This is a genomic window from Myroides fluvii (assembly GCF_009792295.1).
Classification (GTDB): domain Bacteria; phylum Bacteroidota; class Bacteroidia; order Flavobacteriales; family Flavobacteriaceae; genus Flavobacterium; species Flavobacterium fluvii_A.
In genome coordinates this window covers 3,449,092-3,564,434 of record NZ_CP039934.1, presented here as the reverse complement: position 1 = coordinate 3,564,434, position 115,343 = coordinate 3,449,092, and the positions used below count along the sequence as shown (strand labels likewise).

Sequence of the window (115,343 nt, the reverse complement as noted above, 5' to 3'; positions counted from 1 at the left end):
CTAAATAGGGTTGCTTTCATGTTGAAAATTTTGAATTATTTCGGCAAATAACTTGTAGTTTTAGCATGGAGACAAGCTTCTTTGACCAATGGTTTATACTTGTTGATTACTAGTGTAAACGGACAGAGCAGAAGTCTATTCGTTTTCAAAAATGCTCATCTTTTCGTCATAGATGGAACTTGTTATACCTAAGAAATGGAGCACACTGTGAAAGACGTGATGTTGAGATAACAAAGTATTGGGTTTTAGTTTTGTATTATCGTCCGATACCCATACAATAAATGGAATTTCATATTGTTCTTTTGGAGCAATGCGCATCGGTAATCCATGCATATACAAGTTTTTCTCCCCTAGGGACTCGCCGTGATCGGAAACGAATAACAAGGTGCTTTTGAAGTCCGTTAAGGTCTTGAGGTCTTCGATGACGCGATGCAAGAGATAATCCGTATATACAATGGTATTGTCATAGGCGTTGATGAGTGACTCTTGTGTACAATTGGATAGATCTACACTGGTGCAAACAGGAGTGAATACTTCAAAAGCAGGAGGGTATTTGGTGTTATACGTTGGGCCGTGACTCGTACTGGTATGCAGCACAACCAAGATTTTGTTTTTAGTACTCGCTAAAATATCCTCTTTGAGGTTAGTTAAGAGGATTTCGTCATACCCACAAGTACCGCTGTCACATAGCTTTCTTAAGTCCTCCTTACTTTGGTAATGAGCGATGTGAACAGGAGGTTCTCCCCAATTCGTTGTCTTCCAAATGACTTCTACCTGGTTTCGATAGAGGTAATTGGGTAATATTTCATATAAATCTGAACTGTCTTTGTGTTCCAAAATACTCTTTACACCCGCTGTAGTATAGGTAGCAGAAGAGTTCGCTTTGAAGGGATAGACGTTTTTTGTTTGAGCGAGCAGTGGGTTGGTGTTTTTCTCATACCCATATAAAGAAAAGTTCTGTCTTCTTGCGGATTCCCCAATGACTAATACCACGATGGATTTTTCCTCATTTGTACTTGTGGCATCAGGTAAGCGTATTTCTTTTTTGTTTTTTTGCGCTTGATGAATATAAAAAAGTGCCGTATTGACGGTATAGGACCAAGGCATGGCTAGTCCTCCTAATTGTTTGGAGTGCTTGTCAATCCAAAGCAGCTGGTTGGCATTGAGGGCAAATAGACCCAACAGGAGTCCCAAGGCCAAACCCAGTCGAATAAAAAAGGTTTTTCGCGTTTCGCGTTCAATGGAAATTCGCCAGAGCAGCATACAAGGTAAAGCGCCCAACAACAAGAAGTAGACCACCAATTTCAAGGAAAAAAAGCTACTGGATTCTTCTGTATTGGTATTGAGAATATTACCCATCATACTCTCATCGATAATAACGCCATAGGTATGAATAAAATAAACAGCAATGGCATTGATGGTAAAGAAGAGAGACAGGAGCACTTTACCCCCTCGACGAGAGAGGGAGAACAAGAGGTAAAAAGTAAAAAAGTTAGCCGTGATCATCGTCAATAGCAAACTAAAAGAAAAAGGCAGCTGACGCAGTGTACCCGTTTCCAAATGTTTAAATACAAAATTGAAAAAAGGAAGGTGATACAAAATGGTGTTTAATAAACTCATCCAAAGGGCAACAAGACTAGTTTTATGATTTCTTTTGAACATAGGCTTTAGCAATTTTGTAAGAGGAGTAGCATAAACTGAGTAAAGCACAATAGTAAATAAACAGGTTTTCTTGAAAGATGCGCACAAGTAACACCACACTACAAGATAGGAATAAAACGAGAAATGCAGGGTAGTATTTTCTGTTGTGAATCCAAGGCCATAAGTTGTATTTTTGGGTAATACAGATGCCCAATAACCCTGAAATATAACCTAATACACAACCGACAAGTACATCTAAAGGGTAATGAGCCCCAACAGCCACACGTGTAAAGGCAAAGAGCAAGCCTAAACTAACCATTGCAATAAAATAAGAAATCTTATAACTTCTCTTTTTTGGAGCAAAGGCAAACATTAAAATAGTTAAAATGGTAAATAGGGTAATCGAATGCCCAGAGGGAAAGCTCGTGGATCCGGATAGTTTTTCACCAATAATATTGAAGGTGGTATAGTCAAAAGCCCTTGCTGGTCTAGGAATGGCAAACGCTTCTTTGAACAAAACCGCAAATGCCATTGAGATTAAAGATCCCGTAAGAATGGATTCCCATATCTTCGGAGCATACATAATGAGAAGGGTGAGAAAAGAGAGGAAAATTAAAGCATCGCCGAATTGCGTTAAATTGAATATAAGTTGGGGATGCTGATCAACGTAATGGTTGATAAAGTAAAACCACTTTTTTTGGATGTGTACATACCCAAATATGGACAGTGCATCAAAGAGATACAAGAAAAAGTAAATCTTGAGTAGCAAGGCGAAGGGAAGCAAAAATGTAAAGGACCGGGGTTGGATCGCATCAGTTGCAATATACTTATTCATGTTTTGGAATAAAGGAGTTAATAATTCTAGTTTTCTTATGTGTTAAGAAAGGGGGGTACAATAGTAGTCTGCACTAGTTCTTTCGTCAAAGAATAAGGATGAAACCAAGATGTACAAGGATAAAAGCATTGCGACGTAGCTCATTCCATTGCAGCGACACACTACAAGATTTAGACCATTTTTTAGTTCGAAAAAGGAGATAAAAAGGAACTTGGTTTACTATACGAATATTAACAGCTCAGAAGAAAATAAATCAAATAAAAAAGGAACCTTTTTAGGGATTTCTTACACGAATATTAACTAAATATTATGAATGATGAGATGCTCTCATAGGGTGCATTTAACCTGAATAAATAGCGTATTACTTGTTGTTTTACAACCGTAATGGAGGATGCCTTTTTTACTGCTATATCTTGGGATTAGTGCCCGCTGATTCTTGATATAAAAGAGTTTGGGGGGTAAAAGACAACGGATGTTATATCTCATAAGAATAAAATATTTTTAAATACGCAATCTTTTATTTACTACATTAGTTGTATACACCTAACAAAGTAAAGAAATGAGAAACGTTTTATTGTACTGTTTTGTGCTGCTGTGCAGCTTGCATGTTTTGGCAGGGCCGAGAAAAATTAAAGGAGTTGTATTGGCTAAGGGAGATGGGCTTCCATTACCAGGGGCTGCTGTTTTAGAAAAAGGAACAGAAAATGGTGTTGGTTCAAATGTCAATGGCGTATTTGAATTGAAACTACAGAATAAAAAAAGTGATTCTATTGTGTTTGCTTATATAGGGTTCCACACCCAAGAAATTAAGTTGGAAAAAGAAAAGGACTTTTATACCATTACTTTAGAAGAAGATTTAGGTGACGTTGAAGAAGTAATTATTATTCACAATTTAGATTCACCTATCAGGAAGAGAAGAGCAGGTTGTACCAACTAAAATTTCAGAGTAATTGGAGTACCGGATGTGAGTCGTACATCCGAAGCGCCTGTGGAGGTCAAAAAATAAAGTGAAGGTAGCGGGGCATTTCTCCCTATGCAACACCTAGCTCAAAACACCACTTAAATTAGGTTGGTGTTTTTTTATTTTCAATATTAATCTTTGATTTTCAGTTAATTAAGGGTTGTTGTGTTTGTTTTTTGACTGAAATAAAGCAAGGATTATTCAAATAATGCACTTATCTTTGAAGTATCACTAAATAGAAATAGAGGTAGGACTTAAGAAGTTATACAAGGTGTGGTTTCTACCTCTATTTTAAAGGTAAAAAAGATATCTTTTAAAAATCGATTGGACGGTGCATATACTTTTGTACAGGGTATGCTTGACTAAGTACAGAACTCCCCTTAGTTGTAGAATAAAACTTCTTCCTACTGCAAGTTAAAAGCGATATAGTCGTTTTTGTTTTTCTTGATTGAAAAGACGCTGTTTTTTTGATAAGAACAGCTGGATACAGGACGCCCCAGCGATACGTTAAAGCGAAGGTGCAAGCTGGTGTTTGATACTGTATGGATCAGGCTAATTATTTGAGGAGGTCAACTTTCACTTTAAAAAGTAGGGAAATCATGAATTAAAAAGTGTAACCATGGCAAATTTAGAATGGTTCCCTGTCAGTCCGGTCTTGGATGAACAAGGAGGGTTTTATGCTCTAAAAATAGCGGATGAAACGCAAGAGAGTTTAAAACCAGTAGAGTTGTCTAGTGGAGACCAATTGTTTTCACAGTCTGAAGTATTACAACGATCGATTAGTGTAAACCTAGCAGCAGAATTAGGTATTTTAACCAGTACTGCATCGGTGGTATTTAATTCGTATTGTTTTTGTTATGAAGTGATGTTATTTACAGATAAAATTACATCCACTCCTATCGCAGGTAAGATTTATGGAACGCGTTGGGGGGCGGGGTTGAGAATCATACTCAATGTCAGTGATTTTAAAGGGGATACTCAATTTAAATTTGGCGCCATTGCAGCTTCGGCAGAATTGGGTTTAGCCAAAGTAGAGTATCGCATTAACACCATTGGGTTTAATGACTCAGGCATGCTGAGCATGTTGCCAGATCCAGGTGAGTTTGATTTTGTTACTTACAGTAAAATTATTGCTACCTCCGCTTTTGTAAAGCAGTATATGGCAGATAATCTAAGTAAACTGACCCCACAACCTTTTCAAGTTTATTTATCCCGTGACTATAGCAATTATGATATAGATAAAGCGCGTTCGATCCTATATGCCGCCAATGCCGTGAAAGCTCGATTAAGTTTGCTCGATGCCATCCTAAAGGGCAAGGGCGTATACGATGAAAATTTGATTCGCAATTTTTATGCGCAAATGGGAATCACAGATGAAAGAGCTATACCAAGTAAAGATTTAAAAAAGAGAGCCAATCAATTTTTATCTTTTTGATAGGGGTGTACTCCATAGACTCTGATTTTATATCTATCTAATGAAGGTACGAGTAAGAGATTGTCCTAACGTGATGCGTTTGTACATTTTCCAGCTCTCTTGCTTGTACCTTTTATTTTAGTAGCTAAATACGCGATCGTATTCCCCTAAGAATACCTGAAAATTATCCGTATGCTTCGAGTACAATGCAGAAAAAGTTTCCATATCGAGATGCAAATCCGCTTGGAAGTTGACCTCAATATAGAAAAAATCAGAAGCATTTGTAAGGGGGCGTTGCTACACAAACAAAGGCAGTATACCCGACTAATAACAGTATTTCTTTTTACTAGAGCAAATAATGGTACTGTTCTGGAAATTGATGCCCTTTACCAAACCAAGATAATCGGGTAAATGAGCTTTTGAGAAAAGAAAAATGAGCTTTACAGTAAAAGAAAACCCTTTCCTTTTTGTACATTTATAGGAAGTAAAAAAGAAAATGTACCATGGCATCTACTACCTTTAAAACCCTTAATTATTCAGGGATTTTTCTTTCTTGTTATTCTGACTATAGTGAGAAATGCATTCACGCAACTCCTGAACATGTTTTGGTTTACGTGTATTCAGGAGAACAAATTATCGAAGATAGAAATAAGCGAACGAAAGTAAAAGCAGGTCAATGTGTATTTATTCGACGCAATCATCAGTTGACCATGTATAAAAATAGTGTTGGAAATGAACACTATAAAGGTATATCATTGACTTTTAACCGCAATGTATTACGAGAGTTTTACAGTAAATTAGATAAGACTCACTTGCCTCAACATGTATCGATTTCAGATAAAAGTGTTTTTACCATTGAGCAACGAGCCGATATTACCAGTCTATTTGAATCACTTACGCCTTATTTTGATCAAAATATTCAACCGAGTAAGGAAGTAATCGACCTTAAATTGTTGGAGGGAATTTATGCACTATTAAATAATGCAACGGTATTTTATCCGTTGCTTTTTGATTTTACAGAACCTTGGAAAATTGATATTCTCGATTTTCTCAATGAGCATTACAAAGATGATTTGACGATTGAACAAATCGCGACGTATACAGGACGAAGTTTAGCGACGTTTAAGCGAGATTTTAAAAAGATTAGTACGCTTACGCCTCAAAAATGGATGATTAAGAAGCGATTAGAGGCCGCTTATATCAAATTAAAAGAGGAACGAGCGAAGGTACAAGATGTGTATTGGGAAGTTGGATTTAAAAATCCCTCTCATTTTTCTACAGCATTCAAAAAGGAATACGGAATATCACCTTCTGAAATTGGCGTAAATTGAGCCGTAGAGCAAAGGGTTTTGAGCTGTACAGTAAAGAAAATAAACCCGATAGCTACTAATTTTGCAATACATCAAACGATTGATTTAAATAAAAAAATAATGAAAATGGAAACAACTCAGGTAAAAGCTTTTGGAACAGAAGCACCAGAAGCAGATTTAAAACAGATGAATATCAGCCGCCGTGCGGTAACAGCGAAAGACGTAGCCATTGATATTTTATATTGTGGCGTATGTCATTCCGATTTACATACAGCGCGTAATGAATGGGGAGGTACGCAATATCCCAATGTACCCGGACACGAAATTGTCGGACGCGTAACTCAAGTGGGATCGGCAGTAACCAAGTTCAAAGTAGGTGATTTAGTTGGTGTAGGTTGTATGGTCGATAGTTGTCGTACTTGTGATAGTTGTAAAGAAGGCGTAGAACAATATTGTGAAAATGGCAATATCGGGACTTATAACAGTCCAGATGTGCATTTAAACCAACAAACCTTTGGCGGGTATTCAGAAGCTGTTGTTGTAGACGAAGATTTCGTTTTGCGCGTTCCGACGAATTTAGATTTAGCAGCAACCGCTCCTTTACTTTGTGCAGGAATTACTACTTTTTCACCTTTGAGACATGCGAATGTAGGTCCTGGACAAAAAGTGGGGATTGTAGGAATTGGAGGATTAGGGCATATGGCAGTTAAAATTGCCAAAGCCATGGGAGCAAAAGTGGTTGTCATTACAACTTCACAATCGAAAGTGGAAGACGCTAAACGCTTAGGTGCAGATGAGGTTATTTTATCGACAGACAAAGAACAAATGAAAGCCAACGCACATACGTTGCACTTTATCTTGGATTGCGTGTCTGCCCAACACGATATCAATGCGTACATCAACCTACTGAAGAGAGATGGTAAACTAACATTGGTAGGGGCACCAGAACATCCACTGCCTGTTGCGGCATTTAGCTTGATTATGAATCGAATTAGCTTCTCCGGTTCTTTAATTGGCGGTATTGCACAAACACAAGAGATGCTAGATTTCTGTGGAAAACACAAGATCACCTCTGATATTGAAATGATTCAAATGCAAGAGATTAACCAAGCTTATGATCGCCTATTGAAAGGGGATGTCAAGTATCGATTTGTTATCGATATGGCTTCATTAAAAAAGTAAGAGAAAGACTTCCGAAAGGAGGTCTTTTTTTATGGAAGTAGGGGCATTTACCTACATCCTTTCATAAGAGAGAAAATGAACAACTGAATTAGAAGCTTTACGTTACTTAATAGCATTCGTTACTCCACACTATATATCTAAAAGGGCTTATGTCTTTGTCTTAAAAAAAGCACATGAGTTACCCTTCATTTGTTTCCGAAATGAGATGATTTATTTTTTTTAACAATAAGAGGGGTGTCAAACAAAAGCGGATAGGTGGTCGAGAGCGTACAATGCTAGTAACAGATCCCGTAATTAGACCTGCTGCCTCAATTGATTTACCTGTTATAAAAGATTTTAGTAGTACTATTCGTTCTTCCTTTTTACAAGAGATCAACTATAGATACAATATTAGAGGTTGGCTAACCCAAGTAAATAGTACGGGTAATTTAGAAGCGGGTGATTTTGGCAAGAAAGCTCTGTTTGCGATGAAGCTAAACTACAATACCTTGGATAGTGAAGGGATAGGTGAAGTCAAGAAGCTGTATAATGGAAACATCGTTGAACAAAGCTGGAAAACAGCACAAGACAATGTATTGCGTCGCTATAGTTATGGATATGATAAGTTAAGTCGTCTAAAAGCTGGAATTTATCAAGAACCAGAGGGAACTACGCCCCTTATAGGTTTGTATGATGAGCGCATGAACTACGATGTCAATGGAAATATTACCTCCTTAAACCGCAAAGGACGCAGTGTAAATACCGCTATTGCCTTGGATTTAGATCAGCTGACTTATAGTTATGATGGAAATATCCTACAAAAAGTAGAGGATGCCTCTAACAATACCGATGGATTCAAACAGGGGAGTACAGCTGCTAAACACTATGATTACGATAGTTTTGGTAACCTAAAAGTAGACCGCAACAAGGGAATTACTTCGATGAAGTACAACCATTTGAATTTACCAACCGAAGTTGTTTTTGCAGCCGGAAAAATTACTTATCTTTATACAGCCACAGGAGAAAAAGTGCAGAAGAAAGTCACCCAAGGCAGTAGCGTCGTGGTAACGGACTATGTAGATGGTTTCCAATACGTAGATGGAGTATTGAGTTTCTTCCCGACCGCAGAAGGATATTTCAATGCAGAAACACAAAACTATGTGTATCAATACCGCGATCACCTTGGTAATGTTCGCCTAAGTTATTCTGATTCGAATAAAAACGACAAGATAGACATTGGTGAGATCATTGAAGAAACGAATTACTATCCCTTTGGATTAGCGCATCAAGGGTATAATGAGAAGAATAATACCATAGGTGCGAATTATAAGTATCAGTATAATGGAAAAGAAAATCAAGAGGAGCTGGGATTGAACTTGTATGATTACGGAGCAAGGAACTATGATGCTGCGATTGGTCGATGGATGAATGTGGATCCGTTGGCGGAACAGTTCCCAGGATGGAATCCGTACCATTATGTACACAATAACCCGATTAATTTGGTGGATCCTACGGGGATGAGTGCGGAAGGAACAGGAGAAAAAGATAGTTGGTTTTCGAGAGCGTGGAGTTCATTTAAATCTTTTTTTTCTAGTGCGCCTAAAGCAAAGGTTAGTGTAGGTTCTCCAGAATTTCAAGGATATTTAGAAGATGAAGGAACTCCAAATCAGACAGGACAATCAAATAGTTTAACTCAAGCTATTTCAGATATAGGAGGAGGTACTCAAGTTATGAATACACATAGTCAAGCTATGGATGCTTCTACAAGGTCGGATGGTTCTAAGGATTGGACAGCATATGCAGCACATTCATTGTGGTTAGATAAGATTAATAATTTTGGAGGTGATATGGGGTCTGCAGGAACTCCTAGTCAGAGTAGAACCCCGAAGTCAATTCATTGGGAAGGTAAAACGTTTTCTCAGTATAAGGCGACATATTGGGCAACACGAACAAAGCCGATATATCAACCAATAAGGATGTCTAATGGTAATGTATTTAAGGTTTATGAAGAACTCCATCATCGTTTTATTCCTCAGAGAGCTACTTGGGCTCCTAATTGGTTGAAAAATAATAGATTGAATTTACAGCCGCTTAATTCAATACAGCATTCAATACATGATTCATATAGGTTTAGATTCTTACCTAAAGAGATAAAACAAGAAATTAAAAATGGAAATACTTTTGGATACTAATGTTTAATATATTTAAAAAAAAGAGAAAAAATAATATGCAAAGTTGGGAATTTGAATTATTAAAGGCTGTAGTCAAAAAACTACCTTTAAAATATTCGTTTTTGAATAATCAAATTACTCCAAAATTCATATTAGATATTGTACCAAATGAACTTTTGGGACATGGATGGAAGCGTATGATTGTCGATTTAGAGCTTTCTAAATTGTATATAAAGAAAGAGATTAATTATCAACTTATAGGTATAAAAATTTGTAATTTACTTGATCAAAGTTATAATGTAATGGCGCTTGATTTATATGATGGTATTTTGATAGGTTACAGAATAGAAGGAGATTTTAAAGAAGTTTTGTTTGATTTAGAAAACATAAATGTTGAATATTTAAGAGAAGTACCTTATGTTAATATAGATAAAGATCATTTAAAAAAAATAATGGGTAATGTTGATAACGATGTTCTACGTCAATTAGATATCGATATTACGTTTAAGATAAATGTTGATGAGGGGGAATTTTATGTAATTAAAGATTTAGGAGATGGAAATTACCTTTCAATGGATCAAAATGGAGCTGTTTATGGAATGATACATGATCCTTATGAAATTGAAAAACTTTTTGAAGATAAAGAAAGTTTTTATAAAGCATTGAAATCAGGAGATTTTAATATGATAAAATATTATAATATAAAAATGTTGTAGTTTTTGATATACAAAAAAAAACAATCGCGCGGATTTGACTTCGTTCGATTCGGCTAAAACCTCGGGTACAATCCGTGCGCATCAATTAAAAAAGAAGAAAAACCCGCTAGTCGAAAGATTAGCGGGTTTTGTTTATAAAATAGCTTGTAATTTTTGTGGTTTTACTCTTTTTATTAAGTACCATAAAAGTAACAAATGTATCACATATGGCGCATAGTTAAATTTTAGTTAAAAAAATTAGAGAGTAGCTATATTTTTATTGAAGAAGTCTTTAAACTTCTTGTTGGTAAGCATTTTATCAATAATTTTAAAGATGGTTTGCTTATCCTCTTCTTCTAATTGTTGGATCAGTTGAATTTGTTCCGCAGTGGTTTTATCTTCAATTACTACTTCTTTAGGCAGGATATTTTCATCGTAATTTAAAATTTCATCAGTAGATAAATTAAAGAGCTTGGAAAGCTTTTGCAGTTCTGCGACAGTTACATCACGCGATCCTTTTTCAATTTTACTATATGTAGATTTATCTACGCCAATATGCAAGGCCACTTCTTTTTGTAAAAGCCCTTGTTTTTCTCTGATTACTTTAATATTGTCTGCTAAATCCATAGTGTAAAAATAGAGTTTAAAGTGTAAAAATAGAAAATAAACAAACTAATTACAATATATGGAAAATATATAAACTTTTAAGTTGCTTATTTGTAAACTTATTTTTAGGTTTGTAGTGGTGAAATTAGCAACAAATATTTTAAACTACTGTAAGTTATGGAAATAAGCGAGATCAAACAACAGCTGACCATGGCAGCTGTGTTGCATTACTACGGGTTGAAGCCCGACAAGCACAGTCGGTTGTGCTGTCCTTTTCACGAGGATAAAAGCCCGAGCATGCAGGTGTACTACAAAACGCAAACAGCTTATTGCTTTAGTTCTAACTGCAAAACCCATGGGAAGAGTATGGATGTGATTGATTTTGTGATGCACCAGGAGAACAGCAGCAAATCCGAAGCTATTGCTAAAGCCAAAGAAATACTAGGAGTTCAAACAGAAGAACAAAGTAGGGTATTACCTAGTACAAACTTTTTGGGCGGTATGTACCAATATTTTAAAAATGCGGTTCACAACTCCAAATCAGCCAAAGATTACTTACAACAACGGGGCTTAGATTACAAGAAAATCGAAGTGGGTTACAATGCGGGGCAGTTCCACCATGGGACAAGGCGTGATGAGCAGCTGATTGCGCAGTGTGTGGAAAGAGGATTACTGCTAGACAAAGGGCAGGTGAGTCGAACAGGAGAGAAAGCGTATGGAATTTTTGGCAAGTGGTGTATCGTCTTTGCCCTGAAAAACAAGGAAAATGCTATTGTGAGTTTGTATTTTAGAAGTAGCATCAGCGATGCAAACAATAAGCATTACTACCAAAGTAGAAACCTATGAAGACAATATGAGTCGGAGTTTTTTGATTGCAGTAGATGAGAGCAATGCGCAAACCCAGCGGATCATCGACTATCAGAATCGCAGAAATGCAGGCGAGATCAACGCCGACCAAAGTCAGAAAGCAATTGGGTTTATCCAGCAAATTGTACGTAATCTAAAGGTTTACGAAGTGATTAATCCGTATGCAACCAAGTTACAATTACCCGAAAAAGTGCATAAGATTAGACGGTTAAACGAGATGTACCAAGCGGTTATTAAACAAGTTACTTTTTTAAATCAGTATAATAGAAAGTTAACCAAAGACAATCAGTTACTCACTGAGATTGAAGATATAGAGCAAGCTACCGAAATCTTGTTTGAAAGTATCGTCTTAAAAGTCGATGAACTCGATGGAAGTTTGAGACAGTTTTTTGAACGGTTGAAGAAGCACGTTAAGAATGAAAACCAAGATTTTTTACAGCGTGAAATCCGCCAAGAGTTCGGGCTGTCCAAGACCCAAGTGCAGCGGTACATTAACAGTCTTTTAGAACTAGAATACCTCAAGCAAACAGGAGGTTATGCCAACAAAGGGATCAAGTATAAAATCTGTTATTGGGACAATCATCAGAAGTTGCGAATGGAGATTAAGGATTATCTTTTGAATCAAATTGAAAATTTAAAGCAAGTATGATGATCAAACGACAATATGAACCACTGTTGGGTCACTAATGGTTCGCTAGTGGGTCACTAGAAGTCAATAAAAAGTTTTTAACGTGTTGTAAATCAGTAGTGCTTAGTCTAGCGACCCAAAAAACGAAAAGGAAGAGTAAGCAAAACGGTCATACCCCTAGTTCCTATGATAGCAACTACCCTCAAACAATATTACGATTACTTGGTGATCAAGGGATATCAAGAAGAAACCTCGAGAAACCGCTATTGGAATGTCTGTCATTTTATCGGTTTTATCCAAAAGGATTTTATGGAGGTAACCCAAAGCGATGTAAAAGCGTATTACACTTATTTACAAGAGCGTCCCAATAAGATCAAAGGTCGTGGTAAACTCAAGAGCAGTAGTATCTTGCACCACATTCGCTCGATCGAACTGTTTTATCTTTTTTTATTTGAGTTTAAAAAGATCAGCAGTCCCCTTCAACTGGAACTGCCCAGCATCAAAGAGGAAACCGATTTTGTACGCGAGATCTTAACGCAAAGGGAAATCAAACAACTTTATAAAGAAGCAACGATTAAAGAAAGCGTCATCCTGCACTTGGGATATGGCTGTGGGCTTCGCGTATCGGAACTGGTGGCGGTGAACAAAGAAGATCTGTATCTGAAGGAAAACTTACTTTTAGTTCCCAAGGGTAAAAACAACAAAAGGCGCATCATCCCCTTTACCCAGCAAATGCAAGTTGATTTTGTCGCTTATCTAGCTGAAGAACCCGCTGCTGTACAGGCTTTGGTTGTCAATACTAAAGGCAGGCGCATGCAAGCATGGACGTATAATCAACTGCTTAAACGCTTGCTTAAAGCCATTGCTATTCCTGTCGAAAGGCTAGAGAAGATCAGTATCCACAGCCTTCGTCACTCCATCGCTACCCATCTTTTAGCCAGTGGGATGGAGCTGGAGCAAGTGCGGGAGTTTTTAGGACATGAACAATTAGAAACTACCGAAATCTACACCCATATTCACTCAAGCCAACTCAAAACCCTCCAAGATGAACAATGATGACATTAGCTCAATACCTTGAAACCCACTATAAAACCAAGGGGATCCACCACTTGATTAAACGCTATACCGACTATCAAAACGGACAAGCAGCAACCGCTGAATTAGCATCAATCCTGCAGTACATCGCTTATCTTCGCAAGGGCGGCGTCCATCCCAAAACCCTTCGCAATCACCTTTTTGCCATCAAGATCTACTACCGTTACCTGCAATATATCGGTCAGCGTGAAGATCACCCTTGCGTTAAACTCACCCTTAAAGATCCGGTCAACCGTGCTATTGCTACAGAAAAGCTGTATACCAAATCCGAATTAGACGCTTTACAGGCTAACTACCAATGCAAGGACAAACGCCTGGAAACCCGCAATAAAGTCATCCTTAGCTTGCTGATTAACCAAGCCTTACAAGTACAGGAAATCAGCGCGTTAAGTCTTGAGAACATCGACTTAGACAAGGCAGAGATCTATATTGCTAAAACCAGTAAAACCCACGGAAGAACCCTGCCTTTACAAGCTACTCAAATCGCGTTACTGCTTCGCTATTTATCTGAACGAATGCAATTTAAGCCCAAAACATCACACTTTATTATCTCCAAATACGGCAAAACCTTGCAAGGGCAGGGGATCAGTCGATTACTCAATGAAGGCAGGAGTAAAGCCGATCGGATCCAACCGATCAAAATCCGTCAAAGTGCAATAGCCTTGCTGCTAAAATCAGGCGGGAACTTGCGTTTGGTTCAAGCCTTTTCCGGACACAAACACAGCAGCAGTACACAAGCCTACAAACAAAGCGAACTAGAACAATTACAAGCATCAGTCAACAAATACCATCCCTTGCAGTAAAGTATTCTTAGAATAAAAATTTATCCAAGAAAGAAGAGCAGGAAAAGCGGAGTTCGTCGTCCTAGCTCGGCAAGCGTCGGCCAACCCTTCAAGGCCCTTTTTTTTCAATTGAAAAATAAAAATAGGAGCAAAAAAAGAGCCTTGAAGCCCTACGGGTGCTCCGCTTCGCTACGCAGGTTGTCCTTCCTCTTGCAGCTCGCTTCGTCCTTCTCACGCCCGGCTATTTTGTCCGTTTATGCCTCTTTGTTTTTTTTGCGCTGCGCTCCATAAAACAAAGCAGCAACACGTCCACCGCCGGGCATAATTTGGCTCGCCTGCGGGTCGCTGTGGGCTACGGCGCTTAGTTGTAGTTGCCTCCGCTTCGCTTTGGCTAACACTAAGGAATGCCTTGTATCCTGCGCCCAGCCCTGTCACGATTTATCAAAAGATCAAAAATCCCGCCAGGGCTGTTCTTGTATATATGCAAGCCCTCGCAGTCCACTGCGCTGCCTGCTTTAGGTCTTCCACCCTTGCTCCACTCGCAGGGGGCTCGCAGGCTGTCGTTCGTTGCCTCTCTCCAGCCGGCTTTGGCCATCAAGGGCTCCGCTATCGCTACTCCCTTTTGTCCAGCCATTAGCTCAAGGCTGTTTTTCCTTCGGATCATCTAAGAAAATTTGTCTAAAAAGCTAACGCCCTTCGGTTGTTGACTCATTTTTTACATCGGTTTGTTCGCTGCGCTGCCAAACCGCTATAAAAAAGTGAGTTATTTTTTTTTCAATTGAAATAAACCTTATTTTTATATGGACAGTTGGTTTTGTAAATCCAAGGTTGAGTTCGCGCGAGCAAAAGAAGGAGTAGATGTGGTTGAGTGTGGACCCGTTGGCGGAGAAGATGCCAAGTTGGAACCCTTATGCGTATACGTTTAATAATCCGATTATGTTTACGGATCCTACGGGGATGATAGGAGAAGGGATAATTGTAGGTAATTCAATTAAAGAAAACTTCGTAAATAATCAAGCATTAAATACTTTTGCATCAACGGAAGAGGGAAAAGCCTTTTTAAGTGATTATGCAAAAAAAGGAGATGTTGTTGGAGAACATACTTTTAATAAGGATGGGAAATATCATAGCAAAGGGATAGATATAGTTTTTGAATCGAAAGATTTAGGTAGAGATGTTGGAGGGAATACTTCTAGTTCTATACAAGAAAGTAGAGCTGAAATTCTATTTACTATTAATAGTAATCCAATTGTTGATTCATCTGATGGTAATTCTTATGATACTAGAAATCTTAGTAATAAAAATGATATGGTAAAAGCTATTATAGGCAGAACTGTAACTATTTTTCATGAAACTTTTTTGCATGGTGATCATAGTACTAAAGATTATTTGGATGATTATAGTTTTAATAAAAGTAACATTGATCCACATATATTAAATCATTATAAAAATGCTCTTAAACATGCAGGTCATGCACAAGCTCAATTTGGTTCAGATGCTTCAAGTTTATTGTTTAATACAAAAGGATTTAAAGGTATTGAATCAGCGAATTCTAAGTGGAGTTCAGGTAAGCAATATAGTGGCAATCAATTGAAAAAAATGATGTGGAATTTCGCAGGAAGTTATAAATAATTTTAACTATGAGACTTTTTTTTTTAGGATGTGTATTTTTTCTTTTTTTTCATGTAAACAAGATAATGTTGTAGTAACTGAATATAATTACTTTACAGCGGATATTTGGAATAAAAATACAATAAAAGACAAGCATGTAGTATACAAGGCTTTGTTAGAAGGGGATTCATTATCAATATATAAAAGAGATAATGGAATTCGTGAAAAATTTAAATTTGCTTTAGATGCAAAAGGAATTTATGTAGTGGAAAATAAGAGGCGAAAATTATTGTATTCGTTTGAAAAAAATGTAAAAATACTAAGAGATAGTAGTGTAACTAAGAGTTTCCATAATGAAGTAGAATTGATAGAAAAAAAGAAATATATAATTAATGAAGTAGAGTATCAAATCTATCATTTTTTGGAAAGTGATTATGATGTAACATTAGATAGTTATTACTTAGAAGGAGAGGGGTTTATTTGTTTTTATGAATTTAAAGGAAGTAAATTTTTATATCTTGATTCTCCAAAAGCATTAGAAGTGTATAAAATATTTTCTGAGGACTATTCTTTTAATGCTGTATTACAAGCAGAGATGATGAGAAAAAATGTTTTAAAAAGTAAAGAAAATTGATTTCACCCGATCGCGCGGAGTGTGCTGTGAATGGACAAAAGTTAGAAACGTTGTTCAATGCTTTATATGAGATGATAGTAGGTCTATCGCAATGGTTGTACAAGCGAGGGTTGCACACCACCTCTCGGTGCTTTGAAAGTAATAGAAAGGTATTGAACGGCAAGAGGAAAAGGCTATCAAGAATAGTCAGGTGCGAATAAGAGAGATGAACGCAAGTGAACCTTTGAAGAAGTTGTGAGATATCGGAACATTTTGTCAAAATCCTGTTTTTCCGCGAACGGGTGATAACTATAGCTGACACTTGTTTACAGGCTATAGGGCAAACGCAATAGAGAAGGCATGACTCTTATTCAGGCTCATATAAGGAACTCAGGAAGTCCTTGTGAAATGTCAAGAGAACCGCCAAGTAGGCAATACCTACAAGGCTTACATTATCAAAGTTCCCAAGGATGGCGGATGTTGTTGTTGTAGTGAAGAAGCTTTTGTAATGAGAGTAGAGCGAAGGGCAACAGTCATACAGTTGTTGATATTTTAACAACTTAAACAAAATTTAAGGATGATTAATTTATTTACAACAGAATCAAAACCAATTCCAATAACCAAAAAGATGGTAAAGGAAGCGTACCGAAAAGTAAACTCAAACCAAGGCAGTGTAGGAGTTGATGAAGAAAACTTGAGAGAATTTCAAGAAGATTTATTAAGTAACCTTTACAAAATTTGGAATAGAATGAGCTCAGGGAGTTACTTTGCTCAACCGGTCAAAGAGGAACTTTGCTTGACAAAAACGGACGAGGAATTCCATAAGGAGGAGTAATAAGTGCGTTGTTAGCTAATCTGTTTTTGCATTATGCTTTTGATGCATGGTTCGAGAAAAACTATCCCCATCTAAGATTTGAGAGATACGCCGATGATATCATTGTACATTGTCACAGTGAATCTCAAAGTATAGAAGTCCTCCATGCTATAAGAAACAGGTTAAAAGAATGTAGATTGTAGCTAAATGAACAAAAGACACAAATCGTATATTGTCAGGCTTATAATCGAGCAAGGCAAAAGGATTATCCTAAGAAATTTGATTTTCTAGGGTTTACGTTCAAACCAAGGTCGAAAGCCACTAAAGGAGGTAGAATGTTTTTGGGTTTCGATTGTGAAATTAGTCAAAAGTCACAAACAAGGATTATACAAAATTGGTCAGCCTTAAAGTTTCATAGACGTAGTAGTATAACTATACAAGATATAGCTACCAAACTACGTCCTCAAACAATAGGGATAGCGCGTTATTATGGGTATTTTAAAGTTTGGACGTTACAACGATTATTTAGGAATTTAGAAAACCGATTGGCAAAATGGGTAAGGAAAAAGTTTAAATCAATGAAAGGAAGTTATAGTAAAGCACATCGTTGGTTAAAAGCTATCAGAATCTGCTATCCAACACTGTTTTATCATTGGCAACTTTTTAAAATGATATGATTTGTATGACAAGAGCCGTATGAAACGAGAGTTTCACGTACGGTTCTGTGAGAGGCTTGAGTTGAAATACTTTTGCCTACTTGACCTTAACTTCGTTCTCTTCAGCAAAAACCTCGGGTGCAGTCCGTGGGTATAAATAAAAAACAAAAACCCGCTTTTGATTAGCGGGTTTTTCTTTAAAAATAGCTTGAGCGTTATTTAGCAAACGCTTGTTTAGTTTTGAAATTTTGGATGTAGGTATCAATATGTACTATAGTATAGTGTGAGTGACGGATGCGACCTATCTTAATCGGTTAATTTTTCTAATCCTCCTAACCAAGTTACTCTACAGTATTGTGTGAGCGCGAGATGCGACCCTTCGTTACCTCAGGGTGATTACTGTTAGTGAGTGACGGATGGATATACTGGGAGTTAGTCGCATCCGTACTGTAGATGTATGGAGGAATTGTACAACTACACAACAATCAAAAAGAGTATCAGTTTTTCGAAATTTCTTGAATAGCCAATGGTTCTTTAAATCGGAAGAGTTGCTAAAGAGCAGAGAAACAAAAACACAAAAAATACAACTTAGGATTGAGTAAGAATTCTGGAAAAGAAAAAATCAATACTTTTTCTATACTGTATTGTTATTTTTGCTTTCTTTGTATCGTAAATTCTCGATATATAGAAATGACAGACTTATTTAAGGCGCTATCCAATGAGCATAGAATTCAAATACTGAAATGGCTCAAAACACCGCATGATTTTTTTGAGTTGGAAGACATTGAACCAGAGGTTCATGAATTTGGCGTTTGCATGAGCGTAATTCAAAAAAAGGTAGGTTTGTCTCAATCTACTACATCTGCCTATCTCACTTCGATGGTGGCTATTGGATTGCTCGTGTCTGTTCGCAATGGTCAATGGACCTATTATAAACGCAATGAAGAGAAGATAGCCGAGTTGGCTCGTTATATTCAAAACACCTTATAAATCCCTCAACGGCACAGTCCGTTACTTTTCATGATCCAATATATCTATAATTCCCGATATCTAAATATTTAAAAATATGAAAAATGAATTTCATAACCACTCGATTTTTAATCGAGTATTCCAACCAGGAAAATTGTCCTTGGGTATTTTCTTACCCTTGCAGGTCTATAATCAATCGATGACGGTATTTCATCAACACCTCAAGTACATCAAACAAATTGACAGCAGTGGTTTTGATGCTTTATGGGTGCGGGACATTCCGGTGTATGATCCTAACTTTAGAGATGTAGGACAAGTTTATGACCCTCTGACGTATTTAGCCTATATTGCTGGGCAAACACATCAGGTTGCTTTGGGAACTGCGAGTATCGTACTGCCGTTACAGCATCCCATCGCTTTAGCGAAAACAACGGCATCCATCGATCAATTATCAGGAGGGCGCTTGCTCTTAGGAGTAGGATCAGGGGATCGCTATGCTGAATTTCCTGCATTTGGAAAGTCGTTTGAGCAAAGAGCAACGTTATTTCGCGAGGTTTTTCAAGATATTCAAACCCTGCATCGCATCGATACACCGAAAATGAGTTCTGCGTTAACCAAAATGCAGGATTTGGATGTTGTACCCAAACCGCTACATCGCGGTATACCCATGTTAGTGACGGGTGCCAGCCAACAATCGCTAGATTGGATTGCAGCACATGCCGATGGATGGATTACCTATCCTGGACCTACAACAACAAATGAGGATACACTAGTGTTGCAACAAAAAATACAAGCGTTTCGAAATTTGGTGCCTGAGGGGGTATTTAAGCCCCAGATGACAAATGAATGGATCGAATTAGACGAAGATCCTTATTTTCCAAGAACGCCTTTGCGCGGTGGTTTTATCCTAAAAACAGGACGCTATGGCTTGATTGAATTGTTACAAAAATGGGAGGAAATAGGAGTAAATCACGCCGCTTTAGGGATTCAATTTAGCAAGAGAGATATAGGGGAAACACTAGATGAATTAGCCAAAGAGGTATTGCCTTATTTTAAAAATAAAACAACACTCATACAGGGGTGATTGGGCTAACTTTTTGGAAATCTAAGCTTTATGTTGTATATTAGTGCGTAATGGATTAATTGTAGCAAGGAAATAATTTGGATGCTACTGGTACATGGGGGTGTTGAAGTGCGTTAATTTTAGACAACGATTTCCGTAGCATAACCCTAAACCTTCATTGAGGTTTGATGTTCCTTAATCCAACTGCCGCAAGAGAAAATCTCCATTCACATCACCTTGCACAAAGTAAACGCATTAACCTTATCATTTAACAGAAAAAACATGAAGAAAACAAAAGTAGTAGGCCCTATACTAGAGGATCAGACTGTAGATTTACTCGTTGTAGGATCTGGAACAGGTTTAACGGCAGCTCTTGCTGCACACGAGTTTGGTTTATCAACTCTTGTGGTTGAAAAAACACCTTATGTAGGTGGTTCTACGGCACTTTCAGGAGGAGCATTTTGGATTCCTGGGAATCAAGTACTCCAAGAGGATGGATCCAAAGATCAACTAGAAGAGGGAGAAAAATACTTAAACGCCTTAGTTAAAAAAGAATACCCAAGGGCGCGATGGCAAGCCTTCTTGCAAGAAGGGAACGCTACCATTGCAATGTTATATCGCCAAACAGCACTGAAGTTCTTTTGGGCAAAAGGATATTCCGATTATCACCCTGAAACCCCAGGAGGATCAGCTAGGGGGAGAACCTGTGAATCCAAACCTTTTAATTTAAACCGCTTGGGAGTCGAAAAAAAACGTTTCCGATATGGAAAAATGGAAGCGCCTTTACCCATGCCCGTTACGGGATATGATTACAAATGGATGAATCTAATGTTGAAAAAGCCCTTAAAAGCTTTTCCAATTATATTGAAGCGATTGTTTCAAGGTGTTGGAGGACTTTTGATTGGAAAAAAACTAGTAGCAGGCGGGCAGGCTATTGCTGCGGGGATGTTTGATGGAGTCATCCGCGCTGGTATTCCCGTGTATACTCAGGCAAGTTTGATTGCTCTTCTCTATGATGGAACACGCATAACAGGGGCTGTAGTGAGGCAAAAGGACAAGGATGTAACGATTCATACTAAAAGAGGTGTAGTTTTAGCTGCTGGAGGTTTTGATCACAATATGCCGATGCGCCAACACTATCAATCTCCTCATTTGGTTGCTAATTTGAGTTTTGGAGCAGAAGGGAATACAGGAGATGCTATTACAATGGCGGAACAGTTAGGGGGAGTGCTTGACAATATGAAAGAATCTTGGTGGTTTCCTGCTGTAGCACCACTGAAGAAAGGAGGGGATCCTCAAGTATTGTTGGCAGAGCGTTCTCTCCCCGGGAGTTTTATGATTAATGCAAAGGGAAAACGATTCATTAATGAAGCAACGGATTATATGACGTTTGGACAGACTTTACTCAAGCTAGAACGGGAACAACAAGCCGTAGGTGACATGTGGCTTATTTTTGATCAAAAATATAGAAATCAATATCTTTTAGCGGGTGCTGTATTTCCAATGATGAATATACCAAGAGAATGGTATGAAGCTAAAATTGCGTTTAAAGCTCGTAACGCACAAGATCTAGCCAAACAAATGGGGATATCTGAAAAAATATTTATTGAAACCTACCAGCGTTTTAATACTCTGGCACAAAAGGGAAGGGATGAGGACTTTCATAAAGGTGAAAGTGCTTATGACCAATACTATGGTGATCCAACAGTGAAGCCTAACCCGTGCTTACGTCCCTTGAAGGGAAATTTATATGCGGTAAAAGTGGTGCTTTCTGATTTGGGAACTTGTGGTGGACTCATGACGGATGAAAATGGTGTAGTACTGCGCGAAAATCAACAAAAGATGGAAGGACTTTACGCCATTGGAAATACGGCAGCTAACGTTTTTGGACAAGTGTATCCAGGGGCAGGAGCAACCATCGGGCAAGGAATGGTATTTGGCTATATTGCCGCTAAACACGCCGCAAGCATACAACAAAATACAACACAAACAATTGGAATAGAGGATCTAAAGTAAGAAGGGGATCTCGAAAAAATGAACCTACAAAAAGCCAATCCGGATAAGGGATTGGCTTTTTTCTATTTGATTATCGCCTAGCTGTGAATAACCTATTTTCCTTTTTCTAAAATTAACTTCTCCGTAGGCATATTGTCTTCCACACCAACGAAATAGCTTTTGAAACCAAATTTCTCCAGTAATTTTTTGGATGCAATATTCTCAGGGTAAATCAATCCGATAATCGAAGTGGTGGGATGTGTTTGCTCAGCAAGAGCTAGTAAGGCAGTACAAATTTGCGTACCATAGCCTTTGCCCCAGTGTTTCTCTTCGAGGATATAGCCAATTTCTAAGAGGGAGCTGTCGCGTTTGTTCCACTCCATTTTGCCATCACCTAAATACGTGCCTGTAGCGTCGTATATTTTGAACGTACCGAGTGCTGGATTTTGCGCATTTATCTCCAGGATTGAATTGAATTTTTTGCGTGCTTCTTCTTCTGTTAGCCCTTGGCCAGATACATAACGCATGACACTGTCTTGCTGAACTAAAGAATAAAAAACAGCAAAATCATCAGCTGTATATTGAACGAGTTGAATAGACTCCATCGTTTGAATTTTAAAGTTTAAACAAAGATAAGACGTTGTTGACAATGTTTGGCTTGTAGTTGAGGATTGTTTTATACCTTTAACAGCATTAAAATAGGTGGTAGTATGATACAGTCTAAGGTCCTTATCGTTGATGATGAAGAGAAATTGCGCAAGCTTTTATCTCGTATTATTGAGTTAGAAGGTTTTGAAGTACATCAAGCTGAAAATCTAAAGGTGGCAACCAAGAAGTTAGCCCAGTTTCCCATTGATGTTGTTTTGTGTGATGTGAAATTACCCGATGGGAATGGAGTGGCCTTTGTGGAGCAGATTAAGCTAGCGCATCCTACTGTGGAGGTGATTTTACTTACCGCTTATGGCAATATTCCCGATGGGGTACAAGCGATTAAAAATGGCGCTTTTGACTATATTACTAAAGGAGATGACAACAACAAAATATTGCCTTTGTTGTATCGCGCCTTAGAGCGTGTCCAAATTAATCGCAGTTTGGTACAGCATCAGCTCGATATAACAACACAAGTTGATGGTTTTGATCAAGTCATTGGACAATCCTCGCCTTTATTGGCGGCTATTCACTTGGCGAAACGCGTAGCACCCACACAGGCAACAGTCTTGTTGACAGGCGAAACAGGAACGGGTAAAGAAGTATTTGCTCAGGCCATTCACCGTGCTAGTACGAGAGGAAAACAAAATTTTGTAGCGATTAATTGTTCTGCTTTTAGCAAGGATCTGTTAGAGAGTGAATTGTTTGGACATAAAGCAGGATCTTTCACCAATGCAATCAAAGATCAAAAGGGATTATTTGAAGAGGCCCATCAAGGCACTTTATTTTTGGATGAGATTGGGGAAATGCCCATGGAATTGCAGGCGAAATTACTTCGCGTATTGGAAGTAGGAGAATTCCTGAAGATCGGAGAAACCAAACCAACCAAGGTTGATGTGCGCATCATAGCAGCTACAAATCGAGATTTTGATACCACCATCAAAGCAGGTCTCTTTAGAGAAGATTTATATTATCGCCTTTCGGTATTTGAGATTCCCTTGCCCGCTTTAAAGGAGCGAATGGAGGATATTCCTTTATTAGCAGAGCGATTTAGAGTGCAATTTGCCACAGAACAAGGAAGCAAAGTCCAATCCATTAGCAAAGAGGCAATGGAAGCACTACAGCATTATGCTTGGCCAGGTAATATTAGAGAATTGCGCAATGCTATGGAACGCGCCACCATTTTGTGTATGCATACTGTTATACAACTGAGCGATTTGCCGTACGAAGTGCAGCAGCAATATCGTCCCGAACGAGAAGGCGAAACGGCTTTCGATTTAGCATCTGTAGAAAAACGACATATTCAGCGCGTCTTGCACTATACTAAAGGAAATAAAACCAAAACAGCAGAATTATTGGGGGTTGCACTAACAACCTTATACCGCAAAATGGCAGAATACAATATCAATTAACACAAGTGGGTTCAAATCATAGTTTTTGGTATATCCTTTGCTTTTGAACTTAATCAAACGAGCGAAATCGCCCAATGTGTACGCAGGGAAGATTAAAATATAATTGGCTTAAAAAGGCCAATTGTTCGAAATTGGCCTTTTTAAGCCAATTTGCATAAATTGGCCTTTTTAGGCCATTTTTTTTGTATATTTGTGTAGATAGATATAGATACAAGATTATGATAGCAGTTATAACAGGAGATATAGTCAATTCAAGAAGCGTTAGTCCAGAGGCGTGGCAACCTCAGTTGAAGTCCTTTTTAGAAGACAAAATAAAGGATACCTCTAAATGGGAAATCTACAGAGGAGATAGTTTTCAGATCGAAACAGCAGTCGATACGGTGTTGGAACTTGCCTTAAGTATTAAGGCATTGGTAAAACACAGCAGTAATATTGATGTGAGAATGAGTATCGGTATCGGTGAACAAGCATATACTTCAGCCAAAGTAACACAGTCTTATGGGGCGGCTTTTATTTTATCGGGAGAAGCTTTTGAAGAGTTAAGAGATAAAACGCTACACATGAAAACAAATGACAAGGATTTTGATGATTATTTTTATCCCATCTTGCGATTGGTTAGCTTTATTGCAGATCAATGGAAACCTGCAACGGCTGAAGCAATGTTTTATGTATTGAGCAATAAGAATATGTTGCAAAAAGAAATTGCGGTGTTGATGAATAAAGATAGTACCACTGTAAATAAAGCGTTGAAAAGAGCTGCTTATGATGAAATAAATGATGTATTAAAATTATATGCTAATAAAGTAAAACAATGTTTCTCTTCCTCTCAAAAATAGTATTCGCTCACTTACTCGGTGATTTTGTCTTTCAAACAGATAAGATGGCAAAGGATATCCATGAAAAAGGGATAAAGTCTGTCGCATTTGTGAAACACATAGGCATTCACTTGTTGCTCTTGTTTGCGGTTACAGCATTGGAACGCAAGTTTATCTGCGGCATACTCCTACTAACAGCCTCTCATGGCGTCATAGATGCATGCACGAAAGGATACTTAGCTAAAAAGATAAATCCAATTTGGACTTTAGTATGGGACCAAATACTGCATGCTGTATGTATCGCAGGATTTGTATATGCCTATTATCCCTATACCATTGATTGGCCTCTTTTGTTAGGCAAAAACGCCTTGGTTTTGTATAGCGCATGGATTCTCTTGATTTTCGTTTCTCCCATTGTCATAAAAAAAATAATAGAACAGTTTGCATTTACAATACCCAATAACGGGTTAAATAATGCGGGTAAATACATCGGAATATTAGAGCGTTTGTTTATCTTCTTCTTTGTTGTACTTCAGCGTTGGGAAGGTATAGGATTTTTATTAGCCGCTAAATCTATTTTTAGATTTGGTGATTTAAAGGCAAATAAGGATTTAAAATTAACGGAGTATATCTTGATAGGAACGTTGCTTAGCTTTGGATTAGGCATTGGTATTGCCTTATTGTATAATTTTGTTGTTTCGCTTTAAATAGTAACGTTATATTGTATACGATGCGGATGACCTTTAGGGGACATCCGCTTTTTTTTACTCCTTTTTTGTGTTGTAGTGTATCGTATTGATAGGCTTGCCCTAGTAAAACCCTATCAAAACGATAGGGTTTCTTTTTGGCATAATTCATTTTTTATGTTTAATTCATTGATTTATAGGTGATTGTTTGGTTTTGTGTGAAATTGGTATACCATTCGCTTATACTTGAACAAAACAAATCAACATGAAAACACAATCAATCTCCCCAAGTAGGCGAAACAACCAGAGGTCTCCCCAATCAATTTTAGCGCTAGGCGCATTAATGTATCAAGTAAATTTAAATTCTTAACCCATGATCATATTAGCGTGTATCGTTTTAGGTGTGGGATGCTTTGTACTGTTTTATAAAGCCATTCAATTTTTTGAAAATCTATAATATTTGACTCTTATGATTGTATTACTAATTATAGCCCTGGCTGTATTTGCTTATTTGTGTTATGTCTTACTCAAACCAGAACAGTTTTAAAAAAGACGCCAAGGAAGTTGGTATAACACTTTTAGTCTTTACGATGATTTACGGCATCATCTATCTTATCCATCAGATTTTATTATTAATTAAGTAAAAATGAACACAGAAATATTCGGAATTATCGTCACTTTTTTAGTGGCTATTGGAATTTCTATTCCTCTAGGAAAATATATTGCCAAGGTTTATGCAGGTCAACCTACCTGCCTAGATGGTATCATGGCTCCAATAGAAAATCTGTTTTACAAAAGCAGTAAAATTAGGCCAGAAGAAGGGATGAACTGGAAGCAACATTTAGTTGCCTTGTTAACCATTAATGCTGTTTGGTTTGCCGTGGGATTTGTCCTATTGCTGACACAAGGATCTTTGCCACTCAACCCTGACAACAATCCGAGTATGCCTCCTGATTTGGCCTTCAATACCATCATTTCTTTTCTCGTTAATTGCAACTTACAGCACTATGCAGGTGAAACAGGAGTAACCTATCTCACGCAACTGGGGTTGATGTTTCTTCAATTTGTTAGTGCTGCAACGGGAATGGCCGCTGCTGTAGCTGTATTTGAAGCATTTAAACAGAAAAAAACGACCTTATTAGGTAACTTCTATGTGTATTTTGTAAAATCACTAACGCGTATCTTATTGCCTATTAGTATGGTGGTAGCTGTAATCTTGATTTTTCAAGGTACTCCTATGACGTTTGAAGGAAAGGACAGCATGACCACTTTAGAAGGCCAACAGGTAGAAGTGTCTCGGGGTCCTGCCGCAGCGTTTATCGCAATTAAACACTTAGGAACAAATGGAGGAGGTTTTTTTGGAACCAATTCTGCCCATCCTTTTGAGAATCCAACTTACCTAAGTAACATGACAGAAATGATAGCTCAATTGATTATTCCGTTGGCTATGGTGTTTGCCTTTGGTTTTTACATTAATCGCAAGCGATTTTCTTGGATGATGTTTGGCGTAATGACCGTAGGCTTCTTGTGTTTGGCAATTCCCAATATTATCATGGAGGCTAATGGAAATCCCAATATAGCAGCCATGGGGATTGACAATAGCGCAGGAGCCATGGAAGGAAAAGAAGTGAGAATTGGTGCCGCCGCTTCTGGTTTTTGGAGCATTGTTACAACTGTAATCTCAACAGGGTCGGTCAATTCTATGCACGATAGTACCATGCCGTTATCAGGGATGAATCAATTGCTTGCCATGATGATCAATTCCTTTTATGGAGGAGTTGGAGTTGGTATTCTCAACTTCTTTGTATTCATTGTACTAGCCGTATTTATTAGTGGCTTAATGGTAGGAAGAACACCAGAGCTATTTGGAAAGAAAATAGAGGCTAAAGAAATGAAAATTGCCATGGTTATAGCACTTATTCATCCGCTTTTAATTCTCAGCAGTACAGCTCTAGGAGTGGCTTTTCCTGAAATGACAACAGATACTTTAAACAATCCTTCTTTTCACGGATTTAGTGAAATACTCTATGAATATACTTCTGCCGCAGCGAATAATGGAAGCGGATTCGAGGGACTAGGAGATAATACATCTTGGTGGAATTTTTCAACAGGTATTGTCTTACTCCTGGGGCGTTTCTTGCCAATTATAGGTCCAGTGGCCTTGGCCGGATTCCTTGCGCAAAAGGACTATGTGCCCGAAAGTGCTGGTACTTTGGCTACTGATACTGCAACCTTTGGAACCATTGTGTTAACAGTGATCTTACTTGTAGCAGCTTTAGCCTTCTTTCCGGTATTAACTCTAGGTCCAATTGCAGATTACTTTACTTTAACACGTTTATAAAACATGGCAACTCAAAATAGTCAAGCGCTTTTTCAAAAAGAAGCAGTGATAAAGGCCCTCAAAGAGGCTTTTATCAAATTAGATCCCCGAACATTGGTGTACAATCCGGTTATGTTTACCGTAGAAATTGGTACAACTATTATGCTCGGCGTTTGTATCTGGATTTTAACAGGAGCACAAAGTCAAGGGAGCTTTGGTTACAACTTTAGTATTTTTCTGTTGCTGTTGATCACTTTGTTGTTTGCCAATTTTGCTGAGGCAATCGCAGAGGCTAGAGGGAAAGCACAAGCGGATAGTTTGCGAAAAACTAGAGAGGAAACCCCTGCTACATTAGAAGATGGCACACAAGTTTCTTCATCTGTTTTACAGAAGGGAATGATTTACTGTTGTGTTGCTGGAGATATTATCCCCGCAGATGGGGAAATTATTGAGGGATTAGCAACGATTGATGAAAGTGCTATTACAGGAGAAAGTGCTCCTGTAATTCGCGAAGCAGGTGGAGATAAGAGTTCTGTTACCGGAGGTACGAAAGTATTGTCTGATCGCATTAAAGTACGTGTAACGGCACAAGCTGGGGATAGTTTCTTAGATAAAATGATCGCCTTAGTAGAAGGTGCGAATAGACAAAAATCGCCTAATGAAATTGCCTTGACCATCTTACTTGCTGGCTTTACCTTGGTGTTTACGTTAGTTGTTATTACGCTTAAGCCATTTGCTGATTTTGCCCATGTATCGATTACTATTGGTGCGTTGATTTCCCTCTATGTGTGTTTGATTCCAACGACAATTGGCGGTTTGCTATCTGCTATTGGTATTGCGGGAATGGATCGCGCATTACGAGCCAATGTGATTACGAAAAGCGGTAAAGCAGTAGAAACAGCCGGAGATATAGATGTATTGCTATTGGATAAAACGGGAACGATAACCATTGGAAATCGCAAGGCAACTCATTTTCATCCTGCAGACGGTGTTGACCCCTCAACGTTGATCAAAGCTGCAGTATTGAGTTCACTTAGTGATGACACTCCAGAAGGAAAATCAATTTTAGAACTTGCGCAAGCGGATCCTTGCGATTACGTTGTGGACAATCCGCGTTTTATTTCTTTTACTGCAGAAACAAGAAGCTCTGGAATTGATTATGGCGATGTCCGCATCCGAAAAGGGGCTGTTGATGCAATGAAAAACAGTTGTATTCAGGCAGGACATTCATTTCCTCAAAATGTAGCGGATTGCGTCAAACAAGTGGCTGAAAACGGAGGAACACCTTTAGTGGTTGCACAAAATGAACAAATACTTGGCGTAATTGAATTGCAAGATATTATCAAACCGGGTATTCAAGAACGATTTGCTCGATTGCGAAAAATGGGAATTAAAACGGTAATGGTTACGGGAGATAACCCGATGACTGCTCAGTATATTGCTACAAAGGCAGGTGTAGATGATTTTATTGCGGAGGCGAAACCAGAAGACAAGATGAATTACATCAAACAAGAACAAGTTGAAGGACGATTAGTAGCGATGATGGGCGATGGTACGAATGACGCGCCTGCCTTAGCGCAAGCTAATGTTGGAGTAGCGATGAACAGCGGAACACAAGCCGCAAAAGAAGCAGGAAATATGGTGGATCTAGACAATGATCCAACCAAATTAATTGAAGTAGTCGAAATTGGAAAACAGTTATTAATGACTCGCGGAACACTAACTACTTTTAGTATCGCTAATGACGTAGCCAAGTACTTTGCCATTATCCCCGCTTTGTTTATTACGGCGATTCCCGCTTTGCAGGGATTGAATATTATGCAATTACACAGCCCTGAAAGTGCCATCCTTTCTGCGGTTATTTTCAATGCAATTATTATTCCTTTTCTGATTCCTTTAGCGTTAAAAGGAGTTGCCTATAAACCAATCGGAGCAAGTGCCTTGTTGAGAAGGAACTTGTTGATTTATGGACTAGGAGGTGTACTTGTTCCGTTTATTGGTATCAAATTAATTGACCTTTTTGTTTCCTTATTTATTTCTTAAACACATGAAAAATAATTTATTACCATCGATTATATTAACTACAGCTTTACTGGTATTACTAGGGGGAATTTACCCCTTAGTCTTGTGGGGAATTGCACAAGCAGCTCCAAATGCAGGCGAAGGATTTACAGTAGACAGTGAGAAGGGAAAACAATATATCAATATTGGACAAGCCTTTACATCGGATCAGTATTTTTGGTCACGCCCTTCGGCTGTAGATTACAATGCCGCAGGTTCAGGAGCTAGTAACAAAGCCGCATCAAATCAAGAGTATTTAGCTGAAGTACAACAACGCATAGCTGATTTTATAGCTAAGAATCCGACAGTAAACAAGCAAGAGATCCCTGTGGATTTAGTAACCGCAAGTGGTAGTGGTTTAGACCCTCATATTTCGGTGGCCGCTGCCTATGTACAAATCGAACGCATTGCCAAAAAGAGAGGCCTAGCTGTGAGTCGCTTGGAACAATTGGTGTTAGAACACATCCAACAGCCCTTATTGGGCGTATTAGGACCTCAAACAATAAATGTAGTCGAATTAAACCTCGCATTAGATGCGTTACAATAATATGAAAGAGAGCTTTTTTTTAGTAGGTGCGCTTATTAGCGGCGCACTTGCTTTTTCAACCGTTCAAGCACAAGAACGCCAATGGACAGATGCAGTTAAGGTGTCAGCTTATGGGGAGTTGTACTATTTGTATAATTTGAATCAGCCCGAATCGGGGCAAGTAGCGCCATTTCTATATTCCTACAATCGCCACAATGAAGTAAATCTAAACTTTGGAATGGTCAAGTTGAAGTATGAACAGGAACGGGTCCGTGCCAACCTTGCTTTGATGGCAGGTACCTATGTGCAAGCGAATCTCGTAAATGAGGCCGATGGATTAAAAAATATATATGAGGCCAATGTAGGGGTTAAATTATCTCCTACTCATGAATTGTGGTTGGATGCTGGAATTATGCCTTCACATATCGGCTTTGAAAGCAATATTGGGGCAGATATTATGACGATGACACGCAGTATAATGGCAGAAAACTCTCCTTATTTTTCCTCCGAAGTAAAATTGTCCTATGGAACACCCAACAAAAAATGGCTGGTGGCTTTGCATTTGATGAATGGCTGGCAGCGTATTCAACGTCCAGAGGGCAATTCATCTTTGGCGCTTGGACATCAATTAACATATACGCCAAATAGCGCTTGGGCATTTACTAGCAGTTCCTTTGTAGGAAGTGATTCACCCGATGTTAACCGTAAAATGCGCTACTTTCACCATGCTAATATGACTTATCAACTGAATGAAGACTTGAACTTGCTGTTTGGCTTTGATTTTGGAGTTCAACAAAAAGAGAAAAATGGAACGACTTACAGCAACTGGTGTGCACCGTTAATCATGGGACAATATAAAGTAAACAACGCATGGAGAATCGCCGCTAGATTAGAATATTATCGCGATAAAGAGGGAGTAATCATCCAAACGGAGACTCCAAACGGCTTTCAGACTTGGGGATATTCATTCAATGTAGATTATGAAATTACAACCGGAGTGCTGTGGAGAGTAGAAGCGCGATCATTGACTAGTAAGGATGCTATATTCACGAGAAATGAGCGAGCAACCTCAGGGCAATTCACAATAGGAAGTAGTATTTCAATTCGATTGTAAATGGAAAGAGAAACGCGCCAAAGTGCGGAGGATTTTTTAGCGCTTATCCACCGTTCTAAACGGGGTAAATTTAAGGTATATATAGGAATGAGTGCGGGTGTTGGCAAAACCTATCGCATGTTGATGGAAGCTCGAGATTTATTTCAGAAGGGAATCAATGTCAAACTGGGGTTTATAGAAACACATAACCGCAAGGAAACCCATGCACTGCTCGAAGGTTTACCCCTTATACCGAGAAAAGAGGTATTCTACAAAGGAAAAAAAGTAGAAGAACTGGATTTAGAAGCTATTTTACAAGATCATCCTGACATTGTAATTATTGATGAATTGGCGCATTCTAACATTGCAGGAAGTAAAAATGCCAAGCGTTGGCAAGATGTGATGGAGTTATTAGAGGCAGGTATTCACGTTATATCTGCCCTTAATATCCAGCATATTGAAAGTCTACATCAAGCTGTTCAGGAAATTACATCTATTGATGTCACCGAACGCGTGCCAGATAAAGTCATTCAAGAAGCGGATGAGGTGGTGAATATCGACCTAACTGCGGATGATTTGATTGAACGATTGAAAGGAGGAAAGATTTATCCCCATGAAAAAATTCCCTTGGCACTGCAAAACTTTTTTACTTCATCCAATATATTGCAATTAAGGGAGTTAGCTCTAAAAGAGGTTGCTTCTTACGTAGAAAATAAGGTAGCTACTGAAGTGAGTAGGTCTATTTCGGTTAAACCTAGTCGTTTTATGGCGTGTATTAGCTCTAATGAAAAGAATGCAAAAAACGTCATTCGAAAAACAGCGCGATTGGCAAGTTATCTCAATTCGAAGTGGTATGTGTTGTATGTGCAAACACCTCCAGAACATCCTAATAAAATTGCTTTAGATAAACAGCGTCATTTGATTAATAATTTTAAATTAGCTACAGAATTGGGAGCAGAAATCATTAAAAGTGAGCATGCTAATATTGCTAAAGCTATTCTCATCCAAGTTGAGCAACGGCAAATTACAACGATTTGTATTGGAAAGCCTCGTTTGCGCTTGTATCAGATTATTTTGGCAACCAATGTGTTTAATCAACTGTTGAAAAAGTTGACTTCTTTACCAATTGATATAATAATTTTTTCAAAATGAAAATTAAGACAAAACTGACTTTAGGACTGGGATTATTGTTTACACTTATCGTATTCTTAGGAGGAATAGGAGCGGTGTATATTCACTTTCTCAAGTTGGACACGCGCAATATTTTACACGACAACTACAATTCGCTTTTGTATGCGAAGAGTATGTTGCGTGCTTTAGATCAGCAGGGCGAAAGACAGTTGATTCAGTTTGAAGAACAATTGAAGAACCAAGAAGGCAATGCAACAGAAGTAGGGGAAAAGGAGATGAACATTACCTTGCGTAACTACTTTGAATCCTACAAGAGCAACGGACAACGTGAGACTGATTTATTGCAAATTAGGACTTGGTTGATTGAAGTAATGGAGATGAATATGCAGGCGATAGCGCTCAAGAGTGAATTGGCAAATAAAACGGCTGTACAAGCAACAATATGGATTGCTATAGCTGGCGTAGCTTGTTTTGTGATTGCTTTAGGCTTGTTAATTAATTTACCCTCAAATATTGCAGACCCCATTCAGAAGTTAACGGCGAGTATCAAACAAATTGCCAGTAGTAATTACAAAGAACGGGTGTTTTTAGATAAACAGGATGAATTTGGTGAATTAGCACAGTCTTTCAATACGATGGCTCAAAAGTTAGAAGAGTACAACAGCAGTCATCTAGCCAAATTGATGCGACAGAAAAAGCGAATTGAGGCATTGATTAACAGCATGTCGGACGTTGTTATTGGATTGGATGAAAATATGCAGGTTATTTTCGTCAATGAGGAGGCTTGTAAAGTATTGGGGCTTTCAGAGGAAGAAATGGTGGGAATAAGCAGTAAAGATATTGCTATTTACAACGACTTAATGCGCATGCTATTGAAGGAAATTAAAGTGCCACAAGCTGAGAAAGAACCTTTTAAGATTATACACAATGACAAAGAAAATTACTTTGACCAACAATTTTTGCATATTGAGATTACACCAACAGGAGAAGCTGTTAAAGAATTAGTTGGCCATGTAATTATACTGAAAAACATCACGGAGTTTAAAGAATTAGATGCGGCAAAAACGCGTTTTATTGCTACGGTTTCCCATGAGTTTAAAACGCCTATATCGGCTATGAAAATGAGTTTGCAACTGCTGCAGAACAGTCGAATCGGAACATTAAACGAAGAACAGAACGTCTTGGTTGATAGCATTCAAGAAGATGTGGGACGCTTGTTGAAGATTACATCTGAATTACTCAATTTGACACAAATAGAGAGTGGCAAAATAACAATGAACAGACAACCGTGCAAGGTGCAGCAAATCGTGCAATATGCCGTAGAAGCAAATCACATACAAGCAGAACAAAAAAAGATTCAAATCGAGGTTAGATTGCCTGATGAGATGAAAGCTATTAGTGTAGATATTGAAAAGACTACGTGGGTATTGACTAATTTAATCGCGAACGCCATTAACTATTCGCATGAATCCTCCGTCGTTGCGGTTAGCGTCACACAAGAGGTGGACCAAACAACCATTAAGGTTAAGGATCAAGGAATAGGAATTCCTCCTGAATACTTAAACCGCGTTTTTGATCGCTATTTTAGAGTGCCAGGAACACACCGGGAAGGAACGGGCTTAGGACTTTCAATCAGCAAAGAGTTTATCGAGGCTCAGCAAGGAACTATTGCCGTGAATAGTGAATATGGAGTAGGAAGTGAATTTGTGTTAAACGTACAAACGATTTAATGCGATGAACGGTTCAATCGATTTGAACTAGATGTAGTCCCAATAACATAAGCTCTGGGGGTGTAGAGGGGCATTGGATTTTTGGGAAGGCGTTAATGCGGAACAGCCACGGTTAACATCACACCTTCTCCCTGTTTAGAATGAAGGTGTAGCGTAGCGTTAATTTGTTGAGATCGCTCATGCATGTTAGAAACTCCCATGCCCATTCCTTCTGTTTTTTCAAAACCAATACCATTATCACAAATGATGAGGTTAAAAGTAGAAGCGGTGTAGTGAAATACAATGGTACACAAAGTGGCCTTCGAATATTTGTTGACGTTTTGTATCGCCTCCTGTAAGATATAGTACAGATTAATTTTGGTAGTAGCATCGAGTTTTTCAAAGTTTATACGCGAATCAAATTCAAGAGAAAAACGCGTTTTCCAAGCGTTAATCTGAAAAGATACTAAGTCCGTCACTACTTGTTCAAATTGATGCTCATTGAATAACCTATTGTCAATGAGTGTATGTGAAATGTCTCGGGTTGTATTTTCTAATTTCTTTAATTCCTGAATGAGCAACTGCTTGCTTTCTGTTTGGGGTGTATCGAGTAGTTCTAAGTGAAAACGTACCCCAAATAACGTATTAACGATACTGTCATGTAGGTTTTTGGCTATTCTATTGCGTTCTTTTTTCTTGATATCCAAAGAAATTAAGTTGCGTTCAACAATTAATTCATTGATGCTTTTGTTTGCTTTTCGCTGTGCTTTAACAAGTTGTAATTCTTTGTTTTTAATCTTCAATTCAGAACGAAATATACTGATAATCAGGATGAACAACAGTATTATTCCAAAAATGACCACGGTATAGATACGATCTTTGAGTTGATTGTTTTCTTTTTCAATGACTTCCGTTTGATAGGCAATACGCGCAAAAGTATTTCGCGTTTGATTCTCTTGCGTAGTTAAGGCTTGTCTCAAGCGGATTAATTCTTTCACTTTATCGTGCATTTGATAGTCGTCATGAGTCAAAAGAAACTCTAGCGCTTCTACTTGTTGTGGTAGTACCTGATGCTTGGTTGCGTTGGTATATGCAAGCTGTGCCCATGTATTCGCTTGTTGTGGCTGTTGTTCTAGTAGGTATAAATGAGCGAGATTCATTGCGCTATAATACATGCGAAAACTATTTCCTAGAATAGAATCATCTATAAAACTTTGATGCACTTCTTGAATAAAACGGCTGTCTTTTGTTAATCGATAATTGCATTGAGCCAAGGTATTTCTAAGAAAAGAAACGAGCATAATGGGGGTGTCTTCCTCGAGGTAGGCTTGTCCTCGCAGGGCATATGCTTTTGCTTCTATAAACTTGTTTTGGCTATAGCAAACTTCTGCTAAATTGCCGTAGGCATTACCAATGGCCATTTTTGCTCGTTTGGTATCCAGTACTTTGTGTTTGGTAATATCCTGTTGAATCTGATGAACGGCTGTTATAAGATAGGTTTCGGCCTCTTTATAGTTCTTGCGTTCCATTAAACACAATCCCATGAGCTGATTCGCTTCAAAATTAACGGGGTTTTGAGGATATTGATTTAATATAGAAAGAGCTTGAGATACCTTGGATTCACTTTCCATATGTAAGCCCATCTCAAACAACAAACGCGCTTGATAAAATTTAGTTTCTCCAATTTTTAGCGAATCATTTAGTTTTTTATAGATGTTTTCCGTCTTGATATAGTAGTAAAACGTACTATCTAGTTGATAACTATCGTGATAGTACATTCCCATATGGTTATAGGTACGGGCCAAATGGGGCAAGTCGTTTTTGCGTAAAGAAAAGGAAATACTCTTTTGCGCCAACTGTTGAAAGTTAACAGAATCTAAGGTCCATCGAAGCTGATTTAAAGTGCTGTCAATCACACTTCTGTTGTGTTGCGTATTGGATAAGGTTAAGGCATTCGCAACGGAATGAGCAAGTGATTTAGCGAGACTATCTTTATGCGTATTATCATATTGTACAGCATACAACTGATCGATATCGGTTGGGGAGGTTAACTGCTTATTGGTACAATGTGTAAAACTGAAAACAGCTAGTAATACTAGGGAGTATACAAGCACTTGGTGTCTCATAGGCATTAGATGGAACTAGGTAAAGTTAGGAAAGTTTTACTACATAATCTGTATCATTTTAACAAATTTTATCAGCGGTTGTTTTTATAGCCGAATTGCAGTGAATTCACCGAGTAGCCCAGCGGTAATTAAAATAGGTTAGACCATAGGAAAACCATGGAAATAGTCTAATTTTGCATAAAAGATTTAGATAATGAAAGAAGAGAAGCAAATCAAGAAAAAACTACATGAACGCAATAAACATCGAGGTTTATACGATTTCGATCAATTGAAATTGGCAGTTCCTGAATTAGCATCTTTCATTAGCAAGAATCCATCTGGTGTAGATACGATTGATTTCGCACTTCCTGAGGCAGTGGTATTACTCAACAAAGCTATTTTGATGAAAGAATATAAGATTACGTTTTGGGAGATGCCTAAAACAAATCTTTGTCCGCCCATTCCTGGGCGTGCAGATTATATTCACTATATAGCCGATTTACTTGCCGAAGGAAATGGCGGTAAAATACCAACGGGAAGAGGGGTAAAAGTATTGGATTTGGGAATCGGAGCCAATGTAATTTATCCCATTATCGGTATAGCTGAATATGGATGGGAATTTGTGGGTTCTGAAGTGGATGTAGTGTCAATGAAAACAGCAAGTCACATTGTGGAAAATAATCCTCACCTGAAGCAAAATATTGAAATTCGCCAACAGAAGAGCAAGCGAAATATCTTGAAAAACATCATAGGAGAAAAAGAGTATTTTGATGTCGTTATCTGCAATCCCCCTTTCTTTTCTTCTCGAGAAGAAGTATTGGCCAAAACCACACAAAAGTTGAGAAATTTAGGAAAAGAAGTAGTCGGAAAACCCGTACAAAATTTCAGTGGTCAGAACAATGAATTATGGTGTGAAGGAGGAGAGAAAGCCTTCATCACAAACTATATTTACGAGAGTAAACACTTCAAAAGACAAGCGGTTTGGTTTACAACATTGGTGTCAAATAAAGACAACCTCAAACCCTTACAATCGTTGTTAAAGCGATCCGAGGCGGCCGAAGTACGCATTATTGCAATGGAACAAGGGAATAAAATAAGCAGAATTTTGGCTTGGAGGTATTAATAAGGGAAATTGAATTTCATAAGCCTGATTAAAGCGGAATATAATAAAAAGACAAGTTTCTTGTTTACAAGAAGGTGATAACTAGAAGGATAGGTGATGGTGTTTGCGTTGAAAGTCAACGTTTAATCATCACCTAAGAATAGAGAAAATTCGAAGATATCCTCTTCGTTTTTACTGTATTTCTTTCGCAAACGCTGCTTGGCCTTTTTCACAGCGTCAGGAGTAATTCCGATAATTTGTGCCATTTCCTGGTTGTTTAACCCCAATTTTTGCAATAAAATAATGCGCAAATTGGATTCGGTTAAATTGGGAAAACGAGTGAGTAACTGTTGGTAATAGGTTGTTTGTTCTTCTCGGAATGCTTGTTTAAAAAAGGCCCAATTATCATCCGTCATCAAGTGCGACGTTAATAAAGCCTCTAATGAAATCTTTTGTTCTTTATTTTTAATTAGTGAAATTTCTCTTTCTAACTGTTTAACCTGGTCATTCTTACTATCTAGGTAGGTATAAAAGGAATCCAAGGAGTTATGTGCATCTGTCAACTTAGCTTCCATTTGCATTTTGTCATTTTGAAAACCCAGTAGTTTATTTTGAAATTTCACATCATTTAATTTAATGCGGCGTTTGTATAGAATATAGATAAGAATAACAATAATAGAAAGTAAGAAACTGATAAAGAACCAGGTTCTCTGTAACACTTGTACTTGCTCAAGTTTAATCTGTTGCAAACTCAATTCCCATTCGATGTTTTTCTTTTGATAGTTGAGCGCTACTTTGTCAATAATGCTTTTATCTTCTGTTTTTACTTGTAAATTTAAACGGTCTAATTCTCTTCTCAATGTAAGCTCTTCCTGTTCATTCTTTTGAACTATAGCTATTTGCAAAAGTAAATCGGTACTTTCTTTTGCGTAAATTTTTAAATAGCTCTTGCTATCGGCATAAGTTTTGACTTCAAGTAGGGTTTGTTTGGCTTCAGCCAATAATCCTTGCTTAAAATACATTTTACTCAATTGCAATTGAGCGTACATTTCATTTCTAAATTCGCCAATACGAGCAGAAATAGCAATATCTTCTAATAAGAGTTGTTCAGCCTTTTTCCAATTACTTCGCGTAATTTCAATTCGAGCTAAATCGCCAATAGCTTTAGCATAGCGAATGCTATCTTGGGCTGTAATGGCGCTTTCTTTGGTGCGTATAAAGTACTTTTCTGCCGTAATAAAATCTTTTTTATTGAAGTAATTAGCACCTAGTGCATTGAGAAGCGTTGGATATTCTTTTGAATTTTTAGGGATTATATTTAACGCTCTTGTGAGAAAATCAATACTCGTATCGTATTCTGTTATGGTCTGAAAAAAGTAAGCATTCTCCTTCAAAACTTCATTTCCTCTAAATAAATCAGCGTTTGAAAGTTGATTCAAAGCCTGAGCCGATTTGGTAAAATACGGATAGGCTTCTGTATACTGGTTGTAGATATAGTAATAAAACCCCGTTTTAGAATACACCCATGTTTGGAATGCAAGATCGCTATCATGTTCTACCCATTGAATTGCCTGATTGTACAAGCTGGTACTTTTATCATTTAGAGCATCTGATTCTCGTGCGTAGAGGGCTGCTAATCGAATGGTGTAGCCAATTTTCAATTCCTTTGCATGGGGTGTTTTGGGCTGTGCTTCTATCTTCTGTAGTTGTTGATATAATTCACTTTTAGTAGCAATGGATTCGATAGTTTGAAATTCTATCTCAAGTGATTCATGGGATTTGTTTTGTGCATGACAACCACTGATCAGTCCAATAAGGACAATGAATATGTAAATAAAAGTTCTGATGTTATTTGTTTTTTGCTAAAGTAAGTAAAACTTGATAATTTCAACCACAAAAAAAGCCCTAACTTTCGTTAGAGCTTTCCTTTTGTCGGGGTGGCAGATTACCTCCCTTCAGTCGGTGTTCCTCTAAAAAGGAGAGTTGTACCAAATGAAAGCTTCGCTGCGCTCGTATGCCTTTTTTATATCCGATTTGAATTCAAGTAGAACTTGATTCAATCTGGATATAAAAAAAGCCCTAACTTTCGTTAGAGCTTTCCTTTTGTCGGGGTGGCAGGATTACCTCCCTTCAGTCGGTGTTCCTCTAAAAAGGAGAGTTGTACCAAATGAAAGCTTCGCTGCGCTCGTATGCCTTTTTTATATCCGATTTGAATTCAAGTAGAACTTGATTCAATCTGGATATAAAAAAAGCCCTAACTTTCGTTAGAGCTTTCTTTTTGTCGGGGTGGCAGGATTCGAACCACTCCTCGTAAATATCTTTAAATCAATCTATTGTATTGTTTGTAAAAAACCAACTCACCTAATAGCTCACCTTAGTAAATTAGGTTAAAATCAAATATAATGATTTTAAATGTATTAAAAAAGTACTAAAAAGTTAAATAATAACCTGTTTTTTTGATTGATGGAAGCGAATATTTTAGAAAAAATATTAGGTTTAGCCTTTGTTTGTTTTTGTTTTGTTTTTTGGTGTTTTGTTGTGTTTATTTTATATTATTAGTTAACTAATTTAATTTGATGTATTTTGTTGTGAAATGACATGCTTGTTATGGTATTATTGTGTTGTCGGGGTGTATATTTAGCTTTAATTATGTGTTTTTAGATTGAAATAAATAGACTTTTGTCTATTACAAAATATTTTTTTACTATGAATGTTTAGGTAATTGATTCTTATATCTTCACTTTATGTATTTTATGTTCAAATAATTGTTTTCTTATATTATAAATATTAATAAAGTTTTTATCTCCCTTATATTCCTCATTGCCATTTGCAAAACCTTCTTCTGTAATTTCATCTGGATAACAATTAATTACGGGTATAATAGAAGACTTAAACATATATTTTACGTGATCTATTAAATTGATGTCATTAATTTTTAATATTTTAAATAGTAAATCAATTTCTTTAGGATTAAATTGAAAATTGCCCATAGGAAATAAATGAATCGTGAAATAAGCACTATTAAAAGAGTGTTGTGATTTTTCTTCTTCTTGTTCCAGTTCCTTAAGCTCTTTTTGCATTACTAATATCTTATTTGTGCTATCATCAATTTTCTCTTTTTCTTTAATGATCCATTCAACAAAGGTTCCTTCTTCTTTAGTGTAATTAATTTTTTTATTAAAATCATAATTATCATATTGTTCTATGTAGGTGTCAAGAAGATTTAAAACTTCTAATATCTTTTCTTGATTTTCTATATTTTGATAGTACTCAAGTAAAACAGTTAGTGTAAATAATACATTTTCAGTGTGTTTTATTGATTTAAAGTAAGATAATATATCATTCACATTGTTTAAGACATTTGATAAAAATGTATCAGGAAGCTTTAAGTTTGTGATTCTGCGTACTAGGCAATCAAAGTGTATAATGAAACGACAGTATTTTATAGTACATATGTGATACGCAAAGTTTGAATTACCTTGTTTTGTCTGATGGCAAAGCTCTTCATATTGTTTACTAATTTCACCAAACTGCTGTTCTGCATATTCTACTTGATTTTGAACTAATATTGTAATTAAGCTAGAAATAAATTGTTCTGATGTATAATCAAGTAGTTCTATTTTAGCTAGGTTTTTAATATAATTTGTAGCTCTTGGATTGTTAATAAGTTTATGAATCGCTTTTTCAAATTTTATAGAAATATTACCAGATGTATACATTTCACTCCTTAACAATTTTATTTCATCCAATTGTTGGTGGAGATATATTGTTCCATCCTTTGTAAAGGAGTTTGCTATATCTTCATATTGAGTAGTAGTAATAAAATTTAAGGTTTTTTGGAGGTTTAAATACATAAAAAGCAAGTATTCTTTTAGAGTAGGTTCTAACAGATTGATTTTTCTATTTGCTTGTTTAAGAAAGTCTATTGATTTTAAAAACTCTCCTGAATAGTAGTAAGATACGCCAACAACAAGGTTATATATGGCGGATCTATCGTTTAAATGTCTTGTTTTTTGGTGTAAAGAAATAATAGTATCCCATTTGCATTGGTCAATTAAAAGAATGCCAATTTCTTCAATGCAAGAAACAATTTCTGATTCAGAAATGACATTGTAATTGAAATCAGTAAGGATAACATCATTTTTTTTAATTGCTCCGAAATTTTCAGCAAGTAAAGCATTTGTTTTTCTCAATGAAATACCATCAGAAAAAACAATTCTATATATTTCATCTATAGAATTGCTATCCAATTTGTTTTTAAACTTAATAGTATGGTTAGCTTGCTCTTGCCACTTAGGATTACTATTTGTTAGATAATGTATTACTTCTTTTAATGTTACAAAATAAATTGCATTCTCCTGGTTAATGTAGAAGCCATAGAACCCAGGTTGTCCATTATTTAAAAGATATTCAATATTACTTGTTTTGATACTTTTACTGTAAGATCCATCAATATTTTGCTTAGTGTTTTCTGTACTCTTGAGTTGAAAATTTAATCCAAAACCTGTTATTTTACTATTAGCCTTAAGTTCAAGTCTGAAATCAATTCCATTATCAATAGTTTCTTCTTTAACTACAAATCTGTGAGGATCAAATAAAAGGCGAAAGTAGTTTTTAGACTTTATTTCTAATTGTATATTTCTTGAATCATTAGGTAAATTCCTATTATTAATATCATGTTCCATTTTAAGACTAGGATTTATTGTCAAGTTCGTTTAGTATACTTATGTTACTCTTGTCTAAGTAGTTTTTAAACAAATCAAATGATTTTAGATACCATTCTTTAATCAATGTAATACTATCATCTTTTTCTAAGTAACTATCTAATTGGTCTTTTATATATAGTGAAGCTCCTGTATCTATTTCTATTAGTGTGAGTTCTTTTGGATACTCTATGTTTATAAATTGCTTGTATAAACTATGATTTCTTTCAATAAATAAATGTGTACTCAATTCAACTGTTTCAAATTCGATAGAATACAGCATTTCTGAATAACCATCACCTTTTAGTATGTTCTCTGTTAGATTACAAAAACGATTAGACCGTTTAATTTCTCCCCAATTTTGATTACTATTTCCTTTTGTCTTACCAAATCTTGTTTCAAAATCTTGTTTAGAGTTTTCAATATATGTTAAACCAATCTCTACTGTTTTTTGTAAAACCTTTAGAGCATTAATATTTTCGAGTAATAGTTTTGTGTCTTGTGTCATTTTCTGTTCTTTTAGAAATAATATATACTCATTTATGTAATAATTACGTGTTGTATAATGAATTAAAAAATCTGCAATCTCATACCATCTATATTGTTTGAAATTGTAATTAAGGATGTTCTTAGGGTCATAGTTTTTAGTGATATAAAGTAATGTCTTAGTTTTATTTGGATAATGTGTTTCTAAGGCTACTTGATATCTCTCAAGTTGTTTATATCCTTCTTGTGAATTTACTTTGCATTCAATAAAAACAATATTGTCTTTACCTTCTAATACTATATCAATTCTACAATCAGAATATTCTTGATGTGTATTGCTAATATTTTTACTTATTTGAGTGTTTATACTATACTTGTCATTTGAAAGCTTTAAAAAGGTATAGAGGAAGGCAGTTTTTAAATCTTCGTTTCCTTTTAGTAATCCAACAAAGGATTCTGTGTTAAAATCTTCAAGTAATGTTTTGTTCTTCTTTTCTTGAGAATCATCTCGTTTGAAAAGCTTATATAGATTATTGTACATTATATATTGTAATTTAGTTAAGTGTTTTTTGAGTGAAAGATTCAATTAAATTAGATATCATGTATAATGCTTATAATCTTATTATTCTCAAAATTAAATGTTATCTGTTCATATTTTTGTTTTGATTGTATTTCCATATTATCTGATTTGGGATAGTATTTTATTCCAATACTCACAGAGGGTAAATTCATATCCCAAGAGGATCTTATTTTAAAATCTTTTCCAAGTAATTGTTGATGTGAAGAATTTAGATATTTTATAAATTCAGAAATATTGATAATATTATTTTTTACTAATTGATTTGTGTATTGTAAAAAAATGATATTTGCATCAAGGTTTTTTATAACATCATCTATTTTAGATTTATTACAAGAATTGATGAAATCTCTTATGATTTTTCTTGGTGCTTTTTGTTCTTCTTTGATAGCTGCTTTTTTGTTATTTTGAAAATTTGAAAAATCATTATTTACTAATTCAGAAACTTTACTGTATCCAAAAAGAAAGGCTTCTAGAGGTGATTTGTATAATCTATCTTGTAAAATTTTAGTAGTATTATCTTCATTCTTTGTTTTGAAGTTATCTATTAATACAAACCCTTGTTCTTTAGTGTTTTCATTAAAGCTTTGAGTAATATTTATATAATAATAATGTTCTTGATTTTCAAATAAGACCTTAATAATAGGATTGAATTTTTTAGTTTTTAAGGATGATTTTTTTACAAGATATTTAGTCTCATTTAAAGGATTTTCTATAGCTTTTCCATAAACATTTGGAGAATACTCAGACTGATATCTTGAGATTTCGATTCTAATCTCTTTTTTGCCATTTTCAATATCTGTTATGTATTCATAGCCCGGGAAACAGTCTAGTATTTTAGAATCTAGTTCCCATTCTTCATAGTCACTTGTAAAATCAAGCTGAAAATTAGAGTCATATTCTCGAATATATATCGGGAATTGAAATTTCTGTTCAATAATTTTATCTTGTATTACTTCAATATCTGATTTACGATTTATTGTTATTGATATAGCTGTTTCAATCATTATATATGTTATAATTAGTTTATGTATTGGCTTTGTAGTCTGCGAGATCGCATAGCGTAAAATTAAGGAATTAAATATTGGTCTACTATTATACTTTGTTGCTAATAAGGTACTTGAAATTTTCTATGATGTTTACCTATCGATATTGATTTATCTAAATCAATATCGATAGTCTCTTGTGTTATTGTATTTAAAGCAAAAAATAGACTCAATCTTAAAGGGAGTAGTTTTTTAGTATTTTTGTCAATTTGAATTAAAAAACTAAGGTAAAATATTATTAATTAAAGTTATTAGGGAGCTATTAACTAAAATAAATATAGGAGTATTCTATAGCCAAAATAAACTAGTACTATTAAGTAATTGATTATTTATATATTCAGAAGAAATTTGTATATCAAATAAATCATTATACTGGCTTTATTATTAATAGCAAAGAATTTGATTTAATTTTAGATCTTGAATTATAGATTATTACTCATGAAATTAATAAATACTTTCGGATTAAAGAATTACCGCGTTTTTGATAATAGTAAAGGATTTATGGAAGAATTTACATCCATAAATCTGTTAACAGGATCTAATAATTCTGGTAAAAGTTCTATTGTCAAAGCACTTCAGATGTTGAAAAACAGTATAAAAGAATCAAAATATCCATTTAGTCTAGATCTTAAAAAGCAAGAACATTTGTTAGGAGATTTTGATAATCTTCTGTTTGATAAAGAGAATAGGAGTATCGAAATAATTCTTCCCTATACTTTTTTTGGATTAACGAATTTTAGTATCTCCCTTTTATTTGAAGCTCAAAGTGAAAAGAAAGGGAGTTATAATGCTGTATTAAGAGAGTTTCAAGTAGTTGATAAAAAAGATAACAAAATCTTGTATTCATTTGTATATAGAAAAGCAACAGAAGAAGAAGAAATTGATTATAAGATAGATTTTGAAAAAAGACGTGCTGAGGAAGAAGAAGAATTAAGAAGTGGAAAAAGAAAAATACGATGGGGTATACCTCCTAGATATAGCCCTCTAGTGGGGTATATAGAGTGGTCAATTAATTTAGATAAGATTAGAGAAAATATATCGTCTTTAAAAGAGGTATACAATAATTATTTGGAGGATAAAGTAAGTTGGAGGGGGCAGAGCTTAGAAGAACTAGATAAGATAACGAGAGATCATGGTCTTGTAGCCTCTTTATTTATTAATTGTTTTAAAGAGGATCTTTCTACTGAAGAGTGGGATGCTTTTCTTACAAAATTAAGTAAAGAAGAGACACAGATAACAGGAAAAGCCCCTATTGAAGAAGATGACTTTATAAGTGAAGAAGATTTTATTGAACCACCAAAAATAGAAGATCTTTTGTATTATCAAGCAAAAGAAATTTTAAGTAAAAACCTCCAATGGGAGGCCTTAAAAGAAAATAAAGACAATTATCGTATTATAGAAGATTATTTTATGAATAGCTGGGAAAATCTAGTTCAAAGGATTTCAGCTATAAATTATATATCTGCTATAAAAGAAGAAAATGTAAGGAGTTATAATGCTTCTTCTAATTCACCTTTTGTTGATTTGTTAAAGCGTTTTGAGGTTGTTGATATGAACAGTGATTTTGTAAAGAAGTACCTTGAAGCTTTTGAAATAGGGAGGGAGATTCAAATTGAGATTAATCCTAAGTATCAATCCATCTTAGTTTCAATTACAACATTAGATGATGTGAAACGTGATTTAGTTGATTTTGGATATGGAATAAAACAGCTTATTTTAATTATAATGCAAATTAGTGTTTTAGCTCATGAAAATACTAGAAATGAATATGGATATGATGACGAGTATTATATTCGTTATGCTCCAAGTCTACTTATTATTGAAGAGCCAGAATCTAATTTGCATCCTAAATGGCAATCTTTATTAGCAGATATGTTCACAGAGGCTAGTAATAAATTTAATATCCAAATAATTATTGAAACGCATAGTGAATACTTAATAAGAAAATTTCAAACATTAGTAGCTGAGAAAAAATTAAAACAGCAGGATGTAAAAATACTTTATCTAAGAGGGATAAATCAAACCATTCAAGGGAAAAAACAAATTGAAAATGTGCTCTTTGGTGATGATGGGAGTATAGATTTTAAGATATTTGATGGTGGTTTTTTTGACGAAAATTACAAACTTGAACTAAGTTTATTAAATATTCAAAGAGATAGTTTCTTAACTGAACTTAAAAAATTTAAGCAGAGTCTTGTACAAAATAAAGATACTATAGATAAGTTACAAACAAAGATTGATGAATTTGTAAAAGAAAAAGATATTACAGTCTATAGACAATCAGTTCTAAGTCGATTCGATATATCAAAACTATCAGGAGTGAGTGTTGATTATTTAATTTCAGGTCAGTTCCTACTTGGTACTAATAATGGTTCTGTAGACTACTCTCCAGTTATCATTCAATATGGAAGAGTTATTGAAAATGAACTAAAACAGATCTTCCAACAAATCAAATCTAACGCTACTTGGTTGTTTGGAAAAATGCAAGCATCAATGGAGAAAAAGTTATTAGGATCTACATTGATTAAAGATTGTTGTAATAATAAAGAATTGAATTTATTAGGTACCATTTTACAAACAGAATTTAAGAATACAACTAGTTTAAAAGTTAATCTACTTGATAATTTACGTAATGATAGGAATTCGGCAGCTCATCCAGGGCAAACTAAAACAAAACAAGAGGCTTTAGATTACATTCAAAAGGCTAATGATTTTTTAGATAGTTGGATTTTAGAAAAGAAATAAATCTATAAATGGCATAATAATTTTATGAATTAAAGTCAAAAAGCAAAGAATAGAGCTTACTATTCTTTGCTTTTGTTAATATAAAATTCAATTAATAAGCTCTTTGTAATTGCTTAGCAAGAGCTAGTATATTTTCTTTCCTTTTTAATGGCTCTATCCAATGTTTAGGAATACTTTCAAATCCATATAAAATACCTGCCAAGGCTCCTGTAATTGCTCCATTTGTATCAGTGTCTTTACCTAAAGACATAACTTTTAAAATCGCTTCTTCATAGCTTTTTGTAGTAAGTATAGTTTGAAGAGCGATTTCTAAGCTCCCAACTACAAATCCTCTATTATTAAATTCACTTGAATCAATCTCTTTAAAACTAGGGAAGAAGATACGATTAAAGTATTCATTTTCCTGATAGATAGAAGCTAAGTCTTGTATAAGATTTTCATATGCCAGCTGTGCATCTTTAGTTAGAACAAAAAGCTCTTGGTATTTAGTAGTTGCTATTTCTTTCTTTGGCTTCTTCTCTTTGATTTTTGTTACTTCTTCATGGATTAGAGGTTCTTCTTTTTCTTCTACGATAGGCTTAGCTTGTTCTACAGACTTTACTTCTATATCACCACTCAAGATATTCATTAAGTAGTCTTCATCGACTAACTCATTTTGAGTGTCTTTTTTTGATGGTTGGTTTACTGTTTCCATGTTGTACATTTTTAAAGGTTTACATTTTACATTATGGATAGTTGTAAGTTTTAGCTTGTTAGAAATATTATACTAATACGTTTTTACACCAAGATCATTTTAAAACAGCTTTAAGACGCTATTTCAAAGATAATTGCAAAACTTACTTTACTATCTTACAGCAAAGAAAGTATATATGTAATTTGAAAACTTTAAATGGAATTTTAAGGTTGCACTTGGCACTTTAGTGTCAAATAGTAGGTGATTTCTTAATATGAAATCACTATAGATTTTACTTTGTAAAATTGGTGGATTTAGTAATCGAAAGATCACAGCAAGTTATGTTTTGAGGCACTCGAAATTGAGATTCGAGCTTTCAAAACTACTTGCTCTTGCAGAGGGCTGAAAAACTACTCCGAAGTCGTTGGTTTTTAGTTGGAGTAATAGATAGACTCAAAATATTGAGTGGTTTACGGTTTTCCGTAATATAATTAGAGAAAGTTTTAATATGTTTGAAAGTAAAAATAACATTGTTTAATTATTTCTATTTAAGTTACTCTAATAAGTATTTAATTTTCAAAAAACTAATTATATTAGTAGCAAATTTAACGAAATACGCATATAGGTTTGGCTTTACGAAACTACACCACGTTTTGTTTCGTAAAAACAATGTTGTGTGCAATTTAAAAGAAAATTATGACTTCAAAATCGGATGCTTCTACTAATATCTTAGGATTTAAATATCAAGAAATGGTTGCTTTAAAAGAATCTCTTGATGCAAAAGATGGAAGTAAAATTTATTTAGAATGTTTTGGAGATATTTCTGATGGTATTACATCAACGGAAATTAAACACTCAATTAATGAAGATAAAAAGTTAATTGATACTCATATAGACTTTTGGAAAACTCTATCAAATATAATAACTGAATATGATACATTTCGGTTTTATGATAAATTTATTCTACATACGACTGCTGAAGTAAAAATAGGTTCAATATTTGAAAAATGGAATGAATTAAAAAAAAATGAAAAATGCGCTAAAATTCTTGCCGTAAAATCAAATAAAACAATTTCACAATACTATAGTAATGTAGTAAAATTTGATAAAAGTAATCTTGAATCTATTCTTGAAAAATTTGTGATAAAGAGTAACCAACAATCAGCAAAAGAGTATTATCAAGAAATACTAATAAATCATTCTGCAATTAAAAATTTGATAAAAAGAAACGAAAGAGAATCTTTCTTAAATTATTTACTTGGATATATTTCATCTGAATTAATTAACTCAGACAGCTATTTATGGGAAATTGATATTGATAGTTTTAGGGCAAATTTTCAATCATATGCAAATAGATATCAAATTGACGATCTATCATTTCCAGTATCAAATGCTTCTGCAAATAGTAATACTACTAATAACTTTTATTTTGTTAAAGAATTGCAAAATATTGAGTATGTAAATAAAATTGGAAGCTCTATGAGTAATTATTTAAAAGCTTCTGAAAGTCAAATAAAGATGATACAAGAGAGATTAAGCTTATACGAGACTCTTGATAATTATGATGAAGATATTAGAGATTTAGTAATAGAGCTTAAAGAAAGTCACTTAGATCAACTAACTAAAAATTGTGATATTAAAGAAAAATCAAGACGTTTTTTTGACGAAAGTATTAATCAAATTTCGAGTAAAACAACAATAGATGGTGTTGCAGGTGTAAGACCATATTATCCTAAAGGTCGTTTATTACACAACATTGAAGAAAAATACATTGTGTTAAATCTAAATTCAGAAGATGAGAGCTAGTGATATAGAGAATTTGATTTTCTCCCCATTTCATATAAGTAAAATACTACATAACTTTTTAAGCGGTGCTAAATCTGTTAATTCTAAATCAATAAAAACTGAATTAATATATATAGTATTACCATTTATTTACAATGAAAATTCTCAAAAAATATTAAAAAATTTAAACAAAAAATCAAAATTTAATCCATTCATTGATAATGAGAATTTAGATGTGTTTAAGAGTAATTTAAATAAAAAAATTTTTGATTATAGGGAAATAACAAAAGCAGGTATAATTGTTTTGGCAAATGAAATTAGTTTAGAAATAGATACATTTTTGATACCAAATATTGAAATTCATTACAATGATGAAAAAGATATTTATTTGAAACCTATATATAAAGCGTCATATAATTTAGGAATTATTTTAGCTAAAGAACAATATCTATCGATTTTTAAAAAATTAAGAATAACACAAATATGAGTACAATAATTGAGCAAATAGCATTGTTTAGTAAGACAGGAAGTAAGCGTTTCGTGTCATTTAACGACGGTTTAAATATAATTACTGGTGATTCTAAGACTGGAAAAAGTGCACTTATTGAAATTATTGATTATTGCTTGTTTTCATCAAGATCTAGTGTACCTGTAGGAAAAATAACTGAATTCACTGATTTATTTGTGGTTATTTATAAAATAAATGATTTTTTCATCGTTATAGGTCGTCCTGCTCCAAATACAGGTAATATGCAAAAAGCATATATAAAAATTGAAACAGATCATAAGAAAATTAAAGACATACAGTTTGAATATTTTGATGATATAGCATTAAAACCAATTAAAAACGATGTTCAAAGTGAATTTGAGGAATTATTAGGTTTATCACTAAAAAAATTAGAATCAGATTACGAAAATTTTGGCAAACTATCAATAAGAGATACTGTTTCATTTCTTTTTCAACATCAAAACCTTATTGCGAACAAACACACACTATTCTATAGATTTGATGATTTGGTAAAAAGAAAAAGAGTAATACAAGCATTACCTGTGTTATTAGGTGTTGCTGATGGGGAGTATTATCAATTAGTAAAACTCATTAAAGATACTGAAAAAAAGATAAAAGTAGAAGAGAAGATTTTAGAAAGGATTGAACAGAAAAAAACTGATCAAATTGAAAGTATTAGAGACCAAATACAGATTTATTATTCAATATTAGATCTTACTCTTGAAGAAAATCTAACATTAAATGAATTAAAAAAAATTGGGCTAAATTTACCTATACCCTCCAAAATATTAAATAATCAAACTAAAACATTTACTAAAATATCACAATTAGAAAATGAGCGAGAAATTCTTTATGTAGAAAGAAATGAAATAGAAAGTGCACTTTCAAGTTTTCAGTCAAATTCTGACGATAGTTTGGAATATGCTAAACATCTCCATCAAGCTAATGCTAAACAAAAATATAATAATGCGAGTTTAGGGTTAACGTGTCCTTTATGTGATAATTCAGTTACTCACTTAAATGATAAGATTAATAAATTAAATAGATCAAGAGAAAATTTAATTAAAGAGCTAACAAAGATTAACACATTTTCAAAGGATAGTACTCAAATAATTGAGAAATTAAGATCAGACAGAAAAAAAATTACTAACAAAATAAAAAGAATTTCTAATAATTTAGAAATTATCACTAAGGAAAATACTGATATTGATGAAATTAAAAGTAAACGTGAGTCTATTATCCACAAAAAAGGAGTTTTAGAAACTACTATTAAACATCTTCTTGAATCTAATGATAAATCAAAATATAATTCAGAATTAACTAGTTTAAAGGAACAACTTTTTTCTTTAAATAAACAATTTTTAAAATATAAAAATTTGAATCAGTTCAAGGTAGAAACTGAATTGTTTATTAAAAAAGAAATGGACCGAATTGCAAATAAATTAGATTTTGAAGAAGAGCTAAAACCTATTGATTTTCAATTCAATATCGATGATTTTAGTTTTTATCATAAACACAAATCAGAAAAAATTAGATTAGATGAAATGGGAAGTGGAGCTAATTGGTTAGCTTGCCACCTTTCTTTATTTTTAGCTTTCTTACATTTATCTTGTAGTCACAATAAATCGATAATTCCAAATATTTTAATACTAGATCAACCAAGTCAAGTTTATTTCCCTAGAACAGCAAAGAAAAATGAAATAACAGATCAAGAAGAACTTCAACAATATGATGAAAATATTAAACAAGTTATAAACATTTTAAAAGTTTTAAATGAAGAAATTGAATTAATATATAAAAACTATGGTATTAAATCTCAAATAATAGTTTTAGAACACGCTAAAGAGCAAGAGTTTGAAAAATACATTCTAAAAGATTGGATTAAAGCTGAAGAAGGTGGGTTGATATAAAAATATATTGGTATGAAATTAAGAAATAGAATATTAAATTATGAACATTGGATTTCTTCAAATTTTGAAATTGATGAACCAAAAATTTATCAACGAGAGCTACATAAATTGTTTAGTGTAAATATAGATGCTTATACTTATTATAGAAACTGGTTGTATACATTGCTTTTAAATCAAGATGAAAAAGAAACTTTTATTGAGTTTAAAAATATTTTAGATGAAAAAGGAGGAACAATAGAGCATAACCAATTAGTAAAGTTTTTTATAGAAAATAACTCATCTGAAATTTTTTCTCAAAAAAGACTAAATGTATTTGAGATTTTTAGTCAATTACCTAATTCAGATTTAAGTCAAAATATTTGCTTTTTATATCAACAATATTTTGAAATTGAGATATTGTTTTGGGTGTTATATTCATTTTTGTACTTAAATGACAAGAATGTGATAGAAACAGATTTAATTAACTTTAAAGATAGAAAAGGAAAGTTAAAGAAAGGAGTTTTGATAGATAATCTGAAAACCAAATTAGCGCCTTATTCTTTAGTAAGTAAATTATTTAATACAGCATATAATGTCAAGATTAGAAACATTATAGGACATAATAACTATAAAATTGTTGGAGATATAGTTATTTCATTAGATGATGATACTATTAGGGTAAGTAAAGATGAAATTTTGAAGGCAATTTATTCTATACAAAGCTTAAATAACTACTTATTGAATTATTTTTCAAATAAAAGTATCTCCAATGATAACTTAGAAAATGAAGGTGTATTAGGCATATCCTTTAGCTTAGAGGATGACCTACCTGTTTTAAGTGTATTTCAATTGAGTTGTTTTTACTTTTTAGGTGATTTAAAATGGGGAAAGAAAGTAGTTTTTAATATTAATAAAAACCAGGTGAAAACAATTTTTGGAATAAATAATTCCATGACTGGAGTATACTCAAGTGAATTAGAACAACTATGGTTTAACCATTTAAGAAATGAAAAAACGCTAAAAGTCTATTTAACTCCTATAGTACCAAGAAACGAAGAGAAAGATTTTATTGACTTAGATATTGGGGAGTTTGTTGTTATGAACAATGATGAAAAAATAATTAATTTGGAATATGAAATCAATAAATTCACAGAGTAGTATGCTATAAAAGTGATTTTTTTGGCTTTCTCTTCTTACCAAGCTTTTATTTGTTATTTTTTATGATAACTATTCCTCCTTTTCTGTAATTCACGTAAGTTCTTTATAACTCTGTAATTGAAAATAGCTGAACATTTTTACTTTATTAAACTCTAGCCTTAGCTAAGGTTAGAAGTCTAATACAATTTATTTCTTTAAAAATTATGGATATATATTTATGCAATTTATATTAGGAATTTATTATTCTTTTTAATCAATTGGATAGGGTGGAAACATTCCTGTTCAATTGGCTATATGGAGATATCTATCTTTGTGAAAGCTGAAGAAGCGCTAGCGCTAAATTTTTTAATTCGAGTTTTAACCCCAATTGTTTATTTACTTATAATCTCTATAATTTTTTATTATTTTTCTCTTTTCATACCCCTTGGCACAATTAAATATAGATCTTAATAAAGAAGATTTTTAGAATATAAAAAATATAATAAATACAAAAACATAATGAATAATAAATATAAGTGGTCTAATAAGGATACTGCTACATTAAAACTTTGTCTTATATTAATAATTGTATTTATATCCTTTGAGTCCAAAATAATGGGGATTTATAGCAATCTAATACTATCTATCCTTTCTGAAGTCGAAGAAAATATACTTCCATTTATTTTCATACTAATTACTTCAATCGCATACTGCATTTTCAAATTCAGTAATTGGCACGCAAATAAAGTCTTTACTCCTTATAGATACTTAATAAGTATAGGATGTTTACTAATAATTTATATATATTACCGTTGGATTACTAAAAAATATACGGCTTTCCCGAATTATTGTGGTATAGGTTTAAGCGACTTACTTGTATTTTTACTAATAGTAATAACAGTTTATCGTGGTTACATAAATATTAAACAAGTAGTTATATCTAATAGTAATACTGAGAAATTAAATATTGATTACTGCCCGGATTTTTCTATTCAAGAACAAAAAGATGATTTACTGAAACTCAATCAAAAGATAAAGCAAGTAAAGTTACGCATTGATAACCTTAGTGTGGAATCACATGGTTCTACAAGTATTGGAATAATAGGAAAATGGGGACAAGGTAAAAGTTCTTTTTTAAATTTATTAAAAGAGCAATATGACAACGATAGTAATGAAAATGTAATAATCAACTTTAATCCAAGATATTCTAAAGACTTACAGAGCATCACATTTGACTTCTTTGAGCTATTGATATCAAAACTAAAAACATATAATATTGAATTTTCAAACACTTTTAAAGAATATCTTAATGCCATTAAAGTAATTGATAAAACAAGAATACTTGAGGCTCTTACTAATAGTCCAGTGTTTCTTGACAAGGAGCTGACAAAAGATAATCTTAATGATGAATTTAAAAAAATTGGAAAAAAAATTATAGTTTTTATAGACGATTTAGATAGACTTCAAGCTGATGAGATAATTGAAATTTTTAAAATTCTTGATTACACTGCTTCTTTTAGTAATATTGTTTTTATAACAGCCTATGATAAAGATTATGTAAACGGTATACTTGATACTCGATACCATAAAGCGGAAAGTTTTTTTTCAGATAAATTTTTTAATAAAGAAATATTCTTACCTCCTATAGGTAAAGATATTATTTATAAATACTTGAGTGAAAAAATAGAGCAAAGTTTTGATAAAAGTACAGATGAGTTCGAAAAAATTAAGAATACACTATACATTCGCGAAAACATTATACATAAAGTATTTCTTTCTCTGCGAGATGTTAAACGATTTTTAAACATTTTTGTTTATAGATATCATAAATTAAAAGGTTATTTAGATTTCAATGATTTATTTTTATTATACATACTGAAGAGTAAATGGTATGATTTCTACCTATTTATATATAGAGAGTATTTCAATATATATGATAAATGGGTATTTGACGAAGCAAAATCAAGTACTTTAGAGAACACAATAATTGAAAACTACCTAGCTCTTGATACAAACGAGAGTAATGCATTAAAAAAACATAAAGATTTAATTGAATCAATTTTAAAAGAAATTAATTTTTTAGAAACTAGCCGTAATAATCAGAAAGTATTATTTGAAAATTATTTTCAAGAGTATGAAGATGATAATGATTACAAACTTACCTATAAGTACATTGAACGTTTTGTAAATAAGGAGTTTGATTCCATTAAACTAGAAATAGATTGGTATTTTGATAAAAACAAGTATAATGAATTATGTAAGTTTGTTGGGCATTTGGACTTAAATAATATTGATAGTAAAAGTAATTTGGAAAACTACCTTAATTTATTAATTTATATAAATACAAGGTCAAATAATGAACAAAGCACATATTTTCAATTATTAAAATTTTTCGATAAAAAAGATCCTATTGTTATTTCCTTTAAGCAACGTTTCGATATTAATGATGATACATACAAATCATTAATACTTGAAAAGTTATATAAAGGGTATCCTTATTATCCGATAAAATTTATTCGAAATCTAATCTCTAAACTTTTTCCATCCGAACAACTTGAGGGAGAAATTACGATTAGTTGTGTTGTTGAAAATCATGAAATTCTAACGCTTTCTAAAAGTTATTTTGAAGATTACTTAAAAGAAAACCCAATATTTAAAAAAGGACATTTAGATATACTATATGTTTGTATAGAAGATATAAGACGAGACTTTCATAGAAATATTAAACTTGACGAAGAAATTTGTGCTAAAGTGGAAAAACTAATCAGGTATAATCCATCTGAATATTTCAAAATAACTTTGAGTTACCAGCATGATGAAGTGTATATAGAACCATTTTATATTCAATTATTTAAATCTAATGAAAATTTTGAACGTTTTATAAATGATAAAAAATATGATAATATTGAGAATGTTAACTTAGTTCGAAATTACTGGTTATTATATAAATACAATGAATACAAGCCATTATCTTTTACTGGTTTTGAAAGTATAGAACAAAAAATAAACAAAGAGTTCCAAAATGAAATAAAACAACTTCATCAAATATTAAAATTGAAAGAAAGATTCATTGAAATAGAAATAAACAACTTTAATGAACTTTTAAAAGAGGTTTCTAAAATCACGAAAGATTCTAAATATTTTACACCATCTTATGTTAGAGCATTTTGTTTAAAAAAAACTACAAATACAGAGAAAGTTTTGGTAGGGCTTAGAAATATAAAAGAATTAATTCAGGATGCTCAAAGTACAAAATATAGTAATTCTATAGACATTGCTTTACTACAGGATCTACAATATTATCATGTTAAAAAGCTAAAACTTGATGGGATGGGGAATTTTGATGATATCATACTAGCTGTTGAAAAAGTTAATGAAGAGAAGAAAATTAGTATAAAAATTACCGATAAATTACAAAGCTCTAGTGAATTTGAATCACTGTGTTACAATAATCTGGAGCCAAGTTTAAATAGATTTGATGAAGCTTCTTTTAGTATTGATTATCAAGATATATTAATCAATATTGGCGATAATTCTTTTGATTTCTACGATGGGAATTTTGAAGTAATAGGGGGGCTTGATTCTGACGTAAATGATAAACCAATTAGTGTAAAGGTAATAGTTAATGGTAGTGGTAATTATAGATTAGATGAAAATGGAAATGTTAAAGAAATATATGATTTAAAAATTGACAATCATCTCCAATGGATGAAAAAGTAAGATCGAAATTTACTATATTTGATTCTGAATCAAACAACCCCAATCATGGCCTAAAACTTTCGTAATAAGGTGCTTACAAAAATCTGAAAAAGTGAACGCCCCTATTTATAAAGCATACGAAGTAAAAGAGGCTAACCCTCTTTCTCTACAACATAAATAGCATTATTACCTTATAAAGGTTTCAAAACAAGACAAAAGCCTGCAGAATTAATCAATCTGCAGGCTTTTTTTCTATTTGACTTAGATAGTTATTTATTTTAAAAGGGATGTTTGTTTTATATAAATAGTCTATAATCATAAGTATTACCTTCAAATCGAGCTAAAAGTTTTCCGATTCTTGCAATCTGATTAGAAGAATCAATAGTTGAAGGAAGTTTGGAATATAAATCTAACGAGTTCCAATTCATTTTAGTTAGACCTAATATTTCTGTAGCAAGAAGATCGATATTTGATTCACCATAGTGTTTTGTTATTTTGATGGGGGCTGGAATACTTCTTCCTCCTAAATAAAATCTATAATTTGTATTCCTTACTGAAGGTACTATTCCATGTGTCCATAGAAGTGCAGAGAACTTATTAGTTACAATACATGTTCCTCTTGATATTGGAAATTTATCTATCTGAATGTTATTATTGAATACATTCATTGCTAAAAAGCGTGTATCAGTTTCAAAATTAATTTCTACTAAATCAATTTTACTTATTCCTGCTATACTTAAACTATCTTTAATTCCATTGATTTCATCTTCTGTAAATTTCGTTCTTTTATGTATGACAACTCTTTCAGGCAATGTGTCCATAGATTGATAAAAGAGCTCTCTAATAGAAACACCAAATTGAAATGCATCTTTATATGATAGGTATGGATTATTTTGTTTGTCTAAATAATAGTCATCTATTTTAGCTAATCTATATTTCAATCCTTGACCATTAGAGTCATATATATGACTACATCCTATAACAATTTCTGACTTGTTATGTATGCACCCGAGCAAGTACATCTTGTGAGGAGTAACTATTATTCTACAATGTTTGTAATTAACTTCTTATAATTATGAGGATATAGATCTGTGATATTCTTGTGGTTTATGGATTGAATATTTTCAAGAACATACTTTAACCATTGGTATGGATTAACGTCATGTTTTTTACAGTTAGCGAAAAATGTATAGGCCATAGCTGCTCTTTGCGCAGCATCATGAGAACCAGCAAAGAGATAGTTTTTACGTCCAAGGGCTACAGGTCTAATTACATTTTCTACAAGGTTGTTGTCTATCTGTAAGTTTCCATTGTATAAATACGCACTAAGGTTATCCCATCTTGTTTGTGAGTAAGCAAAAGCTTTACCTATTTGACTTTTAGGTAATGTAAGTTTCATCTGAGCGAACATATATTTACCCAGTTCATTGATAATAGGTAAACTCTCTTTTAGACGAAGTTCTTTGATTTGGTCAGGAGCTAAGTTTTGTTCTTTTGCTTTTTTCTCTACAGCATATAATTTCTGTATTTCTACGAGTACATGCTGAGCCCTTATTTTATCATTGTCTAATGCTCTCTCAAATTCACGACGAGCGTGTGCCCAACAGCCAAGATGTGTAACATCTGACTTATTTCCATAGGCTTTGTACCCGCTATAACCATCAGTTTGCAGGTATCCTTTGAAGTTTTCTAATATGGGTAATGCAGCACTACTAGCACGAGTAGGACTGTAATTAAACATCACGAGTTTGGATATAGGTGCGTGATACACCCAATAATACCCAAGATGAGATTTATCTTTCTTTTTCTCATCTAAGACTTTGATGGTGGTTTCATCAACTTGAAGATAACCTTCGTTTTTGATGTCCATCACCAGCTTTTGGTATAGTGGCTTCAAAGCATCCATACTTTGAGCTGCCCAACCATCTATTGTAGAGGAAGCAATATCGATATTCTCTCTTGAAAAGCGTTGCTTTTGTCTATATAGAGGAAGATGGTCTACATATTTGTCAACCAATATAGTTGATAGAAGTCCTTCTGAAGCTATTCCTTTATCTATAATTCGCTCTGGGAGTAATCCAATACTAATTTGGGTATCTTCTTTGTCTTTGGTCGCGTATTTATATCGGATGTAACGCTTGATTTTAAAGTAACCAGGAACATAATCTAACACATCTGTAATTTCTTTACCAATGCAGACCTTATCAGATAGATCCCCTTCTGGGTGAATTTCTATTTCTTCTACAGGTAAATGATCAGGAAGTTTCGCTCGTCCTGGATGTTTCTTCTTTTCACGAGTGTAGGTAATCTCTTGTTTGATTACTTCTTCTTGTTCCTCTAAGACTGCTTGTTCAACATCCAAAGGTAACTGAGTTTGATTAGGATCCTCAAAACGTTCTCGGCTTTGACCAAACTTCATGCGTTCAAGTAGCTTTACTCGATATTCCAGTATCGTATTTTTTTCTTCTAGTTTAGAGGTCTTTTCTTCTAACTCAGTAGCTTTCTTTTCTAACTTAGTATTTACTTTCTCTTGCTTGGAAATAGTTTTTGACTGCTGTTTTATAAGTGCCAAAAGTTCTTGTTTCGATAAGTTTTCTAAGTCTATTTCCATGAAGTAAATATACGTCAAAAGCCTTGTTTATACAAGAATTAAGACGGTTTTACTTCATAGAAAATCGTCTTTTTTGACTACTTTTTATCACTTGAATTCCCTCTATCATAAGTACTAAATCACTCCAACTTATCTGTGACTTGTTATGAGATGGAAAGGCAAAAGTACCTTGTTCTAATCGCTTGTGATATAACACAAAACCTCCTGTTTCCCAGTGCAGAAGTTTCATCTGATTACCTCGACGATTGATAAAGACGTACACACTGCCATTGTGAGCTACTTGATTAAGCTCGTTTTGAACAATGCCACACAGACTATCAAAACTCTTACGCATATCACAAGCTGATTTATATAAATGGAATTGGTGACTACTACTCAGACTAAACATTAGACAAGGTTCACTAATGAATAGAGTTCATTTAAATCTTTCGTTTCTACACGAAGTTTCACTCCATTAGGATAGATAATATCGTATTCTTTGCTCTCAGTAATATGCTCTTTATTTATAGTGATAAAGTTACTCGATGAATTTTGAATATTTTCATTCTTATACTTTATTACCCAATAACTAAATGTTGCTAATTTAATTCCTACGCTTTCACAGTATCTTGATTGGGTTAATCCACTTGCTTTGTAATCCTCTACATGAGAGTACATCATTTCTTGTTTGCTCATCTCTTTATTATTTGAGACAAACTTACTATCTTACATTAGGTTATGAAATATGTCGTTGCTCGGGTGGATACCTTGTTATGTATTTTTGATATACTATATCCTATACCAGCATATGCTGTTTTTCTTTCTTGATTATTTAGAATCCATGGAGTACGTAATGATTTTACATAAAAGGATAATGATAACCACCAATATATTTGACATTTTAATTTATCAAACAAGGTATCTTCTCTGATTAATTGAGTTGATATACCTTTTGAAGCTGAAAAAGCTTTGATATAGTCATGTAGATCAAAACTTTCTTCATCATTGATATAATTTTCAAATTGTTTCCATTCTAATGGAATAAAGATAACTATTGTGCTAGATCCTTGTGTCGCACTAATTTTTTCTATTTTATTAGTAATTAATCTTGCTAAGTTCAAGGCATTTTGGTGTGTTTCTTTATTGAGGTCAGGAATAAAATTTATATCAAGCCAATTGTTTTTGTCATTTTTAGAAGGAATATTTAAAGGAATGTTAAATATGTTATAGAAACCAGGATAGTCAATTAAATAATCAGGATTAGTGTTTTGAGTACTATGCTTTAGTTGTAAATCTGATAAAAAATCACTTAAATTAGAGGCGTAGTTACTACTACAGATTACAGATAGATTTATTTCATTTGATAGAATCTTACCATTTAAATTTACATCATAAGGACGATTATTAACTAATCCTCGCATAGGATGATAATCTTTGAAATCTAAATCTGAGCCTATATTTTTGAATATTAGCTGAGGTTCTAAAAATTGTACTCCTTTAAATTGTGTTTGTTGTTTATTGTAATTTTTAGGTATAAAAGATTTGTAATTATTGTCAAGAACATTAATTTCACCAAATGCTGTATTTGATGAAATTTGGAAAATGAAACCTGTTCCTGAGTTAACAGGATATTCAAATTTAATATTTTGATTATTAAAAAGGACATTGTTCCAGTATTCTAACTCTTCATCGTATTTATTATTGTATAATTTCTCCAACATCCTTTTACCAGTATTCTGCTTTTGAATTTTAGATATTTCAAAATCTGAATCTAGGTATAATGTAGGTGTAAAAGATAAATAACCAAATTTTGAATTCTTATCAAAAAAGAAGGAAATATAGATAGCCTTATGTACTCTGATATCCCCATAATTAGAAGATGGACTACTCATCCAAATTTTGTCTTTAAAATTAGAATTAACACTTTTCGTATCACAAAAAAATCTGGTTACTGCTTTTAACATTAATGATTTGAATGCACTAACATTCTCAATATCAAAACGAGATATTGGAACTCTCTTTATATCTGATTTAATAAAAGTTCGAAAAGTAGAGTTTATCTCGCTTAGTGTTCCTAATGCAAATACTTTCTTTTTAAAAGGAACTGCAACAATATTAGTATTTTCTGTTAATTCTCGTAAGAATTTCCATGGTGTTTCATTTTTGTAATCAATCTCAAATTGAAAAACTTCTTTCGGGAAAACAATAGGATGTAAATTACTTTTAATAAATTTATCTGTTTTTGTAAAATCTAAACTAAATATTGTTTTGATGTTATCTGTAGCAGACGTGTTTTCTAAAGTTCTCTGTAACTTAGTTGATAGATTCTTATTTCCATCAGAGATAGTTTTAACTAGATGAATTAATGTCTTGTCAAAACCATCAGTTGAAATATAATACGCTTCTCTACCATTTTGTCTAATTGAAGTAATTAATTTTTTTACATCATCATTTATAACACTTCCGTATCCACACCAATATAACCTGCCACTGCCAGGCTGACTAAAAGCAGTTTCTAAGGCTGTCATTAATGAGATGTCTCGACCGCTGTATCCACTAACGATAAGATTTTTATCTATATGATAGTTAGCTAACTGTTTTTTAAATAAATCATTTTGACTATCTAATTCAGTATTTGTATTCTTTAAAGTTGAGTATTTGTAGTCTCCATGTAGAGCAATACATAATAATTCTCTAGTACTTTGGTTTCTGAAAATTCTATCTGAATTATCAAGGGTTATTTCTATTGGTGTAAGATTATTTTGATAACTAGCTCTAACTATTAATCCATCAAAATTAGTAGTCCAGACTGATTTAACAATGCCAAACTCAGATAATAGACATAATAACTTGTAGCCAATATAAGGTTCTTTGTTTTCTATTAAATCAAAGAAATATTTTCTTCTATCATCAGCTATTGGATATGCTTTTTCTGCATAAAAAGAATATTCTTCTATAGAATCTAGTTTAGGAAATATTCCTTGGGTATCCAACCATGTTTGTATACTTTTTCTTACAGCTTCATTTTTGTGATCTTTATAAAATTCCCCTGCATTAATATTTTTAGAAATATAGATATCTTTTTTCCATTCCCATATACAATCATAAGCAGATTGAATACCTGAGCTTATTGAAGCACCAGCGCCCAATAGAAATGAATGTGGTACATCCCCATTTCTTTTAATAGATCTTAAAAAAGCGTCATAGTCGAGTTCAAAATTTTCTATCATTAGATTTTTAGTAATTGTAAGGTTAAAATATAAAAATACAATTTATTTATCTATTTAGAAAAGAGGTGCAAAGTAAGTCCTTCTTTTTCAAAATAGAATAACACGCCAACTACCACACGATAGTTGGGGTGTTTTATTTCATGCACTTTCCATCATCTTTAAAATATCCTCATACCTATAAAACATCAAGCCACCAATCTTCTTAAATGGTATGGTACCATTTAGTCTCATATTCTGTAAGGTACCAGGAGAAATACCAAGAAGCTTTCTTACTTCATAGCTTTTAATCCATTGTTTTATTTCTTGATCTTTCTTTCTATTAAAAGGACTATACCTTCTTATCTCAGTAATAATCTCTTGTTTAAAAATCTCAAGGTCTTCTTTTGTAATAAATTCTACTTTCATAATTAATAATATTTAGGGTTAGTTTTGATTTGTTTTAAGCTGCTGTAAGCTTAGTTCTAACCCTAAATAACAATTTGTATGTATTGGTTTAGTTCTGTTGTCTTTGGGAGGTTTAATTTGACTCTTCAAAGTTGTATTTGTGATTTTCTTGAAGAAGTCTTCTTTCTCTTAGGTTGTTCATATCTTCCCCCAATTTATGTTCTAATACTTTAGCATAAATTTGAGTTGTTTTAATAGCCGTATGTCCAAGCATCTTACTTACAGATTCAATAGGTACACCATTGTTTAGTGTAATGGTTGTGGCAAAGGTATGTCTGGCTAAGTGAAAAGATAAGTTCTTATCTATTTCACATATAATGGCAATCTCTTTTAAGTAACCATTCATTCGTTGGTTACTAATAACAGGAAACAGTTTGCCTTTGGCAAAAGCAATAGGATGGTCCTTGTATTTTTCAATTAGTTCTAAAGCTTCAGGTAATAGTGGAACCCTTACAGGTATTTTAGTTTTCTCTCTGCTTGATATAATCCAATCTTTTCCATCGCTTCCTTTGGCTATATTTTGAGGTACTAAGTGAAAAATGTCTATATAAGCTAAGCCAGTATAACAACTAAACAAAAACATATCAAGAACAGCTTGTAATCGTTCAATAGCAAAATTCTTGTTTACAAGGATTTCAAGTTCAGATTTAGTTAAATGTCCTCTTTCTGTCTTCTCAAATTGAAGTTTATATTTGGTAAAGGGATCTTTCTCCATCCATTCCATGGTGATAGCTAAGTTGATTAACTTTTTAAACCTTTCAATGTGTTTCATAATACCATTGTTATTTAATGGTTGATGCTTGTGAATAGGTTTGCAGTTTCTCAAGAAGTTTTCAAAGTCAAAGATAAATTTGTAGTTAATCTCGCTTAAATAGATGTCAGTTCGATTGTGTACTTTACGCAAATAGCTTTTAAGGTACTTTTCCGTAGAGAAGTAGTTCTTTAGGGTACCATGCTAATTTACTTGTAGCTATCTCTCTGTGATAGTCTATAAGCTTTAAAAGTGATGATTCAGTATCATCATGTCCAAGAAAGATGTTTTTAACAGCTCCAATAGAGACAACTCTTTTTTGTTGGACTAATTGATGATAGGCATCTGTAATGAGAGAACGTACTCGCTCAATATGTGCATTGATTCGAACCGTGTCCTCACTTTTTCCTTTTGCTTTTCCTTTAATGTTATCCCAAGAAGTAGGGGATATTTTTAGTTTTAAAGAAATTTCTGTACGTTGTCCATTTACCGTTATCCTTGCGTATATAAGGGATGGAACTGTTTTGTTTGAATTAGAAACACGTATAATGAAGTGTATTCCAAATGTGTTTTTTGTTTTCATATCAATCTATTTTAATGTTAACCGAACTGTTTTGATATGGTTTTAAAAAACTACTCACCTGAATAGTACTCAAACAAGACCAAAAAGCACTGAATTAAACTAAAATAAATTGTATTTAATTTATTGAAATACAATTAGTTAAACTCGATTCGGTGAGCTAATTTACCTTTTAAAAATAGCTCACCTAATAGCTCACATTTAGATTGATTTACAATGGATTATTATGATATATTTAAAAATAAAAAAATCCGTAAGTAATTGATACTTACGGATTTAGGCACATTTTGATGCCGAAAAAGTCGGGGTGGCAGGATTCGAACCTGCGACCTCCTGGTCCCAAACCAGGCGCGATGACCGGGCTACGCTACACCCCGAAGAAGCGGAGAGACAGGGACTCGAACCCTGGCGACCGTTACCAGTCGACAGATTAGCAATCTGCTCCGTTACCACTCCGGCACCTCTCCTGAAAACTGAGGAATCCCTCATTTTTACTGGAGCAAACATACTATTAGTTTTTATTTTATGCAAATAATTTTGATGCGAAAATAGAAGAAAATCGCATGTTTTTTTTTACTGCATTAAGTATGAGATGGATATGATGGAAAAGAATTTCAAAAGAAAATGAAAAATACGGTGAATTCGACTTCACTATGTCCTAAATACAAGGGATGCCCACTATTTTAAAGGGGAGAAGAAGGGGGTTGATTTAATTTATCTCGTATCTTTGCACCTGAAACAAAGATTGAACGATACAAGATAGAATCGTTGGAGTCTATATCAATGCAGCAATTTATGAAATTTGATACCACCCTTACCTTTTCAAGTGACCGCTTGAAGTTTAGTATTGTAAATGACCAATACGTAGAGGATATCTTTAGAGAACTAACACCAACAGTAGCTAAATTCTTGCCTTTTATCCCTACAGGAAAAAAAGAAGATACCTTTGGATTTGTGGCGTATAGCCTGGGTCAATTGGAAAAGCAACAAGACATTACTTTATTGGCAACAGATAAGCAAACGGGTGAGTTTATTGGCTGTTGTGGAATCCACGATATTTGCGAGGAATCGATTTCGCTGGGTATTTGGCTGAAAGAAAGTGCAAGTGGTAAAGGATACGGAACCGAAGTTATCAAAGCCTTAGAACAATTTGTCTTGGATCATTTGACGGTGGATTACTTAATTTACAACGTAGAGAAACACAACGTGGGAAGTATCAAGATAGCGGAAAAATTAGGCTATGTGTACCACAGTAATTTTGAGCGCAACATCAGCGAAGAAAAAGTATTGGATATGTTGCATTATCGCAAAGATAATCCAGCGAGACCGTAAATTTAAAATAAAACAGTAGTATAAGAAAGTTCAACTTGATTCTCGGGATTTGGTTGAACTTTTTTGCATCATAAAAAGGAGAAAATGAAACACAGTTATTCTTATTCTATTGATTCCCTCGAACAATTGCCTTTTGTAACCGAAAGTGAGCGAACATTGGGTGAAACGATTGCAGCAGCAAGGAGAGGGGAAACGACTTGGTCAACCGTATTGGCACAACTGGAATCGCTAGACCCCTTGTCTGTTATTTACTTGCCGTTGGTTGAATCCTTGTGTGCCGATTTTAAAGCCGTAGAAGACCCCTTAGATCGCGAAGTGCAATTGCGCTTGTGGATTGTCTTGTTGCATAAGATGGGAAGACATTGGACGACTTATCGAAGTATAGCGAAGGTTGAAAAGGAGGAAGTCAATGAATGGGATAACCTCTTACAAATAGTAGATGAACCTAGAAGAAATGCGCTTATCTGGTGTCAACTTCTTGTTCAAGTTCTAGAGGCAAAAGCAGAAGTGCAGGCATTTGCTGATTTGAATTTGATCCAAGAAGGTATGCGGATGGAGATGCTTATGATTGTGGAAATGTTGGAGCCTCAAGAACGCAAAATATTCCCTGTGGATCAGCAGTGGCAAACAGAGTCCCTGTGGTTTAGAAAAATAGAAACAGCAGATCAAGCACTCTTGCAGCGTTACTTTACCCCAGCCATTGGACAGTACCTCAGTATTGATTCTTTTGCTCACCCAGTATTAGTGCAAGAATACATTCGACAATCTAGTATAGAAATGCAGCAAGGAACTTGTTTGGTTCTCCTGGTATTTGAACAAAATTCTACCGAATTTGTAGGGTGTTTAACTCTTAATGATATGAATCGATATACCGTTGAAATCGGACTTTGGGTGGCCGAAGATCAACAAGGAAAAGGGTATGGAGCCGCAATGCTAGACCAAGCGCTAGTAATGATAAGTCAAGATATCCCAACTGCGCAGATCATTTATACAGTCGAAAAAGAAAATCACAAGAGTATTGCCCTTTGTGAGAAAAAGGGATTTCAGTTGGAGTGTGAACTCATCTTAGAACCCACTCCCTTAAAGAATAAATACAGAACAATGTTTCGATTTACTAAACAAGTAGTTGCCAAATAGAAAGTAAAAAAGCGAGGAAACCCTCGCTTTTTTATATCGTTATAAGAGAAAAGAGAAATCGAATCACTTAGAATTTATAGCGTAGAGCTAAACCAAAATCCAAGTATAAACCATCGCGGTATGAGTCGTTCAAATAAAGTTCTGGACGTGCGTCAAGTGAAATTTGCAAAGGAAAATCAAAGTTGTATTCAATACCAACCGTACCGGTTACTAGCCCAAAAGTACCGTTGTCTTTGAATCGTTTTCCTCCGTAATTGTATTTGTAATTGTAACTTCCTACAGCAGCTCCAACACCTGCGTACCAATCAAAATTACCCTCGATGTTCCAAACCCATTCATAGATTCCCGTAATTTTTGTAGCATTGTAATCATTGTTATTTCTAAAACCAAGGTCTAGCTCTAAACGATTGTTGCGCGATAAGTCTCTTTGGTATGAAATCTCAGTACCTAAGCCCGAGTTTCCACCAAAACGCAACCCAAGAGCGTTTTTAGGTCCACCCTGTGCCAATGATGTAGTGGTTAATAAAACCGTCAATCCTAATGAAAGCAGTAATTTTCTCATTTCTTCTTTAATTTTAAGTTTAGGGCAACAAAAGTAAGGAATATAAATAGGATGAAAAAGAGATTTAAGCAAAGGAATAAAATGATTTTTTTGTTGTCAATTCTAAACGTAATTTTTATATTTGCTCCATATTATCAGGAATTTTTCTAAAATCAAGTAGAAAAATAGCAACCTGCAACAACAAGCAAGGTGCTGAAAACGATAAGCCAGTAATGGAAAAAATGTTGTATATGCCACTCTTGGTATGATTCATGTAGTTTTTTCATTCGGTATACGTTGTTACTCGTTTTAGAATGAAAAAAATAAACTATGTCAGAGAATAAATTCTACACACTTATCCCGTTTTTTGTATTTGTAGCTGTTTTTTTAGGTAGTGGAATAGCGTTGGATAATTTTTATCTATTGCCATCACCTATAGCTATTAGCTTGGGAATTATCACGGCTTTTGCCCTGTTTTATAAAACGCCAATAAACGATCGAATAACCGCACTTATCGAAGGTTGTGGTGATAGCAAAATCATAACGATGTGCTTAATCTACCTTTTAGCTGGTGCATTTGCTACCATAACAAAAGCGATTGGAGGCGTGGATGCCATGGTAAATATTGGCCTGCATTATATTCCTGTTGCTTATTTGGGGGTGGGGATTTTTATTATTTCTTGTTTCCTGTCCTTGTCAATTGGTACATCCGTAGGAACCATCGTAGCTTTAGGGCCTATTGTTGTAGGATTAGCTGAAAAAACAGGAAGTTCGATGGGATTACTCTGTGGGGCTTTGTTGGGAGGTGCTATGTTTGGGGATAATCTATCCGTAATTTCCGATACAACGATTACCGCTACCCAAACCATGGGGTGTGAGATGAAAGACAAATTTAAGGCTAACTTTAAAATTGCTATTCCTGCCGCAATACTAACCGTTGCTGTTTTGATATTCATGAAAAATGAAACTATTGATACAACGTTAATTCTAGATGAACAGGCGAATTATATACTGCTGATTCCCTACATTTTGACTATTGTATTAGCCTTGATGGGAATTCAGGTTTTTGTTGCGCTTTTTGTTGGAATCCTCTCTGCGGGAATTATTGGGCTTGTTCAAGCTGATTTTGATTTAGTCGGTCTAGGGAATCACACCTATGAAGGATTTACTTCCATGACAGAAATTTTCTTATTGTCCATGTTAACAGGGGGTCTAGCGCGTATGATTGAAAAGAAAGGAGGGATTGCCTGGATTTTAAAAAGCATGCAGAAGCGAATTCGCACAAGTAAAGGTGCGGTATTTGGTATTGCTTCCTTGGTTTCAGGTATTGGAGTTTGTATGGCAAATAACACCGTATCCATCCTAGTAGCTGGGAATTTAGCTCATGATGTAGCCACAGAATACAAACTAAACCGCCCTTATGTTGCCTCTGTTTTAGATATCTTTGCCTGTATTGTGCAAGGAATATTACCTTATGGAGCTCAAATCCTTATTCTACTGAGTTTTACCAACAAAAAATTAGGCTATTTGGAGCTGGTATCTTACGGATATTACTTCGCTTTCCTATTGATAGTTACCCTGTGTTATATGCTATTCTTTAGAAAAGAGGTACAATCCTCTTAAAATAGTACGACCAAATTACAAAATGTTTATATTTGCCCTTTGTCAAAACAAAATTTGAATATACATGAAATTATTAGAAGGAAAGATAGCAATTATTACCGGTGCTACACGTGGAATTGGTAGAGGTGTGGCAATAGCATTTGCAGAGCAAGGTGCTCATGTAGCTTTTACTTATAGCTCATCTGTACAAGCAGCAGATGAATTAGTAAGCGAATTAGTAGCTTTAGGCGTTCAAGCAAAGGGATATCAATCAAATGCAGCAGAATATGCCGCAGCAGAACAATTGGTAGAGGATGTTTTAAAAGACTTTGGTAATATTGATATTCTAATTAATAATGCAGGTATTACAAAGGACAATTTGTTAATGCGTATGTCAGAACAAGATTTCGATGCTGTAATTGAAGTAAACTTGAAATCAGTGTTCAATATGACAAAAGCGGTACAACGTACCATGTTAAAAAACAGAAAAGGATCTATTATCAATATGAGTTCTGTTGTAGGAGTGAAAGGAAATGCAGGTCAAGCAAACTATGCCGCATCGAAAGCTGGAGTAATTGGATTCTCAAAATCAATCGCTTTGGAATTAGGATCGAGAAATATTCGTTGTAATGTAGTTGCACCTGGATTTATTGAAACAGAAATGACAGGAAAATTAGCAGAAGAAGTGGTAAAAGGATGGACAGATGCTATTCCTTTAAAACGCGGAGGTAAACCAGAAGACATCGCAAATGCTTGTGTATTCTTAGCGTCAGATATGTCAGCGTACATCACAGGACAAGTACTTAATGTAGATGGAGGAATGTTAACCTAATCCGTCATGTAATAAAATAAAAAAAAGAGGATGCTGAAAAGTATCCTCTTTTTTTAGCAATCACAGAAGGAAAAAGTAGATGATGTTTCTAATTTATCTTCTCCTAAATTCATGCGTATTCGAAAATTTCATGTGGTAAATTTATTTAAAATCACAACTTATACGGAGCAAAAAGTTTTAATTACATCATGATTACTATCTATAAAGAGGTAATTATATTACCGTTTACCTCTAACAAAAGAAGTTACCTGAATTAGATAACTTCTTTCTTTAATTGAAACGTGGTGGAATATGCCTTTTTCATTTTCTAGTTATTTTAAACAAATTGCAATGCTAAAACAGATCGTCATCAACCAATTTAGCCCCTTTTAGGGTTGCCATGTGTTTTAAGGCGTTAATATACTTTGCTTTCTTTTCATTATCCGGAATATATAATTGAATATAAATATTTTTCCCCATGTACATGATGTTTGATATAATTTGTATGTAGTAATTAGTAGATTTAATATCCTTAAAATTTATCCATTTGATCGTAGTGGTTGCTCCATCATCAGTAAAGGCATAAAGATGTTCGTTTGTAATTTCTATTTTTCCAAAACGAACGGTATTGGCACTAATTTCAGAAATTTCTGCTTTTTTGACATTTAACCACTCTAACGTTTGTTCTGCTGTTTGTGCTTTTGCTACTCCTAGGGCAAGAAATAGAACAAAAAAGGGTATGATTTTTTTCATTATACTAAATATGTAATAGTTGTTATTTATTTGAGCCTTCATTGCTCGTGTTTTTAGCTTCTGTTGAGAAAGCAACATTAATTCCTATACCCAACCAACCTTTTCCATTATGCTTCCAATCGTATTGATTTTGATCTTTTCCACTAATAGTATCCCAACCTAAAGTAAATCCAGCGTTAATAGATTGGGTGATATGAAATAATATACCCGTATTTACTGTAAAAGCACTGATATTGGAAGAAGTAGAAGCCGTACTATTGCTATCATCCATTTTTATACTCGATAATCCAACTCCTAAGATCGGTTCAATAGAAAAACCATGCTCAAACTGTCTATTCCAGCGAAGCTTGCATCCAATATTGGTACCTAAGTTTACGTTGGCATCGAAGTCGAAATCTTTAAATCGCAGTTTATAAGGAATTGTATAAAATCCAACACGCCATTCTTTTCTGTCATATAGCGGATTGACTACTTGCTTAAAGTCCTCTTTTGGTAAAGTATAAATTGTTTGGACTGTGATGGAATCTCCATTTATGTTCTTATTCCTTTTTCGATTTGAAAACTTCCAAAAACTAAAATAAACATGTTCTTTATCAATAGATTTCACTGTTAGTCTATAATTTTTACCTTTTAAATCATTCATCTTTTGCATAAATGCAGAAGATGAAACCGTATCAGCAAAAGAGACCATCTGTGCATCGGGAACTTTTTGATTTAGATAATAATTACCATTGACAATTATTTCAGTCTCTTTCTCTTGCCCCCAACTCTGTACTACAAAGCCAAGTACAACTACTATAACTACTATTTTTTTCATAGGATTCAATACGTATTAGTTAAAAGGCTCCGTTTTTAATTCATTTCCGTTCACCCTCGCTGTACTAGGGGTGCAATGTTAAAATTTAAGGATTAATATTTTGTGGGATATACATGAATCACTTTATAGTAACTTTTTCCACCAGACCAACCCTCTTGATACTGTGGTGCATTTTTGTAGGTCTTATTGAATTCATTTACTTCTTCTACAATAGCTTCTTCGCAAGCCGCTTTTGAAGTAAAATAATTGTATAGGCCTTTGTAAGGTGTTGATTTTTCATAATTATACATCAATTGAAAACCGACTTGCCTATTTGTCTGCGTCTTAAAAGTTGTGTGCCAGGCTTCCCTTTCTTGATCGGTCATTTTTCCGTTCGAAGTATCATACCAATTGCGAACAGGATCTGAAATAACCAGATACTGCGTTTTGCTATCGTTGTCATACTTTCTAAAAGTTGTAAAACCATAGCGATCTTGTGCTTTTATATTTGGAGCTGTTAGCAAGGCTATCATTCCGAAAGCGGATGCTATTGTTGTTGTAATTTTGCTCATTTTTACAATGTTAATATTATCTAAACAAAGATATTTTTTAAATTTTTGATATAAAATAGCTACCTCTAGCTATATGATTGAAAGTAAAACACGTAACAGCTATTAACCAGGACGAACAACATCCGTAAATTACCTGATATTTGAAATGACTTTCCTGAAAGGATTAACTGAATCGATCAATTTCCCTTAGTAAGAACTTATTAATCGCTTTATGAAGGTTTTTCATTTTAGGGGTTATTTGTATTTGACTTTCATACCCAAAAGCAGAGGTAGAATACCCTATTTCGAGGTTAGAAGAATATCAGAAATACGTCTATCTTGAACTGTCGCCCCTAGTTCAAGACACTTTTGTGGAGGGCGGGCTATTGAACTTGTCTTGTACTATGCTTTCTTTTTTACAAGCATTTTACCTGATACCGCACTTTCAGGCTTACATAGCGCATAACGATCAACAAATAAGTGAAATAGAATCAAGTACATGAAAAAAAAGTAAAATTACAAGCTTTCATTCCTGCTATAATTCATAGCAATCCTTAAAAATATTTGATTTGTAAACTAAAAAAGAATAATTTTAAGATTCAGTTAAAATGATTTAGCTGAGCTATCGTTTGGAGAAAGGTTGGAAGATTTTATTAAACACAATCAAAAAGCATGGGATAATCAAGCCAAGGCAAATGTAGCTTGGTCACAACCCGTAAGCAGTGAAATAGTGCAAAAAGCAAAGCAAGGCGAATGGGATTTATACGTATTGCCAACGCCTATTGCAAAGGATTGGATAGGTGAGGTAAAAGGTAAAAAAGTACTGTGTTTGGCTTCTGCTGGCGGACAACAAGGTCCCATCTTAGCTGCATTAGGTGCGGACGTTCTCGTCTATGATTTATCAGAAGAACAATTATTGAAAGATCAAATGGTGGCAGAACGCGATGGGCTAGAGCTGAAAATTATGCAGGGTGATATGGGGGATTTAAGCGCATTAGAAGCAACGAGTTTTGATTTGATTATTCACCCCATTTCCAATTTGTATATCGATGATGTCAATAAGGTGTGGAAGGAGTGTTTCCGCGTTCTCAAGCAAGGGGGTAAATTAATCAGTAGTTTCTATAATCCGATTGTTTTTGTTGAAGATAGAGATCCAGCGTTAAAAGAAAAAGGATTAATTCGCCCGCGATTTACAATTCCCTATGCCGATCAGACGGATTTATCTCCTATAGAATTGCAGCAAAAAATAGATAGAGGTGAAGCCCTCGTTTTTGGGCATTCACTGCAAGATTTAATAGGAGGACAAACAAAGGCAGGTTTTGCTATTATTGCTTATGAAGAAGCTTGGCAGCCTAATCCTCGTTTTGTAATTGATACCTATATCCCTACTTTTATTGCAACGCAAAGTATAAAATTGTAAAACTCATTATTGAATTATATGGAAAAAAAACGTACGTGGTTAGGTGTAGATACTATTTCTATAGAACACTTCACTTGTATTGAAAAAGAAGGTAGTTTTCACTGTAAAGGTGAGCTTGTTGGGAATAAAAACAATCGCATTTATGGAGTAGAATATCAAATTGTAGCTACTTCAACTTGGGAAACGCGTTTCTTTGATATTCGATGTCAAGAAGGCCATCGCTACTATCAATTGAGTGGGCATAAATTAAACGAACAATGGATGTTAGACGAACAAGAATATCCTCATTTAAAAGAGTGTTTGGATATTGATATTTCGGTGACTCCTTTTACCAATACCTTGCCAATTAGTCGTTTAAAGCTGAATATTGGCGAATCTAAAACTATTCCAGTTTTGTATATCAATCCCTTGGAAGAAAACTTTACATTAGTACAACAAGAATATACCAAATTGGCTGAAAATACGTACTATTACAAAAATATTTGGAGTGATTTCGAAGCGACCATTACCGTGGATGACGATGGATTTGTTGTAGAATATCCAGGATTGTTTAAGGTGATTTAGTGTTAATAGGATAAAAATACACTGAACAACATAGTAAAACAGCGTAGTATATAATAAAAAAAGTGCATGTCTAAAACAATGCACTTTTTTTATCAACTAACCTTAACTATTTCTTTTATGAAATCAAATATTTATGAAGCAAATATCTGATTTTCATTTAGATTAAAGATTAAGACTAGGTTATCCTATCGTTATAGAATTTCTTGTTTTTATTTGCCAAAAAGATCCAATAAGCTTTTTTTCTTTTCTGTCGTTTTTTCCGTTTTCTTGGAAGTTTCTGTCGTTGTCTTTTTAGAAGAACTAGTAGAAGTTGTCGCTGTATTATCTTGTTTGCCAAATACTTCTTTCAACAGATTCGTGGAGCGAGCATTGTCTTCGTTTCCGCGAATTTTATTTTCCTCAACAGAAATCATTGTAAATACCCCATCCATGGTTTTTTCTGTCACATAGTTGGTTAGGTTTGGATCAACAGGCGAAACCAAAGGCAGGCTGTTGTACTTGGTAAAAATACCTTCCCATACTTTAGTTGCCCCAACTTGAGATAAAGATTCTTCAATAATAGGAGCGAATTTGCCTGCTAATTGTTTTGAAGTTTTTTCTTTTAAATATGTAGTTGCAGACGATTGCCCTCCCAATAAGATGTTCTTCGCATCCGTAAACGTAAGTTCTTTAATTGCTTGTACAAAAATTGGAGTTGCTTCCTTAACGGCGTCTTCCGCAGCTCTGTTTAACAATTGCAACCCTTGGTCAGCAACACTCCCCATCCCCATTGCGCGAAGGGTTTTATCTACCTTTTGCAATTCTTCAGGTAACATGATTTTGACCATTTCATTTTTAAAGAATCCATCCGGCTTTGCCAATTGAGCTACTTGTTGTTGGATTCCTTTATCTAAAGCTTCTTTTAGCCCTTTTCCAATCTGATCTTGGGATAAGTTACCTAATACATTGCCCAATTTACCTTGTGCGTGAATCGTATAGTTGGTCCCTAAAACGCCTACCAATAAGCAGGTGCTAATTAAAATTCTTCTCATACCTTTTAATTTGTTATTGAACTGATTTAATGTAAATTAGCATTAGTCTCTTCTTTGATTGCTCGAAGTAAAATATCCACTTTGTTTTGGATCTTTATCGATTCATTTAACAAGAGGTTTTGATACAACATAGCCGAAGTTGCTTCAGGCAATTTAGCTGTTTGTTGAATCGTGGTGATAAGGGCGTTTTTCGTGTGTACCACAATAGTCCATAGTTCAGGAGAAACATACAGCTGCTGTGTAACGTTGTATTCGTATTCTTGCTCGAGATGCTGAACCAGTAAATGAGCATAAGTTTTGGTATCAGTACTTAGGGGCTGTACTCTTAAAATTAACTTTTTTAAATCACTGCGCTCTGCATAAATTACTAATCGCTCACAAGCTTGTAATTTTAGCGCTTTGGTGTCAATGCCCGTCTCTTTATTTGCGAGTTGTGCAAGGATAAAACGATCTCTTTGCGCCTGTCTTTCTAAAATTTTTTGAAAAAAGACATAAGCCAGTCCCGCCACGATTAGCGCGGGGAGGACATACTGAAGTGAGACGAGTAGAAAATTGAGATTCATGTAAATTAAGTTTCAACAAAAGTAAGAATTATTGTGAAAGATAAAAACGCTTTAATGCGAACAAAACTTGCTATAAACTAATAGTAGTTGTAATTTTGGCTTTTTACGGTTTTAGACACTATGCAAAGTTATATTGATCAACTTAATGAAGCTCAAAGAGCACCTGTATTACAGAAAGATGGCCCCATGATTGTGATAGCTGGAGCAGGTTCAGGAAAAACAAGAGTATTGACCTTGAGGATTGCTTATTTGATGCATCAAGGGGTAGATGCTTTTAATATTCTATCCTTAACTTTTACCAATAAAGCAGCGCGAGAAATGAAAAATCGAATTGCTCAAATTGTTGGAAATAGTGAGGCTAAAAACCTTTGGATGGGAACTTTTCACTCTGTTTTTGCCCGCATATTGCGTGCTGAGGCAGACCATTTGGGCTATCCAAGTAATTTCTCTATTTACGATTCTCAAGATACCCAACGACTAATTGGGCAGATTATCAAAGAATTACAGCTGGATAAAGACATCTATAAACCCAAAGAAGTAGCAAGTCGTATTTCTAATTATAAAAACAACTTGGTGACAGTAAAAGCATATTTTAATGATGCTGAACTCCAAGAGGCCGATGCCATGAGCAAAAGACCGCGCATAGGTGAAATTTACGAACACTATGTAGAGCGCTGTTTCAAAGCAGGAGCTATGGATTTTGATGATTTACTGTTGAAAACCAATGAATTACTGACTCGTTTTCCGGATGTTTTAGCAAAGTATCAAGATCGCTTTCGCTATATTTTGGTGGATGAGTATCAAGATACAAACAACTCTCAGTATTTGATTGTCCGCGCTTTGTCAGATCGCTTTCAAAATATCTGTGTGGTAGGAGATGATGCGCAAAGTATTTACGCTTTCCGTGGAGCGAATATCAATAATATCTTAAACTTTCAAAAAGATTTTGACAAGGTACAGCTGTATCGATTAGAGCAAAATTATCGATCTACAAGAAATATTGTTGAAGCGGCGAATACCATCATTGACAAGAATAAAGTCAAACTGGAAAAAATCGTTTGGACAGATAATGAGTCAGGGCCGAAAATTAAAGTACACCGTTCGTTAACCGATGGAGAAGAGGGGCGCTTTGTAGCGTCAACTATTTTTGAAGAAAAAATGCAAAATCAAAAAAACAACAGCGATTTTGCTATTCTATATCGTACCAATGCACAGTCTCGTGCGATGGAGGATGCCTTGCGTAAACGAGATATTCCCTATCGCATTTACGGGGGATTATCTTTCTATCAACGCAAAGAAATTAAAGATGTATTGAGCTATTTGCGCTTGATTATCAACCCAAAAGACGAAGAGGCCTTGGTGCGAGTAATTAATTATCCTGCGCGTGGAATTGGCGCAACAACTTTGGATAAATTGATCATCGCCGCCAATCATTACAAGCGTTCTATTTTTGAAGTGATGTCACATATCGATAAGATTGATTTAAAAATCACTGCAGGAACGAAAAATAAATTAACTGATTTTGTCAATATGGTCAAAGCCTTTCAAGCATTAGAACAAACGAAAGATGCGTATGAAATGGTTGAGCATGTGGTGAAAAAAACAGGATTGGTACAAGAATTACGCAAAGATACAACGCCAGAGGGAATTACGCGTATGGAGAATATTGAGGAATTACTCAATGGTATCAAAGATTTTATTGAAGGACAACGCGAAATTGACGGTGCTCGAGGTGCATTAACTGAGTTTTTAGAAGATGTAGCCTTGGCAACCGATTTGGATAAAGACACAGGAGATGATGATCGAGTAGCTTTAATGACCATTCACCTTGCAAAAGGATTGGAATTTCCAACCGTGTTCTGCGTGGGAATGGAAGAGGATCTGTTTCCAAGTGCAATGAGCAGTACTACAAGAACTGAATTAGAAGAAGAACGACGCTTGTTTTATGTCGCTTTAACTCGTGCCGAACACCAAGCGTATTTGACCTATGCGCAATCGCGATACCGCTGGGGTAAACTCATCGATTGTGATCCCTCGCGATTTATTCAAGAAATTGATGATCAGTATTTAGAGTTTTTAACACCCGTAGAAACCAATTACCGCTATACCCCTAAAATTGATGCCGATATTTTTGGCGATGTAGATAAGAGTAAGTTGAGATTGGCCAAACCGGTGAACGGAACACCTCCTGCGTATTTAAAAAATAACGAAGAACCTGTACTAGATCGCAACATTCGAAAATTAAAACCCGTTAACGCTACGACAAGCGGAAACAGTGGAGGAGAGGCCGCAAATAGCGGATTGACAATAGGACAACGCGTCATGCATGAGCGATTTGGACAAGGTGTAATCCTGAATCTCGAAGGCGTAGGGGCAGACCGCAAAGCTGAAATTAACTTCGAGGTAGGGGGAATAAAAAAAATATTATTGCGATTTGCTAAGCTTCAAGTTTTAGCGTAAATTGTATAAAACAATAAAAATCAATACTATGGCACAGTTTGTAAAGATTTATCCAGAAAATCCGAATGAAAAGGAAATCAATAAAGTAGTGGAAGTACTGCGCAACGGAGGATTGATTATCTATCCAACAGATACCGTATATGGATTGGGGTGTGATATTACCAATACAAAAGCGCTAGAGCGAATCGCCCGATTAAAAGGAATTAAATTAGATAAAGCAAATTTCTCCTTTGTCTGTCATGATTTGAGTAATATCTCAGATTACATCAAGCAAATTGACACCGCCACATTTAAAATTCTCAAAAAAGCCCTGCCAGGTCCGTATACTTTTATTCTGCCAGGTAATAACAATCTTCCAAAGGAATTTAGAAAGAAAAAAACAGTAGGTATTCGCGTACCTGATAATAATATCGCCAGAGAAATTGTACGTAGATTGGGGAATCCTATTGTTTCTACTTCTATCTATGATGAAGATGAAATTTTAGAGTACACCACAGACCCTGAATTGATCTTAGAAAAGTGGAATAATAAGGTTGATTTAATTATTGATGGAGGATATGGTGATAATCAAGCATCTACAGTAATCGATTTGTCCGGATTTGAACCAGAAATAATGAGAGAAGGAAAAGGATCAATTGATATTTTCTAAATTAGAGGAACAAAAATCAAATATTTTTTAAATTTTATAAAGTTAAATCTAAGAATAAATAGGACATATACAGAATTAAATTAGGGAAATTCAAACCTAATTATTATTTTTGTATCTGTTTATTTTTAAAGCTAAACGTATTACACTATGAATTTACATGAATTTCAAGGTAAAGAAATATTAGCTAGCTACGGAGTTAGAGTACAACGTGGTTTAGTAGCTAACAACGCAGATGAAGCTGTTGAAAAAGCAAAACAACTTACAGAAGAAACTGGTACAAGTTGGTATGTAGTAAAAGCTCAAATCCATGCTGGGGGAAGAGGTAAAGGAGGAGGAGTAAAGTTAGCTAAGAACTTAGATGAAGTAAAAGAGCTAGCTGGAAAAATCATCGGAATGGACCTAATTACTCCACAAACTCCACCAGAGGGAAAAAGAGTAAATAGAGTATTAGTAGCTGAAGATGTATACTATCCAGGTGAAAGCGAAGTGAGCGAGTTCTACATGTCTGTATTATTAGATCGTGCTAAAGGTAGAAATATGATTATGTATTCTACTGAAGGAGGAATGGATATCGAAGAAGTTGCTGAGAAAACGCCACACTTAATCTTTAAAGAAGAAATCGATCCAGCTGTTGGATTACAAGGTTTCCAAGCAAGAAGAATTGCATTCAACCTAGGTTTATCAGGAAATGCATTCAAAGAAATGGTTAAATTCGTTGACGCATTGTACAACGCTTACATGGGAAGTGATTCTTCTATGTTCGAAATTAACCCTGTATTAAAAACATCGGATGATAAAATTTTGGCAGTTGATGCTAAAGTAACAATTGATGACAACGCATTATACAGACAAAAAGTATACGCTGAGTACAGAGATACTACAGAAGAGCGTCCAATCGAAGTTGAAGCAAAAGAAGCGGGATTAAACTACGTGGATTTAGATGGAACTGTTGGATGTATGGTTAACGGTGCTGGTTTAGCAATGGCTACGATGGACTTAATCAAATACGCAGGTTTTGAACCAGCAAACTTCTTAGACGTAGGAGGAACAGCTGATGCTAAACGTGTTGAAATCGCGTTCCGCATTATCTTAAAAGATCCAAACGTAAAAGCTATCTTAATCAACATCTTCGGAGGAATCGTTCGTTGTGACCGTGTTGCTCAAGGGGTTGTAGATGCTTACAAAAATATGGGAGACGATATTAAAGTGCCTATCATCGTTCGTTTACAAGGAACAAACGCTGAATTAGCAAAAGAATTAATCGACCAATCAGGTATGCCAATCTTATCAGCTGTAGCTTTCCAAGAAGCAGCAGATCAAGTAAAAGCAGCTTTATCTTAAATTGGTTAGAAGTGAGGAGAAAGAAGAAAGAAGTGAATTTTCTGATTAAAGAAATTTACATTCATTCCTAAAGAATCTGACACTATCACAATACTATATAAAAAGCAGTAAACGAAAGTTTACTGCTTTTTTTGTTATCAGTGATCAGTTATGGGTTATGGGTTATCAGTTATGGGTTATCGGTTACCAGATGAACTTTTCTGATTTAAGGATATTCTTTCTTTAATGCCTGGATTGGTTTACTGGTTTATTTGGCTAATCGGTTAGACTATCTAACCTTGCTAACCCATAAAAGATTATCGGTTAACTTTCTGATTTAAAGATATTCTTTCTTTAATGCCTGGATTGGTTTACTGGTTTATTTGGCTAATCGGTTAGACTATCTAACCTTGCTAACCCATAAAAGATTATCGGTTAACTTTCTGATTTAAAGATATTCTTTCTTTAATTGATCATCTGGCGAAAAAGCAACTGGCGAAAAAACGAAAAAGCAATTTTTCCGTTCATCAAAATTTAATCACCTCATAGACAAATTACTACGGGTCCTTACGCATCTAATCACCTCATCATCACACCACCACACCACGACACCCTCTCACCATCAACTAACAACAATCAACTAACAACAATCAACCAACAAAAAAAAGAACCAACCCCTTCAAAGGATTGGTTCTCTTTAATTTAGCCTGTTTTCTGTTAACCGTCAACCGAATTATTTATTTCTAAAAACTAACTCGTCATTGAAAGAGTCGAGTAAAATCATGCTTTCCGCTTTGACTGTACCCGCTAAGATTTCTTTTGACAACTTGTTTAATACTTCGCGTTGAACCACTCGTTTTACGGGTCTAGCACCAAATTGTGGATCATACCCCTTGTGAGCTAAGAATTCTTTAGCTTCCTTCGTTGCTTCTAAGTGGATGTTTTGCTCATTAAGCATCTTCATTACCCCTTGCAATTGAATATCTACAATTTGGAGGATATTGTCTTGTGTTAGAGGCGTAAACATCACCACTTCATCAATACGGTTTAAGAATTCTGGACGAACGCTTTGTTTTAAGACGTTCAACACTTCTTCTTTTGCCTCTTCTGATGCTTGTTCAATATTGGTTGTTTGTTCAAACTTCTCTTGGATAATATGACTACCCATGTTAGACGTCATGATGATGATTGTATTTTTAAAATCGGCCAAACGTCCTTTGTTATCCGTTAAACGTCCTTCATCTAATACTTGAAGTAAAATGTTAAACGTATCTGGGTGTGCCTTTTCAATCTCATCTAGCAAAACTACCGAATAAGGTTTTCTGCGTACCGCTTCTGTCAATTGTCCTCCTTCGTCATAGCCAACATATCCTGGAGGCGCACCAACCAATCTGCTTACACTGTGGCGCTCAGAATATTCACTCATGTCAATTCGCGTCATGGCGTTTTCATCGTCAAACAAATACACAGCTAAAGCTTTAGCAAGTTCCGTTTTACCGACTCCAGTTGTTCCCAAGAAGAGAAAGGAGCCAATTGGTTTCTTTGGATCTTGTAGTCCGGCTCGACTTCGACGTACGGCGTCGCTGATGGCTTCAATCGCTTCTTCTTGTCCTACGACGCGTTGGTGTAATTCGCCCTCCAAATGCAAGAGTTTCTCTCGCTCACTTTGCAGCATTTTTGTTACCGGAACACCCGTCCATTTCGCTACTACCTCAGCAATATCGTCACTCGTCACTTCCTCTTTAATTAAGGAATGGCTTTTTTGATTTTCTTCTAACTGCGCTTGCGCTTTTTCAAGCTCTTCTTGGGCCTGTTTAATTTTGCCATAACGCAATTCTGCAACCTTGCCATAGTCTCCTTCGCGTTCTGCTTTTTCAGCCTCTAGCTTAAAGGTTTCAATCTCTTGTTTACAAGCTTGTACGCGATCGACAACCTCTTTTTCCGATTGCCATTTGGTGAATATTTCGTTGCGTTCTTCTTTTAAATTGGCAAGTTCTAGACCTAGAAGTTTTAGTTTATCTTCGTCGTTTTCGCGTTTAATCGCTTCAATTTCAATTTCCAACTGCATGATTCGGCGGTCTAGTACGTCGAGTTCCTCTGGTTTAGAGTTGATCTCCATGCGCAATTTAGCCGCTGCCTCATCCATTAAGTCAATCGCCTTATCGGGTAAGAAACGATTGGTAATATAGCGCTCAGATAAATGAACCGCTGCGATAATCGCTTCGTCTTTGATGCGTACTTTGTGGTGTGCTTCGTATTTCTCCTTGATTCCACGTAAAATGGAAATCGCACTTTCTGTATCCGGTTCGTCTACAATTACCTTTTGAAAACGTCTTTCTAGCGCTTTGTCTTTTTCGAAGTATTTTTGATACTCATCTAAAGTTGTAGCACCAATAGAACGCAATTCACCACGCGCTAGCGCAGGTTTTAAGATGTTTGCAGCATCCATGGCTCCCTCACCACCGCCAGCACCGACTAAGGTGTGAATCTCGTCAATAAATAGGATAATCTGTCCTTCGGAAGTGGTTACTTCCTTTACTACAGACTTTAATCGCTCCTCAAATTCCCCTTTGTATTTTGCACCTGCAATCAGGGCTCCCATATCCAAAGAGAAAATTTGTTTGTCTTTTAAGTTCTCCGGAACGTCTTGTTGAACGATACGATGAGCTAATCCTTCTGCAATGGCTGTTTTACCTACACCAGGCTCACCAATCAACATCGGGTTATTCTTGGTGCGTCGACTCAAAATTTGCAACACACGTCGAATCTCTTCATCTCGACCAATAACCGGATCTAGTTTTCCCTCATAGGCCAATTTCGTTAGGTTATTGGCGTATTTGTTTAGTGAATTATAGGTCTCTTCAGCAGAAGCGGAAGTAACACGTGCGCCGTTGCGGATCTCTTGAATGGCTGCTTCCAATTGCTTTTCAGTGGCTCCTTGATCTTTCAACATTTGAGCAACTGTGCTTTTCGATTTGAAAATAGCCAAAAGTAAATGTTCAATCGAAACATATTCATCCTTCATTTTGGTTGCAATAGCTTGAGCCTCTGTTAAAGCCGTAGCCGCATCCCTAGATAGACCAATCTGTCCGCCTTCTACTTTAGCAAAACGACCAATTGTCGCGTCCAAGGCAGATTCAAAAGCACTGACATTGATGTTTAGTTTCTTTAAAATAAAAGGAGTTACATTTTCATCTACTTCTAATATAGCTTTGAATAGATGTTCGCTCTCTATCTGTTGTTGGCCTAATCCTTGCACAATAACTTGTGCACGTTGTAGCGCCTCTTGTGATTTTATTGTAAAATTATTCAAGTTCATTTTCTATTTTTTTTGCGTTGTACTATACTTTTTACAAGATGTATTCCAATCTTAAATTTACGACTTTCTGTCCAAAATTATTTATATATTTGTATGTAACGATGACAAAACGTCATTTATTGGGCAAAAACGCTTCTATTTAACTGAAAAAATGTCTTATGAACTGGATTGAACTTACAGAAACTTCTACCTTATCGGAGTTAATCGCCAATACAGCAACGAAACCGTGTATTATTTTTAAAAATAGTACCACGTGCTATATCAGTAAGATGGCCTTGAGAAATTTTGAGCAATCATTTACAAATCCCACACAAGTAGATTGTTATATGGTAGATGTGAAAAAGAATCGCTTGGTTTCTTTAGATATCGCTGATCGATTTCAAGTGCAACACGAATCTCCTCAATTGTTGCTTATTGCAGATGGTAAAGTGGTTTTCCACACGTCTCATGAGGGAATTGATGGTACAGAAACAGAAAAACTACTATTGAGATTATCGTAGTAAAGCATAAAAAAAGTCTACAACAACAAATGTAGACTTTTTACTTTTTGGATACTTTGCTTATCAATTAGGAAACAACATTTTTTAAAAAAATAAGCAGTAGGGGACTTACTGTATCTCGTATATAATAAGTAAATAACCCAATTATCTAGGGACTTTGCACTATTTATTGGGTGAATCTACTCAATCTTTGAGGGAATCGATGGCCTTAGTTGTTTGCCTGTATTTCTTGACGAATAGTACTGGTCGGGTACAATTCCAAACAATAGCCAATATAGTACTCAACAAGAGGGGCATTCTTTTGTTAGGCATAATCATTCGCTCTAAACTCGTGATGTACAAAAGGCTTTACTTCTTGTTCTAGGAATTGAAAAAACGCGGCATTTCCACCGGATGCTCCTTTAATCTTTGCTTTTTGTTTCGCAGTCATGACCTTTTCATTTCGCGTAGTAGGCGTTAAGTCTCTGGTGCGATTGGTATTGACAATACCCACGACAATCATCTCTGGAATAGCAGGATAAGGGTATTTTGATAATTTTTCTATATAAGCCGTTAGATAAGGGAAGTTACTTTCACTATCCAAGAGGTAAACAACAGGATAGTGTTGGGGAGTTAAGCTACTATCTGAATACGTTTTAGGAAGATAGATTTGAATTTTTCGATCTTCGTTTAAAACACTAGAGGAGAGGGTATACTCTTGACCAATAGCGATAGGAGTTTGGCTGCTAGAAGAGATGAAACTAGTAAAACGACAACTAGCCCTATAAAACGCAGGAACGATAGTTTCATTCTTTTTTAATTTGTTTTAAAAGGCAAAGATAATTGTTTATATTTATTCTAAATAAATAAAATATAAATGCTAATCCAATCGGTAGCGCATGGTGATGTGAACAATTTCAAATTCTTGTTCGATATACAGTTGCAAGGCCCTCGAATTTTGTTTCAATACAAGGAGTTCAATATAATCTACTTCTTTTTGTTTGGCCCAATCTTTTACGGCTTGAATGAGTTGCTTGCCCACACCTTGGTTGCGATAGGCTTCTTCGACATAGAGATCCGCAAAATTGAGATAACGGTGGGAAACAAAGCATTCGTAAGGAAGGGTTTGCTCGATAAATAGAGCTGTCATTCCAACGATTTTATCTTGATCTAAGGCGAGGATGAATTCACAATCTTCTTCCTCGATGGTTTCTTGTAAAAAAGAAAAGGCAGGAAGATCAGCTTTAAAGGAATACGGTTGATGACGTTGTAAATCGGCGAATTGTTTTTGGTAAAGCAATTGAAGTGCTTCCATATCAGCTAGAATTGCGGGACGAATAGTCATGTTATTTATTTTGTTTTTAAAAGTACAGCAAAAAGTAGAATACCCCCAGAAACTCTTGTTGATTTTTTGACACAAGTCAAGAATTAGCTAGCAGGAGAAAAATATCTTTGTTACATGAATTTATATACCATATTAAAGAAAATAAAACCTTTTATCATTCCCTATAAGGGATTAGTCATAGGAACTTTGTTGTTAACCGCAGTAGGGGCCATTGCCGTTCAGGTTAATGCCTTGGTGTTGCGTCACTTAGTTGATGCACTCACTCTGGTGGTAAACCAGGAAGAAACCTTAGACTGGGGGTTTCAAGTGTTGCTTTGGAGTAGTGTCATCTTAATCGTCAAGGAGATTGCTTTTAGTTGCATCCAATTTGGACAGCGCTACTTTGGAGAAAAACTGCGGATTTATACGTCCAGAGATATTTCTCAATTGGTGGTGGAGCGCATTTTAACCTTTAAAATGGCTTTTTATACCTCAGAAGAAAACGACAGCGGAAAACTGCAAACGCGTATTGATCAGGGGATCAGTAGTATTACGCGATTGGTGCAAAATTTCTTCATTGATATCTTACCGCTATTCGCCAATGCTATCGTCGCTTTGTTCTTTATATATTCCGCGAATGTGTATATCGGTTTGGTCAGCACAGCGATGATTCCACTGTATTTTTATGTGAGTCAATTGCAAGCTAAGAAACTCAAGGGGTTTCGACGTAAAATGAGAAGCTATCGCGAAAATAAAAACAACGGAATTATTTCGTTAATCAATTCCATCACCGTGATAAAGTCCTTTGTACGTGAACCTTTAGAATCGAAAAAACACGAGCAAATTCAATACGAGATGACAGAAAATCAGCTGTATACGAGAAAAACGAGTTTTGTGTTTGATGCTGTAAAGAGTTTTATCGAGCAATTTGGTCTAGTGGTGATCATTCTTTTGACCACCTATTTTGTGCTAAAAGGGCAAATGAGTGTGGGCATGATTATGTTTCACGTCTTGCTTTTTAACAACGTAACAGCGCCAATTCGACAATTACACCGCATTTATGACGATGTCAATGATGCGATGATTTACTCTGAAAGTTTCTTTGAAGTTTTAGAAGCACATGAAGAAGAGACTTCAGGGACGTATGTGCCAGAACAGATTGGAGGCCGCATCGAATTGAGAAACGTATCTTTTAATTACCCCAATGGAACAAAAGCACTAAAGGATGTTTCTATGCTGATTGAGCCCAATAAAACAACCGCTTTAGTAGGATTGAGTGGAGCGGGAAAAAGTACGGTTATCAATTTATTGGATAAGTTTTATGAACCCAATGAAGGGCAAATTCTCCTCGATGGAATCGATTTAAAAGAATATGACACCAAAGAATTGCGCAAGCACATTGGTTTGGTCCTTCAAAAGAATCATATCTTTCAGGGTAGTATTGCAGAAAATATCCGCTATGGCGATGAAGAAGCCTCTTTAGAACAAGTGATAGAAGCGGCTAAAAAAGCCTATATTCACGAGCAAATTATGGATGTACCGCAAGGCTATGAAGCAGATGCTCGACTGCTATCTGGAGGGCAACAGCAGCGTATTGCCATTGCGCGCTTGTTTTTAAAAGATCCCGCTATTATATTCTTGGATGAACCTACAGCGAGTTTGGATGCTATTGCAACAGAACAAATTAAACGAAGCTTGGATGCCATCAAAGAAAATAGAACGGTTATCATTGTTTCCCACAGTATTTCTCAAATTATCGATGCCCATCATATTGTCGTGATGGAAAAAGGACAAGTAGTAGAAAGCGGTGTGCATGAAGCATTATATGAAAATAAACAAACCTATCACGATATATTCTCCGCCATGGCGAATAGTTTGAATCTTGAAAAAATCTCACAAACGCTGAGTTAGGTTGTGGTTAACGGTTGACAGTTAATCGGTTCACTGAAAATGATTGAATATAAGAAAAGCTAATCCTTTGTAGGGTTAGCTTTTTTTTGCATTTAATTTCAACCTGTTCAACTAAAGCCTCGAGTGCAATCCGTACGCCTAAATTATAAAAGAAGAAAAACCCGCTGTCTATTAGCGGGTTTTCTTTTAAAAATAGCTTGAACGTTATTTAACAAACGCTTGTTGCGTTTTAAAATTTTGGATGTAGGTATTCATGATATGGAATAAGACTTTATCGTTAATGTGTTTTCGTATTCGTGAACTAAAGTCTATATGTATAATCTAAAAGTTAGTTATCTTTAACTTTGGTTAACACCGCTTAACTTGAGTTGACGCGAATAAAAACGACAAAATCGACATTGGTGAGATTATTGAGGAAACGAATTACTATCCCTTTGGATTAGCGCATCAAGGGTATAATGAGAAGAATAATACGATAGCCCAAAACTATAATTATCAGTATATTATCGAGGAGAAAGCGATGAGCTTTAGACGAAGATACCGCACGTAGTGCAAGGAGTTACAAGAGGAGCTAGGATTGAACTTGTATGATTATGGAGCAAGGAACTATGATGCTGCGATTGGTCGATGGATGAATGTGGACCCGTTGGCGGAAGAGTTCCCAGGATGGAATCCCTACCATTATGTACACAACAACCCGATTAATCTGATTGATCCTACGGGGATGAGAGTTGATCCTCCAGAAAAAGGTAATTTTCAAAATGGAGATGTTCATAACGATAGTACCGGGAGCTGGACATTTAACAAAGGAATGTGGCATGATAACTCAGGAGGAGAGAATAATTTTATCCAGGAATTAATAGTTCCTAAAGAAATATTAGGTAAAATTACTCAAGATGGTGTAATGGTTTGGGGAACGGGAGCAGATCCTATGGATAGTGCTATAGGAAGAGATAGGGGACAAGGATCTATTGAAGTTGGAGATAGTGATGTAAATGCTTTTTAAGCTTTGATGAATAAAGTATTGGGTTATTTTAAAGATGAAGCTATTAAATCGAATACACCTAAAGAATCTACTTTACCAACAACACCTGAGCCTTTAACAGAAAAGGTTATTGTACAAAGAATAGATTACCATGCTACAAAGCCTTTTGCTAATAATAAATCAACTCTACATAGACCAGTTGGAAGAGATACTACAGTGGTTAGAGGAAATGAAGGTATAGTTAAGAAATTAGATACAAGAGATTCGTTAAGAGGAAGTATTAAAGTTAAAATGTATAATGGCTTATGAGATTATTAATAATAGTATTGGCTTTTGTTTTTTTTGGATGTAATGGAGAAAGAAAAACAGAAAGTAGTCAGTTGTTTAATGATAAAAGATTAGATTTAAAAAATGTAGAGAGTATATGGTGTGAGATTAATTTTCCTGATACGGTTTATAAAAATAAAACCTATAATGGAGAAATTTTATTCATAAGTCAACTTGATACGATTACGACAGTATTCACTGATAAACAAAAAGATAGATATGTAATAGCTAATGTTTTCTTAACAAATAATGTTGATTATGATTCTTTAAAAGAGGTTGCTAAGAATTTATACGGAGCTGTTGATAATAGGTATATTCCTTTAGATAATGTTGTTTTTCCTAATGTTGGATATTATTTTATAGATGCTATTGTGAATGATGCTGTTTATATTGATTTGTTTCAAAAAAATGATAAAGGAGAGGATTTACTGAGATTAATAGAAACAGAAGTAAGAGTAACAAAAAAAGTAGTCGTCATTGACAAAGAATAAACTTGATCGTGCTGACTTAACTTCAAGTCGTTCGGCTAAAGCCTCAGGTGCAGTCCGTGCGTCTAAATTATAGAATACAAAACCCGTTAGTCGAAAGATTAGCGGGTTTTGTCTTTTATAGCGCATTTCTAAACAATCGTCACTCAACGCCGTCATGTCATTTCGACGAAGGATAAATCGTAGTGAAAATCGTAACGTAGTAAAGATTCATCGAACACTAAAACAAATATAGAATAAGTGAGATATATTCATCGAACACTAAAACAAATATAGAATAAGTGAGATAAAAAGACAATCTCATCACGATACATTTTCCATTCACTGTTCGCGATTTACAGTATGATGTGAGCGCTGGATGCGACCCCTCCTTCGTCGGGGTGACATGTTGGGTGAAAAATAAAAAATACAAAAAAGCATCCCTCCCTCCCTTTTTTCAACGTTCACAGAGAACTCACTACTTGGATCATTAGTAGTACTAGTGGGATTTAGTGTGGAACTATTTATTTCTTTTCCAAAAAGAATGAGCAGTGTGTTACTCAATCCATATTTTGAATGACTATCTTGGTCGTGGAATACATCCAAGGTAAACTTAAGTTGGTTGGTATACGCTTTGTTTTGTAATCAAGACAATTCTAGCGTAAAGCAGATTATTTGATTATCACTAAAACCATGTAAACCCCTGTGGTTATTGAGAATCTTCTTATGATCCAATAAATCTTCCTTATGGGTTTGCTTTCCCTTCGTTTTGGGTTTGTTCGGTAAAAGGCCCGAAAACCAAGCAAACCCAAAGCAAACACCGAATAAACCCAAAAGGAACTGTAAATGAATGCTTGTTACCTTGTTGATTAACAGTAGTTTATACTTTGCTGTACTGGACAAAAAGGGACATTTACTCCCATTTTATCCCAAAATAGGAAGAATACGGAAGGGGGGTATTGTACAGTTGATTTTGTTTTTTAGTATTGCAAGGAGAACTGGAGTAAAGGTAGCTACGACGCATAATCAAAAATTAGCAGCCATCAAGTAAACGGTACAAGCATGGGAAAAACAGACAATAATCCCAATCGCACGGATTTAACCTCACACTATCACACCAACAAACAACCCTCACACCCTCACACCCTCACACCAACCAACAACAAACAACAAACAACCCTCCCTTTTTTGACCTATGTCAATGTTTTTAGATCTAGATAAGCTGAATTTTGTCTCAGTAAAAATTTAGAATATGAACAGTAAATATTACAAGTACGTCAACACGTTGTTTGTCGTAATTCCGATGACTCTAATCATGGCCTTTGTTGGGTTGATTCGCAACTATGGTTTTCAGGACGGTTGGTTCTTTCTGTTTTTGAAAGCGTGGAGTGTCATGCTGCCCGTAGCTTATGCTTCTGCTTTCCTTATTATTCCTAAAGCAAGAAAATACGCAGAACAATTAATTAAGAAATAGAATGGAAGATCAATTACGAGAATTTGGAAAGAGCAGTCAAGAACGTGTAGAGCGAGCGTTGAGCTTTTTAAAAGTGGGCAAGGGAGTGTTGTTGTTGGACGATAGCGATAGAGAAAATGAAGCCGATGTGATTTTCTCCGCTCACTTGATGTCGGAACAAGACATGGCTGTATTGATTCGCTATTGTAGCGGGGTCATTTGTCTGTGTTTGACCAATGAAAAAGCGGATCATTTGGCTTTACCCTATATGGTTACAGAGAACACCAGTCAATTTCAAACCCCTTTTACCATTGCGATTGAGGCTGCCAAAGGAGTTACCACAGGATTATCCGCAGCGGATCGTTTAACGACAGTTCGTGCGGCAAGCAATAAAAATGCACAAGCGGAGGATCTAGCTAGACCCGGACACATCTTTCCCTTACGCGCAAAAAACGGAGGGGTTTTAGAGCGAAATGGACATACCGAAGGCAGTGTGGATTTGATGAAGTTAGCTGGTTTACCACCAGAGGCCGTTTTGTGTGAATTAATGAATGACGATGGAAGTATGGCGCGATTGCCAGAAGCAATTGAGTTCGCCTTAGCACATAAAATGACGGTGTTAACAATCGCAGATGTGGTGTATTATCGTACATTTGTTAGTGAAAAATAAGTACAATGAAACAATTAATCGCCTATATCCAAGAGCGAATTGAGGTTACGGAAGCAGAATTGGATTTGATACTCTCTTATTTTAAGTACGAAAAACTGAAGAAAGGAGCCCAATTGAACGCAGGAGTAGGACAAACACAAAAGCTGTACTTTGTTTGTCAAGGATGCTTGCGCATTTTCTATATTAATGAAGCAGGACAAGATACCACCCGCTTTTTTGCCTTCGAGAATCAATTCGCTACTACTTTAGTTAGTTTTATTCAAGGAAATAGTGCGGAAGAATATATGCAAGCACTAGAGGAAAGTGATGTCTACGTAATTGCGCATCATCATTTTTACGACTTGTTAGAGGCCGTTCCCCAATGGGAAAAGTTCTATCGCAAGTATCTAGAATTCGCTTATATCAATAACACCAGTCGACTATTTGCGATGGTTACCATGGATGCTGCTACAAGATATCAAGATTTATTATGTCAAAACCCCCAAATTGTACAGCGATTGCCAAATAAAATTGTAGCCTCCTATCTCGGAGTTTCACAAGAGACGTTAAGTCGTATCAAAGCAAAATAACTATTTTATACATTTAATTTCCAAGCTTACCGTTGAGTCATCAGCGGTAAGCTTTTTTTTGGCCCAAAAGAAAAATATTCAAATTAAAAAAATAAGCACAAATAGCGAACTATGTTGAGAATTTTTGTAAAAAATGGATTCAAAATTTTACAATTCCCATAAACTGAAGTTATTTATCCTAATTGTTAAATTTCACATTTTTTTAAAACTCGAAAAGGAAACAATTTATTAAGCTATTTTATGTAAAATATAAGATAAATCCTTTATATTTATTCCAATAAATTAAAAATACATCATATCTTTATTAAAAATAAATACAATGTACGTGTTATTTTGAATAAGAATAGATTTGGTTATGCTGTTTTTTTTGTGTTTTAAACTATAAAATAGGTTTAAAATTATGAAAAAATATAGAAAGGAAGTTAGACGCTAGATCAAGAAGTTTGGCCGCGTATAATTGAAAAAGTGCTGAAAAATTATGAATTATCTACAAACTGTAAGGGAGAGTTGTTCGGATGATTTTTTAATAAAGTTAGGTTCTGTTATTTATAGAATGAAAAATATTGATTTTTAAGGTGTTACAAAAATATATAAAACTATTTTTTTTAAAAAAATAACATAAAATTAAAATAGTTACGATTTGGTATAATATTTGATTACTATAATAATAGTAAAGAAAAATTGGTTTTTTAGTAGTTTTCTTTCTAAAAGATAATGAAAAATTGAAATAAATAGTAGTTTATGAAAAAAAATGTACTTTCAGTCGCGTTACTTATGATGTCAGGTTTCACATTCGCACAGGTAGGTATTGGTACGGCCAATCCCAATCCAGCTGCACTTTTGGATGTGGAAGCAAAAGCAGGAAATTACAAAGGAGTTCTCATTCCGCGAGTTCCTTTGCTGTCAATAGAAGATAACGCTAATGTTAATGGAGGAAAAACACCAAACAGCTTGCTTGTTTTCAATACTACAGATAGTGAGGTTTTAAAACCAGGTTACTACTATTGGTTTACCAATCGCTGGGTGCGTTTAATTACTTCTACAGATGATTTTCTAAAAGATGTAGCAAAAAACGAAGAGCTAGCAGTTAATCCAACAGAGGAAACACTTTTCTTACGCGATTCTAAAAATCACGTTGTAGCGGTTCCTTTGGCTGATGTCAACATCCTAACTACGCTCCAACCAAATGGAGAAGGGAAATATACTTATACCTCAGAAGATCAAACTCAAACGGAAATTGATGTTCCCGCAGATGTCATTCAAAATATAACAACTATTCTCCAAAATGAGACCGTAGTAAATGAAATCGTTCAGGCCATTACGCTTCAGGCAAAGAATATGACTGGAGATGATATTATTGAGGTAACGGGAGGTGAAAAAGCGGTGTTAAACCCGACCTCACTTAAAATTAAAGACAGTAGTATTACTACAGCTAAAATAAAACCAGGAAATACCAAACAACTTTTGGTAACGGATGCTACAGGTGATGTGAAGTGGGTAACGGTTACGGATGAAGTAATCAAAGAGGCAGTGCGAACGAATGAGCGTGTGACTATTCTAGAAGATAATCACAATGGAACTTTTACCTATTATAATGAAAATGCAATCGACAGTCAAACAGGATTACCTATTCGTGGTCAAGGTGTGATATTTGATGCCAATACATTGAGAATTAAAGAAAGAGAAGGGAATTCAGAACGTGGAATCTACGATTTTTACGATGGAATGACTTCGCTAGAAAATCCTTTAATTACGATTAGTACGCGTGCCAATTCAATTTTTATCGACAATAGCAGTACGATTATCGAAGGCGATAACTTGCAAAGTATAATTGAAAATATCATCAATAAGATTGAAGTGGCACAAACAAGACCCTCTCCTTTAACTGGAGAAGGAATTTTAATTAACGGAGATGCAAGTTTGGCCGGGGCTGTACTCAAAGATGTTTTATTGACTATAGCAGATGGTGCCATTTCAGAAAGAAAGCTAGCAAATAACGCAGTTACCACCTATAAAATAAACGATAAAGCGGTTACTTCTGCTAAAATTGCACCAGGAGCCGATAAACATTTATTGGTAACGAAGAATAATGAAGTACAATGGATTCCGGTAACGGATGAGATTATGAAAGAAGTGGTAACGCAAAATGAAACCATTACCATTTTAGATACTGCTGCGAATAATGGAACTTTTATTTACTACAACGAGAGTGATTTTGATGCAACAGGTGCTTTAATTGGTGCAGGTGTGCTTTTTGATGCCAATACGTTGACCATTACCGATAATGGTCAAGGGAAATACATTTTCCGCGATAAAAAAACGCAAATGGGAACTCCATTAGCAGAAATTGATATTGTAGGAACAGTTATCGAAAATATTACAGAAATTCTCGATAATCAAACGGTTGTTGAAGAAATTTATCAAAAAATTGCAGCTGAAGGTAAAGCTTTAACCAATGAAGATGCTTCAATCTTAGTTGAAGGAGGGGGAGCAGCGGTCTTGCATGCAACTAAACTATCGGTTGCTAATCAGGGAATTACTCCCATTAAAATGGCGCCAGGAGGAGATAAATTTATCTTGGTTACTAAAAATGGACAAGTAGAATGGGTACCTGCATCAGATGAAGTAATCAAAGAAATTGTTGATTATAATGAAAAAATCACGATTCTAACGGTAGATCAAAACAAAGGAACATTCGTTTATTACAATGAAGAAAACGTTGATAAAGACGGGCAAATAACAGGTACTGGTGTTTCTTTTGACGCCAATACGCTGACGATTGCGGATAATGGTGCTGGAAAGTACGTTTTCCGTGATGGCAATACAAGAACGGGAGTCGCTTTAGCTGAAATCGATATTTTAGGTACTGTAATTGAAAATATTACTGAAATCTTAAGTAAAGAAGAAGTACGTGAGGAAATTTTTGAAACTGTAGCAGCTCAAGGTAAAGATGTAACATCTGTCAATGGTTCTATAGCAATTGTTGGTGGAGAAAAAGCAACATTAAATGAGATGCAGTTGGCAATTGCTCCTGATGGAGTAACAACAATAACAATTGCACCACAAGCCGTGACAACGGAGAAAATTGCGCCAGGAGTAAAAAAAGGACAACTGTTGGTGACCAATGAAAATAGAGAAGTGCAATGGATGGATGCCACAGATCCCATCATCAAAGAAATCTTAAAGGGAAATCAAGCCGTTACCTATGTAGAAGATAACAATGATGGAACATTTACCTATTATAACGAAGCTTGTTTCGATAAAGAGGGGGTCTTAGTTGCTCCTGAAAACGGAGTTACTTTTAGCGCCAATACACTGCGCATTGAAGAAGTACCCGATGCACAAGGAAAGGGAACTGGGGTTTATAATTTCTTTGATAAATCAAGCGATACAACGCCTATTTACACCCTTAATGTTACGGCAAGTGTGATTAATAATATTGATCAGATCTTACAAGATACTCACGTTCAAAATTCGATTTATACCACGGTAGCAAATAAAGGAAAAGAAATGGAGAGTACAGATGCTTCTTTATCCATTACCGGTGGGGAAAAAGCAGTACTGAATGGCGTTACAATTAACATCAAGGAAGAGGGAGTTCAGACACAACACTTAGCTGAAGGTGCTGTAACACCAGCAAAGATAAATTCAGAAACAGCCTTAAAAGGAACATTGCTAACAGCAGATGGTTTAGAGAAAGCGTATTTTCAACCGGCGAGTGAAGCAGTTCGACCTGCCATGCAAGGAGACTTAGCAGGAGAAGCAGGCGTGATTTCTATTTTAGGAGGAGGTGAAAATGTACTGTTTGGTGACACGACCAAGAAAGTAACCATTGCCATTAATAAAGGTGGGGTAAAAGGGGAACACATCGGAAACCGAACCATAACTAATGATAATATCGCCAACCAAACGATTCAGGCAACGAAATTGAATGCGGTTGGAGAACAAGCAGGAACGGTAGCCACAGTAAATCCGGATGGTACCGTGAGTTATTCGCCCATCCAGGCGGGTAGTATTGCAGATAAAGGCAATATAACAAGTGATGGCATTATCTCTGTATCGGATCAGGGGCAAGGAAAAGTATTGAGTAACGTCCATTTAGGTATTGAGAATACTTCAGTTACAGCTGCTAAATTGAGTTCACAAGGCGCTCAACAAGGTAGCGTAGCTACAGCTCAGGCCGACGGAACTGTGTCTTATCAACCACTAAAAGGGGAAAACCTAACGGATAAAGCTGCGTTGAAAACGGATGGTATTATTCAAGTAGATGGATTGACTCAACTAGACAATACCCTATTAAAAGAAGCGAAGTTGAGCATTGCAGAACAATCAATTACCGCAACTCAAATTGCAGATCATACCATTACTAATGATCAGATTGCACTAAATACCATTACGGTAGACAAAATTTCAGCAGGAAATGAGCCACCAAAACGCGTGATGGTGATTGATGAATTTGGGGTGGTAAAATGGGGAGAATTAGATGATTTAGTAACGGATGCTGCGGGTAATTTAAAGACAGATGCAATTATTGAAATCAGAGAAGGAGATGGAGTTAATGCGCTATTCAATGATGTGAAATTGGGAATTAGAGAAAATAGTATTCCGAAATCTAAATTACTCTCTAAAGAAGGCAATGTTAATATCGTGCGCGATATGTTGTTGGTTACAGATGGTGCTGGAGGATTTGACTATGTAGAGAAGCAAGCCGTTCAGGCTGGAGGTGTGGATTTAAACTTGGGAACAGCTCTAGACTTTATTGATGGAACCAATGGGCTGAATGCTGTTTTAGCTCCGATGTCTTTGGATGTAAAAGCAGGAGGAATTACCGAAGGTAAATTAGCAGATCAAGCGGTAACAACAGCGAAAATTTCTGCACAAGGGGCAGACGAAAATGCGGTGTTAACTGCAGATGGACAAGGAAATGTAGCCTATAAAAAAATAAACGAAGCCGCTTTTGAAGGAGCGGAAGCGGAGTTGAAATCTGATGGATCTTTGCAGATTCCCTTGGATAATAAAGCGGTATTAAGTGAAACAGTTATCGGAATTGCAACCAGCGGTGTTCAAAATCAACACTTAGCAAATCAAGCCGTTACTGTAGGTAAAATTAACTCAGAAGCTGCCGCAAATGGAACGGTATTAAGTGCCGATGGCTTCGGAAATACAAGTTTTAAAACACTGAATGCCCTTGCAGATGAACAAGGTAAAGCGATTACTTCTGCAGAGCAAACGTTAGACATTGCTGAGAATAAAGCCGCTTTACAAGCGCTGAGTATCGATGTAGCAACAAGTGGAATTAAAACGAAACACCTTGATGCACAAGCGGTAACTGCTGCTAAAATAGGTTCTTTAGATGCAGGTGAGGGATTAGTATTAACCTCAAACGCACAAGGAGGTGCTGAATTCAAAGCTTTAGGTGATGTTTTAAGTGGTGCTGGTAAAGAAATTAAAAGTGGTCCCTCGATTACGGTAACAGGGGGAGAACATGCAGCTTTACAAGATGTGACCCTTGATGTGTCCAATTTTGGAATTACAGAAATGAAGATAGCCAACGCGGCTGTTTCTACATTGAAAATAAGAGACAACGCGGTTACAACGGCAAAAATTGCACCGGATGGGAGTAATAAAATTCTCGCAACAGATAATCAAGGTGTAGTGAAATGGGTGGGAACAAGTGATGAATTGATTAAAATCATTGTTGAATCGAATGAATCTATTACGCGTTTAGTGGATAATGGCGATGGTACAATGACGTATTATAATGAAGAACAAGTAGATAGCTCAGGTAATCTTAAACCTAATGCTAGGGGGGTAGTGTTTGATGCAAATACGCTATCAATCAGACAGCCACAGCCTTTTGTATATGAGTTTAGAGATAAAGCTGATCTTACAGGACAAACGATTTTAGCTACGATTGATACCAGAGCCAAATCGATTGTTTTTGAAGATAATAGCATTACCTATAATAATGTGGAAGAAGCTATTCTTAGCTTAATGCTAAAAATTGAACAAATAGAAAACCTCCAAATAGCAAAAGCACCTTTGTCAGGTGATGGTATTTTGATAAATGGGCAAGGGACAGCAACGGATGCCGTTTTCAAAGATATTACGTTGAGTATTGCAGATGAAGCAGTTACTCCAGCAAAGATAAAAGGGGGAAATGCGAAACAATTACTCCTTACTAATGAAGCTGGAAAAGCACAATGGATAGATAAATCAGATCCGATTATCAAAGAAATTGTACAAGAAAATGAAAAAGTAACGATTTTGGAAGCGCTTGATAATGGAACTTTTGTCTATTATAACGAAGCAGCTATTGACGCAAATGGAGCTATTGTTGGAACAGGTGTAGTATTTGATGCGAATACCTTAACGATTGAAGATCAAGGAAATGGTGCTTATGCTTTTTATGATAAATCACAAACAGATCCTATAGCGATTATTGATATTCCAGGAACAGTGATAGAGAATATTACTGAATTGTTGAATCATATTTCAGTAAAACAAGAAATTTTCAATGTTGTAGCTGCACAAGGGAAAAATGTAACTTCAGATCAAGCCATAGAGATTACAGGAGGAACAAAAGCCGCGCTTGCTGAAATGATGATCGGTTTGAAAAATGGAGGGGTAACAACGGAAAAAGTAGCTGAAAAGGCAATTACCGCTGATAAGCTATGGGCCGGTGCGGATAAAGTCAATTATGTACCTATCGTACAAAATGACGGTTCTGTTGCGTATCAACCGATGACGGTAGCTGTTACTGGACAACCTTTAGCTGTTGATACGTCGCTTGAAATTACAGGTAATGGCGATGCATCTAGAGCCGTGTTGGAAAACATTGGATTGCAAGTAAAAAACAGCGGTATTGAAAATAAACACCTAAAAAACCTTTCCGTTACAGCAGGTAAAATTAATTCGCAAGAGGCCGTAAGAGGTACTGTATTAGCTGCTGACGGATCTGGAAATGCAGCATTTACCTCAGCTAATACAATTGTGGCACCCGCCATGCAAGGGGATTTAGTAAGTGATCCTTCTTTGGTAATTGAAAATGGAGGAAATGTCCTTTTTGGCGATAATACAACACAAGTAAAAGTAAGAATTAACGAAGGGGGAGTAACAGGTACTCATATTGCGAATCAAGTGATTCAAAATGATCACTTGGTGAATAAAACGATTCAGGCAAATAAGTTAACTGCGGGTATTGGAGCTGTTAATCGCGTGGCTGTGGCAGATGATGAAGGCAACGTAACGTATCAAATGCTATCTACACAAAGCTTAACTGAAAAAGGAAATATTACAACAGATGGTATTATTGCCGCTTCAAATAATGGAGTAGGGAAAGTATTAGAAGATGTAAGATTAAGTATTAATGATCATTCAATCAAAGCTACGAAATTAGATGGTGGTGGAGCTGTTGAGGGCGCAGTAGCAACTGTTGGGGCTAATGGGGTATCTGTGAGTTATTTACCATTTACAACAGATCGCATCACCAACAAAGGAAATATTTCTACAGATGGGGTTATTACAGTTTCAGAAAATGGCGTTGGCAAAGTGTTGCAAGATGTTACACTTGGAATTAAAGAGAAGGGAATCGGAACAGCGAAATTAGCGGATAAAGCGGTAACAAACGAAAAAGTGGACGATGTAACCATTACTGCGAATAAATTATCGTCAGCAGGAGTTACAGCAAGAAGCGTGTTAATTAGTGGTGAAAATAACGAAGTGAGATGGGGTGAGTTAGGCGATATCGTAACGGATACAGCTGGAAATCTAACCACGGATGACATTATACAGATGACGAATGGAAATGGAGTAAATACGCTATTGAAAGATGTAAAATTGAGTATTGCTGAAAATAGCATAACAATAAATAAACTGAGCTCCAAAGAAGGCGCAACCAATGTACCTATTGATTATGTATTAGTTACAGACGGACAAGGCGGATTTGATTTTGCTTTTCGCGATGCAGTAGAAGTAGGGGGTGTTGATTTGAAAGTTGGAACTGCTTTAGAATTTACTGAGGGAACCACTGGATTAAATGCCGTACTCGTTCCTACTAAAATTGATATCAAAGACGGAGGAGTAGCATCGGCAAAATTAGCAGAGGGTTCGGTAACAGTAGGTAAAATTTCATCAGGAAATGCTACAGCACACACTGTGTTAACGGCGCAAGGTAATGGAACAGTTGCCTATGAAGCATTAAATGAAAATGCATTTGCTGGAAATGGTGCCAATTTGGTGTCTGATAATTCCATCCAAGTGGCAGCTAATAATAAAGCTTTGCTACAACAAACAAGCATTGCAATTGCAACTGCGGGAGTAAAAAACCAACACATTGACAATTTAGCGGTTACCAACAATAAGATTAGTTCTAAGGTAGGTACAACCAATGCGGCGAATGGTACGTTATTAGCTGCGGATGGCAGTGGAAATACGGCTTTTAAAACGCTAAATGATTTAGCTAGTACACAAGGAAAAGCAGTGACTTCTGATGGTTCACTTAGTGTAACAAGCAACAACAAAGCTACTTTACAAAATTTGAATATTAAAATTGCCAATGAAGGAGTAGAGAACAAACACATTGGTTTAAGGGAAATAACCGCAAACAAAATTGGTACATCGGGAGTGAGTGGAGGATTGGTCTTAACGGCTGATGGACAAGGTGCAGCTCAGTTCTCTAGCATCACTGATGCAATTACAGGTGCAGGGAAAAATATACAAGAAGGCGCCGGTATTGCAATAGTGGGAGGTGTAAAAGCCGCGTTGCAAGATGTGAAAATTAGCGTAGCGAATCACGGTATTGACAATGTGAAAATTGCTAGTGGTGCTGTGAATGCAAGAACCATCGAAGCTAAAGCGGTAGGAACTGCCGAACTAGATACAGCTGCAGTGACAGGTGAAAAAATAGCAGAAGGCACGATCACCCATACTAAAATTGCTAATTCAGCAATTAGAAAGAACCATATTTATATTCAAAATATTGAAGAACAGCATTTTGCTGGTGGAGCGGTGAGTAATCGAGCATTAGGTAATAAAGCCGTAACTGTTGCAAAAATCAATGCTGAAACGGCAACGATAGGACATGTACTAACGGTAGAATCTAATGGTAATGTCTCTTTTAAAGCACCAACGGGAACTACAATCTCTAGAGGTGATTTGACGAGTAAGGAATCGGATTTATTTGCCATTACCAATGGTAGTCAAGCGGTATTGAAAGATATTACGTTAGATATAAAAAGCGGCGGAATCAAAACCAAACACATTGCAACTGATGCTGTTGGAACGGCCGAAATTAAAAATGGAGCTATTACCAATGCTAAAATTGGGAATGAAGCCGTAAATACGAATGAATTAAAAGACAAAGCGGTAACCAGTGCTAAAATTGGAGCGCAAGCAGTTGGAACAGGAGAACTTGCAAATGGTGGGGTGACTTATGAAAAAATGGCGACTAATTCTGTAGGATACAACCAGTTGAGAAATAATTCAGTATACGATGGAATTCTTCAAGATAAGGGGGTAAAAGTAGAAAAAATCAATTCAGGAAACGCCAGTTCAGGGTATGTATTAACTGCAAATGGCTCTGGAGGTGCCACTTTTAGAGCAGCTTCTGGAAATACGGGTTCAGGTGAATTATATGGAGATGGACCAGTGAAAGTAACCAATGGTGCTAATGCTGTAATGCGCGATGTTCGATTGGATATTAGAGATGGCTCCATTGATACACAACATATTGATAATGATGCTGTTGGATTTGCTCAATTGAAAGCAAACTCCGTGTATGGAAGTGTGATTAAAAATCAAGCCATAACTAGAGATAAAATTGGGAATAATGCCGTTGGATTCAATCAATTAGATAACGAATCTGTCTATGGTTCTGTCATTAAGAATAGTGCGATTACCAATGAGAAAATAGCAACGAATGCAGTGGGATATAATGAAATACAGGTTGATGCCATTCACACCAATGTGGTGAAAGACAAGGGAATTGAAGAGCGTAAAATCGCTTCAGGAAGTGCACGCTCAGGGTATGTATTAACTGCAAATGGAAGTGGTGGTGCCACATTTGAAGCTCCGCAAGGTGGAGGAAGTAGTGAAGCAGGAATGCCTAAATTCTTTTACTTACCTGCAATGTACGTGCAGATTGTTTCTGGCGGATCAGGTACACTACGTGTCTATGACGAATATAGAGATCAATTCAGTAGTCCGATGGTGTCCAACTCTGGAGCGGGATCTAATGCTTCTTTACCTGTAATGGGCAGAGGCGAATTAAACTATCACGTGACCTATTATGATACGACTATTTTTTATGATGTAAATATGAGTAATGATGGGGTGATGACCTATAAAATGAGATCAGGCGCGCAACCTACGGGGAGAACGTTTTTCAATATCGTTTTAGAAGTAAAATAAGGATTCATAACTCACAGTAGATTTTGTTCTACTGTGCGTTTGATTAATAAGCAACAGATGAAAAAGTATTTATATGCGATAATCGCTTGTTTCTGTTTACTAACAGCACAAGCACAAACGAGAAGTGGAACGGTTACTTTTCCGTTAACCGACGGAAATGGAAGTCCACCTCCAGGAGTTGTGTCGAAAACGGACCCCGGAGGAAATGCTCCCAATGGATATCAACGCTATACCTCAGAAGGGACAGTACTTACTAGAGATCGAGTGTCTTATAGCGCTATTGCATTGGATAATTTAGAAATCGATTTAAGAGAAGGGCTTACCGTAGAGTTTGAATATGCAATGGCCTCTGTACCACCCGCTGCTTATGGTAAAGGGGAAGGGATGACCTTTTTTATCTTTGATGCCTCGCGCTCTTTTGAGATAGGGTATGGATTTGAGGCTTTGGGATATGCCTATAACGAAGCCAATAGTAACCTAGGAAGAAAAAAAGGAGTGTTGGGCGCTTATCTAGCCGTAGGATTTGATATCGGTGGTGGATTTCACAAACACTTTGAGAATAATGAATACAGAAGAGAAGGTATTTCTGCTCAGCGATTTTCCGATGCCGGATTTAGTCAAGCAGATTTTGGGCGATACAGAGCCAATCACGTAACGCTAAGAGGTGCTCATGCTGATTTTCGTCAAGGAGGAGGGTTTAACGGAAATCCCGTTCTGTTGACCAAATATTTTGGGGGCTTTTCTGCAAATTCAACGGATGTATCCATGGCGACCCTCAACTATAGAACAGGACAATACAACTTTGGCTTTAACAGCGATGCCGCCAGTTTTGACGTCGGTAACGGCGGATCTGAAGCCAATCCTAATTTTCAGAAAATTAGAGTCGAGCTAGAGCCCGTGAGCAATGGAAATGGCATGTATGTCACGGTAAAAGCAATCGAAGGTAGTAGAGAAATTATGCTGATTGATCGCTTTCAATACGAGACAAACTTTAAAACGTTTGACAAATTAAACGACCTCTATGATTTTAGCGCTCCTATTCCGCATCGGGTAAAAATTGGATTTAGTGCTGCAACAGGCAATTTTACCCAACAAAAAACAATCATTCGAAACGTAAAAGTATCGATTCCCAATGCGTTGATTCTCCCTGATGTAACAGACAAAATGTGTGTGAGTGATAACGGAAATAGTAGAAATGCAGCAATCTCAGTATCCTTATTTGAAGAAGCTGATTTTTCAGTCAATGCTAGCTCTTTTAAATTTTTGGATAGTAGTGGTAGTGAAGTAGGAACTTCGTATACACAATCCAACGTAGGACGATGGGAATACTCCTCGAGAAATGAGGAAGTAACCTTGACCCTAACGAATGGAAATTTTGAGCCTGGAGATGTAGCCGAAGTTCACTATATCGTAGAGGCTCGAGATGGCACAAAAGCACAACCCGCTACCATTCGAATTACGGGAATCGCTTGTGGGGCAACTATCAATCCGCAGATTCAAGTGAAGGATCAAAATGCGCCCTATTTGAGATAGTTAAAAATAGAATACCCTGGTGTTCGAGTTGAATAATATAGAAAAAATACAGAATTGATATAAATAGTTGTTTATGAAAAAAAATGTACTTTCAGTTGCGTTATTAATGATGTCGGGTTTTGCATTTGCACAGGTGGGGATTGGAACTGCAAATCCGAATGCATCTGCTTTATTAGATGTAGAAGCTAAAGAAGGAAGCTATAAAGGAGTTCTAATCCCTAGGATTCCATTAGCCTCTGCAACAGATAACTCTACTATTAACGGTAAAAATACCCCTAATAGTTTATTGTTGTTTAATACAACAGACAATAGCGATCTAAAACCAGGCTATTACTACTGGTTTGATAATCGTTGGGTGAGATTAATTGCTTCAACCGATGATTTATTAGAAGATTTAGCAATTAATGAAGAATTAGCTGTAAATGTGACTCAGCAAAGTCTATTCTTGCGCGATTCAAAGGATAATGTCGTGTCAGTGCCTTTAGCGGATATTAACCTAGTTACAACATTAACCGCGAGCGGACAAGGAAAATACGTTTATACATCAGAAGATAAAACAATAACAACGATTGATGTTCTAGCTGATGTCATTAATAATATTTCAGTGATTCTCAATCAAGACACTGTTATTGAGGAAATTGTTCAATCGATTACAGCTCATGCGAAACCACTAACAGGAGATAGCAGTATTGAGGTGATTGGTGGGCAAAAATCCGTTTTAACAGCAACGCAATTGAGTGTTAAAAATCAAGGAATTACCCCTGCCAAAATTCAGCCAGGAGCCAATAAACAACTCTTAGTCACAGACGATAATGGCGCAGTTAAATGGGTAGATGCAACCGATGATATCATCAAAGAAGCCGTAGAACACAATGAAACGGTTACGCTATTAGTAGATGGGGGGGATGGAACCTTTACCTATTACAATGAAAAAGGCGTAGATGCCAATGGAGATCTAATTCAAGGTAGGGGAGTGAAATTCGATGCCAATACGTTGCGTATTCAAGAAAGAACAGGAAGCGCAGGAAAAGGAATTTTTGATTTTTACGATGGAGCAACTTCTCTTCAAAATCCATTAATGACCATCAATACGCGTGCGAAGGCTATTGTATATGAGAATAATTCAACGAGTATTCAAGGGGATAATATACAAGATATCTTAGACAGTATTATTCAAAAAATAGAACAAGCACAAGGGAGTACAGCTTCTTTAAAAGGAAATGGAATCCTTATAAATAATCAAGCGGAAGTGCCTCATGCTGTTTTGAAGGATATGACCTTGACGATTGCAGATGATGCGGTTACAGAAGCGAAGATATTAGACGGATCGGTTAATACCTATAAATTAAAAAATAATGCAGTAACACCAATAAAAATTGCACCAGGCGGAAACAAACAACTCTTAATTACAGACGATAATGGCGCAGTTAAATGGGTAGATGCAACCGATGATATCATCAAAGAAATCGTTGAACACAATGAAACGGTTACGCTATTAGTAGATGGTGGAGATGGAACCTTTACCTATTACAATGAACAGGGCGTTGATGCCAATGGAGATGTAATTATAGGACAAGGGGTAAAGTTTGATGCCAATACGTTGCGTATTGAAAAAGCAGCCGATAACACCTTTAAATTTTACGATAAAACAAGTGCTACAACACCTATTGCCACGATTGATGTTGCCGAAAGTGTTATTGAAAATATCACGCAAATCTTAAATGATACTACGGTACAGAACGATATCTATAACACCGTAGCAGCCCAAGGAAAAGCGGCAACAGCTGCGGATGGTTCGATTCAAGTGGACAATGGAACGCAAGCGGTATTAAACGAAATGCAAATTTCCGTGGCCAATGCGGGAATTACACCAATAAAAATTGCACCAGGCGGAAACAAACAACTCTTAATTACAGACGATAATGGCGCAGTTAAATGGGTAGATGCTTCTGATGCCATCATCAAAGAAATCGTTGAACACAACGAAATAGTTACGGTACTGGTAGACGGCGGAGATGGAACCTTTACCTATTACAATGAAAAGGGCGTTGATGCCAATGGAGATGTAATTATAGGGCAAGGGGTAAAGTTTGATGCCAATACGTTGCGTATTGAAAAAACAGCCGATAATACCTTTAAATTTTACGATAAAACAAGTGCTACAACACCTATTGCTACGATTGATGTTGCCGAAAGTGTTATTGAAAATATCACGCAAATCTTAAATGATACCACGGTACAGAACGATATCTATAACACCGTAGCAGCCCAAGGAAAAGCGGCAACAGCTGCGGATGGTTCGATTCAAGTGGACAATGGAACGCAAGCGGTATTAAACGAAATGCAAATTTCCGTGGCCAATGCGGGAATTACCCCAATAAAAATTGCACCAGGCGGAAACAAACAACTCTTAATTACAGACGATAATGGCGCAGTTAAATGGGTAGATGCTTCTGATGCCATCATCAAAGAAATCGTTGAACACAACGAAATAGTTACGGTGCTGGTAGACGGCGGAGATGGAACCTTTACCTATTACAATGAACAGGGCGTTGATGCCAATGGAGATGTAATTATAGGGCAAGGGGTAAAATTTGATGCCAATACGTTGCGTATTGAAAAAGCAGCCGATAATACCTTTAAATTTTACGATAAAACAAGTGCTACAACACCTATTGCCACGATTGATGTTGCCGAAAGTGTTATTGAAAATATCACGCAAATCTTAAATGATACCACGGTACAGAACGATATCTATCACACTGTTGCAGCTCAAGGAAAGAAAATAGGAAGTAATGATGGGTCTATTGCTATAACAGGTGGTAATCAAGCGGTATTGAATGCCGTGACGATTAATATTGAAGAAGGAGGGGTAACAGAAAGGAAGATTAAAAACAAAACTATTACAGCGGCTAAAATGGATGCGACAGGAGTTGCTAATGGAGCTGTATTAACGGCTGACGGATTGGGGAATACCGCTTATAAAGCACCTCAATCAGTGGTAGCGCCAGCGATGCAAGGTGATCTAGTAGGAGAAGATGGAGTAATCAACGTAACTGGAGGGGAAAATGTTTTATTTGGTGATGCAACGAAAGAAGTAACCATCGAAATTAATGCGGGAGGAATTGCCAATGACCACTTGGGACATCAATCAATTAAAGCTGAAAAGTTTGATGCGACTGGTGAAACTGCAGGACATGTGGCAACCGTAAATGCGGATGGAACAGTAACTTATCAAGCCTTAACACCTGCTGCAATTACAGGCAAAGGTGATATTACTACAGATAATATCGTAACGGTAGATAATGGTACAGGAAAAGTATTGGGTAATGTACATTTAGGAATTAAAGACCAATCCGTTACTGCTGCGAAACTAGATGCAACAGGTGCAACAGCAGGTGCAGTTGCCACAGTGAATGCTAATGGAACGGTTACTTATAAAGTGCTAGATGCAGCTGCAATTACGGACAAAGGAGATATTACAACGGATGGTATAATCAAAGTCGATAATGGTACTGCTAAAGTATTGGGGAATGTAGACCTAAGTATTGAAGCCAATTCCATTACAGCCAGCCAAATTGCGGGTAAGACCGTTACAGCGGGGCAAATTGCAGATAACACCCTTACAAATGATCAGATTGCGCTAAATACCATAACGATTGATAAATTATCTCCAGGGACTGAACCAGCGAAGCGAGTTTTAGTGATTGATGATAATCGCGAGATCAAATGGGGGGAACTCGATGATTTAGTGACGGATGCTGCAGGTAATTTAACGACAGATGGCATTGTTGAAATTCAAACAGGTGATGGAATAAATACTTTGTTTAACGATGTGAAACTGGGAATTAAAGACCAAAGTATAACCAAAGAAAAGTTATTCTCTATTGATGTAGACGGAATTGTCGTACGCGATATGTTGTTGGTTACAGATGGTGCTGGTGGATTTGACTATGTAGAAAAAGAAGCCGTTCAGGCGGGAGGTACTGACTTAAATTTAGGAACTTCCTTAGATTTTATCGATGGAACAAACGGGCTTAATGCCGTTTTAGCTCCCGTATCTTTGGATGTGAAACAAGGAGGGATCTCTACAGCTAAATTAGCCGATGGTGCAGTAACTCTAGCTAAAATCAATGCCGTTGGTGCAGATGAAAATGCAGTATTAACTGCAGATGGACAAGGGAATGTAGCCTATAGAAAAATAAACGAAACTGCTTTTGAAGGGGCGGAAGCCGATTTAAAAACAGATGGATCTCTATCAATTCCGGAAGATAATAAAGCGTTATTGAGTGAACTTACGATTAGCATTGCCAATAGTGGAGTGAAAACGCAACATTTATCCAATCAATCGGTTACTGTTGGTAAAATTAATGCGGAAGCAGCAGTTAATGGAGCTGTATTAACAGCTGATGGATCGGGTAATACAACCTTTAAACCGTTAAATGAAGTCGCTCTTATACAAGGACAAACGGTATCTTCATCCGACCAGTCTATTGCTGTGCCAGCAGGAAATAAAGCAACCCTACAACCGTTGGATGTAACGGTTGCAGCAGCTGGAATTAAAAATGGACATATCGCTTCGAAAGCTGTAACAGAAGATAAGATTGGTACGAACAAAGCCGCAGGTTTTGTATTAACGTCAAATGGCAATGGAGGAACGGAGTTTAAAACCTTAGGCCAAATTATCGGAAATTCGGGTAAACCAATCGTTGGATCTTCGGCTGTTGACGTACAAGGAGGGGAACACGCAGCTCTTGCAGATGTAACAATCGATATTTTAGCAGGCGGAATTACCAACGATAAATTGGCTGTTGATGCAGTTGCTACAGCTAATATTCAAAATCAAGCCGTTACTGCGGCTAAAATGATTGGTGATGAACCAAGACATATTTTGGGTACGGATGCTAGTGGAACTGTAACCTGGTTAGGTGCTAATGATCCTATTTTGACTACGATTATTCAAACCAATGAAGCAATAACTTTATTACGTGATAATGAAAATGGTTCTTTTACTTATTTCAATGAAAATGAAGTAGATAAAAACGGGAATCTCAAGCCGAATGCTACGGGGGTAACTTTTGATGCCAATACATTAACCATTGTAGAAACACTGGATAATAAATATGAATTTTACGATGCGACTAGTGCAACGGTCCCTTTAGCTACCATTGATGTAAAAGGTTCAGTTATTGAACATATTAGTGAAATACTACAGGAATCTACGGTAAAAGAGGAAATTTACAATACCGTAGCCGCACAAGGAAAAGCGTTAACCCCTTCCGATAGTTCAATCACTCTAGTAGGTGGTACGAAATCTGTTTTAGAAGCGGTTCAAATTGCCGTTACAAATGAGGGAATTACCCCGGCTAAAATTGCGCCAGGTGTGGTTGGGCAATTGTTGGTAACCAATACCGAAGGTAAAGTAGAATGGGTAGATGCAAGCAGTGATATTATTGAAACCATTGTCAATACGCAAGAGCGAATTACACTATTGCGTGATAACGGCAATGGTAAATTCACCTATTTTAATGAAAATGATGTAGATAAAGAGGGAAATATCATTGGGCAAGGCGTAGATTTTGATGCCAACACCATGCGTATTGATTCCAATGAACCTGGAAAATATGTCTTTTACAACAAAGCATCCAATGATGCAGTGGCAACGATTGATATCGTGGGAACGGTAATTGAACATTTTACCGAAATTTTAAATGACACGACGGTACAAAATGATATTTATACCACCGTCTTAGCACAAGGTAAAACGGTAACGGGTGATACTGCTATCGAAGTAACCGGGGGGGAACAAGCTGCTTTACAGACAATGAATATTGCATTGAAAAATGAAGGAGTCACTACAGCGAAAATTAAAAACTTAGCCGTTACCGAAAGCAAACTGTATGCGGGAGAAGGGAAAGAAAACTATGTTCCCGTAGCGCAAGGAGATGGTACAGTTAGGTATCAACCGATGGCTGCCGTGCTACAAGGTAAAGCTTTGGGGGTAGATGGTTCGTTAGAAGTTGTGGGCGACGCGTCTAAAGCCGTATTACAGCCTTTCTCTTTACAAGTAAAAGCAGGTGGAATTGACCATACACATATCCAAAACAAAGCCATATCCAAAGCTAAAATTAGCGCAGAGGGTGAAGCAGAGGGAACTGTATTAACAGCCGATGGTTCAGGTAATGTCGGATTCAAAACAATGGAAGATGCCATTACACCACTGATGAATGCTGATTTAATCGGACAAGAAGGTATCCTTGTTGAAGGAGGAGCGAATGTTCTTTTTGGTGCGGATGGTACGCAAGCCATTTTGAAAATTAACGATGGAGGCGTAAAAGGCAAACACATTGCAGCAGGTACTGTTAAAAATGCAAATATTGCTGATACTACCATTGAAGCCACAAAACTTACTGCAGGAACAGGTTTGGCTAATCGCATAGCCACGGCTAATGCTGCAGGAGAAGTAGTTTATCAAACACTTTCTACTGAAATCCTTACAGGAAAAGGAAATATTAGCACAGATGATAGTATTACCGTATCCGATAATGGGGAAGGTAAAGTATTGTCCGATGTTACAATAGGACTTGCAAATAACTCCATTCAAGCAATTAAATTACACGGGGGTGGAGCCCCTGCCAATGCGGTGGCTATGGTAGCTGCCAATGGTACAACGGTAAATTATGAGCCCATTACTCCCGCTAAAATTGCCAACAAAGGGAAGATTACAACGGATGGCGTTGTGACGGTAACAGATAATGGTGTAGATAAAGTATTGGCGGATGTGAAAATTGGGATTAAAGACCAAGGAATTACATCCACTCAATTAGCTGATGGTGCTGTAACCAATACCCAATTAGGGGCTAATGCGGTTACGACAGATAAAATTTCGGCAGCGGGGATTGCATCAGCCAGTGTATTAGTTACAAGAGGAGATGGCGAAGTAATTTGGGGTGAACTGGGCGATATCGTGACAGATACCGCTGGTAATTTAACCACAGACGAAATTATCCAAATCACTAATGGAAACGGAATTAATAGCTTACTAAAAGATGTTACACTCGGTATTGCCAATACAAGTGTTACCAGTAATAAATTGAGTTCTAAAGTTGGTGGGGTCAATAAATCCAGAGATTTCATCTTGATAACGGATGGACAAGGTGGATTTGATTATGCCTTTAAAGATGCCGTACAAGCAGGTGGAGCAGATCTAGTACTAGGTACTGCCTTAACTTTTACGAATGATACAGATGGATTAAATGCAGTGTTAGCTCCAACGAATATCGATGTAGCGGAAGGTGGAATTGGAACAACTAAATTGGCTGCAGGGGCTGTAACAACAGCGAAAATTAGCGCTGGAACGGCAGATGAAAATACCGTGTTAACCGCTAATAGTGATGGAACCGTAGCTTTTAAAGCACTGAGCAATACCGCTTTTGAAGGACAAGGGGAAGATTTAACTTCTGATGAATCCCTTGTGGTTTCAGCAGGCAACAAAGCCTTGTTAGCAGAAACCTCAATTGTTATTGCAGCAGAAGGAGTAGCGAATAAACACATTAAAGATAAAGCCGTTACACCAGCGAAAATTAGTGCTATAGCTGGTGCAAATAACGCACCTACTGGAACGGTACTAACTGCCGATGGCAATGGAAATGCCGTATTCCAATCTTTTGAAGTACTCGCAACGACACAAGGGAAAGCCTTGCTTGCAGGTCCTTCGATTACCGTTTCACCAGCAGCAAATAAAGCAGCTTTACAGGATATAAGCATCAATGTAGCTACAAGTGGAATTAAAAAAGAACATATTGCTGCTCGTAATGTAACCCTAGATAAAATGGGGACAGAAGATGCTGAATATGGACTAATATTGGGTACAGATGGACAAGGTGGTGTTGAATTGGTCAATATGATTGATATGATTGGTGAATCTGGAAAACGCTTAACAGGTGGAGTAGGAATCACGGTGACTGGTACTGGAGCTGCTCACGCTTTATTAGCAGAAGCCACTGTAAGCATCATGGATGAAGGTGTATCGGAATCAAAATTAGGTCCGAATGCTGTAACCCAATTGAAAATTGCAGATAGAAACGTAACGGCTGAAAAGTTAAGTTCTAAAACAACGACTGGTTTCATAAGAAGCGGTCATGTACTAACATCCGATGGCCGTGGAGGGGTAGCCTTTTTAGAACAAGGTGCAGCGGAACTGACAGGTAAAATTCACGGGGATACGACGCCAATTAGCGTGGTTCAAGGAGTGAATAGTGTACCTCATGATGTACAATTGGGAATTAAAACGGAATCCCTTGAGACAAAATATTTAGCAGATGGTGCTGTGATTACAAGCAAAATTGGCGAGGAAGCGGTAACGGCAACTAAAATTAAAAGAGCTCAACTTCAAGATGGACACTTTACTACTGGAGCTGTAATGTCAAGAGCGATTGCTGATGGTGCTGTTAGCAATGCTAAATTAGCCAATGATGCGGTAACAGAAGTAAAAATTAAGACCAATGCGGTAACCTATGACAAAATTAAGCCAGAATCTATTTATGGCAATGTTGTAAAAGACAAGGGAATTACTGCTTCTAAAATTGATGGAACAGGGGCAACTACAGGCCATGTTTTAACGGTTCAATCCAATGGAACAGTTGAGTTTAAGGCTCCAACTGGCGCAGATGTGACCAGAGGGAATTTAAATGGCAGTACAACCATAGAAGTAACCAACGGAACACAAGCTGTACTAAAGACTGTTGATCTAAAAGTAAAAGATGGATCTATTGGGTATTCACATATGGCTAATAATGCTGTGGGATTTGGCCAATTGAGAAGCAATTCAGTGTATGATGCCGCAATCAAAGACCAAGGGGTACACGCCGATAAAATTAGTTCAAAAGGCGATGGAAGTAGCAATACACCTGATGGATACGTTTTGACCTCAGATGGAAGTGGAGGGGCTTCTTTCCAAAAACCAGCAGGTGGTTCTGTGGCAATGCCGAAGTTCTTCTATGCTCCTTCTTTTTACATCCGAGTGAAACCAGGAGAGCGAAATGTACAAGTAAACGTATACAATTTTTATAAAGACCAATACGGAACACCAAAAGCGGTAAATCCAGGAGCACAACAAGCTAGTTTACCTGTTTTAGCTAAAACAGCACTTGATTACTATGTGATCTATTATGATGAATACATCTTTAGCGAAGTTGAAATTTCAAATGACGGTATGCTGAAGTATACAGTTAATAGAAATGTTGATGTAGCTACAGATAGTTATATGAACATTATGTTTGGCGTTCGCGAATAACTGGATAGATAAGAATGGCTCTGCGATAGGTATGTACCTAAAGTAGAGCCATTTACTAATTTTTTTATAAAAATTAAAGCATTGATAATGAAAAATAAAGTATTCTTTTTTATAGCACTATGTATTTCACTAACTAGTTTTGCACAGCAAGCTAGGATGTTTCCCTATTATTTACCGCTTACAGGTACAAGCAAACCACCCGAAATTGAAGAATATTTTGGTAGTAATGCACCTACTTTAGCCCAGCGATATACAGAAGATGGATTGGCCTTAACCTTTGATGAAGATGAACATGCCTTCACGGGATTTGCGCTAAGTAATTTATCTTTTACTTCGAATTATGGGATTGAAGTAGAATTTAAATATGCGATGATTGATGGGAAAAAGTACAATGGTAATTATGGAGACGGGTTGAGTATGTTTTTGTATGACAGTGATAAACCCTTTCAAATCGGTGGACAAGGAGCTAGTTTAGGTTATGTGTACCGAAACTCATCAACTAATGCAGATATTCCAGGGTTAAATGGAGCCTATCTAGGTGTTGGATTGGATCTTTATGGCGATTTTAAAACCAGATCAACAGGAAGTGGAGAGAAAAAAGAAGGGATAGCAGGAGGGACCTTTTCAAATAGAGGGTATAGTCACATCACCATTCGCGGAGGATCACATGGGACTAATCGCTATAAAGGCTATCCTGTATTATATAGCACAGCTACACGGGGTAGTTGGGAAGGAAACGCTCGATTAGATTATGATACAGGAGAGTATGAATTAAGAGATTCAAACTTAAATAAAAGCTTTGATTTGCGTACAGGTTACGATAGGGAAGGAGAAATCATTTACCATACAGTGAAGGTCATGATTTTGCCCAATCCGAGTAACACAGGAAGTTATATCTTTATGGTGGTTAAGCATCCAGATGGAGTCAGTGATATTCTATATCGATATTATTATAGTCATGCCTTTAAAACCAAAGATCAAGACAATGTACTCTACAATTTTCAAACCTCAATGCCGGCTAATTTTAAAGTTGGTTTTGCTGCGGGGACTGGTGGTGCTACACAAACCCATTTGGTGAAAGATGTCGTGATTCGTTTGCCTTATTCACCTATTACTTATCCAAATGACGTTATTTTCTGTATAGGAGATGGAGATAATAAAGATAGAAATGTATCCATAGACCCCTATAGATATACCTATTTTTATCGAGGAGAAATGAGCTTTCCAATTGGAGGAAATTCAGCGGATAATATCGATTTCGATAGTTTTCGATTCGAGGATGAAGAAGGGTATCCACTCAATGCATCTACTCCCTATAAGCATACGGTTCCAGGGGTCGGAATTTGGGAATATCAGCGCGGTTCGAGAAAAGTTAAATTCACAGCTACAACAAATAATTTAAGTCAAGGGGAATATTCCATTTATTATTCTGCTAAAGGACATAATAAACCCAATATGGGACCCTTTGGAGATGAAGTATATCGCTCTCAACCAACGAAACTTACGGTTATTATGAAAGAATGTGAACGATTGGTTAATCCCTTGATCCCCGTAAGGATTGAAGTTGAGGAGGAATCAGGAGAATTTGAACATTCTTGGAGTTAATTCTAAAACCAACAGAATAGAAAGTATCTTCCTTTATTTTAGCCGAAGTTAAGACCGAAAAAAGGGGCTGCGTGTAATCCATGCAGCCCCTTTTTTCGTAATTTTAAACTTATTCTTCTAGATTATTTTCTTTTAGTAACGCTTCTGCTCGAGCTACATCTTGCTCCTCAACAAAAACGTGAATAGCTTTGCCTAAAGTTCCGAAACCAGCAGCGCGTCCGGCTTCGATATCATCGCGGATGATATAAGCTATGTTGTTTTCTTCTAATAAGTTGCGAACGGCTAAAACCATTACTTCACTACCGGCGAATATTTTTTTGTGTTCCATATCTTGACTGTTTGAGTTAAATGTACACTTTTTAAACGTAAAAAAAGAAAGTACCCCCGTTTTTTTTAACAAATTTTTCGCTTCAACTCCCTTTCTTTACTCGAGAAAGTTCTATTTTTACTTGCCTAAATGATTGCGATAGGTACAACTTCAAAATTGATGATGCAGCGGGAGCTCCCCTTGCTATTTTAGATAAATTAATTGAAGCGAATTTCAGGTAACAAAAGGGGTAGAGTATCGATGAATATACCTTAGAATTCAAGGCTTTTTTGCCTAGCACTTATTCAGCGTTTGCAAGAAAAGGTTGATTTCTAGGTAGGGACACCCATTAATCCAGATTATGCAGCCGTTCGATTGATTTCTTCTTGGACAACAGATGAGAAGATGTTAGATATTTTTATTGCGATGTTAAGCGAATAGTATAGCATGGAACAATTTTTTATAACCGATTTAGACGGAACCTTGCTCAATAGCACTGGATATTTGAGCTTCGAAAGTGAACAAATCCTCCAGGAGATTGTCAATACATCTCCCCATAAACTAGGCTTTGCCACGGCAAGAGGATGGACGAGTGCCGCCAAAGTGATTCAACGTATCCCGTGGAATTTTCCGGTCATCCTAAATAACGGCGCGCTAATTTACGATTGGCAAGCCCAAAAGGTATTGAAGATTAAGGGGATAGAGTCTGGCGAGGTGCAAAAGGTATTGGAGTTAGCCCTTACAAAGGGAGTTTCTCCTTTTATATTCACGTTGAACGAAAACTTTGAGGAAGGAATTTTTTACCAATCCAACCCAAGTAG

At 35.7% G+C, this 115,343-nt stretch carries 85 protein-coding genes, 2 tRNA genes, 1 pseudogene and 1 riboswitch (2 of these 89 only partly in view); of the genes and pseudogenes, 58 read left to right on the top strand and 30 right to left on the bottom strand.

Annotated features, from left to right (window positions below):
• The 3 genes from FBR08_RS15690 to FBR08_RS15680 all read right to left on the bottom strand — a co-directional run.
• On the bottom strand, positions 1-20 hold the 5' end (the start) of the coding sequence (locus FBR08_RS15690; protein WP_233266141.1) for a hypothetical protein. It extends 250 nt beyond the left edge of the window; only the first 20 of its 270 coding nucleotides appear in the window; its start codon is at positions 18-20; its stop codon lies beyond the left edge, outside the window.
• A gap of 115 nt (positions 21-135) precedes the next feature.
• Complete coding sequence (gene eptA, locus FBR08_RS15685) at positions 136-1,662, bottom strand: phosphoethanolamine--lipid A transferase EptA (protein ID WP_158963783.1); 1,527 nt, start codon at positions 1,660-1,662, stop codon at positions 136-138.
• Entirely contained in the window at positions 1,643-2,476 is an 834-nt protein-coding gene (locus tag FBR08_RS15680; RefSeq protein WP_158963782.1) for a phosphatase PAP2 family protein, read from the bottom strand. Before FBR08_RS15680 ends, eptA begins: the two co-directional genes overlap by 20 nt.
• Positions 2,477-3,035: 559 nt before the next feature.
• Between FBR08_RS15680 and FBR08_RS15675 the strand changes: the two genes are divergently transcribed.
• From FBR08_RS15675 to FBR08_RS15650, 6 genes are all read left to right on the top strand, one after another.
• Positions 3,036-3,413, top strand: a complete 378-nt coding sequence (locus FBR08_RS15675; protein ID WP_158963780.1) for a carboxypeptidase-like regulatory domain-containing protein — start codon at positions 3,036-3,038, stop codon at positions 3,411-3,413.
• Between the two features lie 643 nt (positions 3,414-4,056).
• The gene (locus FBR08_RS15670; protein ID WP_158963778.1) at positions 4,057-4,872 is read left to right on the top strand and encodes a hypothetical protein; all 816 of its coding nucleotides are present in this window, start codon (positions 4,057-4,059) and stop codon (positions 4,870-4,872) included.
• A gap of 482 nt (positions 4,873-5,354) precedes the next feature.
• Positions 5,355-6,182 (top strand): AraC family transcriptional regulator, encoded by an 828-nt coding sequence (locus tag FBR08_RS15665; protein WP_158963776.1) that lies wholly within the window; start codon positions 5,355-5,357, stop codon positions 6,180-6,182.
• Between the two features lie 105 nt (positions 6,183-6,287).
• Positions 6,288-7,343, top strand: a complete 1,056-nt coding sequence (locus FBR08_RS15660; protein WP_158963774.1) for an NAD(P)-dependent alcohol dehydrogenase — start codon at positions 6,288-6,290, stop codon at positions 7,341-7,343.
• A 272-nt stretch (positions 7,344-7,615) separates the two neighbouring features.
• On the top strand, positions 7,616-9,514 hold the full coding sequence (locus FBR08_RS15655; protein ID WP_158963772.1) for an RHS repeat domain-containing protein: 1,899 nt from the start codon (positions 7,616-7,618) through the stop codon (positions 9,512-9,514).
• Between the two features lie 35 nt (positions 9,515-9,549).
• The gene (locus FBR08_RS15650; RefSeq protein WP_158963770.1) at positions 9,550-10,209 is read left to right on the top strand and encodes a fibroblast growth factor; all 660 of its coding nucleotides are present in this window, start codon (positions 9,550-9,552) and stop codon (positions 10,207-10,209) included.
• 237 nt (positions 10,210-10,446) lie between these two features.
• On the opposite strand, the gene FBR08_RS15645 is transcribed toward FBR08_RS15650, so the two are convergent.
• Positions 10,447-10,815: a helix-turn-helix domain-containing protein gene (locus FBR08_RS15645; protein ID WP_158963768.1), complete on the bottom strand. Its 369-nt coding sequence runs from the start codon at positions 10,813-10,815 to the stop codon at positions 10,447-10,449.
• A gap of 156 nt (positions 10,816-10,971) precedes the next feature.
• Here FBR08_RS15645 and FBR08_RS15640 point away from each other — a divergent pair, with 156 nt between their 5' ends.
• From FBR08_RS15640 to FBR08_RS15585, 12 genes are all read left to right on the top strand, one after another.
• Positions 10,972-11,640: a CHC2 zinc finger domain-containing protein gene (locus FBR08_RS15640; protein ID WP_158963766.1), complete on the top strand. Its 669-nt coding sequence runs from the start codon at positions 10,972-10,974 to the stop codon at positions 11,638-11,640.
• Positions 11,600-12,310 (top strand): LexA family transcriptional regulator, encoded by a 711-nt coding sequence (locus tag FBR08_RS15635; protein WP_158963764.1) that lies wholly within the window; start codon positions 11,600-11,602, stop codon positions 12,308-12,310. The genes FBR08_RS15640 and FBR08_RS15635 overlap by 41 nt, the downstream gene beginning before the upstream one ends.
• Before the next feature lie 165 nt (positions 12,311-12,475).
• Complete coding sequence (locus FBR08_RS15630; protein ID WP_158963762.1) at positions 12,476-13,345, top strand: tyrosine-type recombinase/integrase; 870 nt, start codon at positions 12,476-12,478, stop codon at positions 13,343-13,345.
• A complete protein-coding gene (locus FBR08_RS15625) occupies positions 13,342-14,187 on the top strand; it encodes a tyrosine-type recombinase/integrase (protein WP_158963760.1) in 846 nt (281 codons plus the stop codon). The genes FBR08_RS15630 and FBR08_RS15625 overlap by 4 nt, the downstream gene beginning before the upstream one ends.
• A 915-nt stretch (positions 14,188-15,102) precedes the next feature.
• Positions 15,103-15,798: a hypothetical protein gene (locus FBR08_RS15620; RefSeq protein ID WP_158963758.1), complete on the top strand. Its 696-nt coding sequence runs from the start codon at positions 15,103-15,105 to the stop codon at positions 15,796-15,798.
• Between the two features lie 28 nt (positions 15,799-15,826).
• Positions 15,827-16,411 (top strand): hypothetical protein, encoded by a 585-nt coding sequence (locus FBR08_RS15615; RefSeq protein WP_158963756.1) that lies wholly within the window; start codon positions 15,827-15,829, stop codon positions 16,409-16,411.
• Positions 16,412-16,967: 556 nt separating this feature from the next.
• Entirely contained in the window at positions 16,968-17,225 is a 258-nt protein-coding gene (locus tag FBR08_RS15610; protein WP_158963754.1) for a hypothetical protein, read from the top strand.
• Positions 17,226-17,233: 8 nt separating this feature from the next.
• On the top strand, positions 17,234-17,407 hold the full coding sequence (locus FBR08_RS17125; RefSeq protein ID WP_158963752.1) for a hypothetical protein: 174 nt from the start codon (positions 17,234-17,236) through the stop codon (positions 17,405-17,407).
• 132 nt (positions 17,408-17,539) lie between these two features.
• Positions 17,540-17,881 (top strand): group II intron maturase-specific domain-containing protein, encoded by a 342-nt coding sequence (locus tag FBR08_RS17120; RefSeq protein WP_158963750.1) that lies wholly within the window; start codon positions 17,540-17,542, stop codon positions 17,879-17,881.
• Between the two features lie 669 nt (positions 17,882-18,550).
• A complete protein-coding gene (locus tag FBR08_RS15595) occupies positions 18,551-18,850 on the top strand; it encodes an ArsR/SmtB family transcription factor (RefSeq protein ID WP_158963748.1) in 300 nt (99 codons plus the stop codon).
• Positions 18,851-18,926: 76 nt separating this feature from the next.
• Complete coding sequence (locus tag FBR08_RS15590) at positions 18,927-19,913, top strand: LLM class oxidoreductase (RefSeq protein ID WP_158963746.1); 987 nt, start codon at positions 18,927-18,929, stop codon at positions 19,911-19,913.
• 261 nt (positions 19,914-20,174) lie between these two features.
• Positions 20,175-21,908: a 3-ketosteroid-delta-1-dehydrogenase gene (locus tag FBR08_RS15585; protein WP_158963744.1), complete on the top strand. Its 1,734-nt coding sequence runs from the start codon at positions 20,175-20,177 to the stop codon at positions 21,906-21,908.
• Positions 21,909-22,000: 92 nt separating this feature from the next.
• On the opposite strand, the gene FBR08_RS15580 is transcribed toward FBR08_RS15585, so the two are convergent.
• The gene (locus tag FBR08_RS15580; protein ID WP_158963742.1) at positions 22,001-22,492 is read right to left on the bottom strand and encodes a GNAT family N-acetyltransferase; all 492 of its coding nucleotides are present in this window, start codon (positions 22,490-22,492) and stop codon (positions 22,001-22,003) included.
• 105 nt (positions 22,493-22,597) lie between these two features.
• Between FBR08_RS15580 and FBR08_RS15575 the strand changes: the two genes are divergently transcribed.
• The 10 genes from FBR08_RS15575 to FBR08_RS15530 all read left to right on the top strand — a co-directional run bounded on the left by FBR08_RS15575 (position 22,598) and on the right by FBR08_RS15530 (position 34,309).
• Positions 22,598-23,947, top strand: a complete 1,350-nt coding sequence (locus tag FBR08_RS15575; protein WP_158963740.1) for a sigma-54-dependent transcriptional regulator — start codon at positions 22,598-22,600, stop codon at positions 23,945-23,947.
• A 218-nt stretch (positions 23,948-24,165) separates the two neighbouring features.
• On the top strand, positions 24,166-24,783 hold the full coding sequence (locus FBR08_RS15570) for a SatD family protein (protein WP_158963738.1): 618 nt from the start codon (positions 24,166-24,168) through the stop codon (positions 24,781-24,783).
• Positions 24,784-24,827: 44 nt separating this feature from the next.
• The gene (locus FBR08_RS15565) at positions 24,828-25,469 is read left to right on the top strand and encodes a DUF3307 domain-containing protein (RefSeq protein WP_233266140.1); all 642 of its coding nucleotides are present in this window, start codon (positions 24,828-24,830) and stop codon (positions 25,467-25,469) included.
• A gap of 448 nt (positions 25,470-25,917) precedes the next feature.
• Complete coding sequence (kdpF, locus tag FBR08_RS17115) at positions 25,918-25,995, top strand: K(+)-transporting ATPase subunit F (RefSeq protein ID WP_158964335.1); 78 nt, start codon at positions 25,918-25,920, stop codon at positions 25,993-25,995.
• Between the two features lie 99 nt (positions 25,996-26,094).
• Positions 26,095-27,789, top strand: a complete 1,695-nt coding sequence (kdpA, locus tag FBR08_RS15555; RefSeq protein WP_158963734.1) for a potassium-transporting ATPase subunit KdpA — start codon at positions 26,095-26,097, stop codon at positions 27,787-27,789.
• A 3-nt stretch (positions 27,790-27,792) separates the two neighbouring features.
• Positions 27,793-29,811 carry a potassium-transporting ATPase subunit KdpB gene (gene kdpB, locus FBR08_RS15550; protein WP_158963732.1) on the top strand — a complete coding sequence of 673 codons (2,019 nt, stop codon included), beginning with the start codon at positions 27,793-27,795 and terminating at the stop codon, positions 29,809-29,811.
• Positions 29,812-29,815: 4 nt separating this feature from the next.
• Positions 29,816-30,376, top strand: a complete 561-nt coding sequence (kdpC, locus tag FBR08_RS15545) for a potassium-transporting ATPase subunit KdpC (protein ID WP_158963730.1) — start codon at positions 29,816-29,818, stop codon at positions 30,374-30,376.
• Positions 30,363-31,469 carry a porin gene (locus FBR08_RS15540; RefSeq protein ID WP_233266139.1) on the top strand — a complete coding sequence of 369 codons (1,107 nt, stop codon included), beginning with the start codon at positions 30,363-30,365 and terminating at the stop codon, positions 31,467-31,469. The genes kdpC and FBR08_RS15540 overlap by 14 nt, the downstream gene beginning before the upstream one ends.
• Positions 31,470-32,600 carry a sensor protein KdpD gene (locus tag FBR08_RS15535; RefSeq protein WP_158963728.1) on the top strand — a complete coding sequence of 377 codons (1,131 nt, stop codon included), beginning with the start codon at positions 31,470-31,472 and terminating at the stop codon, positions 32,598-32,600.
• Positions 32,597-34,309 carry a sensor histidine kinase gene (locus FBR08_RS15530; RefSeq protein ID WP_158963726.1) on the top strand — a complete coding sequence of 571 codons (1,713 nt, stop codon included), beginning with the start codon at positions 32,597-32,599 and terminating at the stop codon, positions 34,307-34,309. The genes FBR08_RS15535 and FBR08_RS15530 overlap by 4 nt, the downstream gene beginning before the upstream one ends.
• Before the next feature lie 92 nt (positions 34,310-34,401).
• On the opposite strand, the gene FBR08_RS15525 is transcribed toward FBR08_RS15530, so the two are convergent.
• Positions 34,402-36,414 carry an ATP-binding protein gene (locus tag FBR08_RS15525; RefSeq protein ID WP_158963723.1) on the bottom strand — a complete coding sequence of 671 codons (2,013 nt, stop codon included), beginning with the start codon at positions 36,412-36,414 and terminating at the stop codon, positions 34,402-34,404.
• A gap of 193 nt (positions 36,415-36,607) precedes the next feature.
• Here FBR08_RS15525 and rlmF point away from each other — a divergent pair, with 193 nt between their 5' ends.
• The gene (gene rlmF, locus FBR08_RS15520) at positions 36,608-37,516 is read left to right on the top strand and encodes a 23S rRNA (adenine(1618)-N(6))-methyltransferase RlmF (RefSeq protein ID WP_158963721.1); all 909 of its coding nucleotides are present in this window, start codon (positions 36,608-36,610) and stop codon (positions 37,514-37,516) included.
• A gap of 122 nt (positions 37,517-37,638) precedes the next feature.
• On the opposite strand, the gene FBR08_RS15515 is transcribed toward rlmF, so the two are convergent.
• The 4 genes from FBR08_RS15515 to FBR08_RS15500 all read right to left on the bottom strand — a co-directional run bounded on the left by FBR08_RS15515 (position 37,639) and on the right by FBR08_RS15500 (position 44,268).
• Complete coding sequence (locus FBR08_RS15515) at positions 37,639-39,156, bottom strand: tetratricopeptide repeat protein (RefSeq protein WP_158963719.1); 1,518 nt, start codon at positions 39,154-39,156, stop codon at positions 37,639-37,641.
• 1,068 nt (positions 39,157-40,224) lie between these two features.
• Positions 40,225-42,180: a DUF4365 domain-containing protein gene (locus FBR08_RS15510; RefSeq protein WP_158963717.1), complete on the bottom strand. Its 1,956-nt coding sequence runs from the start codon at positions 42,178-42,180 to the stop codon at positions 40,225-40,227.
• A gap of 7 nt (positions 42,181-42,187) precedes the next feature.
• Positions 42,188-43,225, bottom strand: coding sequence for a PD-(D/E)XK nuclease family protein (locus tag FBR08_RS15505; RefSeq protein ID WP_158963715.1), 1,038 nt, complete (start codon positions 43,223-43,225; stop codon positions 42,188-42,190).
• A gap of 50 nt (positions 43,226-43,275) precedes the next feature.
• A complete protein-coding gene (locus tag FBR08_RS15500) occupies positions 43,276-44,268 on the bottom strand; it encodes a hypothetical protein (RefSeq protein ID WP_158963713.1) in 993 nt (330 codons plus the stop codon).
• A 477-nt stretch (positions 44,269-44,745) separates the two neighbouring features.
• Between FBR08_RS15500 and FBR08_RS15495 the strand changes: the two genes are divergently transcribed.
• Positions 44,746-47,052, top strand: coding sequence for an AAA family ATPase (locus tag FBR08_RS15495; RefSeq protein WP_158963711.1), 2,307 nt, complete (start codon positions 44,746-44,748; stop codon positions 47,050-47,052).
• Positions 47,053-47,143: 91 nt separating this feature from the next.
• Here FBR08_RS15495 and FBR08_RS16980 read toward each other — a convergent pair whose 3' ends face one another.
• The gene (locus tag FBR08_RS16980; RefSeq protein WP_233266138.1) at positions 47,144-47,746 is read right to left on the bottom strand and encodes an ADP-ribosylglycohydrolase family protein; all 603 of its coding nucleotides are present in this window, start codon (positions 47,744-47,746) and stop codon (positions 47,144-47,146) included.
• Positions 47,747-48,421: 675 nt separating this feature from the next.
• Here FBR08_RS16980 and FBR08_RS15480 point away from each other — a divergent pair.
• The 5 genes from FBR08_RS15480 (at position 48,422) to FBR08_RS15460 (ending at position 56,764) form a co-directional block, all read left to right on the top strand.
• Positions 48,422-49,531 carry a hypothetical protein gene (locus FBR08_RS15480; protein ID WP_158963709.1) on the top strand — a complete coding sequence of 370 codons (1,110 nt, stop codon included), beginning with the start codon at positions 48,422-48,424 and terminating at the stop codon, positions 49,529-49,531.
• The gene (locus FBR08_RS15475; protein WP_158963707.1) at positions 49,521-49,997 is read left to right on the top strand and encodes a three component ABC system middle component; all 477 of its coding nucleotides are present in this window, start codon (positions 49,521-49,523) and stop codon (positions 49,995-49,997) included. The genes FBR08_RS15480 and FBR08_RS15475 overlap by 11 nt, the downstream gene beginning before the upstream one ends.
• Complete coding sequence (locus FBR08_RS15470; RefSeq protein WP_158963705.1) at positions 49,994-51,928, top strand: DUF3732 domain-containing protein; 1,935 nt, start codon at positions 49,994-49,996, stop codon at positions 51,926-51,928. The genes FBR08_RS15475 and FBR08_RS15470 overlap by 4 nt, the downstream gene beginning before the upstream one ends.
• Before the next feature lie 12 nt (positions 51,929-51,940).
• On the top strand, positions 51,941-53,065 hold the full coding sequence (locus FBR08_RS15465) for a hypothetical protein (protein ID WP_158963703.1): 1,125 nt from the start codon (positions 51,941-51,943) through the stop codon (positions 53,063-53,065).
• A gap of 498 nt (positions 53,066-53,563) precedes the next feature.
• Positions 53,564-56,764, top strand: a complete 3,201-nt coding sequence (locus FBR08_RS15460; RefSeq protein WP_158963701.1) for a KAP family P-loop NTPase fold protein — start codon at positions 53,564-53,566, stop codon at positions 56,762-56,764.
• Between the two features lie 275 nt (positions 56,765-57,039).
• Here FBR08_RS15460 and FBR08_RS15455 read toward each other — a convergent pair whose 3' ends face one another.
• The 9 genes and pseudogenes from FBR08_RS15455 to FBR08_RS15415 form a co-directional block, all read right to left on the bottom strand.
• Positions 57,040-57,684 carry an argonaute/piwi family protein gene (locus tag FBR08_RS15455; RefSeq protein WP_233266137.1) on the bottom strand — a complete coding sequence of 215 codons (645 nt, stop codon included), beginning with the start codon at positions 57,682-57,684 and terminating at the stop codon, positions 57,040-57,042.
• Positions 57,685-57,782: 98 nt separating this feature from the next.
• A complete protein-coding gene (tnpC, locus tag FBR08_RS15450; RefSeq protein WP_158964099.1) occupies positions 57,783-59,354 on the bottom strand; it encodes an IS66 family transposase in 1,572 nt (523 codons plus the stop codon).
• A gap of 49 nt (positions 59,355-59,403) precedes the next feature.
• Entirely contained in the window at positions 59,404-59,742 is a 339-nt protein-coding gene (tnpB, locus tag FBR08_RS15445; protein ID WP_115660758.1) for an IS66 family insertion sequence element accessory protein TnpB, read from the bottom strand.
• Positions 59,742-60,029 carry an IS66 family insertion sequence element accessory protein TnpA gene (tnpA, locus tag FBR08_RS15440; protein ID WP_131540868.1) on the bottom strand — a complete coding sequence of 96 codons (288 nt, stop codon included), beginning with the start codon at positions 60,027-60,029 and terminating at the stop codon, positions 59,742-59,744. Before tnpA ends, tnpB begins: the two co-directional genes overlap by 1 nt.
• A 35-nt stretch (positions 60,030-60,064) precedes the next feature.
• Entirely contained in the window at positions 60,065-62,563 is a 2,499-nt protein-coding gene (locus tag FBR08_RS15435; RefSeq protein ID WP_158963699.1) for an SIR2 family protein, read from the bottom strand.
• A 138-nt stretch (positions 62,564-62,701) separates the two neighbouring features.
• Positions 62,702-62,968 carry a helix-turn-helix domain-containing protein gene (locus FBR08_RS15430; RefSeq protein WP_158963697.1) on the bottom strand — a complete coding sequence of 89 codons (267 nt, stop codon included), beginning with the start codon at positions 62,966-62,968 and terminating at the stop codon, positions 62,702-62,704.
• A 112-nt stretch (positions 62,969-63,080) separates the two neighbouring features.
• Positions 63,081-64,341 (bottom strand): annotated as a pseudogene (locus FBR08_RS15425) (site-specific integrase).
• A gap of 299 nt (positions 64,342-64,640) precedes the next feature.
• Positions 64,641-64,715: transfer RNA gene (locus FBR08_RS15420), tRNA-Pro, on the bottom strand.
• A 6-nt stretch (positions 64,716-64,721) separates the two neighbouring features.
• A tRNA-Ser gene (locus FBR08_RS15415) sits at positions 64,722-64,805 on the bottom strand.
• A gap of 328 nt (positions 64,806-65,133) precedes the next feature.
• Here FBR08_RS15415 and FBR08_RS15410 point away from each other — a divergent pair.
• Together FBR08_RS15410 and FBR08_RS15405 are read left to right on the top strand one after the other, a co-directional pair.
• Positions 65,134-65,670, top strand: a complete 537-nt coding sequence (locus tag FBR08_RS15410; protein WP_233266134.1) for a GNAT family N-acetyltransferase — start codon at positions 65,134-65,136, stop codon at positions 65,668-65,670.
• A gap of 84 nt (positions 65,671-65,754) precedes the next feature.
• Positions 65,755-66,807 (top strand): GNAT family N-acetyltransferase, encoded by a 1,053-nt coding sequence (locus FBR08_RS15405; protein WP_158963695.1) that lies wholly within the window; start codon positions 65,755-65,757, stop codon positions 66,805-66,807.
• Between the two features lie 67 nt (positions 66,808-66,874).
• Here FBR08_RS15405 and FBR08_RS15400 read toward each other — a convergent pair whose 3' ends face one another.
• On the bottom strand, positions 66,875-67,369 hold the full coding sequence (locus FBR08_RS15400) for a hypothetical protein (protein ID WP_158963693.1): 495 nt from the start codon (positions 67,367-67,369) through the stop codon (positions 66,875-66,877).
• Positions 67,370-67,495: 126 nt separating this feature from the next.
• Positions 67,496-67,601, top strand: a riboswitch (SAM-I-IV-variant riboswitch).
• Between the two features lie 77 nt (positions 67,602-67,678).
• Between FBR08_RS15400 and FBR08_RS15395 the strand changes: the two genes are divergently transcribed.
• Both FBR08_RS15395 and fabG read left to right on the top strand, forming a co-directional pair.
• Positions 67,679-68,971: a Na+/H+ antiporter NhaC family protein gene (locus FBR08_RS15395; RefSeq protein ID WP_158963691.1), complete on the top strand. Its 1,293-nt coding sequence runs from the start codon at positions 67,679-67,681 to the stop codon at positions 68,969-68,971.
• 64 nt (positions 68,972-69,035) lie between these two features.
• Positions 69,036-69,782 (top strand): 3-oxoacyl-[acyl-carrier-protein] reductase, encoded by a 747-nt coding sequence (gene fabG, locus FBR08_RS15390; protein WP_158963689.1) that lies wholly within the window; start codon positions 69,036-69,038, stop codon positions 69,780-69,782.
• A gap of 333 nt (positions 69,783-70,115) precedes the next feature.
• Here fabG and FBR08_RS15385 read toward each other — a convergent pair whose 3' ends face one another.
• From FBR08_RS15385 to FBR08_RS15375, 3 genes are all read right to left on the bottom strand, one after another.
• Positions 70,116-70,514: a hypothetical protein gene (locus FBR08_RS15385; RefSeq protein WP_158963687.1), complete on the bottom strand. Its 399-nt coding sequence runs from the start codon at positions 70,512-70,514 to the stop codon at positions 70,116-70,118.
• Between the two features lie 22 nt (positions 70,515-70,536).
• Positions 70,537-71,331 carry a hypothetical protein gene (locus FBR08_RS15380; protein ID WP_158963685.1) on the bottom strand — a complete coding sequence of 265 codons (795 nt, stop codon included), beginning with the start codon at positions 71,329-71,331 and terminating at the stop codon, positions 70,537-70,539.
• A 92-nt stretch (positions 71,332-71,423) separates the two neighbouring features.
• Positions 71,424-71,882 (bottom strand): hypothetical protein, encoded by a 459-nt coding sequence (locus FBR08_RS15375; protein WP_158963683.1) that lies wholly within the window; start codon positions 71,880-71,882, stop codon positions 71,424-71,426.
• Between the two features lie 619 nt (positions 71,883-72,501).
• Between FBR08_RS15375 and FBR08_RS15370 the strand changes: the two genes are divergently transcribed.
• Positions 72,502-73,281, top strand: coding sequence for a class I SAM-dependent methyltransferase (locus tag FBR08_RS15370; protein WP_158963681.1), 780 nt, complete (start codon positions 72,502-72,504; stop codon positions 73,279-73,281).
• Between the two features lie 18 nt (positions 73,282-73,299).
• Positions 73,300-73,845 (top strand): putative glycolipid-binding domain-containing protein, encoded by a 546-nt coding sequence (locus tag FBR08_RS15365; protein ID WP_158963679.1) that lies wholly within the window; start codon positions 73,300-73,302, stop codon positions 73,843-73,845.
• A gap of 209 nt (positions 73,846-74,054) precedes the next feature.
• On the opposite strand, the gene FBR08_RS15360 is transcribed toward FBR08_RS15365, so the two are convergent.
• Both FBR08_RS15360 and FBR08_RS15355 read right to left on the bottom strand, forming a co-directional pair.
• The gene (locus FBR08_RS15360) at positions 74,055-74,876 is read right to left on the bottom strand and encodes a DUF4197 domain-containing protein (protein ID WP_158963677.1); all 822 of its coding nucleotides are present in this window, start codon (positions 74,874-74,876) and stop codon (positions 74,055-74,057) included.
• 26 nt (positions 74,877-74,902) lie between these two features.
• Positions 74,903-75,439: a DUF7935 family protein gene (locus tag FBR08_RS15355; protein WP_158963675.1), complete on the bottom strand. Its 537-nt coding sequence runs from the start codon at positions 75,437-75,439 to the stop codon at positions 74,903-74,905.
• A gap of 120 nt (positions 75,440-75,559) precedes the next feature.
• On the opposite strand from FBR08_RS15355, the gene FBR08_RS15350 reads away from it, so the two are divergent.
• From FBR08_RS15350 to sucC, 3 genes are all read left to right on the top strand, one after another.
• The gene (locus FBR08_RS15350; RefSeq protein WP_158963673.1) at positions 75,560-77,899 is read left to right on the top strand and encodes an ATP-dependent helicase; all 2,340 of its coding nucleotides are present in this window, start codon (positions 75,560-75,562) and stop codon (positions 77,897-77,899) included.
• A 28-nt stretch (positions 77,900-77,927) separates the two neighbouring features.
• The gene (locus tag FBR08_RS15345) at positions 77,928-78,548 is read left to right on the top strand and encodes an L-threonylcarbamoyladenylate synthase (protein ID WP_158963671.1); all 621 of its coding nucleotides are present in this window, start codon (positions 77,928-77,930) and stop codon (positions 78,546-78,548) included.
• Positions 78,549-78,695: 147 nt separating this feature from the next.
• Positions 78,696-79,889, top strand: coding sequence for an ADP-forming succinate--CoA ligase subunit beta (gene sucC, locus FBR08_RS15340; RefSeq protein WP_158963669.1), 1,194 nt, complete (start codon positions 78,696-78,698; stop codon positions 79,887-79,889).
• Between the two features lie 712 nt (positions 79,890-80,601).
• Here sucC and clpB read toward each other — a convergent pair.
• Entirely contained in the window at positions 80,602-83,187 is a 2,586-nt protein-coding gene (gene clpB, locus FBR08_RS15335) for an ATP-dependent chaperone ClpB (protein WP_158963667.1), read from the bottom strand.
• Between the two features lie 158 nt (positions 83,188-83,345).
• Here clpB and ytxJ point away from each other — a divergent pair, with 158 nt between their 5' ends.
• Complete coding sequence (gene ytxJ / locus FBR08_RS15330) at positions 83,346-83,687, top strand: bacillithiol system redox-active protein YtxJ (RefSeq protein ID WP_158963665.1); 342 nt, start codon at positions 83,346-83,348, stop codon at positions 83,685-83,687.
• A gap of 304 nt (positions 83,688-83,991) precedes the next feature.
• On the opposite strand, the gene FBR08_RS15325 is transcribed toward ytxJ, so the two are convergent.
• A complete protein-coding gene (locus tag FBR08_RS15325; protein ID WP_233266330.1) occupies positions 83,992-84,336 on the bottom strand; it encodes an alpha/beta hydrolase-fold protein in 345 nt (114 codons plus the stop codon).
• A 210-nt stretch (positions 84,337-84,546) separates the two neighbouring features.
• Positions 84,547-85,011 carry a GNAT family N-acetyltransferase gene (locus tag FBR08_RS15320; protein ID WP_158963663.1) on the bottom strand — a complete coding sequence of 155 codons (465 nt, stop codon included), beginning with the start codon at positions 85,009-85,011 and terminating at the stop codon, positions 84,547-84,549.
• A gap of 114 nt (positions 85,012-85,125) precedes the next feature.
• Between FBR08_RS15320 and FBR08_RS15315 the strand changes: the two genes are divergently transcribed.
• From FBR08_RS15315 to FBR08_RS15260, 12 genes are all read left to right on the top strand, one after another.
• The gene (locus FBR08_RS15315; protein ID WP_158963661.1) at positions 85,126-86,901 is read left to right on the top strand and encodes an ABC transporter ATP-binding protein; all 1,776 of its coding nucleotides are present in this window, start codon (positions 85,126-85,128) and stop codon (positions 86,899-86,901) included.
• 577 nt (positions 86,902-87,478) lie between these two features.
• Positions 87,479-87,907, top strand: a complete 429-nt coding sequence (locus FBR08_RS16970; protein WP_233266133.1) for an RHS repeat-associated core domain-containing protein — start codon at positions 87,479-87,481, stop codon at positions 87,905-87,907.
• Positions 87,908-87,913: 6 nt separating this feature from the next.
• Positions 87,914-88,195, top strand: coding sequence for a hypothetical protein (locus FBR08_RS16965; RefSeq protein ID WP_233266132.1), 282 nt, complete (start codon positions 87,914-87,916; stop codon positions 88,193-88,195).
• On the top strand, positions 88,192-88,704 hold the full coding sequence (locus FBR08_RS15300) for a hypothetical protein (protein ID WP_158963659.1): 513 nt from the start codon (positions 88,192-88,194) through the stop codon (positions 88,702-88,704). The genes FBR08_RS16965 and FBR08_RS15300 overlap by 4 nt, the downstream gene beginning before the upstream one ends.
• A 1,038-nt stretch (positions 88,705-89,742) precedes the next feature.
• Positions 89,743-89,901, top strand: coding sequence for a hypothetical protein (locus tag FBR08_RS15295; protein ID WP_158963657.1), 159 nt, complete (start codon positions 89,743-89,745; stop codon positions 89,899-89,901).
• A gap of 31 nt (positions 89,902-89,932) precedes the next feature.
• Positions 89,933-90,154 carry a DUF2798 domain-containing protein gene (locus FBR08_RS15290; protein ID WP_158963655.1) on the top strand — a complete coding sequence of 74 codons (222 nt, stop codon included), beginning with the start codon at positions 89,933-89,935 and terminating at the stop codon, positions 90,152-90,154.
• Between the two features lies 1 nt (position 90,155).
• Positions 90,156-90,803 (top strand): 3,4-dihydroxy-2-butanone-4-phosphate synthase, encoded by a 648-nt coding sequence (ribB, locus tag FBR08_RS15285; RefSeq protein WP_158963653.1) that lies wholly within the window; start codon positions 90,156-90,158, stop codon positions 90,801-90,803.
• 5 nt (positions 90,804-90,808) lie between these two features.
• Positions 90,809-91,372 (top strand): Crp/Fnr family transcriptional regulator, encoded by a 564-nt coding sequence (locus tag FBR08_RS15280; RefSeq protein ID WP_158963651.1) that lies wholly within the window; start codon positions 90,809-90,811, stop codon positions 91,370-91,372.
• Between the two features lie 741 nt (positions 91,373-92,113).
• Positions 92,114-101,782 carry a beta strand repeat-containing protein gene (locus FBR08_RS15275; RefSeq protein ID WP_158963649.1) on the top strand — a complete coding sequence of 3,223 codons (9,669 nt, stop codon included), beginning with the start codon at positions 92,114-92,116 and terminating at the stop codon, positions 101,780-101,782.
• Between the two features lie 57 nt (positions 101,783-101,839).
• The gene (locus FBR08_RS15270; protein ID WP_158963647.1) at positions 101,840-103,315 is read left to right on the top strand and encodes a hypothetical protein; all 1,476 of its coding nucleotides are present in this window, start codon (positions 101,840-101,842) and stop codon (positions 103,313-103,315) included.
• A gap of 73 nt (positions 103,316-103,388) precedes the next feature.
• Complete coding sequence (locus FBR08_RS15265) at positions 103,389-112,610, top strand: beta strand repeat-containing protein (protein ID WP_158963645.1); 9,222 nt, start codon at positions 103,389-103,391, stop codon at positions 112,608-112,610.
• 87 nt (positions 112,611-112,697) lie between these two features.
• Positions 112,698-114,215 (top strand): L-type lectin family protein, encoded by a 1,518-nt coding sequence (locus tag FBR08_RS15260; RefSeq protein ID WP_158963643.1) that lies wholly within the window; start codon positions 112,698-112,700, stop codon positions 114,213-114,215.
• A 109-nt stretch (positions 114,216-114,324) separates the two neighbouring features.
• On the opposite strand, the gene FBR08_RS15255 is transcribed toward FBR08_RS15260, so the two are convergent.
• Complete coding sequence (locus FBR08_RS15255) at positions 114,325-114,543, bottom strand: putative signal transducing protein (protein ID WP_158963641.1); 219 nt, start codon at positions 114,541-114,543, stop codon at positions 114,325-114,327.
• A 426-nt stretch (positions 114,544-114,969) separates the two neighbouring features.
• Between FBR08_RS15255 and FBR08_RS15250 the strand changes: the two genes are divergently transcribed.
• Positions 114,970-115,343, top strand: the 5' end (the start) of a protein-coding gene (locus tag FBR08_RS15250; RefSeq protein ID WP_158963639.1) for an HAD-IIB family hydrolase. The gene runs 481 nt beyond the window's last position; 374 of the gene's 855 nt are visible here — the first part of the coding sequence; it begins with the start codon at positions 114,970-114,972; its stop codon lies off the right edge, out of view.

Bases quoted from the DNA above. Each gene is read 5' to 3' on its own strand.
- FBR08_RS15375 (WP_158963683.1), bottom strand. From the start codon at position 71,882: ATGAGCAAAATTACAACAACAATAGCATCCGCTTTCGGAATGATAGCC.
- FBR08_RS15585 (WP_158963744.1), top strand. From the start codon at position 20,175: ATGAAGAAAACAAAAGTAGTAGGCCCTATACTAGAGGATCAGACTGTA.
- FBR08_RS15315 (WP_158963661.1), top strand. From the start codon at position 85,126: ATGAATTTATATACCATATTAAAGAAAATAAAACCTTTTATCATTCCC.
- clpB (WP_158963667.1), bottom strand. From the start codon at position 83,187: ATGAACTTGAATAATTTTACAATAAAATCACAAGAGGCGCTACAACGT.
- rlmF (WP_158963721.1), top strand. From the start codon at position 36,608: ATGAAAGAAGAGAAGCAAATCAAGAAAAAACTACATGAACGCAATAAA.
- FBR08_RS15660 (WP_158963774.1), top strand. From the start codon at position 6,288: ATGGAAACAACTCAGGTAAAAGCTTTTGGAACAGAAGCACCAGAAGCA.
- FBR08_RS15410 (WP_233266134.1), top strand. From the start codon at position 65,134: ATGAAATTTGATACCACCCTTACCTTTTCAAGTGACCGCTTGAAGTTT.
- FBR08_RS15320 (WP_158963663.1), bottom strand. From the start codon at position 85,011: ATGACTATTCGTCCCGCAATTCTAGCTGATATGGAAGCACTTCAATTG.
- FBR08_RS15630 (WP_158963762.1), top strand. From the start codon at position 12,476: ATGATAGCAACTACCCTCAAACAATATTACGATTACTTGGTGATCAAG.
- FBR08_RS15645 (WP_158963768.1), bottom strand. From the start codon at position 10,815: ATGGATTTAGCAGACAATATTAAAGTAATCAGAGAAAAACAAGGGCTT.
- ribB (WP_158963653.1), top strand. From the start codon at position 90,156: ATGGAAGATCAATTACGAGAATTTGGAAAGAGCAGTCAAGAACGTGTA.
- FBR08_RS15395 (WP_158963691.1), top strand. From the start codon at position 67,679: ATGTCAGAGAATAAATTCTACACACTTATCCCGTTTTTTGTATTTGTA.
- FBR08_RS15680 (WP_158963782.1), bottom strand. From the start codon at position 2,476: ATGAATAAGTATATTGCAACTGATGCGATCCAACCCCGGTCCTTTACA.
- FBR08_RS15460 (WP_158963701.1), top strand. From the start codon at position 53,564: ATGAATAATAAATATAAGTGGTCTAATAAGGATACTGCTACATTAAAA.
- FBR08_RS15510 (WP_158963717.1), bottom strand. From the start codon at position 42,180: ATGGAACATGATATTAATAATAGGAATTTACCTAATGATTCAAGAAAT.
- FBR08_RS15275 (WP_158963649.1), top strand. From the start codon at position 92,114: ATGAAAAAAAATGTACTTTCAGTCGCGTTACTTATGATGTCAGGTTTC.
- FBR08_RS15570 (WP_158963738.1), top strand. From the start codon at position 24,166: ATGATAGCAGTTATAACAGGAGATATAGTCAATTCAAGAAGCGTTAGT.
- FBR08_RS16965 (WP_233266132.1), top strand. From the start codon at position 87,914: ATGAATAAAGTATTGGGTTATTTTAAAGATGAAGCTATTAAATCGAAT.
- FBR08_RS15540 (WP_233266139.1), top strand. From the start codon at position 30,363: ATGCGTTACAATAATATGAAAGAGAGCTTTTTTTTAGTAGGTGCGCTT.
- FBR08_RS15620 (WP_158963758.1), top strand. From the start codon at position 15,103: ATGTTTACGGATCCTACGGGGATGATAGGAGAAGGGATAATTGTAGGT.
- kdpC (WP_158963730.1), top strand. From the start codon at position 29,816: ATGAAAAATAATTTATTACCATCGATTATATTAACTACAGCTTTACTG.
- tnpC (WP_158964099.1), bottom strand. From the start codon at position 59,354: ATGGAAATAGACTTAGAAAACTTATCGAAACAAGAACTTTTGGCACTT.
- FBR08_RS15280 (WP_158963651.1), top strand. From the start codon at position 90,809: ATGAAACAATTAATCGCCTATATCCAAGAGCGAATTGAGGTTACGGAA.
- tnpA (WP_131540868.1), bottom strand. From the start codon at position 60,029: ATGAGCAAACAAGAAATGATGTACTCTCATGTAGAGGATTACAAAGCA.
- FBR08_RS15435 (WP_158963699.1), bottom strand. From the start codon at position 62,563: ATGATAGAAAATTTTGAACTCGACTATGACGCTTTTTTAAGATCTATT.
- FBR08_RS15290 (WP_158963655.1), top strand. From the start codon at position 89,933: ATGAACAGTAAATATTACAAGTACGTCAACACGTTGTTTGTCGTAATT.
- FBR08_RS15360 (WP_158963677.1), bottom strand. From the start codon at position 74,876: ATGAGAAGAATTTTAATTAGCACCTGCTTATTGGTAGGCGTTTTAGGG.
- FBR08_RS15345 (WP_158963671.1), top strand. From the start codon at position 77,928: ATGGCACAGTTTGTAAAGATTTATCCAGAAAATCCGAATGAAAAGGAA.
- FBR08_RS15475 (WP_158963707.1), top strand. From the start codon at position 49,521: ATGAGAGCTAGTGATATAGAGAATTTGATTTTCTCCCCATTTCATATA.
- FBR08_RS15595 (WP_158963748.1), top strand. From the start codon at position 18,551: ATGACAGACTTATTTAAGGCGCTATCCAATGAGCATAGAATTCAAATA.
- FBR08_RS15640 (WP_158963766.1), top strand. From the start codon at position 10,972: ATGGAAATAAGCGAGATCAAACAACAGCTGACCATGGCAGCTGTGTTG.
- FBR08_RS15565 (WP_233266140.1), top strand. From the start codon at position 24,828: ATGGCAAAGGATATCCATGAAAAAGGGATAAAGTCTGTCGCATTTGTG.
- FBR08_RS15355 (WP_158963675.1), bottom strand. From the start codon at position 75,439: ATGAATCTCAATTTTCTACTCGTCTCACTTCAGTATGTCCTCCCCGCG.
- FBR08_RS15270 (WP_158963647.1), top strand. From the start codon at position 101,840: ATGAAAAAGTATTTATATGCGATAATCGCTTGTTTCTGTTTACTAACA.
- FBR08_RS15480 (WP_158963709.1), top strand. From the start codon at position 48,422: ATGACTTCAAAATCGGATGCTTCTACTAATATCTTAGGATTTAAATAT.
- FBR08_RS17120 (WP_158963750.1), top strand. From the start codon at position 17,540: ATGTTTTTGGGTTTCGATTGTGAAATTAGTCAAAAGTCACAAACAAGG.
- FBR08_RS15655 (WP_158963772.1), top strand. From the start codon at position 7,616: ATGCTAGTAACAGATCCCGTAATTAGACCTGCTGCCTCAATTGATTTA.
- FBR08_RS15265 (WP_158963645.1), top strand. From the start codon at position 103,389: ATGAAAAAAAATGTACTTTCAGTTGCGTTATTAATGATGTCGGGTTTT.
- tnpB (WP_115660758.1), bottom strand. From the start codon at position 59,742: ATGTTTAGTCTGAGTAGTAGTCACCAATTCCATTTATATAAATCAGCT.
- kdpA (WP_158963734.1), top strand. From the start codon at position 26,095: ATGAACACAGAAATATTCGGAATTATCGTCACTTTTTTAGTGGCTATT.
- FBR08_RS15300 (WP_158963659.1), top strand. From the start codon at position 88,192: ATGAGATTATTAATAATAGTATTGGCTTTTGTTTTTTTTGGATGTAAT.
- FBR08_RS15670 (WP_158963778.1), top strand. From the start codon at position 4,057: ATGGCAAATTTAGAATGGTTCCCTGTCAGTCCGGTCTTGGATGAACAA.
- sucC (WP_158963669.1), top strand. From the start codon at position 78,696: ATGAATTTACATGAATTTCAAGGTAAAGAAATATTAGCTAGCTACGGA.
- FBR08_RS15470 (WP_158963705.1), top strand. From the start codon at position 49,994: ATGAGTACAATAATTGAGCAAATAGCATTGTTTAGTAAGACAGGAAGT.
- FBR08_RS15675 (WP_158963780.1), top strand. From the start codon at position 3,036: ATGAGAAACGTTTTATTGTACTGTTTTGTGCTGCTGTGCAGCTTGCAT.
- FBR08_RS15380 (WP_158963685.1), bottom strand. From the start codon at position 71,331: ATGAAAAAAATAGTAGTTATAGTAGTTGTACTTGGCTTTGTAGTACAG.
- FBR08_RS15385 (WP_158963687.1), bottom strand. From the start codon at position 70,514: ATGAAAAAAATCATACCCTTTTTTGTTCTATTTCTTGCCCTAGGAGTA.
- FBR08_RS15635 (WP_158963764.1), top strand. From the start codon at position 11,600: ATGCAAACAATAAGCATTACTACCAAAGTAGAAACCTATGAAGACAAT.
- FBR08_RS15590 (WP_158963746.1), top strand. From the start codon at position 18,927: ATGAAAAATGAATTTCATAACCACTCGATTTTTAATCGAGTATTCCAA.
- FBR08_RS15400 (WP_158963693.1), bottom strand. From the start codon at position 67,369: ATGAGAAAATTACTGCTTTCATTAGGATTGACGGTTTTATTAACCACT.
- FBR08_RS15350 (WP_158963673.1), top strand. From the start codon at position 75,560: ATGCAAAGTTATATTGATCAACTTAATGAAGCTCAAAGAGCACCTGTA.
- FBR08_RS16980 (WP_233266138.1), bottom strand. From the start codon at position 47,746: ATGGAAACAGTAAACCAACCATCAAAAAAAGACACTCAAAATGAGTTA.
- FBR08_RS15365 (WP_158963679.1), top strand. From the start codon at position 73,300: ATGGAAAAAAAACGTACGTGGTTAGGTGTAGATACTATTTCTATAGAA.
- FBR08_RS15580 (WP_158963742.1), bottom strand. From the start codon at position 22,492: ATGGAGTCTATTCAACTCGTTCAATATACAGCTGATGATTTTGCTGTT.
- FBR08_RS15625 (WP_158963760.1), top strand. From the start codon at position 13,342: ATGATGACATTAGCTCAATACCTTGAAACCCACTATAAAACCAAGGGG.
- FBR08_RS15610 (WP_158963754.1), top strand. From the start codon at position 16,968: ATGATTAATTTATTTACAACAGAATCAAAACCAATTCCAATAACCAAA.
- kdpF (WP_158964335.1), top strand. From the start codon at position 25,918: ATGATTGTATTACTAATTATAGCCCTGGCTGTATTTGCTTATTTGTGT.
- FBR08_RS15665 (WP_158963776.1), top strand. From the start codon at position 5,355: ATGGCATCTACTACCTTTAAAACCCTTAATTATTCAGGGATTTTTCTT.
- ytxJ (WP_158963665.1), top strand. From the start codon at position 83,346: ATGAACTGGATTGAACTTACAGAAACTTCTACCTTATCGGAGTTAATC.
- fabG (WP_158963689.1), top strand. From the start codon at position 69,036: ATGAAATTATTAGAAGGAAAGATAGCAATTATTACCGGTGCTACACGT.
- FBR08_RS15525 (WP_158963723.1), bottom strand. From the start codon at position 36,414: ATGAGACACCAAGTGCTTGTATACTCCCTAGTATTACTAGCTGTTTTC.
- FBR08_RS15575 (WP_158963740.1), top strand. From the start codon at position 22,598: ATGATACAGTCTAAGGTCCTTATCGTTGATGATGAAGAGAAATTGCGC.
- kdpB (WP_158963732.1), top strand. From the start codon at position 27,793: ATGGCAACTCAAAATAGTCAAGCGCTTTTTCAAAAAGAAGCAGTGATA.
- FBR08_RS15495 (WP_158963711.1), top strand. From the start codon at position 44,746: ATGAAATTAATAAATACTTTCGGATTAAAGAATTACCGCGTTTTTGAT.
- FBR08_RS15405 (WP_158963695.1), top strand. From the start codon at position 65,755: ATGAAACACAGTTATTCTTATTCTATTGATTCCCTCGAACAATTGCCT.
- FBR08_RS15260 (WP_158963643.1), top strand. From the start codon at position 112,698: ATGAAAAATAAAGTATTCTTTTTTATAGCACTATGTATTTCACTAACT.
- eptA (WP_158963783.1), bottom strand. From the start codon at position 1,662: ATGTTCAAAAGAAATCATAAAACTAGTCTTGTTGCCCTTTGGATGAGT.
- FBR08_RS15430 (WP_158963697.1), bottom strand. From the start codon at position 62,968: ATGAAAGTAGAATTTATTACAAAAGAAGACCTTGAGATTTTTAAACAA.
- FBR08_RS15650 (WP_158963770.1), top strand. From the start codon at position 9,550: ATGCAAAGTTGGGAATTTGAATTATTAAAGGCTGTAGTCAAAAAACTA.
- FBR08_RS15505 (WP_158963715.1), bottom strand. From the start codon at position 43,225: ATGTACAATAATCTATATAAGCTTTTCAAACGAGATGATTCTCAAGAA.
- FBR08_RS15535 (WP_158963728.1), top strand. From the start codon at position 31,470: ATGGAAAGAGAAACGCGCCAAAGTGCGGAGGATTTTTTAGCGCTTATC.
- FBR08_RS15615 (WP_158963756.1), top strand. From the start codon at position 15,827: ATGTGTATTTTTTCTTTTTTTTCATGTAAACAAGATAATGTTGTAGTA.
- FBR08_RS15255 (WP_158963641.1), bottom strand. From the start codon at position 114,543: ATGGAACACAAAAAAATATTCGCCGGTAGTGAAGTAATGGTTTTAGCC.
- FBR08_RS15295 (WP_158963657.1), top strand. From the start codon at position 89,743: ATGGGAAAAACAGACAATAATCCCAATCGCACGGATTTAACCTCACAC.
- FBR08_RS15465 (WP_158963703.1), top strand. From the start codon at position 51,941: ATGAAATTAAGAAATAGAATATTAAATTATGAACATTGGATTTCTTCA.
- FBR08_RS15530 (WP_158963726.1), top strand. From the start codon at position 32,597: ATGAAAATTAAGACAAAACTGACTTTAGGACTGGGATTATTGTTTACA.
- FBR08_RS15500 (WP_158963713.1), bottom strand. From the start codon at position 44,268: ATGATTGAAACAGCTATATCAATAACAATAAATCGTAAATCAGATATT.